We start from the raw sequence: 87,603 nt of genomic DNA on the forward strand, positions 1-87,603 counted from the left end.
GTGCTGAACTACAACGCCACCGTCCGCGAGCAGGCCTCCCGCCAATCCATCCTTGCCGCGCTGGCCCTCGAGGACGCGCTGCACCGGCCCGTCGTAGTGGGAGGCTGACCGTGCCCATCCTCGTAGCCGCCAGCGTCCCGGAGCAGCCGCCCGGCGTACCGTGGCCCACCCGCATCAACGAGATGCCCCAGGTGTGGTTCACCGACCCCGCCGGAGCGACCACAAAGTTCAACGACTGGGCCAACGGCTGGGTGCTGCAGCCCGGCGCCAAAGGCCTCGACATGCCCACCTACGCATTCAGCCAGGACGAAAGCCCCGGGATCGACGGCTACGCCATCCGCCAGGTCCGCGCCGGCGGCAAAGAGATCGCCCTTCCGATCGCGTTCTGGGCTGACGACTCCCGCGCCGCCTACCTCACCCGCAGGCGCACCCTCATCCGCTCCCTGAACCCGAAGCGTGGGCTGGGCACGCTGACGGTGACGCAGGCCGACGGCAGCGCCCGCACCATCGCCGCCTGCTACAGCGCAGGCCTCGAAGGCGACGAATCTCTGGATGCGGCCGGCGCCCGCTGGTGCATGGGCGTGCTCACGTTCGCCTGCCCATCACCGTTCTGGCTAGGCGCCGAGGTCACCACCGAGTGGCGGACCGCCGTCACCGGCAGCTTCTTCCCGGTCCTGCCCCTGGTGGTCGGTAACTCCCAAGTCCTCGGCAGCGTGACGGTCGACAACGACGGCGACGACACCGCCTTCCCCGTCTGGACCGTCACCGGCCCGGCCACCGCCATCAGCCTCACCAACGTCACCACCGGCGAGGTCCTCGTCCTCAGCCACACCATCACCATCGGGGACACCGTCGTCATCGACACCCGGGAGCGGCAGCAGACCGCACTCCTGAACGGGACAACGAACCTGTGGGGCGACCTGACCGACGCTTCCACGATGTGGGCCCTTGAGCCCGGCAGCAACGACCTCACGCTGATGGTGACCGGCTCCACGGCCGACACCCGTGTCCGCATGACCTACCAGCCCCGCTACCTGGCCGCCTGAGAGGAGGACACCCCATGGACGACAGCATCCTGCGCGTGTACGTACGCGACGCCAACCTCAACCGGCTCGGCCAGGTTGCCGAATACACCTCCCTCACCGTCATCCCCCGCTACAACGCCGTCGGCGCCTACACCCTCGAAGTGTCCGCCGACAGCGACAAAGCGCCGCTGCTGGTCGAGGGCAACGGGCTGATCATTCGTACTGCGGGCGGGGACACGGTCATGTCCGGGCCGATCCGCACGGTGGACTGGTCCCGTTCCTCCGGCGACGGCGGATCCGGCAAGCTCACCGTGGGCGGCGTCGACGACACCACGCTGCTGGCCCAGTACACGTGCTGGCCTTCTCCGGCCGCGGCGATCGGTTCTCAGACCGCCTCCGTGTACAAACTGTCCGCGGTCAAGGCCGAAACAGGGATGCGGACGTTGGTCAACGTCAACGCAGGGCCGGGCGCGCTTACCTCCCGGAAGAACCCGCTGCTCACGCTCGCGTCGGACGGGCTGCGCGGGCCGACGATCACCCGGCAGGTCAACCAGTTCGACAACCTCCTTACGGTCATCACGGACATCGCCAACGCCGCCGGGCTCGGCTTCAAAGTCGTACAGGTCGGCGCTGGCCTGCAGTTCCAGGTGTACACGCCGACCGTCCGGGCCAACGCCCGATTCGCGTTCGGCCTCGGCAACCTCACCGACGCCTCCTACACCACCACCCCGCCCACCTGCACCAGGGCCATCGTCGTGGCCGGCGGCGGCAGCAGCCCCCGGGTGTGCCAGACCTACGACCGCACTGATCCGATCTTCCCGACCCTGGTCCTCGAGCAGTTCGTCGACCTCACCAACGTCGACACCGCGTCCGTGGACCTGACTGCGCAGATGGACCAGGCCGGCTCCGAGGCCCTCACCAACGGCGCAGGGCAGGGATCCCTGTCCATCTCCCCGATCGACATCCCCCAACTGCGGTACGGCCGCGACTACAGCGTGGGCGACACCGTCTTCGCCGAGGTCCGCGGCGACTGGTACACGGACGTCGTCCGCGAGGTCTCCCTGACCTGCACCGCCTCGGACGGAACCAAGGTCACCGCCACCGTCGGCGGCGATTCCACGGGCACGTCCACGGTGGCCCGCATCTACGCCTACATCGCCCAGGTCAAAAAGGACGTGACCAGGCTCAAGACCCGAAAGGCGGCCTGATCATGGCTGAGTTCTCCGCCCCGTTCGACACCAGCAGCATCACCACCGAACTGCAGTGGTCCCGCATGGCCCGCCGCTGGAACTCCGACGGAGTCCACACCGAAAACCCCTCCTCCACGGTGCTGAAGGTGACCGGCTCCGGCGCAGGCACCGTCACGGTCGCGCCCGGCATGGCCACCGTGAACGGCTTCTTCTACCACCTGGACGCCACCAAGACCCTCAGCGTGCCCGCTAACGCCGGCGGCGCCGCCCGTGTCGACCTGGTCGTGCTGCGCGCCGACCAGTCCGCCAACTCGGTCACCGCGGTGTACGTGACCGGCGGCACCACACCGCCGACCCTCACCCAGGTCGAGGACGGCGTCTGGGAAATCCCGCTCGCCCAGTGCACCGTGGCCGCCGGCGCAAGCGTCGTAACCGCGGCGAACGTCATCGACAAGCGGTACTTCACCGGCCGCGGCGTCATCCCGAGCACCCCCACCACGCGGCCCCCGAGCGTGAAGAACACCCTCCTCATCGAGGGCACCGACCTGTACGTCGGTGACGGAGCCGACTGGCGGTGGCTTGCCAGCGTCGGACTGAAGGATTTCACCTACACCCCGGTGTGGACCAGCGGCAGCACGGTCATCAACTGGGGCAGCGGCTCGCAAAACTACGGGCGCGCCCAGGTCGTCAACAAGAAGGTCGAAGTCACCATCCAGCTGTCCCCGACCGGCAACCCGGCGGCCCTGGACGACCCGATCAACGTGTCTCTGCCGCCCGGCCTGCCCTGCACCACCATCCACCGCTGCCTCTTCAACTGGTTCTACACCAGCAACAACGGCGAGGGATCCGCGGTCGGCGTGGCCGCCACGTTCCCCAGCGAGGGCACCGGGAAGATCGCCCGCCTGCGCTACGGCACATCGAACGGCAACGCGAGCACGTCCATCCCGAACTCATTCTCCCTGTTCACGAACGTGCCATTCAACATCCGAACCGGCGACTACCTCACCATCGACGGCTCCTACTGGCTCGCCTGAGCCGAGAAAGCGAGACACCTGTGGCCAGGCATGAATTCGGCGGGAGCCCCGCAGACTACGCCATGGAGAAAGTCGGGAACAGCCTCGTTCTCCGGCCCGAAGCCGTCGGAACCGTGTGGGACGCCGTCACCGGCGGCACCCAGCTCACCGACCTCACCGACCTCACCGGAACCCCCATCACGACGGTCACCGCCGACAGTGACGGCGCCGTGGCGTTCTTCGGCCCGGACAGTGTCACCAGCCTGTACGTCGACTTCGGCTACGGCCGCCGCTATGCCCTGTCCGCAGTCGATACCGGCGCCGTCGTCGCCGCGTTCATGGCCGAGGCCGGCGCACCGAACGGGCTGGCCACACTGGACAGCAGCGGACAGGTACCCGCGGCTCAGCTACGCAAGACGCTGGACTGGCTGATCGTCACCAGCTACGGCGCGGCCGGCGATGGCACCACCGACGACACCATAGCGATCCAGTCCGCGATCAACGCCTGCCCGCCCGGCGGCATCGTCTACTTCCCCCGCGGCGTGTACAAGACGACCGCCACCCTGGACCTCCTCAACGGCGTCAGCCTGGTCGGCGCCCACGCCAACCTCATGATCGGCCCGGGTATGACCGGAGTGGAGTACCCCTGCTTCATCCAGCCGAAGACCCCGTTCACCGGCACGAGCGTCCTGCAGATCATCGGTGACGCCGACGGCACCCACCCCGACATCTCGGGAGAGCAGCGCCTGACCAACCTGATGCTGGACGGGTCGCAGCTCACCGGCTCGAGCATCGACGGCCTGTACGCCAAGGGCAACGTGCAGAACGTCGTCCTCGAGAACGTGTGCATCAGGCAGATGCCGAACAACGGGATCGTCACCGCGTCCCGGACGGACGGCAAGCTGCCCTTCTCGTGGCGCCTGCACCACGTGATGATCGACCAGTGCCACAGCAACGGCATCCTGTTCACCGGCAACACCGACATCACCCTGGACGACGTCCAGGTCATCGGCTGCTGGGCCCAGGGCTTTGTCGTCACCAACTGCACCAACGGGCAACTCGTCGCCTGCCGCGCCGAATGGAACGGCTCCCACGGCTACCACATCACCGGCGCCTGGGGTGACTGGGCCGGCTCCGGTGGCATGCAGATGACCGGCTGCAGCACGGACCGCAACGGGCAGCACGGCGTCCTCGTCGACGCCACCGGCAACACCCCGATCGTCATCACGGGACTGATGACGCGCCGCGACGGCCGTAACGGCGGCGCCGGCGGGGGAGGCTTCGCCGGGCTCGCCGTCGCCGCGGCAACCGTGCCCGTCATCGTCACCAACATGACCTGCTACCCGGGCGTCGACGACGGCGGCGGCTCCACCAACAGCCCTCAGTACGGCCTGGCGGTCACCGGCGCCGCCACCCTCGTTCAGGTCAACGACGCCTACCTGCACGCCGACACCCAAGGCCTGTACTCCACCAGCACCGGCACCCTGATGCTCGGCGCGAACGTCGCCTACGCCACCGGCACCACCAGCAGCCCCACCCGGATCCTCCCCTCCACCGCGACCGCCACGAAGGGCCTCGTCTTCAACGCCCCGACCGGCGCCGCCACCTATGTGATCTGGCGGGCCCCGAAGGCGTGCACGGTCACCGCGGTACGCGGCTACCGCTCCGGCGGAACAGGGGCCACTATCAACGCGACCAAGAACGGCGCCGACCTGATCACCACCGACCTGTCGCTGTCCACGAACACGACGTGGATGGCGGGAGCGACGCTGCAGAACACCACGGTCGCGGCGGGCGACACGCTCGCAGTAGCCGTGCGCAGCGTGGTCGGCAGCCCCACCGCCGTCACCGTGCAGATCGACGTACAGGGGCTGTGACATGGACGCCCTCACAGTCATCGACGACCGCATCCCCTACCAGCAGGCTCCCGTGAACCTGAGCACGGCCACGGTGACCGGACCGCCACAGCAGCTGCAGGTCTCCGATGCTCAGGGTCTTCTGGCCACTTTGACCGTCGGCTCCAAGACCGTCCTGATGCGCGGCCAGACAAGGACGTTCACCGAGGCGAAGCGGACCTTCACCGATGACTTCGCCCGCACCACCACCAACGGCCTCGGCCTGTCACCGGGCGGCGGCGTGTGGTCCAACGTCACCGGAACCGACTCCCTGTTCAGTTGCGACGGCTCCAAAGCCCACATCCACCTCGACGTGACCAACACCTCCCGGCACGCGTCCATCAAGGACGACGCCGTCTCCGACGTCGACGCCTCCGCCAAGGTCGCCCTCGCCGTCGCCCCGGCCGGTGCCAGCGCTTCCGTCGGCCTGTCCTTCGCCTACCAGGACAGCAGCAACGCCTACCGGGGCCGGCTCCTCGTCACCACCTCCGGCACCATCCAGCTCGCCCTCGACAAAGAGGTGACCGGTACAGCCACCACACTCGGAGCGCTCACCACCGTCGGCACCGGCTACACCGCCGGCGACTGGTGGTGGATCCGCGTGAAGAAGACCGGCACCACCCTGCAGGCCCGGGCGTGGAAGGACGGCACCACCGAACCGGGAACGTGGCTGCACACCGTCACCGACAGCACCTTCACCACCGGACGCCTCGGCTTCCGGTCGGTGGCCTCCACCGGCAACACCAACGTCCCCTTCGACGCCTACGCCGACCAGCTCATCGTCAACTCCTGCTCCTGGTCCGCACCGCCGGCCGTCACCCACAACACGTGGGTCCGCGTCCTGAGCAGCCCGTTCACCGGTACCTGGACCTCGGCACTCGCCGCGCAGATCCGCGCCTGGGCCACCGACACCACACCCGACGTTCTCGGCTACGCGATGATGTACATCACCGGCGCGCCCGCCATCACTGACCCAGCCCTGTCCGGCCTGCAGGTGTACGGGCAGTCCCTGTACGGGCCGAACGCCAGCGACGGCACCCGCATCGAGTTCTCCGACTGGAACGACTACATCGGCATGGGCTGGACCTACCCGAACGGGGAAGTACGCACCTTCCCCCACGGGTCCATCACCATCACGAACTGCATGGACTGCTCCGGCTTCGTACGCCAGGTCTACGGCCGGCACATGGGCATCCCCATGAGTTTCGACCTCAACTTTGACGGCCTGAACCTGCCCCGCCGCAGCGCCGACATCGGACCGTCTGGGCCCGGCATCATCGTCGCCCAGGGCACCAGCAGCGCCCCGCCGCTCACCAACCTGCAGGTAGGCGATGTCGTCGTCTTTGACGCGGACGTCACCGAACCCGTGGAAGGGCAGACCGACCACGTCGGGATCTACCTCGGTCTGGACAGCGGCGGCCACCCCCGCATGATCTCCTCCCGGAAAACGGTGAACGGGCCGACCATGTCCGACCTCGGCGGCTCCTCCGCCCTGGACGGCACCGGCACCTACGCCACTCGGCTTCGGATCATCCGGAGGCTCTGATGCCCATCATCTCCACCGCCGAGCAGTCTCCGGCCCTGGCCGTGGCGGGGTTCGTGGCGGCCCCGGCCGGGCTTCGCGTGCTGGCGTATGCGACCGCCGACATCGCCGCCAACGTGCCGAGCACGGGCAGCGTGGTGGCCTGGGCGCAGGTCATCGATCCGGACGCGGCAGGGGGAATGCGGCTCGACCCGGTGTTCCTCGCGGCTGGCCGTACGTGGACGCCGGACCAGTTCCGCGCTGCGTACGGGGCGCCGATCGAGCTGAAGGTCGCCGTGGCGTGAGCTAGACCGGCTGGGGGGCGTGGCGGCACTCCAGTTCGGCCAGCGCAGCCGCGAGGGCGGCTTCGTCCAGGCGATCCCACCACATGCCATGACGGACTATCTCCACATCCTGCAGGCCGCGCAGAGCGTGGGGGCCGGAGACGTAGAGGACGCTGCGGTCGCGGGGGCTGGTACCGGTCTGGCGGCACCAGGCGTGGAACTCGGCGAGGTTGCGGGCGAGTACGACGGTGCGGACGGGGCTCTGTGCCATACCGCGAGCGTACGAACGCCCAGGCGGATCGTTCCCCCCGGCTAGCCGTCCGTGAGGTCGCTCTCGGCAGCGATGGTGACGCGACGTGCGAACAGGGTCAGAGTCACGCAGGCGACCGCTTCGCCTGCCTGCTTGTCGTACACCATCTCGTGCACGACGATCGGCCGGTCTTCCGGGACGGCCAACGAGACTCCATTGATACGGACGTCGTTGGGGACGACCAGGCTGCCAGCCAGGGTGTCGTCGGTGGCACGCCCCTTCTCCACGATCTCGATGTAAGCGGCCGAGGGGCTGCTGCCGTGCTGGGCGCCGCGGTTGGTCGCTGCGCGGCGGCGGGTCGTGGTGAGAAGCGTGTACGCAGACAGCCCTAGTACCGCGGCGGTCATTACATACCCCTGAAACAGTGCGGACAACTGGAGCCTCCCGCGCGGACGGTGCGGACGTGTGCTGGCGGGCCACGGTGTCCGCACGCCGTGGCCCGCCAGGCTGTCCCTCTGAGCGGAGGAAACAACCACCACCATAACCGCTAGCCTTGAAAATGACTGAAATCTAGCCAAGATTTCTTCGATTCGAAGGCGAGGGAAGGTCGGTGGAGTCCACGTCCGCCCCCAGCACGTACCCGCTCGGCAAGCTCCCCGCACAGCCGGCGCGGCCTCAACTGAAGCTGTCCGACGTGCTCCGCGAGCGTCTCGCTGCGCCACCGGCCTCCTGCGACTGGCAGTCCGACAGCATCCGCTGGCCCATGTACGCCAATGACCGTGTTGGCTGCTGCACCTGCGCGGGCGTCGGCCACATGGTCAACCAACTGACGTTCTACGGCTCGGGCACCGAGGTGATGCCGTCCGAGAAGAACGTCCTCGGCATGTACTCGGCCATCACCGGTTACACCCCGTCCGACCCCAACAGCGACACGGGTGCCTACTGCCAGGACGTCCTCAAGTGCTGGCGCACGACGGGCCTTGAGGGTCACAAGATCGTGGCTTACGCCTCCCTGGACGTCTCCAACCTCGCCGAGGTCAAGCAGGCCATCAGCGTCTTCGGCACCGTGTACGTCGGGATGAGCTTCCCCGACTCCGCCATGGACCAGTTCGACCAGGGCCAGGTCTGGGACATCGTGCGCGGCGCGAAGCCAGCGGGGGGGCACTGCGTCATCGTCGGCGCCTACGGCAACGGCAAGTTCGGCCTCGTCACCTGGGGCGCCGAAGCCGAGATGACCGAACGCTTCTGGAAGAAGTACGTCGACGAGGCGTGGGTGGTCCTGGACGCCGACGGACTCACCAGGGCCGCCGCGTACTTCACCGGCGCCCCGTCCTTCTACGCCCTGGGCCAGCAGTTCGCCGCGCTCACGGGCGAGAAGAACCCGATCCCGGAGCCTCAGCCGACACCTTCCCCCACGCCGGTGCCGACCCCTCCTCCGTCGCCCGCTCCTGCTGCGGATCCTCGCCTGGTTCAGGCGCTGGCTCTGATGCAGGCGTGGGCGCACGACAACAACGTCACCCAAGCCGCGAAGGACATCTGACATGGCAGACCTCTGGATGCCGGGCGCCATCAAGACGGACGTCGGTGACCACGCCCCCTGCGACACCCAGTATCCGCCCAAAGCGGTCGCCCACATCACGTGGGATCGCAACGCCTCACTGACCAGCCCGCAGGACCTGGTGCCGTTCGCGAACCTCAAGGCGTACTTCAGCGGCAGCGGCGCCGGCATGGCCCCCCATATCCTGTGGTCGCCGTTCACCGGGGAGTTCGCCCAGTTCTTCCCGGCCGACTCCCGGTCGAAGTCGGTCGTGGACCTGTCCGGCGGAACGAGGACCAACAGAGCCGGTCGGGTTGTGATCCAAATCGAGGCCTTGTTCTTCCCCTACTGCAGGGTTGACGGCAAGGTGTACGCCAAGCTGTCCGACACCCCGTGCAAGGGCTGGCAGCAGCTGCAGGACTGGGTGCACTCCTGGGGCGTCCCGAACACCTGGCCCATGGGCCGGCCCATCGACTTCACCCCGCACCGCTCCGAGTCGGTGTGGGAGACGCAGGGCGGCTGGTATGGACACAGCCAGGTCCCGGAGAACACCCACCAGGATCCGGGCTCATGGCCGGCGTTCGTGAACGTCACTCCATCCAAGCCGCCCACGCCTTCCACCAAGCCGAGTGTCTCCTTGAGGCACGTCGTGTACGCCGCCCAGCACGACCCGGCGGCCGCGCAGGGCCACACCTCCTACAGGGCTGAGGTTCTGCTGGTGGAGCGGGCACTGAAGGCCGAGGGCTTGCTCGCCTCCCAGTACGTCGACGGTTCCTTCGGGACGAAGACGGTGTCCGCCTACCGGGGATGGCAGAAGCGGCTGGGCTACATCGGGACCGCTGCGGACGGCATCCCCGGCGAGGCCTCCCTGAAGAAGCTGGGTGCCAAGCACGGTTTCGAGGTCACCGCGTGATCGACAATCTGACACCTCGGGTGGTCCGCATCTACAACGCGGACCGCCCCAACGGGGTCGACGACCTCGACCTCGGGCTGAGGCAAACCTTCGACCCGGCTCCGCAGGCCGCCGCCCTCGAACCGCTGCCGCTGGTCAGCACCATGCAGGACGACGTCCCACTCGAGCTGACCGAGTACGGGCACGCCGCCAACCTGCCAGCAGCCCGCGACGGCGTCTTCCTCATCGTCCCGCTCGAGGTCGCTCTCGCTCTGCAGCGGCGCGCCGACCTCCTCGTCACCCACGACGAGGTCACCACTACCGACGGCACCGTCATCGGCTACCGCTCCCTCGCCCAACCCATCTGAAAGGAACCCCATGCTCTTCGGTCGTGAACCCGCCCTGCTCCTGGGCTTCGTCGCCGCCCTCGTCAAGCTCGCCGGCTACGAACTGAACGTCTCCGCCGGCGTCCAGACCGCCATCAACGCCATCGCCGCCGGCGTGGTCGCGCTCATCATCGCGATCGTCGCGAAGAACGGCGCCTGGGGTGCCGCCCTGCTGCAGCTCGCCCAGGCCGTCATGAGCCTGTTCGTCGGTCTCGGCCTGGACTGGTCCGCCGACCGGCAGGCCCTGTGGATGGCGACTATCGCGGCCCTCCTCGCCGTGGTGGAGCGCTTCATGGTGACCCCGCCCCTGTCGTCCACCCGGCTGGAGCAGTCCAGCCCCATCAAGGCTGCGGCCTGACCCGTGAAGAGTCCGGCACGCCGGCCGCCGTCTTGCCGCGGCGGCAGCGTGTCCCCCCACCACCATGAGGAGCGGCACCGGTGACCGAGATGACGGGCATGAACGTCCTCGTTCAGGGCGGCGCTGCTGCCCTCGTCACCCTCATCGTGCTGCTCATCCTCCGGGGAGGTCTCGTCTCTCGCGCGGTCCTTGAGGACGTCCGCAAGGACCGCGATGCCCGCCTCGCTGAACTCGCTGCCGAGCGGGACGCGTGGCGCAACGCCCACCGGGAGAGCGAGGCAGCACGAATCGAAGCGCAGGCACAGGTCGGGGAACTGTTGGAGCTGTCCCGTGTCGCCGACCACGTCCTGCGCGCACTACGAGGGGAGGTGCCAGGGGATGCGATGGATGAGGTTGCTGCGCCGCCGTCCTAAGCCCGCCCCGCAACGCTCGGAGACCCACGGCAAGACACCGGGCCTGCGGGAAGCCGAGTCGGCACTGAACCGGTCGCGTCACGCCCGCCAGGAGATCAGCGCCAACTGGCCGGCCGTGACCAAGCGCACCTCGCGACTTGCCTGGGAGCGCGAACGAAACCATTTCGCGGAACTGTTCCGCGCTGCTTTGGAGGGAGGCCGTAACTGATGAACTGCTCCCAGCTCGCCAACCTCACAGCATCGGGTCTGGTCACCCTGTGCTGTGCCGTCTTCGCTGTTGTCTACCACCGGCACGCCCCGTGGCGGTCCACCCGCGTGGGCCGCCACCTGATGACCTTCACGATCACCATTGGTGCCCTGTGCCTGTACACGGTCCTCGTCACCGTCTGGCCGACCGGCACTATCGCCACGGTCCTGCGATCGGCCCGCACCCTGTTGCTGCTGTTCATTGCCGTACTGGTCATCCAGCGCACCCGTATGGTCCTCAGCGCCCAGCAACGTGGCGCCCTGCTCAAACCGGGTCGGGACCAGAGCGGCCCGCCCGCCTGAACTGCTCCTAGGAGCCTCCTATATGCCTGCTGGTATCGCCACGGTCACGGCGATCCCCGACCGGGCACGTTCCTACCGTGAGATCTGGAGTGACACAGCATGGCCAACATCACCTTCAACATCGCCCTCGGGAAGCTCGCCTACTACGCCAGCCTGCCCGCCGCTAATGACGCGCTGATCATGGTGCCGCTGGAGAGCAGCGGGCTCGAGACAGATGCCGTCCTGCGTGACAAAACTGATCTCGCCTCACTAGTCGCGGGAACCACGAACGAACAGACCACCGTCGGCAGGAAGACGCTCACCAGCGTCACCGTCACCGTCGACAACACCAACGACCGGGTGGCCATCGACTGCGCCGACGTCACCTGGACAGCGCCGACCGGGAACGCGATCGGAGCAATGGTGATCTGCTACGACCCGGACACCACTACGGGCACGGACGCCGACCTGATCCCGCTCACCAAGCACGACGTGACCTGGTCGCCCGACGGGAACAATTTCATCCTGAGCGTCGCGGACTTCTTCCGGGCCAGCTCCGCCGCGTAGCGGCGAGCAACCCGGGCGGGAGCATGCCGTGGCGAGCTTCAGTGACGACTTCAACCGCGCCAACTCCACCGACTTGGGCGCAGGATGGGTGGAGGTCTCCGGAGACTGGTCGATCGTCTCCAGTCAACTCTCGCCGGGCGCAGCTGGCGGCACGATCATCCTGCGCGCCGCCAGCACGATGGCGACCAACGACCACTACGCCCAGGTCACGATCGCCGCAACCACGGTAGCCAGCCAAGGGGTCTGGTGCCGCGGCAACTCCAACATCAGCCAGGGCTATCTCTTTCGCAACAACGGATCCAGCTGGGATCTTTTCTCGGTCGTCGGCGGATCCTTCACCGTGATCGGCACCTACGCTGTAGCCGCCGCGGCAGGCGACGTCGCGAAGATCCAGGCCGTCGGTACGACGATCAAAGCCTTCCTCAACGGCGTTGAGAGGATCTCGGTCGTCAACTCGGCCGTGACAACTGGCACGAACGTCGGAATCCGCTCCGATTCGGCGGGCGCAATCCGCTACGACGACTTCTCCGCCGCGGACGTCACCGCAGGCGCCACCCTGGGTATCGCGTCTGCCTCCGAGAGCGCACAGCCGCTGACCGGCAGCAAGGCGGCCACGCTCGGGATCGCCGCCTCCTCTGAGGCAGCGCAGCCTGTCACCGGCGCAAAGACCGTCACCTTGGGGACGACTGGCACCTCCGAGACGGCGCAGCAACTGGGCGGCGCCAAGACGGGCCTGCTCGGGGCCGCAGCAGCCACCGAATCAGCACAGCCAATCACAGGCTCGAAGTCCGCGGCCCTGAGCCCGGTCGGCGTATCCGAGGCAGCGCAGCCTCTCGCCGGCAGCAAGACAGCCGTACTCGGTCCCGCGGTGGAATCCGTCACCGCGCAAGCCCTCACCGGGGTCAAGGCGGCGCCACTGCCGGACGCGGGTGAGTCCGATACTGCTCAGCCCTTGGCGGCCGGGTCGGCCCAGACGCTTGGTGTAGCTGGCGCGGTCGAGACGCCGCTGCAGCTCACGGGTACCAAGACCGCCACCCTGGGGACTGCGGTCCAGATTGATACGGCGCGCCCGCTCATCGTTCCGTCCACCATCGTGCCGAGCCCTGAGCGCACCTACAGGATCCCCGCCGAGCGCCGACGGCTTGCCGTGGCTGCCGAGCACCGCACCCTGACAGTCGAGAGGTAGTCCGCGTGTCGAACAGTTACGTCAAGGACCCCGCAGCGCGGTTGGATTACAGCTGGGACTGGTCCGCATGGCTCGCCGATGTCGCCGACACCATCAGCTCTGCAACGGTCACCGTTCCTGACGGACTGACGGCCGTCGGGGCGCCCGTCGTTGACAACGCCACCGTCACCCAGCGGGTATCGGGCGGGGACCTCAACGCCGCCTACAGGATGGTCTGCCAGATCACCACTGTCGGGGGACTGGTCGACGAACGGTCGATCTATCTGACGATCAGCGACCGTTGACGGGTGTGAGTAGTTGCGGTACAGAATGTGCCGTTGAGGTTGATCATGGTCCGGCTGGCGTCGCGGTGAGCGGGTCGTCCGGCCGCCGGATGCGGACTCGGCGGGGGGCGCAATGACCGAGAGCGTGAGCCACCCGGTCTCTCACGGGGCGATCCTGCCGTTGGCGTTGAAGGTGGCGTAAGTGAGTGGCATGAGCTTCGCCCACTCGGCTTCCATCTTCTCGCCGACCATCTCGATCTCACGCTGGGGGTGGCTCTTGACCTTGGCGTTGGGGTGGGTGGTACGCAGGGATAGGAAGTGCATGAGGGCCCGGGCGTTTGTAGTCGCGTACATCGACGAGTACAAGCCCACCGGAAGCACCGACCGAGCCACCTCCCGCGCGGCGCCTCCGGCGAGCATCTTCTGGTAGGCGTCGTACGCCTGCCGGTAGGAGTCCACCATCGTCCGGTACACCAGCTCGAACTGCTCTGGGGTGCCCGCGACGAACTCGTACTTCCCGGGCCGGCCTTCCTGGACGAGCTTGCGGTCCGCGCCGGGCAGGTAGAAGACGGGCTGGAGTTCCCGGTAGCGGCCGGACTCCTCGTTGTACGACCAGCCGGCCCGGTGGCGGTGGAACTCCCGGAACACGAAGATCGGGGCACTGATCAGGAACGTCATCGACGTGTGCTCGAACGGGCTTCCGTGCCTGTCCCGCATCAGGTAGTTGATCAGGCCCTTGGAACGCTCTGGGTCCTTCTTCAGCTCGTCGAGGGACTGCTCGCCGGCGGTCGAGACCCGCGCGGCGAAGAGGACGTCGGCGTCCGAAGCGCTGGACTTCACCAGCTCGACGGTGACGTCGCCACGAAACATGGGCACGGCAGGGGCGGACACGGGCGGCTCCGATCCGGAAGAGAGGCGCGGTAAGCCCTCAGTGTTCCGCGTCGCGCCAGCGGCGTTCCCTCCGCACGAAGCAATCGAACGTACGATGGAACCGTGAGTAGCTCTGCCCCCTCCGTCAGACCCAAGCCGCCTCTGCCGACGTGCCCGCCGTCTCAGGTCGGCCCGTGCGCACACTGTCAGCAACTCACCCAGCGCTACGGTCACGGCGGCAACCCGCTGTGCGTCGTCTGCCACGCGGAGCTGGAGGCGTGGCGGGCTAGCGTCGGGAAGTAGCTGGCAGGCCTGAGGAAACGGTACGGCCTCCCCTCCGAGCGAGGGAAGCGTGGGTGCGACCTGCGCTTATGCTCTGCGGGTGCTCCTCTCCGACAGAGACCTCCACGAGGCGATAACCGCCCGCCGGCTCGGTGTCACGCCGTATGACGTGGCGATGCTGCAGCCAGCGTCCATCGACGTGCGGCTCGACCGCAACTTCCTGGTCTTCGAAAATCACCGGCACACCTGCATTGACCCGGCGGTGGAACAGTCGGACCTGACGCGGCTCGTACAGGTCCAGGGCGGCGAGCCGTTCGTGCTGCACCCGGGGGAGTTCGTCCTTGCCTCCACCTTCGAGCGGGTGTCCCTGCCCGACGACCTGGCCGCGCGGCTGGAGGGGAAGTCGTCGCTGGGGCGGCTGGGCCTGGTCACGCACTCCACGGCCGGCTTTATCGACCCCGGCTTCGAGGGCCACATCACGCTTGAGCTGTCCAACCTCGCCACCCTGCCGATCTTGCTGTGGCCGGGCATGAAGGTGGGCCAGCTCGCCGTCTTCCAGATGACCGGCCCAGCCGAGTTCCCCTACGGCTCCAAGGAGCGAGGATCGCGTTATCAAGGGCAGCGAGGGCCGACCGCGTCCCGGTCATGGCGGAACTTTCACCGCACAGTCCTGCCCTCTTGATCTCCTCTTTGTCAGTTGCGCCGGATAGCGTGGCCTCACCGGAGATCTTCAAGAGGTGGGGTGGTGAACTGTGAGCGAGGAGACCCACAAGCACAGTCATGTGGTGATTCCTGACCCAGTCCGGGACGTGTACCTGATGGTCATCGCGTCAATGCTGGAGGACGACGAAACCAACAGGTCCGCCCTGAGCGTGACCCTGCAGGTGGGCGGGGCGCTGGTCGCCGGAGAGCTGATCAGCCACAGCAGGTGGCGGGACGAGTTCAAGGCCTGGCTGGCGACGATCGGCGGTAGCTCGGACGTTATTTCGGGTGCCGTTGACTCAGTCGAAGAGGTCCTGGCAGAGCAGGATTCGGACCGGCCGATGCAGTTCCTGCACCTGATGGACGCGAAGTTCATCACGAATTACGTGGGCAGCATGGAGGGGGTCACGCCACAGGGCCCGTCGCGCCCGCTGTGGCGTGCGCGTATCGCCGACGTACAGGGCTGGTCTCTGGGGCGCCCCCAGTAGCGCTGCAGCTCGCATGATGGCGCCCCGCTCGCTCCCCTCAGGCGGGGCACTGATGCGTTTGCGGCTGGGACCTCGAGCGGAGAATCGCTCCTGACGAAGAATCTGACGCTTCGTCATTCGCGATAAGCTCCCCTTGCGGCTCGGCAGCAGGGGAACGACCGACGGCAGCGAAGTCAGACTGTCGGTAATGGACTCTAAGTTGCAGGCTGCTGAGCTGATCCTCATCGCTCACCAACGTCATCGTGGTGGCTGCCTGTGCGGTTGGTCCGAGTTGGGGAAGTCTCTGCCCGGGCACCAAGCCGCCATGCTCCGTGAGGCCGGGCTGTTGCCCGACGAGCTGGAGGCGGCACGAAAGTAGGGGCAACGTGCACGCTGGCTCTTAGTAATGTTCCTACTCTCGGTCTGGCAGGCATCAGGGGGAACACCTCCGCCTCGGGACGCGAGCATGGGCACATGACCTCACTGGACCCCTTCGTGCCCAAAGGGCAGCCCCGCACTCCGGGTGACCAGACCTGCGGATACAAGCCGACCACCGCGAGCGAGTACTGCGGAGTTCCCGCCGCCTGGCATGTCATGTGGGACGGCGACCTCGATAACAGCTTCACCTGCGACGTCCACATGGAGTTGATCCAGCGTCGGTGGATGTACGACGACCGGCATCCCGTGGTCGCGGACTGCGGCATGCCGGGGGCGCTCTGGAAGTACAACGACAAGCGTTGCGAGTTCCGGGCGACAGGATCACCCATTGCCGTCAGCACGGCCGTGGAGACCCCGGATCGACGGGTGGCCCGTTCCGGAAGATCATGACGCGTGGCGTCGGATAACCTTCCGTTATCCGATGTTGAACAGGGAAGGCGGACCACATGAGCAACGCACCCCTCGAACCGGTCGAGGTCCCGGTGTGCCCGTTCTGCGAGATCGTCGCCGGACGAGCACCCGCACAGGTCTTCCACGAGTGGGACGACGCCATCGCCATCGTGCCACTGAACCCTGTCACCGAGGGACACCTGCTCGTCATCCCGAAGGTTCACGTGGCCGACGTCGGGCACGACCCCGAGGTGAGCGCGGCCACCATGCGGCGCGCGGCCGAACTGGCCGCCACCCAGTGGTGCAACGTCATCACCTCGCGCGGAAAAGTAGCAACGCAGAGCGTCTTCCACCTCCACGTCCACGTCGTCCCGCGACGAGAGGACGACGGCCTCGCACTGCCGTGGACCGGACAGGCGGCATGACCGAACTCGCTCCACGCGCACAGTCCGAGCACGCCGCCCTCATCGCCAAGTGGGCGGAGCGGCACGGCATCGACACCGCCGAACGCCTCGCCCAAGCCGAACACCTCGCCGACGCCGTCGCCGAAGCCATCACCCCCCAGAACACCACCGACACCTACGCCAAGTCCTGGCGCGTGTGGGAACGGTTCTGCGAGACCCAAGGCTTCCCCCTGCTCGAAGGCTCCCGCGGCGCCCTCGTCGCCTACGCCGCCTGGATGCTCCGCGAAGGCCAGCAAGACGGCACCGGCTACGCCCCCGCCACCGCCAAAACCCACCTCGCGGCCACCACCGTCGGCCTCCGCCAGCGCGGCCAGACCGTCAGCAAGGACGCCACCGCAGAAGCCCGCACGGCCATCGAGGGCCTCGCCGTCAAGCTCCTCAAGACAGGTGAACGCCGAGGCCGCGGCAAGGCAGTTGCCGCCGACGTCGACGGCCTCCACCTGATCGCCCGCGCCTGCCCGCCCGACCTGACCGGACTCCGGGACAAGGCCCTGGTCCTCACCGGGTTCAACTTCGCCTCCCGCGCCTCCGAGCCTGCTGGCCTGCTCGCCGGCGACGTCACGCTGCACCCGCGGGGAATGGTCGTCTCCGTCCTCACCGGCAAGACCCGGTACTCCGTCCGCGAAGCGAAGATCCCCTACGCGCAGGATCCCGAGGTCTGCCCCGTCCGGGCCTGGATCGCCTACCGGGAGCAGCTGGTCGCCGAACACGGGCAACGGTGGACCGACCCGTCCACCCCGGCGTTCGTCGGCATCAACCGCTGGGGGCAAGTCACCGGCGGCATGGGACCGGACAGCGTTACCCGCGCCATCAAGCGCATCTCGGTCCGCGCTCAGGTGCCAATCGTGTGGACGGGTCACTCGCTGCGCTCTGGCCTGGCGACCGAGGGACGTAAGAAGGGGAAGGACGCCGTATCAATCTCCCGGCAGGGCGGGTGGGCACCAAACAGCCGGGAGATGCTCGGCTACATGCGGGCCGCCGACGAATGGGACGACAACGCTGCCGCTGGTCTGACCTAGCCAGTCTGCAGTGCGTCGCGTAGGTGGACGGGGAGGGCTTCGCGGACGGCGGGGCCCAGCGCTGCGCCATCGTCGGCGAGTTGGTCCGCGGTGACGAAGATGGGGCTGCTCGTCTCGGTGTAGGCCATCGCGCGGAACGTTTCCCCGGGCCGGGCTGGTTGGGCGGTGAGGTAGCCGGCCAGGACGGCTCGGGCGATGTCCAGGGGAGTTGCGGTGGTGGTGGCGCGCCCCCAGCCCTTGTTGATCCAGACGCCGGAGAAGGGTTCGTGCATCTGGATTTCCCAGGTGAGGCGGGAAGGTTCGTCTTCGCAGGTCATGGTTCAGATCCTGCCCTGAACTGGCGTGCGGTGATGCCGGTACCGGCGGGTTACTTCGTGGTCAGGCGGTCTCCCACCACTCCGCGATGCCCAGGTCGTCCGGCTCGGGGGCGTTGAGGGTGACCTTCAAGAAGCGCTCCCTGCGTCCGTAGACGAGGAACTGGATGAGGGCGGCCGTCTGCTGCGCGCTGATGTCGTGGTCGATGACGAAGACGCGGTTGTTCCTGCCCTCTTGGAGACGCCGGGCGCCGGTGGCGCGGAGCATGGCGATGGCGGTGGGGAAGTCTTCGATGCCGCCGAGTTCCATGCGGATGGCCGGCTGGGTGGTGGGCTCGCTCATGGCGGGGAGCGTAGCGGCCTGTACGGTGTGCTCCGGTTCAGTTGGACGGATGGCCCCAGAATCCGGTATGAGCGACGGTGCCGGCGATGACGGCGGCTCAGGGCTGGTCGGGCGGGGACTCCGCGAGGTACCAGCCATGGGCGGCCATGCACTCCTTGGTCCACTCCTTCACCAGGTGCGCGGCTTCGGGTATGCGGTCGTTGTCGTGTCCGCCGCCGTCGGTGAAGAACTGGATGAGCAGGCCGGCTGCGGGCCGGTCGGCGTTGCCGGTGTCGCACGACGGGCACAGTTCAAGGTGGATCGGCTGCCCGTGCTTGTCTTTCTGCGGGGCGACCGCGCTCATCATGAGCTTTCCGCGGCATCGTGAACAGGATGGCAATTCTTCGGAGAACTTCAGCATGGTCACAGCGGCCCTCCTCGTCCTGGACGTGATCCTTTACCCAAGACGTGCTGGGGTGTTGTGGTCAACCCCTGTGACATGGGGAGGTGTCCGGGCCGTCGCTGCTGGCTACGTTTGCGGGGTGTCCCAGTAGCCGGTGTGGGCGATGGTGTCGGCGGTGACGGCCGGCGTGCGGTCGGCGAGGAGAGGGTGGGTGGCGCACATCTGGCCGACGACCTTGTTGACCCATCTGGACTGCAGGGGGCGGCGCATGTCGTTCAGGAGCAGTCGGTACTCGCCGGGGTCGACGGGTTCGGGGCGGACCTTCAGGTAGTCCTTGAGGGCGGCGCCGGTGAGGGGCTCGAGGACGAACTGTTTGCCGACGTTCTCGTGGTCGTCGGGGGCTCGCAACTCCCAGGTGCCGTCGGGTTGGGGGTAGAGGTGGCGTTTGTCGACGCGGACGACCTGGGCGGGGCGGAGGCCTTCGAGGAGGAGCCAGACGGCGAGGCGGTCGCGGACGTAGTGCTTGGAGTGGTGGGGTCCCCAGGAGCCGATGACGGTGAAGAGGACGGCGCGTTCCATGCGGTCGAGTTTGTTCTTGGCGCCGGGGGGCCGAGGGACGCCGGAGCGCAGCGCGGTGAGGTTCGGGGGGAGGGTTATCACCTTGCGGTCGTAGGCGGCTTCGTAAAACTGGGTGAGCGCTGAGATGCGCCGGTCGTGGGAGCGTGCGGCTTCGGGGTGGGTGTCGGCGAGGTGGGCGAGGGCGTCGGGGCCGTTGAAGGGCCGGCCGTCGAGGTAGGGCTGCAGGTGGCAGTCGTGGGCCCAGGCGGCGATGTCCTTGGGGCGGGCGGTGAGGGCGTCGATCTGCTCGCGGCGGCACCAGGTGAGGAAGTTGCCGATTTCGCGGGCGTATTCGGCGCGGGTGGAGTGGCGCAGGGCTGAGCCGGCCAGCCAGGTGTGCAGGAGTTCCTCGGCGTCCATGCCCGTAGTGTGCCCCGCATCAGTGATCCGTTACAAAACTTCCGGGCTACCTCGTCCCCGATGGCGGGGTGGTTGCGGGGAGTGCGAGGGTGCGGGGCGGGGTCGCGCGCACTGCTGTTAGTGGGTGGGGCTTCGGAAGTTTTGTAATCTTCCCGATCATGGGGCGAGGGGGCTGGACGGGGCCCTTCGCCGGTGCTGGGAAGACGCTACGACCGATCCGGCGCGGTGTTCCCTTCGCTCCCCTGCGGCGTGTCAGGGGAGCGAAGGGAGAGAATCAGGCGCCGGCCTGGCCCGGGCATTCGGCCGCCCAGTGCCACAGCTGCGCGGGCGTCCTGCGGTGCTCGGGGCAGTCCGGGCGTTCCTCATCGCCGGCCACGCCGCCGCACGCCTGCTTGGGGCAGGAGCATGCGGCGAAGCTGCCACCCAGGAAGGTGGTGCCGTGCTTCTCGTAGTTGGAGGCGCGGGCGATAGCCTCCACGTTCCGTCCCTCGGCCATGGTCAGTCCACGTCCCCGTAGTACTTCTCGTAAGGATCGAAGCCGTCGTCGGCCGCGGCGCGCATCTCGTCGTACTCCCACTCCCGGGCCCGCTCGTCCTCCTCGGCCCGCTCCTCAGGCGTCAGGGCCGCCCGGCGTGCCTCCTCCGCCACCCAGGCCTCCGCCTCGCGCTGCTTCCACGCCGCGACGTCGAAGTCGCGGTCCTTGGAGCACGGCTCCTGCTGGGGGTGCGGAGCGCGGGCGCAGGTCCCTGGGTACACCAGGAACGGGTCCAGCCGCTCCCCACACACGGCCTGTTCGGCGAGGAGGGTGGTGTGCTTACCGCCCCTCTCGCGTTGCAGCGCGCGAGCCTTCTTCGCCGCGGTGCTCTGCTTCTTCGGCACGGTCGTCTCCGATTCTGCCGGCGGTACTCGCCCACGCCTGCCGCCGGCCTCGGTGTCCGTGACGGAAGGAAGGTGTTGCCTGCGCGGGCCCCGGGAGACCTTCGCCTCTCCCCAGTAGTGCCGCGGCGTGGGCGCGGCGGTTGGGGGGGGGTCACGGGCTTGCGGCGTACGCGACTTGCCGCTGGAACAGAAGTCTAGGGGAGGCCGCTGACAACCTGGGTCAGAACCCGGGTAGCGGCTCAGGCAGTGCGCGACCGGGCGGCGCCCTTGACCCCGTCCTCGTAGAACCGGTTGAACACGCCCCCGGTCAGACCGTCGTAGATCTCACCGCCGAGCCTGGCGCCGCCGGTCATCACGGCATCTTCCTCAATGCCGTTCTGCTTGCCCAGGAACAGCGCCAGGAAGACTGCCTCCTCATGCGTGAGTTCCACGGTGATGGTCTCGGGGACCTCGTCGTCGTTGAGGTCGATACGACGGATCTTCACGTGCTGCCTCCTACAGGCCTGGTATCGGTTCTTGGTCGACGTCCCGCCGCTCCAGACGGGTCCGGTAGTCCGGATCACATTCCGGCCCGTATCGGCGGCGTCTCGATTCCTCGTCGTGAAGTTCTCTTCCGCAGCCCAGGCCACGGCACCACACCCGTCGGCGCAGCCCGGACGGCTGCCCGGTCAGGGCTTCCTGCTCGTTCGTCATGGGTTCAGTGTCAGGGGAGTTCATCGGCGGTGATGCGCTCGTACAGCACCCAGTGGCCGTCCTCCCAGTGCTGAACCTCGCCGGTGTCGGCGGGGCTGTCGTCGCCCTTGAGGGCGGCGCGCATGAGCTGGTAGGCGGCGGTTTCGCTGCCGTGGTCGGACTGGGCGCGCACGTCCGGGCCGATGAGGATGAGCCGCCACGGCTTACGGGGCTTCCTGGCCATGATTCGAGTTCTCCCAGTTCATCGAGGGGGGTAGCGGGCTGATGACTTCCGAAGTTAGACTGCGCTCACGCAGCAAGTGTCCCCAGAGGCCACCACCCGTTGCGGGTGGTGGCCTTCGTCGTGTCCGGACTCAGAAGTTCGGGTCGTTGCGCGGGCACTTGGGGTGGTGGGTCGGGATCCGGGTGCCGATCTCGGGTGCCGAGCAGTCCGGGCATCCCTCGGTCCGCTCGGCAGGTCGGTACTGGTCGATTACCTCGCGCAGCCAGGCAGGCCAGTTGGCCGGCGCCATGTCCTCGTCGGCGACGAACAGGTCACTGTCCTCAGCCGTCTGGAACCGGATGACACCGACCTCGCGGTCGTGTCCTCGGTAGGTGAGTCGTAGGCCGGTGACGGTGACCTTTTCGCCGAACGCGTCGGTGATCGGAGGAACGCCGTTCACCTCCAGTTGAACGTGGTGGATCTCGTTGGCGAGGCGTGCGTTGATCACTTGGTACTCCTTCTCAGGCGGCGAGGCTGGTCTGGTCGCGGGTGATGCGGCGTGCGGGGAGGTAGTCGCGGCCGAGTTCGCGGGCGATGAGCTGCTTCTCGCTGCGGACCACGATGCCCTTGCCGGCCGGGGTCGTTGCCTCCGGGCGCTCCAGGACGAAGGCCATCCGGTGGGTCGTATAGGCGACGATCTGGTCCACGTAGAAGGAGCGGGCGTCGCCGCGGAGGCGGCAGCCGGCGCGGAGCTGGATGCGGCCGTTCTTGGTGGTGCGGATGTCCCACGGCTCGACGGTGCGAACGGTCTCGGTGCCGTCGGCGTCGCGGTAGGTCAGGGTCACCACGGTCTGGCGGTCGATGGAGCGGTACAGGTCCGCCAGGGTCTTGGTGCTGGTCTGCTTGGCCGTGATCCGCATGGTGTCCCCCTGCTGTGTGGTGTGGTTACACCGTAGCCGATTCGACATTGCAGTGCAATGCGTATGCCGCTACTGTTGTGGGTGTTGGGGCACCCCGCCCCACCCCGGGCGTCGGGCATGGCGCTGCAATGCTGAATGGAGGACACTGAGGTGGCCAACGCCCCCACGCGCCCGCCCACCTATCGAGCCGGGCGGCGCCCGCCGAAAGGACACCGTCGCGTGCCTCGCCCCCTGCGTGACCGCCTGCTGACCGCCGCCCAGCACCTGGAGGACGCCGGCCATCCGGAGTCCGCCGCCGACGTCCGTGCGGTTGCCGCGCCGGGTGGGTGGACGCTGCTGCGTGCCAAGGACACGTCGGAGGCGTCGTCGGGTACGAACCTGGCGTTGACGATCGACCGGACTCTGCGGGACGCGTTGAAGGTGAAGGCCGACGAGTTCGGTGTGACCCTCAGCAGTGTCGTGGAGGACGGGTTCCGGAAGGTTCTGGCGGGTGAGTGGGTGCCGCCGAAGCTGGCCCGCTCCACGACCGCGCAGAAGGTCGTCCTGAACGTTCGGGTGTCCGACTCGCTGCGGAAGCAGGTCGACGCTCGTAAGGAGCAGTTGACGAAGGCGGCCGGCTATCGGGTGACTCAGTCGTCCATCGCGATTGCGTGGATGGCGGAGGACCTGGGCGTGGATGTCGCGACGGTGGACACCGAGCCGACCGAGTAGCACGTTCCGGGGCGGGCCGGCCTGGACGCCGACAACCAGGCCCGGCCGCTCCACCATCACTGCATAACCCCATAGGAGAGACCTCAATGGCTCACGCCACGGAGGCCCCCGCCAGCATGACGGCGGAGGGCCCGACCTCGCACACCCTCATTCAGGCCGCACGGCCGGCCAACACCTTCGGCTACAGCCGGGAGCAGCAGATCGAGGCGCTGCACAAGCTGCGGGAGCCGTTCCCGGAGTCGGAGATCCGATACCTGCCGCGTGTCTGGTGCAAGGCGTGCCGGGACGCGAAAGGCGCCTGCAACCGGCCGGACCACGAGCGACGTCAGTGCCGCCGATGCGGGCAGAGCATGACCACTGCGCACATCGATCTGCGGTTCGTCGGCCACGCTGAAGCCACGAACCGGCTGCTGAATGTGGATCCATTCTGGGATTGGGAGCCGCTGACGACTGATCAGGCTGGGCTGCCGCAGTACGACCAGAACCGCGGGCTGTGGATCCGGTTGACGGTATGCGGGATGACCCGGCTGGGTTACGGCAACGCGGAGGGCAAGGCCGGCGGCGACGCGGTGAAGGAGATCATCGGCGACGCGATCCGTAACGCCGGTATGCGGTTCGGGATGGCGTTGGACCTGTGGACATCGTCGGACCTGCAGATCCTCGAGTCCGGTGGCGATCCGCAGGAGCAGGACGCCAAGGGCGGCGGGCAGCCGGCCGGTAAGCAGGAGGAGCGCGCCACGCCTCCCGCCGCGGACGGGGGGAACCACCTGGCCCGGCTGCAGGCTCAGGCGAACGCCTGCTGGTCCGACCCCGGGAACGTGCTGGCGCTGGGGCAGATCATCCTGGACGCGGAGAAGCACGGTGTCGCGGACTCTGAGGTGACGCTGCGGGACGGCCGGGTGGTGACGTTCCGGGAGTTGCTGAACGGCCGGATCGCGGAGCTGCAGCGTCTGGCTGAGCAGGGCGGCGGAGAGCAGAGGGCCGCCTGATGGCCGGCGAGCGCGAGCACGGGTACGCCCGGTACAAGCTGGACGGCTGCCGCTGCTACACCTGCGGTTGGGCGGTGGCCCAGTACAACGGGGCCCGTGAGCATGCGATCCGCCGCGGTACCTGGAACCCGTGGACGGATGCCGAGCCGGTCCGTACGCACATCCGTAACTTGCAGGCGTGCGGTATGGGGCTGCGGTCCATCGCTGCCGCTGCGGGCGTCGACCGTAAGCGGCTGCAGGCCATCCTGTCCGGTCGGCCCGAGCGGGGCACCGGACCGCAGGAGCAGGTTCGTCCCGGGCACGCTGCGGCCATCCTCGCTGTGGAACCCGTCCTCGAGAACCTCGCCGCGTCTACGCTGATCAACCCGGTCGGTACCCGGCGCCGCCTTCAGGCGCTGATCGCCATGGGCTGGCCGCAGCAGCAGCTTGCCGCCCGGCTGGGCATGACCCCCAGCAACTTCGGCACCATGATCCGCCGCGAACATGTTCTCGTCCGCCGCGCCCTCCAGGTGCGGTCCCTGTATGACGAGCTGTGGCGAGCCGACCCGTGCCAGCACGGGGCGACGGCGGTCGGTGTCACCCGTGCTCGCAAGGCCGCCGCTGCCAACGGCTGGCCTCCGCCCGGGGCGTGGGATGACGACACGATCGACGACCCGCAGGCCACTCCGTGCGTCGGGGGGCCGAAGAAGATGGACCGGGAAGAGTTGGCGGCCGTCCGCCGTGAAGAGATCGAGCACCTGATGAGCTTCGGTCTCGCGGAGGAGGAGATCGCCCAGCGTCTCGGCATGGGCCTGTCGACTGTCCGGGGCATCGTGCACGAACTGAGGACCGGGCAGCGGCGCGAGCGGCAGCAGCGAACCGAACCGAAGTGCGGCGAGCCCCGCATGTACCGGCAGCACCTGAAGAACGGCGAGACGTGCGAAGTCTGCCGTGGCGCCAACACCGCTGCGGACCGCCGTTACCGCCTCACTGGTAGCCGGAAGGAGGTCGCCGCATGAGCGCGGCTGGCCGCCCGCACGGGAACGCGAAGTATCACCTGGAGCTGTGCCGCTGCCCGGTGTGCTGCCAGGCTGCTCGGGACTACGACAACAACCGGCGCCGTGCTATCGCCTACGGGCGGTGGCAGCCGTTCGTGGACGCGGAGCCGGTGCGGCAGCATGTGCGGGCCCTGGGTGAGTTCGGGATCGGCTGGATGCGTGCCGCGCGTCTGGCCGGTGTGTCGACGGGTGGTGTGTCGAAGCTGCTGTACGGGGATCGGCCGCGGGGGCTTGCGCCGTCGCGGCGGGTCCGTCCGGAGACCGCGCTGCGGCTGCTGTCGGTGGAGCCGTGCCTGGAGAACCTTGGGGAGCGGACTCCGATCGACGGGACGGGGACGCGGCGCCGCCTTCAGGCCCTGGTGTGTGCGGGCTGGACGCAGTCGGAGCTTGCACGCCGGCTGGGCATGAACCGTGCGAACTTCGCTCGGACGATCGTGAGCCGCCTGGTTGAAGCAGCGACGGTGAAGGCCGCTCGGGCGCTGTATGACGAGCTGTGGCGGGTCGATCCGGTGGCGGCTGGGGTGCCGGAGTTCCGGGCCGTTGCTGCTCGTCGGATCGCGGTATCGAACGGCTGGGCGCCGGTGGGTGCGTGGGACGACGACACCATCGATGACCCCGCGGCGTTCCCTGACTGGACCGGGTACTGCGGTACGCCTCAGGGTCAGCGGGTGCATTACCGGATCAAGGTTCCGGTGTGTGCTCCGTGCCGTGCGGCCGTCCGGGCTGACCGCGCCGCCTGATCCACCCGGGCCCGCGCTTCTGCGGGCCCTTGGGAGGCCGCGCCTCCCCTGAAGTCCCCGTGTCCGGGGCGTCCGCTTCATCTCTCGCACCTATCGGCGTCATGCCGTCTGGGGGTTCCGTCATGCCTGAAATCGTCGACTGGCTGCTCGCCAATCCGGCTCGTTGGGTGCCGTTCGGGTTCTTGCTGGTGTCGGTGCTGTGTGGTGTGCCGGCGCTGTGGCGGGGGTGGAGGCGCGGGTGCGCCGTGGATCGGGAGCGTCAGCGGGAGGTGTTGCGGCCGTGGCTGGAGACGCCGGCCAGCGTGCAGGCCGCCTACGACGGCGCGGTGTTGGCGGCGTCGGATGCGGCGTCGCAGCGGGCCGCGATCTTGGCGGCCGAGCAGGCCGTGCGCGCGGAGGCGGCCCGGGTGGGCCACCTGTATGGGGAGTCCGAGGGCTCTCGCTGATCTGTCCGTCCCTTCCCCCGCCCATGGAGGTGAGACCGCGATGGCGGTTCGCACTACTGCTTTGGCCGCCGCGGTTTTCACCGCGGCGGTTGCCGTTTATGCCCTGGCCGAGTCCCGCCGGGTGTGTGGGTTGCGCCGGGAGTTGGTGCGGGAGCGGGCGTCGCATCGGCTGATGACGGGCTGCCTGGTCCGGGATCTGGAGGTTTTCCGGTGCCGCCTTGGCCAGGTGGTGGCGCAGCAGGCGGTGGTTGCTGCTGCTGGCCAGGTGGTGGCTGAGTCCCTTGCCCACTACGACGAGACGACCCCGCCGATGGAGGGAGGCACGCGATGACGTCCGAGAAGAGTACGGAGCAGTTGCGTCGGGAGTGGGTGATTCACCCGCACTTCAAGTACCGCGGGTGTGCCCCGGACCCGGACAACCCCCTGCGGATGGCGGGGGATCCGTCGCTGCATGTGGGTGCGCATCATGGGCCGGATGCTTTTCTGCCGGAGGGGCAGCGGGAGCGTCGGGTGCGGGAGGACAAGGCCATCTCGGTCTGTGTCGAGTGTCCGGTGATGGTGGCCTGCGACCTGTATGCGTCGAGCGTGAAGGCGGACGGGAAGCTCGCGGAGCCGGAGGGTGTGTGGGGTGGCCGGCGGTCGTTGGAGCGGCACAAGGCGCTCATCAAGGCCCGACATGCAGTGGCTGCGGCGCCGGACGACCGTGTCTTCCAGACTGCCCAGAAGCGGGCCGCGTTGCGAGCGCTGGCGGTGTGCTGGGATCCGTTCGACGTTGCCGCGGAGGCGTCCCGGCTGCTGGCCGCGTGGGGTGAGGGTCCTGAGGGCGGGATGGACGTGCGGACGGCGAACTGGCAGCGCAGCTCCCTGGTGCGGCTGCTGGGTCTGCCGAAGACCGTCTCGCGGATGCGAGCTCTGGCGGTTGCGCGGGAGCGGGGTCTTCTCGACGACGTGGACCTGGTGCCGGATGACGGGTCGGTGCCTGCGTTGTCGCCGCCGACCCGGGTGGCCGGTCCGGCCGAGCCGATCCAGTTGGTGCTGTGGGACGGCCTGGTCGACCGCGAGGAGCCTGCTGTCCGTCCGGTGCGCGCGCGGCGCCGGCCGTCTGCACGCCGGGGGGTGTCCGCGTTGCCGCTGGACGACGCCCTCGCCCCCGTCATTCCCCTGTTCTCTACCGACGCTTCTCTGGGAGTTGCCGTATGAGCCAGTACCCCGCCACCACGGAGCCCGCTCCTTCCGACGACGCCGGTGAGGTGGCCGCGTTCGAGGCGATGCGCAGGGATGCCGTCCTGGGCGGCCGGGCAATGTCGTCGGCCCAGTTCCTCGCCGGACTGCTGGCGGGCGGCGAGTTGGAGACGGCGGGCCGCCCGGACCGGCTTCCCGCGGACCTGTTCCCGGACGCGGACCCGGCGGTGGTACAGGCGGTGTGGGACCGGGCCGTGGCGGTCGGGTTCCATGCGGGGCGCATGTCGGCGGCGCCGCGCCTGTTCCGCGACCAGATGGATCGTGTGGCCGGCGTGTATGAGGAGATCGGCCATCACGCGATGGCCGGGCTGGTACGCCGCTCCCGGGCCTTGGTCGCTCCGGAGCGGGCCGCGCATCCGGCGGATTCGGAGATAGCGCGGGACCACTGACGTGCCGTCATGGCCGGTGTGACTAGTACGAACTAAGACACGCGATGGGGAAGGGGCCGGGACAGATGGGGTGTTCAGCGGCTAGTCTGGTAGGTGCGTCAGACATGGAGTCAGTTGCGAGGCTTCGTGGAAGATGCGCCAAAAAGTTGGAAGCCCCCGCTGCCACCTTGGTGGCGGTCCCGGTTTGCGAAGCCGGAACGCGAGGGCTGACAGCACTCACACCGTTGCTGAGGAATGAAGGTGCCGTCGTGGCCAAGAGTACCCGGGGTGTTCCCCGATCAGACAGTGCGACCGTCATCTCCGCCGTGAAGATCACACCGGCGTCGAGTGTTTCGGCCACTGTCCCCACTACCCCCTCCTCGCGATGAGCAGCGCGGCCGAGCAGTTCTCGGTCCCCGCCGTCGACCCCACCGCCCACCGTCCCGGCGACTGCTGCGAGTACTGCGACGACGCAACGTTCGCAGCCGATCCCACCACGTGCCCCGGCTATCTCCAGCACCGGACCACGCAGGTCTACCGAGTTGAAGGCTGGGAGCAGTTCGGCGCCTGGACCATGGTGTCCGGCCCGAGGGACACGATGCGTGAGGCCGAGGAGCGCATGCAGCAGCTCAAGGCCCGTTTCCCTGAGACTCCGATGCGCGTTGTCGCTGAGACGACCAGCTACATGGTCGTGCGCACCGCACCGGGACAGACCCCACCAACTGATGGAGATCGAGTGACGTAGCGAGTTTCTAGCGGGAGGTTCCTGAGCCCCTTGGCGGGGGCTTCACCCTCAACCGCTGGCCGCTGGTGTTGGCGCACCGTGCGCGGCCGTATCCGACGGCTCGAAGTTGGCGCTTCGAGCTAAGGCCCATCTCTACCGGATTGGCAGCCGGTCGAGACGAGCGACTTTCAGGTTCTCCCCAGAACCACCCCGGTCACCGAGCGGGCTTTTGCATGCCCTCTCGCTTATCCGAAGACGAGGTACATAGTGCCTGAGTGCACCCCTGTTTGTCAGCTTGGCGCTTCCGCTGCGCCGGTTTCGCGAGGAATCTCCCCCCGCACGGACGACACCGAGTGCCCGCAGAACACCCGCGACACGAACGCCCCCATCCCCGCTTTCGAACTGTCGATCGATTACAGTGACGGTCCCGGTCGTGGTGTGCGCCTACTGGTGACCGCAGCTAGCCAGTGGCTGCACGCCACGACCGGCCGCATCGCCACCTGCGCCCACTCCTGGATGACCGCCGTCCACTGGGTCACCGACTGCGCCAATTGCGGCCTGTACACCCCCTCCCGCACCCACGGCCCCAAGTGGGGGCCGACCACGGTCGCCATTGCGCAGGAGATCGCCGCGTTGAAGGAGTGCCGGCCCGGCGTCGACTACCTCGCCCGCAAGCTGAAGGTCGCTGAGCGCACCGTCCAGTACCACCTGGACATGCTCCGTGAGACGGGCCTGCTGGTGTACCGCTCCAAAGGCACCCGTATCTCTGGTGTCGGCGGCCGCGCTTCCGAGTTCGAGCGTGTCATCCCCGTCGCCTTCGACGAAGCCCTCGGTATCCGCACCGTCGGTGAGGGTGCAACACGCCGCCCGGTCGGTGCCGCTGAGGAGTCCCGGAGCCTGCTGGGGAAGCTGGCGAAGAAGGCAGCCCGGAAGGCTCGCCGCCCCCGCCGTCAAAACCGGGTTTTGAACGGACCGCGTTGCACCCCAATGCAGGTGGGTACTTCCGGCACTTCTTCTCCGGCTAGTACTTACTCCCCCCCTGAGAGCAAGCTCGCAAGCGGGAAGAAGAGTTCCCCCACCCCGAAGCAGTCCAAGCGCGGTCAGCGAACCCTGAACCGAGTCGGCCGCCGCTACCAGCTCGCCCGCGAACTCATCCAGCTGGTGCCGTGGCTGAAGGGCGCATCCATCCCCCGGATCGCGTGGATCATCCGGCACGTCGCCGACGCCGGCTGGACGGCCCTCGAGGTGCAGGCTGCTGCCGAGCGTCTGGTGTCCGACCGGGAACCGCGCCGCCCGTCCGCCGTCCTCGCCTACCGGCTGGCGTCCTGCCACCTGCTGTACACCACCCCGGCGCGCCGCAAGGTGCTGGTGGAGGACTGGCAGGACTCTCGCCGCGCTGAGCAGGCCCGCCACCAGGACGCCGACCACAGTGACCTGGGTCAGGGCCCTAAGAGCGTGGCCGCCCGTCGTGCGATGGACGAGGCGTGGGCTGCCATCCAGGCCCGTCTGACCGCTGACGCCGAGCCCGTCGACTGCAGCCCGATCACCCTCGAGGACCTCACCGCGGACGAGATCGTGCAGTTCCGCCTGGACGCCATGAAGGACCCCGGGCTGATCTTCTCCTCGATCGAGCTGGCCGGCGAGGCATACACCCGCCGCCTGTACACCAACCGGCTCGTCGACCAGACCCTCGCCCTCGAGGCCATCAACGCCCGCCGCAACACCCTCACCCCCGCCTTCTGAACGGAGATCCCGCCATGCCCCGCAGTGAACTCGACCAGGTCCGCGCCGAACTGCGCCTCGCCCAGCAGCACGCACATCGTGCCGACGCCGAACGGGCCGAGATGGAAGCCCAGCTGCACACGGCGAAGGCCGACATCGCCCGCGCCCGGGCCAGTGCCGCCCGCACGCATGCCGAAGCCGTCACCACCCAGGCCGCCCTTGCCCAGGTCCGCCGCCTGTGCAAGCTCACCATTGCGGCCTCCCACCGGGTGCAGGCCGTGGAACAGGCCCAAGACACCCTCGCCGTCATCGACTCCATCACCGAGGGCAAGCCGCTCCCCGGGGACGCCGCCTGGCATTCGGTCTGGCTGCACGGCAACTGGCGGTGGCTGACGAAGAACATGACCACTCCCGAGCGCGAGCACGCCGCGGACGCGGTCGCGCGGTACGGCACCTACCTCGACACGATCGACGGCGCTGACCGCTCCGCGGAGCCCGAGGGCCTGCGCTGGTGGAGGGACTGACCATGACCACCAGCCAGCAGCCGTCCGGGATCGACCTCGCCCGCGCCGCCCTTGCCGCCCAGCGAGCCAGCGCCAAGACCCGGCCCGTCCAGCCGCCGAAGAAGACCCGCACCACCCGGCAGACCAGTCGCCGGCGGCTCGGCGACCCCATGGGACTGGGAGCAGCGATCGACCGGATGATGGCCGAACGCGGCTTGGAACCCCCGGAGCAGGCCGGGAGCATCATCGACCAGTGGCCCAGCATCGCCCCCGAACTGGCCGACAAGGTGGCCGCGGTCCGCTTCGAGCACGACACCGAAATCCTGCACCTGCGGCCCGTGTCCCCGGCCTACGCCACCCAGCTCCGCCTCTACCAAGCCCAGATCCTCGCCCGCGTGCAGCAGGCCCCGTCCGGCCGGTCTGTCCGCGCGCTGAAGGTCCTGCCCGCCGGCGGGACACCGGTCGCGGCGGCCGCGGAACTGCAGGAGACCGCCGCGCCAGCCACCGAAGCCAGCCCGGTGCGGACCCGGGAGACGGCCAGCGCCGGATACCGGCAGACACTCGCCGCAGCCCTCGAGCACCGGCCCGAGACGCGTCACACCGACCCGTACATCGAGCAGGCCATGCGCCGGCAGGAAGCCGCCCTCCGCGCCAACCGCCAACCCGAACCCGTAGCCGAGCTGGACCAGGTCGCCCCGCGGCAGGTAGACCGCAGCGACGCTGTACGCCGGGCCGCCCTCGCCCGCAAACGGCAGGAGCAGGCCGGTCTCACCCAGTCCCGTCCCAACCTCGACGTCGCCTGAGGCCCGCCATGTCCCTCGCCCTCATTGGTTTGACAGGCAGCAGGAAGTGGTGGGATGTACCGCTCCTCGAGACCACGCTGTTCCTGGTGTGGCACGACGCCCTCGAAGACGGCTACGACGGCATCGAACTGATCCACGGCGACGCACGCGACGGAGCCGACGCCATGGGCGACGCCTGGGCCGTGGCGAACGGCGTGCCGCGGCGCCGCCTACCAGCGGACTGGGAAGGGCCGTGTGGCTCGGAATGCCAGCCTGGACACCGGAAGCCCAAGCGCAACGGACGCACGTACTGCCCGCTCGCCGGGCACCGCCGCAACCAGGAGATCGTGGACGAACGCCCTTTGCTCCTGGTCGCCGCGCAAGTACACAACAGCACGGGGACAGCAGACTGTATGCGCCGGGCCAAGGCCGTTGGGATCCCGGTGTACCGGATCCCCGTGTGAGCGGAGGGAACGCTTCGACGGATGTGGTGCACGGTGGTCGCGATCACCGCACGAAGGAGGCCGCGCATGCCCCACACCGCCACCCGCCAGTACCCCGACGCCTGGCACGCCGCAGAGGACGCCCAGGAACGAGCGTGGCTGGACGACTGGATGCGCGGCCGCATTTGCGCCGTCACCCTCGAGACCTGCCCAGCCCATCAGCCGGCCGAGGCCTCCGTGCACGCCCTCACTATCGCCGGGAGCTGCTGATGCCCGCCACCGCCGTCAAGCCTCGCCCCGAGTACCCGCGGCCGCCGGTCACCGTCCTCCACGCTGAGCTGTTCCGCGAGGCCGTGTACGAGGACGGCGAACCCTACGGCCAGGACGATGACGAGGACGCCTCCGAGGGCTGATCCGTTTTACGGCCGTAAAACACTCACCCCCGAGACCGCCCGGCCGCTTACCCTCGCGGGTACAGCCCGCGAGTTTTACGGCCGTAAAACACCATGGGCCCCACGCCTCTCCGACCACCCTGTGATCATCTGGCAGGATGCTCCCCGTCCGAAGTACCGGAACCATCGGGAAGTAATCGGAGCAGTACATGCCCTACATCACTGTGCTCTTGAACAGGAAGGGCGGTGTCGGGAAGTCCCTGATCACCGTCAACCTGGCTGCGGTCTATGCGGAGATCCTCGGCTGCGCGGAAGACGACGCCTCCGTTGCCGTCGTCTCGATAGACCCCCAAGCCACCAGCGTTGAGCACGCAGACGCCGTCCGGAAGGCAGGCCGGCCAGTCCCCTTCCGCGTCGTCAACGCCAAGAACAACGTCGAGCAACTGCGCAAGCTCCGCCGCGCCAAGGCCGACATCATCATCGTCGACACCCCCGGCTTCATGCCCCTAGACGACGAGGACGAGGAAGACGAGTCCATCGACCCGCTAGGCGATGGCACCGTCGGTGACTCTCTGCGCGCCGTCTTGGACGCAGCCGACGACGTCATCGTCCCCCTCCCTGCCGAAGGCGCCGCGTTCCGGCCCACCCGGACCACGATCGAACGCGTTCTCATCCCGCGTCAGATCCCGTACGGAGTGGTCGTCAGCTGGGACCCGAGGGACAGCGAAGCCGACCGGGACAAGACGCTCAGCTTGGTCGACCGGCGCGGCTGGGACGTCTACAACACCACCATCCGCCGCTACAAGCCGCACACCCGCGGCATCACCAGCGGCCGGTTCTGTACCCAGTACGAACCCAACCCCATCGCTCTGAAGGCCAAGGCCGACTTCCAGGCCCTCGCGCTGGAGCACCAACTCCGCCGATCGAAGCGCGCGGGAGGTCAGTAGATGGCCACCCGCAACGACTTCGACGACTTCTTCGGCGATGACGACGACGCCCCGGTCCCGGACACTCGGGCCGATGGCCGGCTGTACCGGGTGCCTGTCTCCAGGCTCGCCCCGAACCTGGTCAACCCCCGGCAGGACTTCGGCACCGAAGACGACCTCATCGACTTCGGTAAGAGCCTGGCACGTCGGCAGAACCAGCCGTGCCCGGTCGTCAGCCGGGGTGCCTACCTGAAGCTGTGGCCCGAGCACGCCGACCGCGTCAAGGACGTCGACTACGTCCTTGTTAGCGGAGAGCGTCGCTACCGGGCCGCAACCACGGTCGGCCTGCCTGCCCTGGATTGTGTCGCCAACGACGACTTTGCCAAGGACCGCAAGACGTTCATGGAGGCCGTGGTCTCCGAGAACGTCGACCGGCAGAACTTCGACCCCATCGAAGAGGCCTACGCCGTGCAGGCCCTGGTCGCCGAGTTCGGATCCAACCGGGCCGTGGCGCAGCACTTCGAACGGGTCGACGGCTGGGTCACCCAACGGGTTCTCCTCACTCACCTGGCCCGCGAGGTCCAGGACCTCGTGCGGCAGAAGACCATCCCCTTGGAAGCCGCTCGGTCTCTGGGTAAACATGCCCGAGACAATGCCTGGGGGGCGTCGGAGCAGCTGGCATGGTGGGAAGAGGAGCAGGACCGGCGGGCCGCCGCCGCAGCCGCCCGGAAGGCCGCCAAGCAGACGGTTTCCACCCTGCCGCCAGCACCTGCAGTCGTCCCGCCGGCGCCACCGAGTTTTACGGCCGTAAAACAGGAGCCGGACGCGGCCCCTGTCCCGAAGGGGGCAGAGTCCGTCAGCGATAGCCCGCGGACCACGGCGAGGCAGCCGGTACCGGTTCAACCTCCGGTTCCGGACGGCCCCCGGCCGCCGGCGCCGCAGCGGCCGGAGAGCATCCCGGAACCGCGGGAGGCCTTCGCCGAGGATCGGCCGGCGCCGAAGATGTTCCCGTACCACGACGGTGACGAGGCGGGGACTCTGCTGCTGTTCAAGATGCCGCCGGAGCAACGCGACAAGGTCCTCGACTTGCTGCTCCGTGACCGGGAGAAGCGGGCGGCGAACGCCAACTGATGGCGGTGACTCAAATCTGAGTCGACGAGGCTGCGGCCCTGGCTCTCCTTGCCCATACGGGAGGAGGCCGGGCCGCTTGCTTTGCCCGCCTTGCCGGGGTTTCCGGTCGCCCGTTCGAGTGATCCGACTGCAGACGTCTTCACAGTGCATATATCTGCAGGGTTGGCTGAGATTCCGGTTCCCCCACACCGGGATGCCGGCCGCCCGGCCGAGGACTGCCAGGAGGCGCCTGCGTAGCCCTCCAGGCGCCCCTCCTCGGCCACGGCGGCCGCCCCGTGCCCGCTCCCACCAGGGCTGAACAGGAACTTACTGGAAAGGTCTATGCGCTGCGGAGTACCGGCTTTAGACTCTGGTCTTACCAGACGGGTGCGCCCAGAGCGCGTCTTGAGGTCTCACAGCCCCTGCACCAGGCACCGGATGTTGTCGGCAACTCCATCCCACCTCGGCTGCAGGGGCTGACCTGTATCCGTACGGCCACCACCGAAACCCATAGACAACACAGAGCAACACGTCGGTTGCAGATTGCGCCACCACCGTTGGAAATCAGGTCACAAGGGCGTGAAAACTTCTTTCAGCCCTACGCATTGATTGAAAGAAGTGCCAGAGTGAGCAAGCCCTGGACGTGGACTGGCAGCCGTGTTTGGGGTAGGGGCCCGCGACCTGACCAGCGCGGGTGATTCGAGGACCTTTCGATCTGCCGGAGGAGCGGAGACTCCATGTCCGCAGCAGAGCCGGCCGTCCCCCACACGCCTGAGACCGTGGTGAACGCGGGTGAGGGCGCGGCCGTAATCCCCATCACCGCGCGGCGTGCAGGACGTGGCGCATCCCAGCCTTCCAGGGGGTGGAAGACGATGGAGCCCACCCGCCTCCCGACCCCGGGGCCTGCCCTGTCGGACAGTGAGCGTGCGCAGCGGGAGGCCGCACTACGGCTCGTCGCCGACGACGTGGAGAAGATCTTCAACCAGACTGGCCGGACTCTCACCGACGACGAGACGGCGGCTGTGTATGTGACCGCGATGCAGATTGCTCAGCACACCCTGAAGGGTGCAGTCGTCAGCGGGATCATCGGCGAGGACCAGCACGGCGAGTTGGACGTGCTGCTCGGTGGGCTGAAGGAAGCCCCGCGGCTGGTGTGACCACGGCGACCGTGTCGCATATGCCCGGGGTTTTTGTCATCTGCGGTGGGGCCGTTCATCCTCCGCCAGCAACACTGTGTTGATCAATTCTTGCTAAGAGTTCAACTAACCCCGCGCGCGTGCCATGATGAGGCGTCCGGATTCACCCGGAGTGCCAACATCCGCCCCGGCGCGCGCCCCTGCACATCTGCGTAGGACGTCCCGCGCCCCCGGGGCGACCTTGAGGGACGGGGGACGCATGGCCCACGGGGACGACAGCGCCGCAGCAAGACTGAACGAACTCTCCACGTACTTTCGCCAGCACCCCATCAGGGGAGCTGCAGGTCACTCCTACATCAGCTCCGAGCCCCGCGCCACTGCTGTAACGCCGACGCTTCCGTTCAACGCCGACGTGGTTGAGCACATCATCACCTCCGTCCAAGAGGTCGCCGACCACACCCGCGCGGCCAACCCGGCCGCCGACCCGCTCCCCGAGCGCGTCCAGGACGCCTACGAGTGGATGCACGCCAGCCTCGAGCACTCCCCTGAGGTGGACCAGCTTCGGGCCGCAGTCATCGAGTACCGGCAGTACCTCGAGCACTGCCTGAAGGCCGGCGACCATGAGACCGTCCGCAAGCAGGTCATCCGGGAGCCCTGCCCGAAGTGCGGCTGCTGGGGCCTGATGTGGGTCCGGGAGATGCACTCCGTGTTGTGTACCAATGCCGAGTGCGTCGACAAGGACGGCAGCTCCACGACCCTGTCGCTGGGGCAGATCGCGCACGCTCGTGCGGTGGCTCGGCAAAATGTTCGTCAGACCCGTGCAACCTGATGCGCCCGAGACGTGTCGTACATAGCATCACCATCAACTGAACACGGTTTCACCACAACTGGACCTGTCCCAAGGTCCACCCGTATTCGGCGCCACCGGAGCTGCGAACGATGGCGGCCGCCGACCCCGGGAGGCCGCCATGGCCGTCAGCTACATGAGCCCCTACATCGCCGCCAGTGACGTCGAGATCAAACTCAAGGTCGCGGCTGACATGTTCGCCGAGCGAGGGCGTCCCGTCTCGGTCAGTACCCTCGTTCGCCTGTGCCGCGACCACAACGTGCCGATGACCAAGCTCGGTCGAGCCAATGCGGCGCCCTGGAGCCAGTTGCTGAAGCTCCACCGCGACTGGGTGCACTCCCAGAACTGACTACCAGACACAGGCCCCGGCACCCCGTGAGGGGTGTGCGGGGCCTTTCCTGTGCCCGGTTACAGCATAACCCGGCTCATGCATTGCAATGCCATGCGTTGCGCGGTACGGTGGAACCACAGATAAGGCAACAGCCCCCTCACCAGGGCTGATTGACCCCATCCCAGCCTCCCTGGAGCACCCGTGGCCGTGATGACGCATGCCTCCGCACGCACCGAAGCCGACTACACGGCCCTCACGCCCACCATGCAGGCCGTCATCGACAAGGCCATGGAAGACGCCGACCACGCCGCCACCGGCGAGGACTACGACCGCGCCATGAAGTACGTGGCCATAGCCGCCGGCATCCCGCTCCCCGCCTCCAAGGACCTCGCGGTCTGCGACTGCCTCAACGACGGCTGCGGCTGCGGCGCCATCTTCGACAGCCGCGCCGAAGGCGTCATCGTCACCGCCGGACCGGACCCGGACTGCAACCTCAGCCGCCTCCAGTGCCCGACCTGCGGCCACGACCACGGCCGGCCCCTCGCCGACTGACCCACCACAAGCCCGCCCGGGCCCCGCATGACCACCGCACTGCGCGGCCCGGGCGCTCAACCATCAGGGGAGACCCACATGAACGCCACCCGCTTCATCCTCCAGAAGATGGCCACCGTCATCAGCACCCAGGGACTCCACACCGGTGCGCAGTTCGCCGAGCACGGCCCCATGGACAAGCTCGACATCTGCGCCGTCGCCTACATGGTCGCCGAACGCTGCCCGGCCCCGAAGGAGTTCTTCACGGACGAGCTGGCCTCCCTCCGGCTCATCGAGTCCAGCGCGAAGGCCATGGCCGCCATCAAGGCAATCAGTGACGTTCTCGACTCCAGTGTCTGCGAGACCGAGATCGAGCCCGGCACGTACGTCCCGGACTACATCGAGCACGTCTCCAACTGGGCCGCCACCAACCCGATCGGCGAGTCCTTCCCGCCCTCCACCGACGAGGTCATCGACCGCATCCTTCGCGCCGCCAACGTCCTCGCCGTCCAGACCCCCGCCGCCTGAAAGGCCCCGCCATGAGCCTCATGACCTTCGACCTCGTCAGCGGTGGATTCGCCGGAGACCCCGCCCACGCCGCCGGCCGCGCCGACGCCTACGACGACGCCAAGACGCTCACCACCGACGAACTCGTCATCCGCGCTGGCATGTACGCCGACCACCACCCCAGCCTGCCGTACGCCGTCGGCTACATGGACCACGTCATCGAGATCCGCCTCGAACTGGACGTCACCGCCGGCGCCGAGACGGAGCTGGCCTGGGCCGACCGCACCGCGGCCGCGACCAAGTGACCTGGCCTGACGGCATCGCTATCGCCGTCGGCATCACCACCCTCGCACTCCTCCACCACCCCCACACCAGACGGAGCACCACCAAGCCCCTCCCCAGGACGGAGGCCGACCATGGCCACCACCCGCACCGCGAAGAAGACCGCACAGGCCCGCAAGACCACCCCGGCGAAGAAGACCCCCGGCCGCAAGCCGGCCGCTAAGAAGACCACGCTGCCCCCGCTCCCCAAGCGGCCCCAGGAGTGGATGACCGACGGCCAGGGATATGCAGTCGTCGCCGCACTCCTCGCCGGCATCACCACCGACCGCATCCAGGACTGGACCGACCACCACGACGGCACCGTCACCCGCGCCCTCACCGACGGCACCCTCCACTACACCACCCGCACCCGCACGCTGCGCTGGCAGGCGACCTGCCGCATGGGCGCCGTCCACTCCTACCGCATCGACGACCCCGGCATGGCAGTTTCCGCCCGCGTCCGCTCCGCCACCTGCAGCCTGCTGCACGCCGACTTCGACCACCTCACACCGCTCAATCGAGACGAGCTGGAAGACCTCGGCATCCACACCGGCCCCACCTGGGCGCGCCGCCTCCCCGACGAGCCGAACACCGTCAGCAAGACCGTCCTGGCACTCCCGACCACCCCGCAGGTCCTCGGCGACCAGCCGACCCATACGCCTCGCACGACCGCCGCCGACACCCAGCCGCTGGCTCGCGACGAAATAGCCGACGGCCTCGCCGCCCGCGCCGACAACGACCACGCCAAGGAGCACCCGCAGCCGTGACGAACATCGAATGGACAGGGGAGACCCTCAACCCCACCACGGGGTGCGACCGAATCAGCCCTGGGTGCGACCGGTGTTATGCCCTCACCATGGCCAAGCGCCTCAAGGCCATGGGACAGGCCAAGTACCAGAACGACGGCAACCCCAAGACCTCCGGGCCCGGCTTCGCTCTCACCATGCACGAGGACACCCTCAGCGTGCCCTTCACGTGGAAGAAGCCCCGCCTCGTCTTCGTAAATTCAATGAGCGACCTGTTCCACAAGGACGTCACCACCGACTTCCTGGCCCGCTTCTTCGCCGTCATGGCGCTCACCCCGCAGCACACCTACCAGATCCTCACCAAGCGGCACGCCCGCATGCGGTCCGTCCTCAGCGACCGCTGCACCTGCGGCAACGGGCATCTCCCGGGCGTCCACTTCCGCTCCGCCATGGCGTGGGCCGTCTCCAAGGCCAACCCCAACCGGATCCCCGGAGCACCGGACGACGCCGAGAAGCGGGTCTGGGATGCCGCCTGGCCCCTGCCGAACGTGCACCTCGGCGTCTCCGTGGAGAACCAGAAGTGGGCGGACATCCGTATCAAGGCCCTCATGCAGACCCCGGTCGCCATCCGGTTCCTGTCCTGCGAGCCCCTCATTGGTCCGGTCCGCTTCAACCGCGGCCACGCCTACTGCCCCACCCACGACTTCCCGGGCGGCTTCTGTAGCGGACCGTGCCCAGACCTCATCCTCCCGAACTGGGTGATCATCGGCGGTGAGAGCGGGCCAGGCGCCCGGCCGTTCGATCCGCAGTGGGCCGCGGACCTCATCGAGGACGCCCGCCTGGTCGGCGCCGCCCCGTTCGTGAAGCAGCTCGGCTCCGTCTGGGCCCGCGACACCACCTGGGCGGGGAAGACCGTGGCCACGCACGGGGACACCAAGGGCGGCGACCCCGGCTACTGGCCCGCCCACCTCCGCGTCCGCGAGTACCCGAAGCGGGTGGCTGCCGATGTTTGACACCGACCAGGCATACGTCGACACGCTCGTCGGCCAGATCTGCTGCCGACACGCCAGCCTCCTTGCCACCGCCGAGAACGACCTCGCCGTCCTCCGCAGCCGCATCGCCCTCGCGGTCGCCTACATCCACGACCCGGCCGTCGACCGTGACGCCCGCATCAGCCTCGCCCAACGCCTCGGACTGCCCGAACCTCGCCCGGAGGTGACCCAGTGACCGCGACCGCACCCGAGACCCAGCACGGCGGCATCACCCGGCCCGCCTCCTGGCGTCTCGCTCTCCCACCCAAGACCAAGCTCATCAACGCCAACCAGACCCTGCACTTCAGGCGCAAGGCCGAGATGGTGAAGATCATCCGCAATGCCGCATGGACCATGGCCCGGCACAGCAGCATCCCGGCCCTCCAGCGCGCTCACGTGTACTTCGTCGTCCACCCCGACACGGCTGTCAAGCGGCGTGACCCCGGTAACTGGGCGCCGTCCGCCAAGGCTGCTGTCGATGGCCTGGTGGATGCCGGTGTGCTCCCGGACGACGACTCCACCCGTCTGATCGGCCCGGACCCGCGGATAGGTCAGCCGGTCAAGGGCTCCCAGCTCGTTCTGTGGATCACCGACCTCGACCAGATAGACCCCGCTCACCTGGCCCTCCTGAACCCGCCCACGGACCTTCCCGGAGCCACCCGATGACCACCACTGCCCGCCTCGCCGCGACTGCTGCCACGCCCCGGAACTGGAAAGCTCAGGCTGCCTGCCGAAACGCTGACCCCGAACTGTTCTGGCCCGAGAAGGACACGCCACCGGCTCGAATCCAGCAGGCCAAGCAGATCTGTGCCGGTTGCCCGGCCAAGGAGTTCTGCCTGAACGAGGCCTACCGCATCAACGAGTGGGACGCGATCTGCGGCGGTCTGACCGGTGAGGAGCGGCAACAGCTGCTCGCCCCTGTCACCAATCGGTGGGCGGCCCGCAGGGCCGACAACGCCGATGCCCGCAAGCTTGCCGTCCAGTGCGGTGCTGAACTGCTGATCCGCCTGGTCAAGCATCGGGCGAGCGTGGAGACGGTTGCTGAGCACTTCAGCTCCACACCGCGCGCGCTGTACGGAGCCTTCCGGATCCTCGTGCCGGCCCCGGTCGAGGACGGCATCCGCACTCACGCGCCGTCAGCCATCGAGAAGCTCCTGGCCAACTCGAAGGAGTCGCTGCGGACGCTAGAGAGGATGGGCCGCTCACACACGGAGATAGCGGTCGTGCTGGGGACGTCGCAGAGCATCGTGAGCGCCTCCCTGACCGTGCTGCAGCAGCGCGAGAAGGCCTTCCCGGCCCTTTCGGCGAAGGGCCCCCAGGTGGCGGTGGAGCGTTGCTGGGCGGAGGAGACCCGAATTCGGCAGCAGTCCGGCTCAGGGCTGACGGTCGAGGACGTCATCGAGATGGCCGGCACGCAGATCCTCGCGTTGTACGGGTCCGGATTGACGCTGCGGCAGGTGGCGAAGCGGATCGGCATCAACCGGGAGTCGGTGCGTCTGGCGTACCTGCGGTTGACGGACAAGAGCGGCATGAAGTCGCTGACCCAGAACGAGATGGAGGAAGCAGCCTGATGGCTGGAGAGAGCGTCCTGACTTTGATCGGGAACCTGGTCGATGAAGTGGAACTCAGATTCACCCCGAACGGCGCCGCAGTAGCGAAGTTCCGTGTGGCTTCAACGCCGAGGAAGTTCAACCGGGACGCGAACGCTTGGGAAGACGACAGGGACAAGGCCCTATTCCTGCCGTGCACGGTGTGGCGGCAGCAGGCAGAGCAAGTCGCGGAGTCCTTGCAGAAGGGGATGCGGGTCATCGTGGTGGGCCGGCTGACGCAGAGGTCCTATGAGGACAAGGAAGGCGTGCGCCGGACCGTTTTCGAGTTGGAGGTCGACGATGTCGCTCCCAGCCTCAAGTACGCGACAGCGAAGGTGACGAAGGCTAGCGGCGGTTCGGGTCAGGGCCGTCAGGATGCGCGTCAGGCCGTGCAGCAGGGGGCGTCGGCGCCGGCGGATGACCCGTGGGCGTCCGGGGCGCAGGGTGGCGGCCAGCAGGGCGGCTGGGGTTCCGGTGGGGGCCAGAGCGGGTGGGACGACGCTCCGCCTTTCTGAGCGGCGGGAGTTCGGCAAGGGGTCTGGCCTTCGGGTTGGGCCCCTGTGTCGTACCCAGCCCGTCTCATGCATTGCAATGCCATGCATACAGCGGTACGGTGGAGCCATCAAGCCCCACCACCTCGCTTCAGGGGGACTCCCATGTTCGAACTCCGCCTCCTCGACCCCAACGGCTACACCGTCCCCGGCGGCATCCGCACCGTCGACTACGGCCACCAGATCCCCGGCATCAAGGCCCAACTGCTCACCGAGGACGCCCCCCGACACGCCGCCAGCACCGGCGTCGGATACAACCCGGCCGCCTACGAGGTGAAGGAGGGCCTCGCGCCGCAGCGCGCCGCCACCGTCCACGACATCGTCAAGCGACTCACGGACACCAGCTACGACTGGACCGCCGTCACCGCGCTCGGCTGGGGCATGGGCCTCGCACAGCTGAACATCGACTCCGCCGTCCAGGAAGCCGAAGCGGAGGGGCGGATCGTGTCCGAGATCCACCGCGGCAAGAAGATGGTCCGCCTGGCCCCGACGTACACCCTCACCTACGAGCGCGCGGACGGGCGGAAGAACCGAGTCGGCTTGCGAGCCCGGCAGGTGGAGACGATCGGCCGTGTCGTTGCCAGCCTCGCCGACCGGGGCGAGGCGTGGAGCATCGCCGTCCTCGACGCGGACGGCAGGGACGTCACGGACGAGTTCGCCTGCTTCCAGGACTGACTTCCTGACTGCGGTCCCCTGCCCCCCTTGGGGGACCGTCCGGCCGCGCACCCCCTGGCGCGGCCCCTGCCGCCTCACCCCGTGCCCCCAGCGGGGTGGGGCGGCCCCATACCCGTCCGAAAGGACCAGCGGTGACCGCGTTCCTGTTGTGGCCGCTTGCCGTTCGCCGAGCTGGCCCCGCGCTTCCTCCACCACACCCTGACCGCTCTCACCCACCGGAAGGTCCGATGAGCAACGCCGCCCTGCATCCCGACGCCCTCGCCGCGAAGTACGCGACGCTCAAGCACTGGCGTGCCAGCAAGTCCAGTCGCCGCGACTCACTGGGGAACTGGAGGGTCACCCGCGGTGGTGACGGCCGGCTGACCGTGTCGGCTCAGCTGCGAGGCCCGGACCCGGTTTCTGCGCTCAGGGCGTTCATGAACCGGCAGGCGTACTTCCTGTCCGAGCGGATCGCCCCGTCCACGGACCGTCAGTTGCCGCAGCTGGACCTGACCCAGCCGGGCCGTGTGGCCGCGTTCTGGCGGCTGTCGGGGGTGTGGGTGGAGATCTGGCACCACGACACCGGCAGTGCCCCAGTCGAGCCCGCTCAGGCCGTTCCCGTGCCATCCCGGCGTGGGCTGGGCGGCCGACTCCCGAACACCCGACGCAAGAAGGAGAGCACCACCGTATGAAGACAACCCGCTTCGTCTACCTGGACTGCGAGTTCCTCCCCGCCGACCCCAGCACCCGAGGCCTCGTGTCCATCGGTCTCACCGACGACCAGGGCGTCGACTACTACGCCGTCAACGCCGACATGGACGTGGCCGCGCTGCTTGCAGTGCCGTGGATGGTCGAGAACGTGTGGCCGTATCTGCCGAGGATCGTGTTCGGCTACGACGAGCCGGGCAGCATCCTGAACTGCGATGATCCGGCCGTGCAGTCGATCGCGGACATCCGTGCCGGTGTGGCCCGGTACTTCGCGGACACGGACGCCGACGAGACCCGGCTGTTCGCCTGGTACGGCGGGCAGGACATCTGCCGGCTGCACTCCCTGTGGGACAACGACTGGTCGGTGATGCCCGACCAGATCCCCCGCTGGTTCACGGAGCTGGAGGCGCTCATCGTGGAAGCCAGTCACCCTGAGCGGCCGGAGCTTCCGGTGCAGGACGGCGGTGAGCATCACGCCCTGGCGGACGCCCGGTACAACAGCCGACTGCACGAGGCGGTCATCAACCACTCGCTGGAGATGCAGCGGAGGTACCGGTGACTGCCCCAGTGCAGGTGGGCCCGTCGTCTGCGCACGGCGGGCCCGACCCGTCTTGCGACCGGATCCTCAGCAACCAGCTCCGGGAGGTGCTCCAGCTCGCCGCGAACGGCTTCTCCAACAAGCGCATCGGCGTTGAGCTGCACAAGACGGAGAACACGGTCAAGTCGCAGATGGCGAAGATCATGCAGATTCTTCACGCCAGCGACCGGACGCAGGCCGTCGCGGTCGGAGCACGCCTGGGGCTGATCGCCATCGGCGACGGCCACCACATATACGGGCCGCCGTCAGTCGAGCAGCTGCTGATTCTGGTGGCGCGTGCCGAGCGGAAGGGCGGCCTCAACGACATCGAGGGCAATCGGCTGCGCGAGGGCATCCGCTATCTGGCGACCAAGCGCACGCAGGAGGCTCGTGAGGCTGAGGCGTTGGAGAACGCGCTGGTGACTGAGCTGCGCAGGAAGTACAACAACGCCCGTAAAGAGGCGTGGTCGTGGAAGCAGCGGGCCGCGGAGTCTGGGGGCGGGGAGGCGCAGGACGCGGTGCGTCGTGTGTCTGAGCTGGCCAGGCGTTGGATGAACATTCCGGCGAAGCGTCAGGCGGCTGTGTCCGTGCTTGCTGCGATCAGAAACCAGTACGGGGACTGACCCACCGCGCGTGAAACGGACATCTTAGGCACCGCCACTGGCGGGTGACACCGATCTACGCCCGGGAGGGCTCATGCCACGCATACCCCCGCTCCTCGCCCAGATCCTCCTCGTCGGCGTCATAGCCGTTGGTACTGCCTGGGGATGGCTGGCCCTGATCGGCGCCCGTGTTCTTTCGCCGGGCGCGGTCATCGTCTGCACGGTCATCGCCGTCGCTCTCGCCACGGGCGTGGATGCCGGTTGGCGGCGTGCCCGCCGTCACCGGCAGCGCACCGCCCGCCGTACCCACGCCCGACCCCGACCCACGACAAGGAAGGCAGCATGACCGACGACTACGAGCAGACCACCGGCCATGAGATCACCTGCACCGCAGTGTTCTCTGGTCAGTGCGACTGCACACCTACCGCAGCGACCGACGCGACCAGGCTGGACAAGTCCCGCCGCTACCTGGTGCCGGTGGCCCGGCTGGACCTGCCGAGTGAGCCGGACCTGGTGCACCTGTCCGTCTACAAGTGGCTACCGCAGTTCGAGGCTTGGGCGACCGGGCTCGGTCTGTGCGGGCGGTCTACCCGGCAGGGCGCTCTGTCAGGCGGTACGACGGTGACGTGCTCGGACTGCCTGGCGTACCAGCCGGAGTACGAGCGGATGCTCGCTCCTGGCTACCGGCCGGAGGATGACGACCCGGGCATGCTGCGCCAGCGCGCGGAGTCCGCTGAGCGGCAGGTAGCGCAGGCACGGGCGCTCGTGGCGAAGTGGCGTGAGGTGGCCGCGGAGCGGGGCGACGCGGTGATCCTGGTGGGCGTTGCCGCGGACATTCTGACTGCCACCATGGACGGCTTCAACGACCTGCTCCGGGAGGCGGCCCGGTGAGTGCGGCGGGGAGGTCGGCGGCTGCGGAAGCCCGTGCCATGCGTGCGCGGGCCCGGCGGGGCGTGTGGCGGCGTGTCACCGCGTGGGTGGGCATGAACCCGGAGGCGGTCCGGGCGGATGCTGTGGCGGGCCGCTGGACGCGGGCGGCGGAGGCTGAGCGGGCCACCGCACGCCTGCTGTGGCGGCTCAGGTGGCGGGGCTGGCGGATCCTGCACGACCGGCGATTACCGGGCCACGGCCGCGCCAACGTCGACCACGTGCTCGTCAGCCCCTGTGGGACCGCGGTCGTGGTGCTGGACACGAAGGCCTGGCGCCGGTCCTGGACCACTCACCTGGTGGCCGGGCGCGTGTACTGCGATGCGGAGGACCGGCACGGGGAAGCGGAGAAGGCGGCCAGGTACGCGGTCACGGTGGGCCGGCTGCTCGGGTTGCCTGCGGGTGTGGTGTGGCCGGTGCTCGTCGTGCACGGCTCCCCGGTCGCCGGGGGTGTGCTGGAGGCGCGGGTGCAGGGCTGGGCGGGGCCGGTGTGGGTGCTGGACCCGTCACGGCTGGTGCCTGCGCTGGCCGCGGCGCCGTCGGGGTGGAGCTGGCGGCGTGCGGCTGCGCTTCGGCGGCGGGTTGCCGAGGCCCTTCCGCCGTACCGGGGGTGAGGCGTAGCGTTACCGCACCACCCGGGGAGGACATTGCCCGTCACCTGCGGCTTCGGCCCAGGTGGCGGGCTCTTTTTTCATGCCCGTAGGATCGAACACATGCCCGATCTGCCGCCCGCCGAGCGTCTCGCCAAGCTCCGTGCCCTCGAGGAGTGGCTGGACTGGCAGCTCAACAGCACCCGGGCGAAGATCCGCATCGTCGTGGCGGAAGTCGAGCGGGAGAAGCGGACCGCAGCCCGGGCGTGGGCGGAGCAGCGGTGGAAGCTCGAGCCGGCCCGGAACAAGCGGACAGTCCTGCACCGCGGCGGATGCGGCATCTGGAAGGGCGAGCAGGGATACCTGGAGCGGCACGAGGTGATGCTGGCGCTCGAGGACGACACGTTCACGGTCGAGATGTGCCAGGTGTGCAACCCGGAGTCGGGCTTGCGGGAGTAGACGCACGACCGCCCCGTCTCGACGGGGGACTGCGAGACGGGGCGGCGCTGTGAGGCCCGGTGCCGATCGGCGAGTGGCCGGGGCCACCCACACCGGACGGAAGGCGCCTACACCGCCAACCGTGGACGGTTCAGCTCCTGTATCGAGTGTGCCACGGGGGACTGACAATGCTCCCTCACGACGTCCACGTGCCGTGGAGGGCGCTGACGCTGAAGCCTGGCCCGTAGGCGACCATCAGGGCGTGGGTGCCGTCCGCGGGTGGATCGCTGTGGGTGCGCTCGAGCACGCGGAGAACCGAGACACCGCCGAGGTTGCCCTCTTCGCTGAGGGTGTCGAGGGAGTGGCGGGCGTCGTCCTCGGTGAGGCCGAGGGCTTTGGCGGTGTCGAGGATGATGGGCCGGGATCCGGGGTGGATGACGGGCACCGTGACGGGGCGGTCGTTCAGCCAGCCGAGGATGGCGGGCATGACGTGCCGGGCGCCGCCGGTCGCGTCTTTCGTGCTGTCGAAGTGCAGGCCGCTGCTGTCGATACGGCCGGCGTAGAAGTGCAGGCTGTCCGGGAGGGCGTACTCGCAGAGCCCGCCAGCAGTGACGGCCAGGCCGGGTCCGATCGGTTCGCTGGAGACGATGGTCGCGGCGCCGCTGTCCCCGAACAGGGTCTTGTAAATCATGTGCTCAATGGCGGTGTCCGCGTGGTTGTAGGACGTGCTCAGCACTTCGGCGGCGACGACGAGGATCCGGGATCCTGGGTAGAGGAGGGCCTGCTCGACGGCGCGGATGAGGGCGGTGGCGCCGCCGGCGCAGGCTGTGGTGGTCAGGGCGGTTCTGCGGATGGTCGGTTTGAGGCCGAGCCGTGCGGTCAGGTGGATGTCCAGATTCGGCACGCTCCAGCCGGTGGCGTGGGTGGTGACGAGGCCGGTGATGTCGGCCGGGGTGAGGCCGTGGCGCTGGAGGGTGGTGCGGGCCGCGGTCTCGGCCATGGTGAGGCCGTCGGTGAAGGCGCGGGTGGCGCGTTGGCCGATGTCGGCGGTTCCGTTGATGGTGGGTGAGTTCAGGGGCTGGGTGAAGTAGCGGGACTGCACGCCGCTGTTGCCGATGACGCGGAGGATCGCGGCGAGGCGGGGGTGATTTGGGTGATGGGTGCGGATGTCGTCGGCTATCTCCGCGGTCGTCACCTTGTGCGGGGCGAGGACGGTGGTGGGTCGGGCGATGTATGCGGGCATGGGTCCCCCCTTGGACACGCGTGACCTGATTGGGGTCAAGCTACGGCAAAGTTGGCTGGTTTGATTCCCCTGCCGCCGCGGTCATGGTCCCGCACCGCCCGTCAAAGGCGGGCAAAATCAGGCGTAGAGACTCGTCACTTCGCCTGGAGCATGGGTGGACGCTGGGTCGCCCTGCGGGGCCCTGGCCGAAAAATGAGGATCATGAACCGGGACCCCGGCGCCGTAAGGGGCTGCGCCACACACATCGTCACCCAGCCCGGCCCCAGTACAGCGTGCCGGATCGGGCGTTCGTCCCCGTCGGGGTGGATGGACGTCCCGCGGACCTCGTACAGGGGCCGGGATACAGGGTCGGCGAGGACTTCGGCCTCGATCTGCCGCACGACTTTGTCGCCGGGGCGTGAGGCCACCGCGTTCTGCAGCTGAGGCATGACGAACGGCGCCCAGGCGGTCGCCCAGTCGGTGAGCTGGTCACGACCGTCCAGCAGCATCCACCTCATTGTGTTCGCCGGGGCTTGGCCGCTGTCGAACAGTTCGTGGAACGCTTTGTTGCAGGCCAGCAGGTTCCAGGAGGCGTCGGTGACGTAGGCGGGGTGCATGCATCCCGTCACGGCGTCGGCCCAGGCGGAGGGTACGGCGTCACCACTGGTGTCATACAGCGGGTAGGGCGGGTTCTCACCGCGGGCGAGCTGGCAGAAGGTGGACCATTCCTGCTCGTTCATGCCGTAGAGGCGTGCGACGTCACGGAGCAGCTCGACCGGCGGGGAGGGGTAGTTGCCGGACTCGAGACGTTGGTAGGTGCGCTCGGAGTAGCCGAGGACTTCGTCGACTTGGGCTTGGGACAAGCCGGGAGCACGGCGGCCTGGCCCGGTGGGGCGGGGAAGGCCGTGGGTTTCGGGGGCTATCAGTGCGCGCCTGTCTCGGAGCAGCTTCGTCAGTGCTTGCTTGTTCACTGGTGCGCTATCCCCCGGATCCTCTTGTTGACGGAAAGTCAGTGTAATTAGTGTCATGCAGTTTTGCTGTAAAGGATTCACCGTAGATACGTGGTGGGTGCGTGTTGCATGCTCTGTGACGCGGGGTCGCTGGCCTGCAAGTGTCATCGCTAGTGATCACGTGGATACAGCCCCTTGCGGGTACTGGTCGGCATCGTTCTGATTACCGGCCGGTATCAGCCTTGGGGCCAGGGAACGGAAGGCTGAGCGTGCTTCCGGTTTCTGGTGCCGGCCCTTTCGGGGATCGCAGCGCGGCACCAGGGGCCGGACGCAGGCTCAGTGCACCGTTCCGCTCCGCTGCCAGGCTGCGGCCGGTGCCCTCCCGCCCCACACCAGGGGCCTCGGCACCGGCCACCAGCACACCTCACGGCCCCTCGTCACCGACGAGTTGGTGCTCGTCCCGGTGCGCCCCGCAGGTCTGCCCAAACAAGTCCGCACGGCACACTCCGGGACCCTCGTAGGCGTGGTGCCTGATGTGGCCGACGTTGATAGTCTGCTGCCCAGCAAGTGGCGCCGGCGTCGCCCGCGCGAGCTGTGCTTCCACGGCCTCCAGGCGCCGGACTATCTCCCGCCGCGACACCCAGCGCCTCACTCCGACGTCTCCTCGTCGGCGCGGGCGAGGACGAGCAGGGCGCGGCGGAGAACCGAGCCGGGGCGTTGGCCTTGGCGGGCGTAGGCGCGGAGGATGGCGGCGCTGCCGTCGTCGGGCTGCCAGCGGATCGGCGGGCGGGTCACGGCTGCTCCCGGTTCGTGCCGAGGGTGGCGGTCCACCGGCGGTAGTCGCAGGGCCGGATGGGGTGGATGGCCTGGTAGCCGAGGGGTGTCGGGTCGTTGGCCCGGGTGATCGGGTAGAGGGTGGCGAGTACTTCGCGGAGGGCGGTCTCAGCGCGTTGCTGGGCTGCCTCGTGGCTGGCGCAGATGTCGGCGAGGTCGATCTCGTCGAAGTTCTCCAGGAACCAGCGGGCGCGGTCGCCGAGCTGGTCGATACGGTCTGTCACTTCTTCCTCCGTGCTGCTCGGGCGATGGCGCGGCGGGTGGCCCGGTTCGGCGGTGCGGGGTCGGGTGCGTCGTGGTCGATGACGGTCTCGGTGCGGACGATGGTGGTCTGCCAGGTGACGCCCGGCCGGGGCGCGTGCTCGCCGCGGGGCGTGGACGATGGCCCGGTCATGGCTGTTCCTTGGCGGCTTGGCGCGCGGTGTCGCGGTATGTCATCGCTGCTCGTCGCCGTCGGCTCGGGTGCGCCAGGCGGCGGGGTCGTGCTTGTGGTCGCGGTCGGGCATGACGATGTGGTCGCCGCGCAGGCCGTAGCCGATGACCTGGCCGGGCCGCAGGTGCGGGTTCCCGGCTGAGGTGCCGGTGCAGGCGTCGGCGGGGCCGCAGGCATCGCCTTGGTGGCGGCCGTGCTGGCAGCGGTCGAGGTCGGTGAGGATCGCAGCCCACACGCCGTCGCTGGCCTGGCTGTTGAGGGTGGGCAGCTGCCGGTCGGTGCGGGCGAGGGCGTGCTCGATCCCGGCGATGGCTGCGGTGACCTTGGCGTGGAGCGGGGAGTAGAACACCTCGGTGGCGCAGTGGAGGGCGGCGTTGGCCTGGGCGTGGGCGGCGAGGTGTGACTGCGCGTCGATCAGGGCGAGTCGGGCCTTCTCCAGCTCGCGGCGGAGGTCGGTGACGGTCGGGTCGGTCATGTTCTGCTCCGGTGTGGTTGGGGTCCTGTCCGGTGACGGCCGGGCAGGGGGCGGCTACGGCTGGGCGGTCAGGCGTGGCGGCGGATGTCTCGGATCGCGGCGGCGACGTGCGGCGGATCGGGCGTGATGTCGATCTGCGTCCGACGCTTGCCGCTGTACCAGGGCAGTGCGAGTCCGTCGTTCTCGGCGCGGGGCACGAGGTGCAGGTGCAGGTGGAACACGCTTTGAGTCGCTTCCCGGCCGCGCGAGGTGATCAGGTTCATGGGTCGGTCCGTCCACTGCATGAGCTGGGCCGCGCGCCGCATCGTGTCCGCAGAGACGGCCGGGTCGCTCGCGAAGTCGGGGACGTGCCGCTTAGGGATCACGAGGGTGTGCCCGTCGACCACGGGGTTCAGTGGGACGATCGCGATGGTGTCGGACCACTCGTGCACGAACGTGGCGGGCGCGCGGCCGAGGTTGATCTCGCAGAAGGGGCAGGACTGTTCGCTCACGTGTTGCTCCTGGTGGTGTGTCGGGCGGGGCGGGGCGGGGACGGCGGGCTACGGCTGGGCCGCCGCGCCCATGCGGCGGCCCGGGGTGGATCAGCAGACGTCGAGGAGCGTGACGGGTACGGCGCCGGGTGCGCCCTCGCTGCTGCGGTCGAAGTACCAGGTGCAGTCCGGGTCGTCGCCGAGCTCCGGGTCCGGGCGACGGAAGATCACCCAGTGCTCGGTGATGGCGTCCTCCCACTCGCCGACCGTGCTCGCCTGGTCGTCGGCCAGGTTGGCGAGGTGGCAGAAGACGCGGGCGTGTCGGTTGAAGGCGGCGAGTGCGCGGCGGGTGCCGGGGTGGCCGAGGGCGAGCATGTCGCCGTCGTCGCCGATGTGGCAGACGGGGATGCCGTAGTGGGTGGCTTCGGTCTCAGGGTTGGTGAGGGGCTCGGTGGTGGTCTGGGTGGTCATCGGTTCTCCATTCGGGATTGAGGCAGCGGAGGCGCTGTACGCCTCTGTGAGGCTCTGGGGGTGGGTTCGGTGTCGCGAGACCCGCGCGCGGGGGCTTTCGGGCCGCAGACGGGCGCTGAGGCGGCTTCCTGGCCCCCGCAGGGTCGCGGCGTAGACCGCGACCCACACGACAGGCAGACCGTCAGGCAGACGGCGGGGTGTCCGTCTTGCGCTCGGACACGCCAGCGGGCGCGTCTCGGTGCTCGGGGAGTCCGGACCACCAGCCCAGGTCCTTGCCGAGTTCGTCCAGGTCTTCGCCGGGGTGCTCTTCGACGAACCAGCCCCAGCAGGAGCGGCACTTGCACCACTTGCGCCGCCCCTCGGTGTCCGGTGTGGGCTGCGCCTCGGCGGCCAGGAGGGCCGAGACGATCAGTCCTCGGTACTCAAGGGCGCTTCGGCCCACGACGGCCTCCGTCTCCAGCACCGCGCGGACTCGCTCCACGGCGGCCCTGTCGGCCTGCTCGGGCAGCACGGCCAGCACCGCGTCGGCGATCCGCTCGGGCTCGCCAGCTTCGATGGCGTACACGCCACCCGTCTCGTGCAGCCGCGCCACGGCCTCGGCGATGCGGTCTCGGAGGGCGGCCCGGTCTACGGGCGGCAGCGCCGCGGGCTCGGCGGCAGGCATCACGGGCGGCTCCTCGCCCCGGTCCTCCGCCTCCTCCACGTCCGCCTGCCACCGCATGAACTCCCGCAGCCCCATGGTCGGGTTCACCCGCACCGCGTCGAGCTGCGCCTGCACCTGCTCGTGATGCCCGGCGGCGTAGCCCTCGTGAAAACGGCAGGTGCCCTCCACCTCCGTGCAGGCCGGGCAGTCGTCCAGCGGTGCGATCTCGTCGTAGGGGGCGATCTCCGGGGTCCGGTCGGGGAACTGCTCCCCGATAGCGCCGGGCGACAGGGTGAGCGCGGCGTCCGGGCGTCCGACGCCGAAGACGCGGAGCGGCCAGTCGTCGGGCAGGGCGCGGATGTGCTGGGCGAGCGCGGCGGCGGTGGCGGGCTGCCACTGCACGAGGTGCTGCCACAGCTCGGGGGCGGGCTGGTTCATCGGTTCACTCCGTGGTGGGTAGGGTTCGGGGCTGACGGCCGCCCGGATACGCCCCGGGCGGCCGTCGTCGTGCGGGTCATGCGGAGGCGTCGGCTTCGGGCCGGCGTTCGACGATCCAGCCCGGCCCGCCGTCCGCGTCCCGCTCCTCGCCGAACGGCGGCCGGTAGCGCAGCCGGTACGCGTGGTGCCGCTCGGCGGGGTCCAGGACGGTGATGCTGTTCACGCCGAGTTTGTCCGCGAGGGCGAGCAGCGGGTCCGCACCCCACTCGGTGAGCCGGTTGAGGGCGTCGGCGAGGTCCTGCCAGAGGGCGTGATCGATGGCGTCGTACATGCGGGCGACGGTCTCGTCGTCGTGAGCGGCGGTCATGCCGGGTCCCTTCCTGGGTCTGTCGTGTGGGGTGCCGGCTCAACCGGCGGCGGGAGCGGAACGAGCGCCTGCGGGCAGCCGGTCGAGGGCTTCAGCGATGGCCTCGCGGGCGATCTCGTCGTCGTGCATGGGTCGGTTCCAGTGGCAGTTGGCGCACCAGAACTCGGCAGGCTCCGGCTGCTCCTGGAAGTCGCGGCAGAGCGGGTTCGGGTTCTGTGGCACGTTCCGGGCTGCTGCTTCAGCGGCCTTGGCGCGGCGTTCGTCGAGCTGGCTGGTGTTCTGCATGGCGACTCCTGGGGGGCTGGGTGGGGTGGGACGGGGGTCAGGCGGTGGTGGTGTCGAGACTGAGGAGGTCGAGCTGGCTGCCGAGCCGACGGTTCGACCACAGGACTTCGGTGCGCCCCTTGTCGCCCTTGGCGTTGCCGGTCATCGCGGCCTGCGTGTACCGGTGCCAGCCCTGGTACAGCTCGTCGTACAGCGGGCTGTCGTAGCCGGACAGGACGACCGCGGCCTTGCAGCCGGCGAGAGCGGCCGCCAGCTCCCGGTGTTCGTCCGGGTGCTTCATCTCGTGGCGGTAGCGACTGCCGTTGGACCGCGCCTCGCCGAGATATGGCGGGTCGACGTACAGCAGGGCCTTCGGCTGTGCCCCGTACTTGGCGATCAGGTCCAGGGCGGGCATCGACTCCAGCGACACGCGGTGCAGGCGCTCGGCGACGATGGCCATGCGGTCGACGTAGGCGGTGAGGTTGCCCGGCATGCTGATGTTGGTGCCGTCGGGGTTGATGTAGAACCGCCATCCGGCCTTGCGGAGGGCGCCGCCCTGGGACTGGGTGAGGCGTACCCAGACGCGGCGGGCGGTTTCCAGGTCGGTGTCGGCGTCTTCGCGGGCGGCGAGAAGTTCGGCTCGGCTGTGCGGGGTGAGTGCGCAGGCGCGGATCAGGTCGGCCGGCTGGTCACGAAGGACGCGCCAGAACGTCATGAGCTGACCGTCGAGGTCGTTAACGGTTTCGATCTTGCTTGCCGGTTTGGCCAGCAGGACGGACAGTCCGCCGCAGAACGGTTCGACGTAGTGCTCGTGGGCGGGCAGCAGGCTGACGATCCACGGCGCGATCGTCTGCTTGCCACCGAAGTATGGGACGGGAGGCTTCACGTGCTGCTCCTCTCGGGGCGGTCTGTCGTGTGGGGTGGCTCAACCGGCGGCGGGAGCGGAACGGGCGGCGTGGACGTGCGGCGGGTCGCAGTCCTGAGCGCCCGCGAGACGGCCGGTCGGGCACGGGTACGGGACGAGACCGTCACCCCCGGCCGCGATCGCGTCAGCGTCGATGCAGACGGGGCAGGGGCCCATCGGGGAGTCCTTGTGCAGGTGCCGGATCTGCTCCAGCACGTCGCGAAGGGCAATCAGTTCCGACTCGCGACGTGCGGCCAGCTCGCCGAGATCCCGCTTCTCGCCGCGCAGCCGCTCGATCGTGCCGCGCATCTTGGTGAGCGCGGTCTCGTCCTCGCCGTGCCAGCGGATCAGCTTCGCCTTCTCAACCTCGGCATCCGCCAGCTCGGCGCGGAGGCGGTGGACTTCAGCGAGCAGCGCGGGCACGTCCTCCTTCAGCACGCCCTCGGCTCCTTCCAGGGATTCCTGCTCAGGCAGTGGCGAGTAGCAGTTGAGCCAACCCGACAGGGCGGCACGGTGTTCGTCGGCGCGGGCGGCGATCTCGTCGAGATCGAGGGGCTGGCTGGTGTTCTGCATGGCGACTCCTGGGGTGCTGGGTGGGGTGGGGCAGGGCTCAGACGGAGGGCTGCGCGGCGGCGGGCCAGGTGAGCTGACGGCGGTGACGGGTCCCGGAGATCTCGGCGGTGGCCTGGTGGTCGCCGCCGTGGCCGTGCTCGCGCTCGCAGAGCTGGCCGACGAAGGTGTCGTCGCCGGGGAACTCGCTGGTGCAGAGCTGGTCCTCGTCGGGCTGGCAGGGGACGAGGTTGCTGTGGGCGGGCTTGCCGCAGCCGCAGCGGTAGCCGGTGGGTCCGTAGGCGATGGGGTCGGGCTTGCTGGTCATGGTGTGGCTCCTTGGTGGCGGTGGCGGGGCTCAGGCGCGGCTGTCGAGGTCGTGGACCCAGGCGGCGCACACCGCGGCGATCTGGATCAGCTCGGTGCGCAGGGCGGCCGGGTCGGCTTCGGCGAGCGCCTCGTAGACTTCCTCCAGGAGGATCAGGTCCCACTGAGCGCCCATGTCCGGGCTGTCTGCGGCGATCTGGCAGTTGCGGCGGGCGGCGACAGCGCGCTCCTGGTAGAACCGGCCGCCGGTGCCGTCGGGGTGGTGCTGCTCGCCCCACTTGGCGAGCTGCCGCTGGCGTTCGGTGTCGATCTCCTCGGCGAAGGCCTTCACGCCGGGGGTGGTGAAGAGGGTGGGGTAGCTCATCGGATGCTCCTTCGGGTCAGGCGGGGCGGGTGCCATGGCGTGCGGTGCAGTGGTCAGGCGGCGTTCTGCCGGCGGCGTCGGCGTTGTTCGCGGCGGCGCTTCGAGAGGGACGTGTCGTCTTGCCAGTGCCAGCCGTCGAGGGCGGCGGCGAGGTCGGCGAGGTACTGCTGCTGTTCGTCGGCGGTCCAGGGTTCGTGGGCCGGCTTGGGTGCGGGGGTGGGGCGGGTCGGGATGGCCTCCTGGAGGAGCCGGTCGAGGGGGCTCACCGCTGGGTCTCCTCGGGTGCGCCGTGCTGCTCCAACTCCCCGTCGGTCATCAGGTCGTGCGGGACGTGGCCGGTGCGGAGGACGTCGCGGATGTCTGAGGCGGCCTTGCGGTAGGTGCGGCCCCGCTCCCCGACCTCGGCGTCCAACGTGGCGGCGGCCGGGCCGTCGAAGCTGCCGATGGTGGTGTCGCCGTGGTCGGCCATCTGCTGCCAGCGTTCGGCGAGGGTGGTGAAGGCGGCGACCTTCTGGCGGAGCTTGTCCACCTCGGCCATCGGGGTGATCAGGTCGAGGGCGTTCTCCCACGGGCAGTTCATCGACGAGTGCTCGCCGATGACTTCCTCGGGGGCGACGGCGTAGGCGAGCTTGTCGGCCATGTCGTGGAAGTGGTCACGGTCGTCGATGGTCTCGCCGTGCCGTCGCTCCTCGGCGGCGAGTTCGGCGCGGAGGTGTCGGATCTCGCGGGTCAGGGCCGGGACGGTCACGGCGGCCAGGTGATGGGCTTCGGACGGCATCGCCCTGTAGTTGGTTAGGTAGGCGGCGCAGTAGTCGATGTCGTCGAGGTCGAGGGGCTGGCGGGTGTTCTGCATGGCGTCTCCTGGGGTGTGCTGGCTTGGGGCGGGGCTCAGGCTGCGGGCTGCAGCTCAGGCCGCGGGCAGGAGCCCGGCGACTTCCCGGATCTGCTGGGGTGTGTAGCGCGTCCCGCCGCCCATGGCGCCGATGAAGTCGTCACCGAGTTCCTTCACGAGCAGGTTCCGCAGGTCGTCGTGTAGCGCTTTCACGGCTGCCCGAGTGCCATCTATGCGGGTCTGTCGGAAGGCGGTCGCCCACTGGTTCCAGTCGAAGGCGGTGGCCGGGTCGAGGGGGAGCATGGCGTAGGCGAGGACCTGGTCGGTGATCGGGGCGCCGTCGTTGTAGATGCCGAGCTGCTTGGTGCGGGTTTCGATGATGTCCGCGACGCGGAGGACGGCTGCTCGGAGTTCGGTCACCGTGGCCATGGGTGGCTCCCAGGGGGTTTGCGTGGTGGTGGTCCAGCCTGCCGCGTGCGGGCGCGACTGTTCCCTCGGTGTGGAGTGTGGGGAGTTGAAGGGTTCCACTGTACCGCGCTAAGCATGGCATTGCAATGCGCGAATGGGGTTAGGGGCGGGGGGATTAGGCCCCCGGCCCGACGTGCTGAAGTCCGATCACAATCCGCATCCCAGTCAGAGCCAGGAGCCGCTCAGCCCATGCCAGAGGAAGCGGCGCCCGCCCCGTGACCATCTGGTTGACGTGCTTGTGCGACAGACCGAGACGACGGGCGGCTTCGGCCTGGCTGATCCCGGCGTGGATGAGGGCGGACCTGACTTGGGTACGGAGTTGCTCCTCCGCATCACTGTGCTGGGGCATGCCGTCAGGGTCCCGCTGTTCCGGCTGGTTGTTCCCTGGACGCGAAAAGGCCCCGGGCCGTGAACCCGGGGCCACCCAGCACTTCCCCTCGCCGCCGGCGGGCGGGTCCTGGGGGCGCTTCACGGAGATGCCCGCTGAGGGGCACGACCACGGCATCACCCGGATCTACGGCAGCGTTCCCTCGGCCTGGTCTGCGGGCGCGCGCAGCTGGTAGTCGGGGCAGCGGGCCGGGTCTCCCCAGGATTCCTTGTGCGGCTCGCTGGTCCCGCACCACGGGCACGGCAGGACCGGCGTCCTGGCCGCGCCGTCGATGCCGCAGTGCCCGACGTCCCCGAACTGCTCAGTGCTGTACACGGTGACGGCCTGCCGGCCGCAGGTACACAGCTCACCGGGCTGGGCAGGGCGCTCGCTCATGCGGTCAACGTTTCAGCAGAGGACGCCCTTCGGGCTTCCCTCGCGCCAGCTTGCACGCCGTCCAGGAAGGCGTACACGCTGGCACGGTCCATCGGGGCCAGTCCGCTGCCTCCGACATGCACGGCGTACCGGTCGTCCTCCAGGTCGATAACGTGGATGCGCAGCCCGGTCTCGCAGGCGGTAACGCCGGCCGCCCACTGGACCTCAAGGTGCGGCGGCCAGTTCTCATCGTAGGGCGGGTTGTGGCTTCCGTCAGGGTTCCTGGTGACGTTCACGGCGATGCTCCTTAGTCGGCGTAGGTCATGTACTGGTCGTGGGAGCGGCACTCGCAGGCGCAGTTGTGGGACCGCTCGCAGGGGCAGGGTTCGCAGCAGTAGTGGCTGCCGCAGTCCCGGCAGAGGTGGCGGTTGCAGTCTTCGCATGGTTCGTCGTACACGGGTCCTCCTGGCGGTTGTCGGCAACCCGGCCAGTCTTCCAGCCGGGTCCGACATCGCGGGGCAGGATGGCATGCTCCGAACCAAATGAGTTGATGGGCGCCGGGGCGTCGGTGGCTGCCTCTACGCTGCCAGGATCGCGCTACACCAACCTGGGGGGACCAGATATGCGCACCCGCACCACCCTGCCCGCGACCGCCGCCGGCCTGCTGCTCGCCGCTCTCACCGCCTGCTCCGGACCCGGCCATGCCGACGGCTCGGGTTCCGAGGGAAAGCCCGCGGCCGTGAAGAGCCACAGCCCCAAGACGAAGCCGTCCGTTGACTGTTCCGACCAGAGCCTGGACCAGGCCACGTGGGTGAAGAACTGCTCGGGTAAGGCTGGCACGGGCGGCGACGGCACCACCGGCACGAAGACGCTGGCTTGGGGGAAGGGCGCGATGACGGTTGGAGCGCAGTCCCCCGCGGACGGTGGCCCGGGAGGCGGGGCTCTCGAGGTCACCCCGACCACCGTCGTGTACGCCAAGACCGCCATGGGCAGTACCGCGGCTAACGGAACGTTCGCCGTCATCACCGTCAAGGACGAGGCCATCGGGGCCACTGCGGCGGCGGAGTCCGCGCCGATCGAATCAGGTGGCTGGCAGTGGATCGCCCCGGACGGGCAAGCCCTGGACGAAGGCGAGAACGAAGCCTCGAGCGTCCAGCCGAACGGCTTCGTCGGGGGCGGGATGGTGAAGGCCGGCACGTGGCATTGGCGGACCATTGCGTTCGACCTGTCCGAGACGCAGCGCGGCGGGACGATCGCCTACACCGACGGCGCCGGCAGCGTGTACCGGTGGAAGGTTCCCGCCACCGACAGCGGGCCTGAGGTGGCCGCGGTGAAGAAAGGCATGGAAGGGAACTACTAGCACGAAGAGGCCCGGCCGTTGAAGGGGTACGGCCGGGCCTCGGTCGTGCCTGGGGCTACTCGGCGGTCGGCTCCCCGCGGAGCGCCTTGCGGACCTGCTCGTGGCTGAGCCCGATCCGCTGGGTGATGGTGTCCCGGTCGACACCGCGGAGATGGGCGGCGCGCATGGCGGCGTTGCGGCGGGCGACGTGCACCTTCCGTCGGTGCTTCCCGGCGACGGTGTGCTGCAGGAGGCTGGCCCACCAGAGCAGGGCGCGGCCGGTCCACAGGGTGAAGGGTTTGGGTGCGGGTGCGGGTGCGGGTGCGGGTGGTGCCGCCAACGGGTCCCCCTTGTCGTGTGGTTGATGCTGGTACGACGTTGGGGTGTGGGCTGGTGGTGGGACAAGGACACGAACCGGCCGTGGCAGGCGGGACCGGAGGGGCTTGGGCGGGCGTGGGACGGCCCATGAAGCCTACGAGGTCTCGAGGGCCGCTGCAGACGCGGCCGGGACACGACGGCGCCCCAGACCGGCAGGGTCCAGGGGCGCCGGTGGGGAGCTAGTCAATGCCCCACTCTGGTCGGCAACCAGCATGCCGCCGATACCGGCGGGCCATCACCTTCAGCACTCGGATCGCCGTGTCCGAAACGCCGTATTGCTCAGGGCTCGGAAGGCAGGCGGCAACGATTTCCCGATCCCGGTCGATGTCCGCCGAACCTGCGACCGTCTCGGAATCCAGCTGCTGGACCAGCCATGCAGCCAGTGCTTGAACGTCACCCGGCTGCCAGAAGACGAGTACTTCTGGAGGGTCTGGCTCAGGATGCCGGGTGATCCGATAGGTGAAAGCTCGAGAGCCACGTGCCGAGGGTAGACGTTCGACGCGATTGCCTCGTTCCCAACGTCGGAGGTGGTGGTGCACTGTTACTTCGCTAGCGCCCGTCGTCTTGGACAACTCGGAACGAGTGAAGGACGTATCTCCGAAGGCATTACTGGCCAGGAAGTAGAGCAGCCCGATCTTCCTGGCGTCCCTGCTGGGCTTGCATCCCGAGCGAGAGACAGCGAACTGGTCTCCCGCGTGCACCAGGCGCCTATCCCTTTTTATGATCTTGGCAAGACCCCTGGTGATGCCGATGATCGGGATGCTGTACCGCTCCGAGAGGGCGCCGTAGCCTGGCAGAATCGACCAGAGCGGATAGGTGCCGTTGTCGATGTCGTCGGATATCGCGTTGATGGCCCGCTCGGTTTCAGCTTCAAGCCGCTGGTCCACCTCACCGCCGATTGTGCGTTGGCCAGCCCGGTCATATCGAGGAGCCTCTGCCGCCGTGGAGATGTCTTCGATCACCTCCGCTTCGGCGCGGGTGGGGTACCAAGCAACCTCGCGGCGTTTCACATCAAGCCACCAAGGCTGGTTCCGCTCATGACTTGTCCAGCGCTTCTCGATGTTGTGGGTGATCCCGATGTACAGCAGCCGGTCCTCGTTGTCGTAGAACCGGTACACGGCTGTAGGCACGTGAGCCAGCGCAGCCCGTTCCCCCTTTGTCACGCGGTCGCATCCTCTCGGCAGTCACGGCAGAGGCCGTCGGGTGTGGGCAGCATCTTCCGGTGGCCACAGGTGGGACCAGGGCAAATCACGTACCGTCCGTGCAGGGACGACTGGGTCGGCTCCTCGTCGCCCACACGCGGCGCTGGCAGCCGGGGCGGGGCAGGAAGGTTCGCCGGGGCCAGACGGTGCCTGTAGACGGCCGCGAGAGACTTCGCCGAGTCCGTCTCCTCGGTCAGCTGCACGCGGAGCTTGTTTTCGCTCCAGCCGGCCGCCAGAGCCTGGCCAACCCGCTGGATCAGATGAGCCCGTTGCTTCGGTCCAGGGATTCGACCGCGATAGGGCAGCGAGTCCACGAACGCGGCCGCCGCTGGGTTCTGTTCTTCCTGCTGCGGAGCATCCCCGCCCCCTCCTCCCTCCTGGTCCTCAAGCCCGTTCGCTGCCTGTTCGTCCTCACGCGCGGGGGAGGGGGAGGTACTTCCCCCCAGTTCTTTAACCCCGTAGGGGTTAACTCCCGTCTCACCGGCATCCGGTCGACCGGCTCCCGGTGGACCGGATGCCGGTCCACCGAAGTCCGGTGAGGCGGGATTCGGTCCCACCTGCGAAAACTGCGAAGAGCCCTCGCTGGCGGGGACAGCCTCCAAGTGCCCGCGGTCGGCCTTCTTCGCCTTGCTCCACGGCTTCGGCAGACTGGCGGGCAGCGAAGCCGGGTTCTGCGGCTCCTCATACATCGTGGTCGTCGTAACGAACCGACCCCGCTCGCCCTGTGCCCGCGTCCGAACTAGGTACCGCTCGGCCTCCAGCTCGTTCATGTAGCCGGCGATCGCGCCCCGGCCCTCTGGGTTGTCGGCTGCCAGCGACCGGATGTCCACCCGTGCCCCGGGCGGCAGGCTCAGCAGGTACTCGGCCAGGCCTCGGGCCCCGAAGGACAGCCGGTTGTTTTGCGCCAGCGCGTTGTCGATGATGACGAATCCGCGGTCCTTCCGCGGTCCCCTCTCGATGTTCACGCGGTCACCTCCGCCGCGCGGAGGAGCAGACGGGGGGTACTTGTCGACATCCTGGGTGGAACCGCTACGCTCATAGCGAGTGCTGCTTTCACGAGACGGGACTCGAAGAAACAGCGGGGTGCGACCCGCTGCGACTTGTTAGGACGGCCGGTGAGGAGCTGCTGCGGCTCTGACGACCCGGCCGTTCGCGCTTTCGGAGCCCGGGGCTGCGATCCCAGGCCAAAAGCCTTCACGACCGTGTTCGGGGCTTCTTGTCTCGGCCCCGCCGGTGAGGGTTTGGCGGCTCGTCTTCCAGATGCTTGAGGAGCACCTGCGTATCCATCGTCCGAGCGTTGGATGCCTTGCCGTACGGCGTCTGACCAGGGCGGTTGCCGAAGGGCCAGCTCGTGTCCCTGCGGGTGCGGGCTAGGTAGCGGACAGAGTCGCCCGTGGCGTTCGGATCGATGCCAAGTTCGACCAGGAGGCGCGCCGCATCCTCAAAGGTGACGAATACGGGCAGGTCGGTGCGGTCGCTGGTCACCATGAGGGGTGTACCCCCCACACACTTTTACGGAGTCTCGTGAAAGCGCGTAGGCTCATGCTGAATCTCCTTCGCGGGGATTCCCTACAGCCGACGTCTTCGCAGGGCAACGGCATGTAGGGCGGCCGGCCGTGCCACTGGTGCGGTCGGCCGTATTACTAGATCAACCAGCCTCGTGAAGCTCCGGCTGGCGGTCCGGGATCAGGGAAGCAGCGGCTGCACGCGCGTTCACGTACGGACCACTGCTCGCCCCCAGGCTGCCGTCGGCTAGGTACGGCTGGGCGTACCAATCCTTCAGAGCGGACGGGGAAGTCGTGTGGACCTCCCCGAGGGGCTTGTGGTGATAGGTGACCAGCATCGGACCGAGCTGGTCATCCGTGAGCGAGGCGTACGCCAGACGCTCGTGCTCGCACAGCTTGACCGCCAGTTGCTGGTGGTCCAACTCGCTCAGCGCGGCCGCGGCATCTGCATCCGCCTTGGACAACTGCTCTTCGCTGTATTGGCCCATCACGTACTCCCATCTGCCAATGGCAGATTGTTGTAGACGAACTCGATCCTGTCCGCCGGAGCCGTGACTCGGAGCAGCTCCAGAGGCTTGCCATCAGCACCGCGGGTGATGCGTTCAACCGTCAGCAACGGCACGCCCGTTCCGGTGCGCATGAGGTCTGCCTCCTCACGGGTAGGCATCCGGCCGCGAATCGTCTCGTCCACAGCGGTTGGACGCAGGCCTGCGGCAGTGAGCGCGCCGTAGACCCCTCCTCGAACCTTGGTGGGCGAGCTGAGACCCGCCTGGAGAGCAACGCCCGCCGGATACCAGGCCTGCTGAACCTGCAGGACCTCGTCTCCGATGCACGCGTGCCTCAGGCGATACGTGACGTCCGACCCGGGTTCGACGCCGAGTAGCTCGGCATCGCCCTGCCCGATCGGCCGGCTTTCGACGGCGACTGTCTTCATTTGGCCGTCCAGGCCCTGCTCAGCGCAGGCGGATTCCCAGGGGCCATTCGAGCCGCCGGCAGCCATGACGCTGTTGTAGCGGCTGAACGGGATGCGTATACGTCGACTGTCTCGCACGGTTGTCCTCCGGCGACCTCGACCCGGATTGAGAAGCCCATCGTCGACCAGCACCTTCAGCGCGGCCCGCACCGTAGTTCGGGACACGGTGTACTCCGACATCAGGTCTTCGATGCTCGGCAGCTCGTGTCCGGGCGGGTACGTCCCGTCGGCGATCAGGTGACGGATCGACTCGGCCACCTCCTGGTACTTCTCCAAGACTCAACCTCCTTTCTCTCTGGCGTCCCCACCAAGGTACTTGCTGTAGCGACTATTGACAATTGTCGCGACCTTTGGAATTGTTGGACTTGTCAGGGACTTCAACGGCCCAGCAAGCCGAACGGCCCAGGTGGTTGCACACCCGGGCCGCTCGAGGGCCCCGAGGGACCCAGACAGCTCGCTACCCGCCTTCACAGGAGCAGCTGCCATGGAAAACCGTATCGGACCCGCGACGATTCGTCGCGACGACCCCCAGTCGTCCGTACCTTTGGCTTCCACCACCGCCGCCCAGATCGGTCCGCGCCGGCCGGGCACGGTGTACGACAACGCGGCCGGCATGTACCGCGTCCTCGCCGTCGTCACCGACCAGTCCGAGGCCCGCCGCATCCTCCGCCGTAACGCCGCCCGGTTCGCGGTCCTGATCCGCGACCTGCACACCGGCACCGAGCACTACACCGGCGCCACCTGGACCGGATCCGACCGAGTCCTGAAGGCGGTGGCGTAGATGGAGCGCCGTGAAAACACCCCCGAAGAGCAGGCCCTCCTCGACTTCTACACGGAGCTGATGAAGCTCTCCGACGACGACACCGTCGGCGGCCGGTTCATCTTCCTCAGCCCCGAAGGCGTCATCGTCGCCAACGGCAGCCTCGCCCCGACCGACATCGCCGCCGCCACAATCGCCCTGCAGTCCCTGAACCGCCACCGCAAGGCCATGCAGGACATCGAAGAGTCCGGCATGACGGTCTCTCTGCCCGCAGTGGACGAGGACGTCGTGGCGGATGTCATCACCGGCTTCGAGAAGTTTCTCGGCGGCGAGTGATGAACGGGCACCACGTCCACACCGGCGACAACGCCGTACCCAACGTGGACGACACCGAACTCGGCGACCTCCTCGCCGACCTCGAAGGCGTCCACGCAGGGATCGACCTGATCCGCGACGGGATCCGTCTCCTCGCTCACGACCGGCACGACCTCAACACCACCCAGGTCCTCCTCGCGGTCCTGGCCGGCTCCCCGGACTCCACCGACCTCCTTGCCGCGATCGGCCACCTGGTCGCCCGCCTCGCCAACCCCGACACCAACCCCGTACTCCGCACCCTTCCCCTCGACCAGCAGAAGGAAGCCGCCCACCAGGGCTGGCTCACCTGCCACAACCTCGCCGACCCCGACCTCCGCAACAGCGCCTCCAACGCCAACGCCGCCCTCGACCAGTGAAAGGACCCACCGCCGTGCCCACCGACCGAGAACCCGTCCAGCTCGCCGCCGACGTGATCCGTGAGGCCGTCACCTGCGACCGCGCCCAGTGCACGCCCGACGACCACTACCGGTTCATCACCGAGAACCTGCGGATCGCCGCCGACAAGACCAACGCCCAGCAGACCAACCGCTGACCACCACCCCGGGGGCCGGCCGTTCCGACGCCGACAACAGATCGGCCGGCCCCCACCCTCACCACCCTCGACCAGTAAAGGACCCACCCCCATGGACCTCGCCACTACCACCGCCCAGCTGGCCGACCTCGTCAACTCCCTGTGGGAGTCCGTGGCCCACGCCGAACGCGACGGTAACCACGCCCTCGCCGAACAGCTCCGCGACCAGGCCTGCGAAGCCGAAGGCCAGGCCCTCGCCGCCCGCCGCTAACCCATCCACTCAAGGCCGGCCACGCCGACCCGCTGGCCCCCACCCCACATCCCACCGGAAGGACCCCAATGCCCCGCAACCTCATCCGCCGCCTCGCCCGCACCCTGAACTGGCGCTGCATCGAGTGCGACACCTGGAACGCCGACACCGACACCGTCTGCATGTGCTGTGCCAGCTAACCCCGCACCCCGGGCCACTGGCCCGGCCTGAGGCCGCCCCGCCCAAACCATCCCCCGCCAGGCGGGACGGCCCCACGCCAGACCAGCACCCACCCGCACCGCAGCGAAACGGAGGAGGCCATGGACCAACCGCCCACCACCCGCGCCGAAGCCCTCGACGACTGGGACCACGCCCGCGCCCACTACGGGCCCGACGCCCCCGAAACCATCCAAGCCGCCCAAAACCTCGAAGCCCTCCTCACCACCCCGGAAGGAAACCCCTGATGGACCAGCACACCAGCGAACACCGCTTCACCCGCTGCTCCCAGCTGTGGAGCGCGGCTACCAGCTTCCGCCGGTTCCGCACCCACCAGCAGGACCAGACCGCCCGCCGCAACCAGATCAAGGCCAACACCCTCAACGCAGCCGCCGAAACCCTCCTCGTCGCCGCCACCCTCGCCGTCGGCCTGACCATGTTCCACCTCCTGGCCAACACCCCCCAGGCCATCGCCGTCGTCGCAGCCATCGCCTCCGCGTTCGGCGCCGACAGCTTCCTCCGCCCCACGTTCACCGCCGTCTTCGGCCCCACCATCAACCGCCTCCGCGGCCTCGAGCCCAAGGGAGCCGACCAGCGATGACCACCACGACCCCCGCCCCCGGACCCCAACAGCCCATCAGCGACGACGAAGCCCGCCTCGCCGCCGCCCAGATCCTCGGCATCGACGTCGACCACGCATGGACCGGCGACTGGCACCAGGCCCTCAAGGACGCCTCCGCCCGCTGGACCCCCACCCGCCGGCAGCGCATCGCCCGCCGCATCCGCCGAGCCTTCCACCTCGCCGCGTAACCAACGAGAGAGGATCGCCATGCTCCGCGTCATCCGCAAGACCGTCCTGGACACCCTCCACAACGACCAGGCCGAACTCGCACACGTCCGAGAAGAACTCGTTTCGACGAAGGCTGAACTCGCCATCGTCACAAACTCCGCAACGCGCACCGAAGTCGTCGCCCAGGACCTGCTGAAGCAGACCGCCCAGGCGCACGCCGACCGCTTCCAGGCCGAACGCGACCGCGACGCCGCCCGCCGCGAACGGGACCAGGTGGAGGCCGCCGCGCGGCGGGAGCTGGACGAGATCCGCCGGGACGTCGCCCAGCTCCGCGACGCGGCCGCCGACACCGAGACCGGCCAGAGCATGCGAGCTGCCATCGCGTACGACGTCCTGCGCAACCTCGTGGACGACGCCCGGGCGCGCGGCCTGGAACTCGGCCGCCCCTTCGACCTGGTGGCGATCGTCCTCGGCTTCGACACCGACCCGCAGGCGACCACGACCACCCCCGCCTGACCCGCCCCTGGAACTTCCGACACCCGAAAGGACCCCGCCCATGCTCGCCGAAGCGCTCAACGCGGTCGAACGGGTGCCCGTGTACGCATGGGCCGCCCTCCTCGCCCTCACCACCCTCACATTCGGCTACCGCATCGCAGCCAAAAACCCCAGCCGCACCGCCACCCAGAAGCCCGCCGACAAGCAGAAGCGCCGCACCCTCACCGGCTTCCTCGGCATGGGCCTCGTCGTCACCGCCGGCCTCGCCCTCTCCACCAACACCAGCGCCCGCTTCGCCGAGAAGCGACTCCACATGGAGACGCCCCTCACCATGACCGTCGGCCTCGCACTTGAGGCCATCGTCATCGGGCTCTCCCTCTACAGCTGGGCGTTCAACGACAAGGGCGCCGCCCGCGCCGCCTACCTCCTCGTCCTCGCCCAGGCCATCGGCGCCATCGAAGTCACCCGCTTCGAAGGCGAAGACATCGGCACCGCCGCCGTCCGCATCGTCGGCCCCGTCATGCTCGCCTACGGCCTCCACAAGCTCCTCGGCCTCGAAGCCAAGCTCGGGAAGATCGAGATCAAGTCCGACGGGATGCTCGCCCGATTCTGGCGCGACCGCCTCAAGCGACTGGAAAGCCGCCTCGGCATCGGCTCCCGCGGCGCCGACGCACAGGCCATCAGCCGCCGCAACGCCCAGGACAAGCTCATCGCCCTCGCCACGCTCGGTAAGCCCTGGTTCATGGGGCGGCGTGCCTACGAGAAGGCCCTCATGCGGGCAGGAGACACCTCCTTCCACGGCCTCGACGACACCCTCGACGAACTCGGCACGGAGATGCGGATCACCACCCGCATCGACCGCATGGGCGCCTTCAAGGGCCTCCCGGACCGAGCCGAGTCCTACACCCTGCGGTCCCTGCGCCCCACCCACGGCCCCCAGGGCGCACCGGAGAACGTGCCCGATGACATAAGCGCTCTGACCAGCGAGGGCGCAGCAGGGCGCACCACAGGGCCCGACACGGGCGCGCCCGAGGCGAACCCGGGCGAGGCGCAGGCGAGCAAGAGGCACGACGGAGGCGACATCGACCGCCGCAGGCTCGCTTTCGACCTGTACTTCGACCTCCGCGGCAACGGCCCGGCCCCCTCACAGAACGCCTTCGAGAAGGCATGGCGCGACGCCGGATACGGACTGAAGACCGACGACATCCGCGCCCTCTACAAGGACATCCACACCAAGGTCACCGGTAACAACAAGTGACCGCCACCCTCAGGACGCAGCCGGAAGGAGACGACGTGCCCCAGACCCGACCTACGGCCAGGCCGCGGACGGCACCCCCGCCTACGGCCCCGGCCCGCGCCCCCCGCCGGATCCCGACCGCCCCCGCGCCGGCCCCGGTCCAGCCGGTCCAGACCCCCGACCTGACCGTGCCCTGGTCCCACCGAATCCTCCCCCCGGCCGTACGCGAGCTCCTCGCCGACCTCGGCTGGTGGCAGAACCCGGCCCCCGCCACGCCCTCCCTGCACCTCGCCCAGGTCCTCGAGGTCCTCCGCCGCGACGGCTGGACCAAGTCCCTGGACGTCGCCCCCACCGGACGGTGCTGCATCCGCGGCGCCCAGACCCTCCTGCAGCGGGCCGGGCACGTCACTGAAGACGACCGGGCCCGCGCCGTCCACTACCTGCAGCAATCCCTCCGCGAGATCGGCGTCACCATGCCGTTCTTCGCATGGAACGACCTTCCCGCCACCCGCTTCCCCGACGTCGAGCGCCGCCTGACCAGGGCCGCCCACCTCGCCCGATCCAACGGAGACTGACCATGAACGAGTACAACGACCCCGACTTCGACAACGCCATCAAGGGCTACGACCAGCCCCTTTACCAGCCGCCCGCCAGCCCCACGCACGAGCAGGGCCCGTACGGAATCCCCGCGAATTCCATTCCGCAAAAGCCCGGCCTGACCAAGCGCGGTCGCATCGCAATCGCCGTCGGAACAGTGGTCATCACCGGTGGTGGACTCATTTTCTGGCAGCACTCCAGCGCGGTCGAGGCCGCCAGCCAGGCCAAGCAGCAGGAAATCCAGCTCCAAAGCAAGAAGCTGGACCTGGAAATGCTGCGGGAAATGAACCAGGCAAACGCCGCTACGAGCAAGGCCCAGGGCAGTCAGGAGTCCGAGCGGCAGAAGCAGATCAGCGCCTGCGTGAACGCCTCCAAGCCCCTCATCGGCAAGCAGCTCGGTGTCACCTACCCCAGCGTGCTGAAGGACTGCCGCGACCAGTACCCGGACACCACGGACGGCAGCGACATGCAGAACACCGCCTCCAGTGACGACTCCAGCGGCCACAGCGGCGGGGTCAACGACGGCCTCCTCATCGGTGGTGCTGTCCTCGCCGGCGGAGTCCTCCTCGTGACCCGGAAGCGCACCAGCGTCGGCAACGCCCAGTAACCGACGTCTTCTTACTCCTCTGTTCTTCCACCCGACCAAGAACGTCAATCTCCCCATGTAAGCCCCTGGGAGATCGACACTCACCCGGAGTAGAAGAAGGAAATAAGAACACTACCCACAGTGAGGAATCTGATGGCGAGCGATACGGTCCCCGCAGCCGCGGACGGCCCCGACACCCCGCCCAGCACGGCCAGCGGCACCCAGCCCGCCACCCCGAGCGGTGGGCTGGGCGGTCTCCTCGCCCCCGTCCCGCCGGCCCGCCCCGACCAGGCCACCTTCAACCTCAACCCCGACCAGACCGACGCGACCATCATCGGCAACAGGGACGAGCCGATCAGCGTGTCCAGCGCCGACTACCACCCCCAAAACGACCAGGAAACCACCCAGAACGGAAACAGCACAGGCTCGGGCGGAAAGCAGCAGCAAAGCGTTCTGCGAGCCTGGATGCTCGCGGGCGCCGAACGCTGGAAGAAGGGTGCCGACGCCCGAAATAAAGCCCTCGACATCAAAAAGGCCCGCGCACAGGCCCTACAGGTCAAGGAAACCCGGACAGTAAACCGCTCCGAAAAGCACGTCGGTGGCTCCACCAACACCGGAAATAGCAACAACAGCAATTCCGGGAAGTCCCTCAACAGCAAGACCAGTAACAACGGTAAAGGCGCCGGCAGCAAGAACAGCCACAACACCGGCTCCACGGGCCGCGGCAGGGAGAACGGCAGCGCGGGCGCCGGCGGCAGCCGCGGCCCCAACAGTGGGGGAGCAGGCCGTAACTCCGGCAGTGGCAGCCAGGGATCCTCCGGAGCCAGGGACAACACCCGCCGCGGCACCGACAAGAGCAGCACCAGTTCCGGCGGAAGCAAGTCGGCTGGAGGCGGCAAGGACACCGGCAAGCAGCCCAAGACCAACGGCGCAGGCAAGTCCCCGGCCGCACAGGGCAGCAGCAAGGGTGCCAGCGGCACGACCGGCGCGAAGGGCCCCGCCGGCCAAAACGGCACCGCCGGGAAGGACGGCAAGCCCGGCAAGGACACGCCCGCCCGCCCCGACAACACGAAGCAGCCGCCCAAGACCAGCAAGGACGCGAAGGACACCAGCGGCCACGCCAAGCCACACAAGGTCGACCTGGAGAAGAAGCCGCCCGGCAAGACCAGCCCAGACAACGGCAAGAGCGTCCCAACAGCCAGGAAGACGTCCGACACCCCCGCCGGCGGCAAGGGCAAAACCGTGGCCAGCGACAAGAAAGCACCACTGGCCACCGGTACCGGCAAGCCCCTGAACGTTCAGGAATCCCGCGAGGCCGGCTACCGCGACGGCGTCCGCGCCGCCACTGTCACCGCGCACGTCGGCGCCTGGCGCGACGGTGTCCGCGACGGCTGGAACGACCGCAAGGAAGACGCCGCCCGCGAGAAGGGCCGCCTCGACCAGGCCCACGCCGACCGCAAGAACAAGCCCTCCACTGCTGATCCGCGACCGCAGAAGGTGCCCTCCATGCCAACCGAGCCGCCCACCAACCACCTCGGACCACAGCCCATCCAGGTCACCGCCGTCACCGAAAACGGAGTCACCCTCGGTACCGGAGCCGACCGCACCAGCCTCGGCCACGGCGAAGTCCGCTCCCTCAAGCAGTTCGAACGCAAGCTCGGCGCCAAAGCCGACACCATGGCCCGCATCGCCGAAGGCACCCGCTCCCTCAAGGACCACGCCGAGCAGCAGCTCAAGCACGTCACCTGGCTCACCGAGCAGGCCCGCATCGTCGAAGGCGGCGACCAACTCCTTACCGCCCTCCTCGAACTCGAAGAAGCCGCCAAAGCCCAGTCCATGCACGCCGACGACATCGTCACCCGCGCCCTGCGCGGCCACGAGGGCTGCACCGTCCTCCTCGCCAACGTCGACACCCGCTACGGCGGCATCTACAAGGCCGTCATCGACTCCGGCCTCATCGCCCCCGCCGACATGCACTACTACGAGGACACCGTCCATGCCTGACATCACCTACCGGGCCCTCGCCAAGGCCGTATCCGACCTCGCCAAGACCAGCGCCCGCAACGCCGAAACGATCCACGCCAACGCCGCATGGATCAGCGACGAAGCCCGCGACACCGCCCGCATCGCCGACCAGATCGGCGCCCGCCACGTCGACAACAACACCGTCGCAGAGACCCACGAAGTCTCAAAGATGATGCAGGGCCTGTCCGACGCCGTCCTCGCCTACGCGTCCGCCGGCGACAACACCTCCAGGGCAGCCGCAGCAGCACACGCCGCCAACCGAGACAGCCACGACGGAATCAACGAAGCCGTCTCCCGCTCCACCGTCGGCCGCGACATCCACAACATCGACCGCGGCTGGTTCGAACGCGAGTAACCCCACCACCACCCCGTAGAAGGAGACCCTCCGATGACCGCCAACACCACCACCGTCCGCGGATCGCACACCACCGAACGCCGCATCGCCGCCGCCACCAGCCTCGCTCCCATCGCCGCCGGCGTCATCGCCCCCCTCCTCAACACCGACGCCGCCACCGCCATCGACCTCGCAGCCCTCGTCTCCGGAGCCCTCGCCACCGCCAACGTCCTCGAGATCCTCCCCACGCAGGTCTACGACGTGCTGCCAGCAGGTGACGTCCTCAACGCGCACCGCCTGCCGAACTTCATCGCCCACCTCACCACCGGCATAGCACTCGGCATGGGCACCCTCGCCGGCCCCAACGGCACCGACGCCCTCCTCGCAGGCGTCACCCAGATCGCCACCGCACCTGTCCCCGGGATCGTCTCCCTCGGCTGGTGGGCCGCGACCCTCCTCGTCCCCTACCAACTCCGCCGCGTACTCGGCCGTCGCCGCGCCAGCCCCAAAACAGCACACGGCATCCCCGCCCCACCCAACATGCCGCCCACCCTCGCCACCGAACCCGAGAAGATCCTCCACCGGTGGGCCCAATACATCTCCAACCCCACCACCGGCAGTCACCCCCAGCAAATCCTCACCATCACCCGCTTCATCCCCGGACGGCAGTGGACCGGCGTCATTGACGCCCCCACCGGCAAGACCGTCACCGTTACCGCCGACAACGTCTCCAGCGTCGAACGCGTCGACGCCTCCTGGATCACCATCAGCGACGGCGCCCACGCCGGACAGCGCACCATCACCGTCAACCTTGTAGCCCCACCCAAACTCGACACGTCCACCCTCGAAGGCGCCTGGCGCAAGTGGGTCGCCCGCACCAGCGGCGTCATGGCCGGCACCGAACTCAAGGACGTACAGACCGACCCCAACACCGGCGGCGAAGTCGCCTACGTCATCGCCGGCGAAACCCTCAACAAACTCCCCACCCCCGACCGCGCCGAACTCGCCGGAGCATTGCGCACCAACACCCTGCTCTGCTCCTACAACCCCGTCCCCGGCGACCCCCGCAAGGGCGAGATCCGCCTCATGAAGCACAACCCCCTCCAAGACGGCGTCCCCTTCCCCGGCCCCCATGTCCTCAAAATCAGCGACGGCGGGTACGTCCAGATCGGACGCCACGTATCCGGCTTCCCCGCCCGCATCCAGTTCACCGACCCCATCCTCGGCGCCAAGCACCTCTTCATCGCCGGCGTCACCGGCTCCGGCAAGGGCGGCCTCATCCAAATCGTCGCCCTCGCCGACCACGTCAACGGCCACGCCATCATCTACAGCGACCCCAAAGGCTCCTCCAACCCCGACGTCGTCACCATGGCCTGCTACTCCGGCCTCGGCGAAGACGGCTGCATGGGCCCCCTCCGCGTCGCCTACGCCCTCCTCCAGTGGCGCATCGAAGAATCCGCCCGCCTCGGCATGAAGAACTTCCAGCCCACCGAACAGCGGCCGTGGGTCCGCGTCATCCTCGACGAAGCCCACGTCCCCCTCTCCGAACTCGTCCACCACAAGAAAGAAGCCGCCATCATCCTGGAAGCCCTCGCCGCCAAGGCGCGCTCCCAGGGCATCATCCTCACCGTCGTCAACCAGGCCGTGAACGCCGACAAGCTCGGCGGCTCCACCGCCCTGCGCATGAACGTCATCCAGGGCGGCTCGCTGGTCATGCTCCGCTCCGACTCCGGCCAGCAGCACCTCGTCACCACCGGCTTCGAAGGCGTCGACCCCGGCGACATCCCCGCCGCCTGGGACGTCGAACGCCCCCTCATCTACGACGACAAGGTCACGCTCAAGGACCCCAAATCCACCTTCGGCCTCGGCTACACTCTCGGCCCGGGCGGCGCCGCAGAGATGATGCGCACCTTCATCCTCGAGTCCGCAGCCCCCTACATCGACCCCAACACCATCGCCTACCCCGCCGACTGGCCCGACTGGAACAACCGCGAAGCGATCGCCGCCACCTCCATCCTCGGAGACGGTGAAGCAGACGAGGACGGCAGCGGATCCGGGCTGCTCTTCGGCGGCATTGAACTCACCAAGAAACCCGACACCGCCGACGGCAAGGTGATCAAGGCCCTCCGGGACGCCGCAGACCCGGCCGGCCTCGAGGCCACCTACCTTCACAAGGACGACATCAGCCAGCTCACCGGCCTCAAGGGATCAACCCTCAACAACGCCCTCACCGACCTCACCAAGGAAGGCCGCATCCACCGCGGCCCCGACCGCGGCACCTACGGCCTCGGCCCCACACCCGCAGGGGAGTAGCCCAGGGGGATAGCGGCTCTGACAACCCCACGCGCATACGCCACCATCGGAACGTCCGCCCAGGGAACCGGCCCGTCCCACCCGACCCCGGGCACCACGGCCCCACCACCAACTCCCCCCGGTGGTGGGGCCGACCCCTACCCCCGGAGGAGCCCCGTGTACGAATACGCCGCCCGCCTCGTCAGAACCGTGGACGCCGACACGTGGATTCTGGACGTGGACCTCGGCATGCACGTCTGGCAGCACGGCGTCCGCATCCGCGCCGCCGGCATCAACGCCCCCGAACTCTCCACCCAAGCCGGACAGGACGCCCACGCCTGGGCCGACCAATGGTTCGCACAGCACTGCCCCGACGGCACCCTCACCGTGAAGACCCAGAAGGACCGGAACGACAACTACGGCCGCTTGCTGGGCATCATCACCGCACCCGACGGCGCCGTATTGAACACCGACCTCCTGGACGCCGGACACGCCCAACCCTGGCCCCGCAAGAAGGCGACCGCCACCACGCTCACCACCGAAGCAGAAGCACTCCGCCAACACATCGCCGCAGCAATCCACCACGCCGTCTTCCCCCACAGCAACTGGGACCACCAACCCCACGCAATCCGCGCCCTCTACCTCACCTGCGCCGACGCTGCCACCAAAGTCGCACAGTCCACACCAGACGAGACGCTGATCTGAGCCGGGGACCGGTCCGGTTCCACTTCGCGCGCGTGAGGCGCACAGCCCGGCAAGTTACCGGCTGGTTCGGATGCGACCTGCGGAAACGCGGCACCCAGCGCGCTGAACACTCCCGATCAGACGGGCAGACTGTTAGAGAGGATCAACCGAGGGAGGTGGTTACATGCCTGGGAAGCGACACAAGGGATTCGTTTCCAAGGCGCAGAGAAGTGGCGCTACTTCTTTGCGAACCCGCGACTGAGGGCGCGCTACGCCCACCAGAAGGCCCACGCCACGAAGGGCGGGCCCGTGACCCGTTACCGTCGTCTACCGATGCGTAAGGGCGTCCGCCGCCGCTGACAGCCCTACGAGCCCCCGCCCACCCAAGCCTCGTCGTGCCACTCCAGCCCCGGCAGGATCCTGATCCCGTCGAACTCCCCAGCCGGCTTGAAGAAGCCGCAGCCGAGTAGCCGGCACCGCCATCCCAGCCGCATCGGATCCTTGGCCAGCACGTGCTCATGCTCAAGCGGCTCCTGCCCGACCAGTGGGCCGAAGGCGTAGCGCATGCTGTCCAGGCTGTGGTTCAAGCCCGCCCCACCAGCGCACGGTCCCCAGGATCGTCGGTGACCTCTACATCGGCCATGTGACCGCAGCCGAGCCATGCCACATGCCCCAGGACGTCCCTTGAGCCGTGCGCCCCCATACAGGACGCAGGGCAGGGCTGCACGACCACCTCACGCGGCTCCTGCCCGCACACCAGGCAGCTCGCAACGCCGAGGCCGCGCTCCTGCAACGCCTCCGTGTCCCGGCAATACCAGGCCCACTGGGACAGCGGGATGACGCTCTGAGTGTCGGTCATACTGCCATTCTCCTCGCTCAGGCTGCCTTGGGCTGCCCCTGCTTCGGATCGGCCTGGTCGCCCGGCTCCTGGCCGTCCGCAGCGTCCTCGGGCGCGCCGTCCTCCGGGTCCGTGGCCGTCGGGTCCTCCGCAGACTGGCCGCCGCCGGTACCAAACGGGTCGCCGGCCGGGATCGGATTCGCCGCAGCAGCATCGTCCCGAATCCGGGCGACCTCTTCCGCGACGTCCTCGTCGTCCCACTCCGGATGCAGCGTCTTCACCTTCATCCACGTACTGATCGCCTTGGCCGTCTCCAGGTACGACAGCGTGCGCGCCGTGGACTCCGGGTCGGGCTGCACGGCCTGCGGCCACGACGCGGTCAGCTCCACCGTCGGGTCCACGCCCTTCGCCCCGCAGTGCGTGACATCCACGTACAGCATGGTGGTGAGGACCTCGAGGAGCGCCGGCCGCTGGTACAGGATCTTCAGCCCGCGCGTGGTCAGCGACTGGCGTTCCCGTGCCGCGACCTCCGTGGCCGTGACCGCGACGGTGCCCTCATCCCCGAGGGACTGCGCGGAGTAGCCGGCCGCAGACAGGATCTGATGCCTGAGTGCCGCCACCGTCCGCTCATGCTCATCGACCCGGATGTTGAACTGGTTCATGGCAAGCGAGCTGGCGCCCGCCCCGTCGTCCAGCATGTTCAACTGCACGAACACTTCACGGTCCAGATCGAACAGGCCGCCACCACCCGGTCCTTCGACCTCGAGCATCGACTGGGGCAGCATGATCCGCGCCTTACCCAACCGCAGGTCACGCATCCACGACGTCCAGGCCTCGTCGAGTGACCCCATCAGGGACTCGATGCCAGCGAAGTCGGACCGCCCGAACGCCTTCGCCTCCGGAATGTGATCCCACTGCCGGTTCGGGCCCACGTTCGGCATGTACGACACGAGCAGCCGGTCGATCCCGGTCTCCACGACGCCGTCACCGTTGACCTGCCCGATCAGCTCCTGGGTCTCCGGGTGGTCGTCCAGCGCCATCATCATGCCGAGGGTGTCCGCGTCCCCCCGGTATAGGCCGTACCCGATCGATCCGGGCTCGTGCCGCTCAAGGAGTCGCCACACCTCGGTGTTGCCGTTCAGCGGCTCCAGCTCCCGCCACACCGTCGCCGCGGCGAGCATCCCCCACTTCCACTCCGGGACCACTGCATCCGGGCCGAGGATGTCCATCCACGGCCGCGGCCTCAGCGACAGATCCCACACCACCCGTACGTACACCCCGGACAAGGCGGCCGCTATCTCCGCTCCCTCCCGCATCGACGCGTGCCCACGGTCGTCCAGGTACCGCTTGATCTGATCCGTCGTCGCCACCAGTGCCGGCGCGCCATCCGCGGAATCCGTATCCACCGTCACCGTCGGGATGTCCGACCACAGCAGATTCGCGCTGAGCTCGGCGATGTCCGCGGCGATCGGCACGTGCAGCTTGGCGTGCGGCTGCCCCGGCGTGATCGGCTCACCCCAGAACATGCGGGCCAACCCGCCCACGATCCCACCCCGGTACTGGGATGGCCGGTTCAGGTCGAAGAACGAGCGGGCCTTCGCATTGCTCATGAACGCGTTCGGGCCGCCGTACACGGACGCCAGATGTTGGGTGTCGCCCCCGTACCAGGCACGCCACGTGTCCATGTCGGCGTACGGCTCGTGAAACTGCAGCGGGGGCCAGGCGGTCTTCCCGGACGGCGGCAGCGGCATGACAGTCTCCTTGTTTCTGATACGAGGCGGGGAAGCCGGTGGCGGTGGGCTACGCGCCGCGCCCGAGCCGTGAGAAAGTGCTCTGACGAGGAGGCGCCGGGCGGTCGTCAGCCGGGCCGTTGAGCTTCTGACGCACCCACGCGGCGTCCGACTCGGCAACGTGCGCCCCAGCGGAGCGTGCGACGTGGACGGTCATCGGCTGGCCGTCGCCGTCGCGTTCCGGGCCGACCCAGGCGCTCCAGGGCTGGGAGCCACCGTCGGGCGGGGTGTGTCCGTCAGGGCAGTGCGGACAGGTCATGTCCTGCTCGGGCGTCTCGGGGTCGTCCCAGACGATGCGGGTGTGACCGCCGTGCCCGTGGACGTGTAGGGCGTTTTCGAGCGAGTGCCAGAAGACAGTGGAAGGCATGGGCCCCGTCCAACGGATGGACACGGTCCCGTCTGGCCAGACGATGCCATCGGCGACGCGGCCAGTCCCGGAGACACCGGTCACGTCGTGCTCGCGCTGAAGGTGGAAGCGGCGGGACTCGGTCATGATTGATCTCCTGTCAGTTCGGTTCAGGCGGCGAGATGGACATGGCGCTGCCAGAGCGCGCGGGTCGTAAAGATCCCGTAGCGCAGCGCGTCACAGTTATGGACCAGCACGCTGCCTGCGAAGTACTCCGGGCAGTCAGCGACGGTCAGATTCCACACGGGCACGGCGCCGCTCAATGGCGTCACGCCGAGAACATGACTTCCCGCAAAAGCGGGTCCTGCTGTACTTGTTGACGACGAACGGAGACGCGCACCGTTCACAGTTGCGCTGCTCGTCATCGACGCCGCTGGCGCGGCGCCAAGCGGCCTTGCAGGCGTTCCCGCAGAAGCGTTCATGCCCTTGCCGAGATCGCGTGTGGAACGTGTCGCCACACTGTTCGCAAGTTCGAGGCTGGGGTTCCACGCCCTCCCAGGACCTGCGCCCGTTCTCGGAGTGCCAAGCGCGCCCTTCGGGAGACCCGTGCCAGGCGGAAGCCAGAGGCCTGATGCGTTCCAGGTTCGCCCGGGCCGCTGGTGAGCAGACACCGCGCTGCTCGTCGGCGTGATGCTTGGCGTGCTCTGCTGCGGTGAGGCAGACCAGATTGCTGGGGTCGTTGTTGAGGGGGTTGTGGTCCTGATGGTGGACGTGGTGCCCCTCGGGTATCTGGCGGCCATGGTGGGCCATCCAGATCTCTTCGTGGAGCCTGCGTACGCCTCGGGCTCGGTCAGTTCCTCCGGGCGTGTAATAGACGCTGTCGGCCCAATTCTTTGAATCCGGGTATCGGCGGAATGTGACGCCTCGGAAAACGATGAGTTCGACTCGTTTCGGCACGTCAAAATTATATCCGCATAACGCAGTTCATCGAGGCGGGTCCATCCCTTTCCTTCAACCCAAACGGGATGGTTTCCGGTTCCGGTAATGGAATACCCGTCTTCAATATCGACGCGGAAAACCTCGGCGGCTGGAGACGTCATTCCAGCCGCTACGACCGGCCGGTACCCGCGCCGCGTGAGCACCAGGTCACCCGGGCCAACGTCCTCGATGGGAACCTGCCCAGTGCTCGTAGTCACCGGCGTCCCTGCGACAAGGCATCCGTGGTCGGCGACCTTCAGGGGTTGTTCGATCCCGCGCAGGGCAGCCTGGTCGTCCCACGAATAGCCGCCAATCTCCTGGATCAGTGCCGCGCATGAGGCGTGGACGAGGAGCTTGTTCGAGGCGAGGACGCTCGAGACGGTACGGATCCCGTCCATCACGTCGTTCTTCGCCGGCGTCGGCGTGAGCTTGTCCCGCTTCAACTGCGCCGTGAAGCTGGCTGCGGATGGGTCGACGGTGACGAACTGCGGGCGCACCGCCCCAATGCCCGGGACCTCCTGAAGCCAGCCTCGCAGCCGTTCGGAGTACTCCGTGTCCGTGAGCTGCTTCCGGGTCTGCCGCGCCTCGTACCGCCACTCCGCGGCCGCGTACAGGCGCCGGTCCCGTCCCAGGCCGAGCAGCACGGCATGGAAAGGATTCGACGTGCCGTAGTCGACCCCCAGGCTGATCCACTTGTAGATGCCCTCGGCCGGCAGTGCGGTGACGATGTGACGGTCCCGGTCCCACGAGTCGTAGATCGCACCCTCCGCCGCCACCCACTCTCCCAAAATGAAGCGACGGAAGAACAAGCCCTCATGGGAGGCCTTCATATCGGCGACGTACTCGGGATCCAGGAACGGGTTGTCGTCGATCGTGAAGCTGAACCGTGCGACAGGCTTCCGGCCGGCCTGCGACAGCCAGTCCCGCATGAACCAGTGCGCCGGATTGTCCGGGTTGGTCGTGCAGTAGATCTGGCTCCCGCGCACGCTCATGCGGCCATACAGCTGCTCGAAGAAGACCTGCGGGACGAGCGTGACCTCATCGACGTACGCCCCGCACACCGTCATACCGCGGATCTTCGGCTCCGACTTGGCGTCGTTCGCACCGATCACATGAACGGTGCGGCCCAGGATCGTCGCGGTCGGCGCGCCCGGCGTGTAGTGCACGTGCCGGGCGATCTCCCCGAACAGAGCAGCATCCTGCATCGGCAGGAACAGGTTGCGGTGGATCGTTTGCGCCGTCTTCCCGACCATCACCAGCTCACCCGTGGTCGGCGCACCCGCAATGAAGATCAGCCACTTCAGCAGAGAAGCGATCGTCTTCCCCGACCGGATCGCGCCTTCCCAGCAGCAGATCTTCGCCGTCGACTCCGCGACAGACCGGATCTGCTTCCGGGACAGAGGCATCGACTCCAGCGTGGTCGTCACCGGGCTACGACCCGCCGTCCAGGCCCCGCTCGGCTTCGGCCGCCTGCTCGTCCTCCTGGCGCGTGAACGCCACCAGAGCCTCACCCAGCGACCCCAGCATCGACTTGGCCGAGTCCAGGTTCGACGACTCCTCCGCCGGAACCAGCTTCAACGACCGGTCGATCGCCATACCGGCCGTCGACATCAACGCCCGCTTCTCCGACGCCGGCGCCTCATCGAATTCGTGCTCTTCGTAGGTGTTGTCCTTGCCGCCGAAGGAGTAGACGGTCGTCGGCTGCCACATCTGCGCGCGCAGCTTCTCCGCATCGCCCAGAAGGTCCTCGGCGAGCAGGGAACGCCGCTCCGCCAGGTCCGCCAGCCGGGCCTCGGTCGCGGCCTGAATCTTCGACCGGTCGAAGGTGAGACCCAGGTGTTCGGCGGTACGGGACACCATGACCGGCGGGACACCCATCTCACGGGCGATCCGGTTGCGGCCGTAGTTCCGTGCGTGCAGGTCCCGGAGTTCGTCGAAGCGGTCCGGGTCGATGGTTCCTCCGGGCATCAGACGGTCCTCCGGGCGGGAGCGGGTATGCGGGCGCCGGCGCGGGCGCGTTGCTGCAACAGCGCCGGGAGCGGCGTACCGGTCGTGTTGGCCGTCCAGCGCGGATGCCACGGAATGAGTCCGCAGCGGCAATGAACGTGCCGAGGTGGACCCGGTATCGACGTCAGGAACACGGCGCGCTTCGGGTCCAAGGACAGTCCGCCGGGGAAGTGCCCGCCCGGGCGGATTGACCGGCCGGCGTATGCGGCGCACGCCGGGCAGGCGCCGGGCTCGGCCACCCACAGCATCCGCACCCCAGGGCCGAGGTAACGAGCAACGGTGAGGGCAGCGTTCGCGGCCGCCGAGGTGATGGCCGTGGCCACACCGGCGGTGATCCGGATGACCGCGCGGCGGGCCCTCGAGAACACGGACTTCACGGCGAGCAGCCCTCCAGCGGTCAGGCCCGCAGTGGTGAGCAGCGCCAGGGCGTGGGAGTGCTCCTCCTGCACCGCAGCCGTGATTCCGTCGGCGGCGCGGTCGGCGACCGGCCCGGTCTCGACGGGGATGTTGGTGGGCGGGGCAACGCCGCGCAGGAGTGCCGTGATCCTGGACGCGTGCTGGATACCAAGGCTCGCGGCGGTGTAGGCGGCGCGCTGGGCCTCGCGCATGGCGTAGGCGCCTTGCCCGTAGAACGCCGCTTCCAAGGCCTTGCGGATGTGCTCGATGAGCACCTGCAGGTCTGCGGGCGAGGGGATGGCCTGAGTGGGTGTGGTCGCCATCAGCCAGCGGCCGGTGGCATCCGTCTCGGCGTCGGCGAGCGCGCGGGCGAGGGGGCGAGCAGCAACGGCTGCGTGGCGGTGCTCGAGGGCCCGGAGTTGGGCGGGCTGACGCTGTGCAAGGGCGGCTATCTGGTTGCTGCTCTCGACCACACCAACCCCCTCTCTTCCTTAGATTCAAAGGCTAGCTTGCTTTCTTGCCTTTGATTGTGCAGCATTGAACCGTGGTTTGGGTTAACATCCATGCCAGTACGTGTGCGGTCAAGGCACCGCAACACCCACGTGCAGGCAGCCCAAGGAGGCTCTGATGTCGACCCCCGCCCAGCCCGAAAGCACGCCCACGGACCCGAGCAACCAGCCGGCCGTCCCGCAGCAGCCCGAAGGCACCGCACCGACTCCGCCAGAGCCGGCCGCACCCGCAACGCCCCCCGCACAGCCCGCGTCTCCCGCCGAACCGGCCACCGAACCGACCAGCGAACCCAAGGGGAAGGCCCCAAAGTTCGAGGGCGAGTTCGACCCAGCGAAGTTCGAGCGCCTCGTCGAGAACCTCCGCGGTGACGTCGCAGCCGAGAAGGCCAAGCGCGAAGCCGCAGAACAGAAGGCGCAGCAGGACCAGGCCGACTTCATGAAGAAGGTCGCGGCCGCGTTCGGCATCGACACCGGCGAGGAGAAGCCGCCCACCCCCGAGGAGCTGGCCAAGCAACTGGACGAGGCCCGCGGTGAGACCAAGGCGTCCCGCGACCAGGCCCGCCAGACCCAGGTCGAGCTCGCCGTCTACAAGTCGGCCGGGAAACACGGCGGCGACCCCGACGCCCTCCTGGACTCCCGCGGTTTCGCCAACGCCATCGCCAAGCTCGACCCCACCTCCGGCTCGTTCAACGCGGACGTAGAGAAGGCCGTCAAGCAGGCGGTGGAGGCGAACCCGAAACTCGCGGCGAAGCCCGAGCCGGCCAAACCGGCGGTTCCCGCCGGGGGAGCGCCGATGACCGGGGCGCCGGGCGGCAAGAAGCAGCTGGGTGCGGAGGACGTGAAGCGGATGACCCCCGAACAGATCACCAAGGCCGTCGAAGAGGGACGACTCACCTCGTACCTGGGAGGCGGCCGGTAGGCCACTAGGAGCCTCCGTGTCCATCCAGAACTTCAAGCCCGAGATCTGGTCTGCCCAGCTCCTCGTGGCCCTCCGCAACAGCCTCGTCTACGCCCAGCCGGACATCGTCAACCGGAACTACGAGGGCGAGATCAGCTCTCACGGCCAGTCGGTGCACATCACCACCATCGGTGACCCGACCGTGTTCGACTACGACTCCGGCGACACGATCAACTACGAGGACGTCGAGACCGCGGGCACCGACCTGGTCATCGACCAGGCCAAGGCCTTCGCGTTCAAGATCGACGACGTCGACAAGGCGCAGGCCCTGCTCAACCCCATGGCGCAGATGGCGCAGAACGCCGCCTACGGACTGCGCGACAAGGCCGACGCCTACGTCGCCAGCCTGTACACCGGCGCCGCCTCCGCCAACGTGGTCGGCTCCACCGGCTCCCCGATCGCGCTCGGCTCCACCCCGACCGACGCCTACGACAAGGTCCTCGTGCCCCTGCGCACCAAGCTGAACCGGGCCAACGTCCCCACCGAGGGCCGCTACGTCGTCGTCAGCCCCGAGTTCTCCGGTGACCTGCTCAAGGACTCCCGGTTCATCAAGGTCAACGAGTCCGGCACCGACCAGGGCCTGCGCAACGGCATGGTCGGCCGCGCCGCCGGCTTCGACATCCTGGAGAGCAACAACACCCCGAACCCCACCGGTTCGGTCCAGGTCATCCAGGCCGGCTACCCGGGCGCCATCACCTACGCCGAGCAAATTTTGGAGACCGAGGCGCTGCGCCTGCAGTCCACCATCGCCGACGCGATCCGTGGCCTGCACGTCTACGGCGGCAAGCTGCTGCGCCCGACCGGTATCGCCGTCGCGTTCGTCACCCCCTGAGCCCTCCCAGGGCACTGAACACCCTCGTGCGCTGACCCCCTAGGAGGCTTCTCATGGCGCGCACCGCCGTCAGCTACACCAACTTCGTCCCCAACGGCCACCTGTCCGACGTGGCCGGCACGACCATCGACTCCACCCTCGTCACCAACGGTGTCGTCATCAACGGCGTCGACCCCGAGCACACCCTCATCAGGGTCACCAACACCGCGACCGGCGCGAAGAACGTCATCGTCCGTACCGGCTCCGGGATCCAGGCGTGGATGGCCGGCCAGGGCGACCTCACCGTCTCCGTCGGCGCGAACACCGGCAAGGAGTTCCTCGGCCCGTTCACGTCCGCCAGGTTCCAGCAGGACGGCAGCAGCCTGTACGTCGACTTCGAGAGCGGCTTCCTGGGCACGATCACCGTCTTCAAGATGCCGAAGGCGTGGAACTGACCCATGGCCTCCCGTGAGTACGAGGGTCCGGGTGGGCTGCGGCTCACCCTGGATGACCCGCTGCATCCTGAGATGGCCAAGCAGGTCGCCCGCGGGCACCTGCGGCCCGTCGACGGCAAGCCGGTCGATGTGGAGGCCGGCGACAAGTCCCTCGTCGTCGTCCACGGCGCCGAAGCGGACACCGTGAACCGGGTCGGCGACCACCGCCGCGCCCCGGGCGAGCGGCCGGGCGATGACGCGCACGCCGGCGAGTGGGCCACCTACGCCGTCGCGCTCGGTCTGAATGCCGACCAGGCGTCCACCCTGTCCGTCACCCAGCTCCAAGAGTGGGTGGACGCACACGAGGAGGCGCTCGGTGAAGGCCAGGAGGCTCCGGTCCCCAACGAGGACGCGGAGAACCCGGTCGCGCCGCTGCCGGACCGGCCCGCGAAGAACGCGTCCGTCGCCGACTGGCGTGCGTACGCCATCGCGCTCGGCATGGACCCGGACCAGGCCAAGGACGCCACCAAGGCCGACTGCCAGGACTACGCCCAGGTCGTCGAAGACGCCCGCGAGATGGGGGAGTAGGCCCGATGGCATACGCGACGATCAGCGACCTCGAGGCGTGGCTCGCCCCCGAGCCCGCGCCCGCGAATGCGTCCCGGCTCCTCGAGCAGGCGTCGGACGCGATCGACGCGGCGCTGATCGGCGCGATGTACGAGCCCACCGACCCCAACGTCCAAGACGTGCTGCGCCGGGCGTGTGTCCGGCAGGCCCACTGGATGCTCGAGCGTGGGGACGAGACCGGCGCCCAGGACGACGTGCAGTCCATGACGACCGGGCAAAGGTCCATCACCCGACGCAACGGCACAGGTTCCGGTGGCTCCGCAGCCCCCAGGATCGCTCCCGCGGCAGCCACCGTCCTGCGGAACTCCGGGCTGCTCACGATGTGGCCGCTGGTGATCGGATGATCGGGAACATCGGCCGTCAGACGGTCACCCTGCTCGAGGCGCCACTCGTGCCGGGTGACTACAACACCACGGTCCGGGACTGGGACCACCCGACCCCCACTGTGATCACCGGGTGCACGGTCGACTACATGTTCGCCACGCGTACCAAGCAGGCCGGCGACCAGACCATCACCCGCGCGCAACTGTTCCTGCCCCGCAGTGCGCCGAAGGTGCTGCCCCAGCACCGGATCCAGTGGGACGGCCGGACCTGGGACATCGACGGTGTCCCCGCCACCGTCGAGCAGGCAGGGCCGCTGGACGGTCAGTCCGTCACCTTGCTGGAGGTGAAGGGCGCGTGAGCACCGAAGTGACCGTTCAGGTGGAGGTGAATGAGGACGCCATCCACCAGCTGCCCCACACGCAGATCGTGCAGGACGACCTCGCGCGGCGCATGGACCGCGTGGTGGAGGTCGCCCAGTCCATCGCCCCCGTCGATACCGGCCGCTACAAGGCGTCCATCCACCGCGTGCCCGAGCCCGGCCCGGACGGCGAGGTCTACGTCGAGGCGAACGTCCCCTACGCGATCTACGTGGAGCACGGCACCCGCCAGACCGACCGCAACGGGCGGGCCATCCACCCGCCCCACTACACGCTTTCGACCGCGCTTGATGCAGCCGCGGGCGACCACTGAGAAGGAGACCGCCATGGCTGACGGCGCCGAACTGGTCAAGATGCGCCTGATCTTCTGGCACAAGGACAAGCAGCCCGGAGACACCGTCGAGGTACGCCGCGACGAGCTGCACCAGTGGCGGGGCTTCGCCGTCCCCGCCAAGGACAGCGAGCCTGAGCCCACCAAGACCGACGACACCGCCGCGGCGAAGACGCCGGCCAAGACGAGCACCACCAAGCAGGCGTAAGCCGTGGCCACGCCGGTCCGCCTCCCCGACGGCAAACAGATCGCCATCGACCTGCTGCAAACCGCGCTCGGCACCACCGCGCTCGTGGTGGGCGAACTCCCCGAGGGTGAGGAGTTCAACGCCACCCTCGCCGAGCACGGCGGCATCGTCCGGGTCCTGCGTATCGGCGGAACCGCTGATCTGCGGGGCTGGTCCGATCCATCTGCCAGGGACCAGCCCCGCTTCTCCGTCGACTGCTACGCCCCCGCAAAGCCTGCCCTCGGTGCGGCCACCCGGCTCGCCCTCAGGGTGCGCGGGGAGTGGGAGCTGCTGCCCGGCCAGTCCACCGCCGACGGCATCGTCACCGGAACCTCCGAGGAGACCGGCCCGCAAGACCGCCCAGAGGAGCCCAACACGGGTGTCCGACGGGTCGGGATGACCCTGGGGATGAGCGTGCGCCCACCCCGAACCGTGAGCTAGGAGGCCCGTCGTGGGCAACGCAGACAACATCAAGATCGGCGTAAAGGGCAAGTGCTACGTCGCCCCCGTCGGTACGACCTTCCCCACCAGCCCGACCGTCGCCTGGGGCACCGGCTGGGTTGACCTGGGCTACATGCACCCGGACGGTCTTGAGGAGGCCCTGGGTGAGGACCGTACCGAGGTGATGGCCTGGGGTGAGGAAGCCCCGGTGAAGACCCGTGTGAAGTCCCGCGACGGCTCCTTCAAGATCACGTTCCTGGAGACCACCGCGGACCTCCTCCAGCTGTACTACGCGGTCGAAGCGACCGACATGACCAGCACCGCCGCCGTCACCGGCCCGCCCGCCGTCCCCCAGTTCCTCAGCTTCGGCACCGGCCAGGCCTCCCCGGGCATCGAGCGGGCCCTCGGCATCGACATCATCGAAGGCGACGAGATCGAACGCATCATGATCGCCCGCGTGGACGTGTCCGACCGCGGCAACCGCAAGCGCAGCGCGGACGACGCCTCCTCCTTCGAGCTGACGTTCAAGCCGCTCGCCGCCCCCGGCGGCGGCCAGGCCGTCCAGCGGTTCCTCACCAACGTCACCCTGCCGTCCTGACCCCCTGACTGGTGGCCTGCTCGCGCTCACATCCCTTGGGCGGGGGCAGCACGAGCAGGCCACCTCTGAAGACCCCCGCCCCGCCCCTGCCCACGAAGGAACCTCCCGTGTCCAAGCCCAACCGCAAGGTCATCCGCCTCCAGCAGATGCGCGCCCAGGTCGCCCAGGCCGCCGGCGTCAAGTACGTCGACGTCGTCTTCGACCTCCCCCTCACCGGTGACCAGCCCGAGGGCGCCGTGCCCGACGAGCGGGTCTGCTCCTTCCTCACCCAGGACTACTGGCCCGTCGACGTGGTCCGCAGTGTCGAAGCCGACGGCGACAGCACCAACCTGGACGTCCTGCGGAAGGTCGCCTCACCGCCCGAGGCGTTCGACGACCTCATCCGGGTGGCCCAGCTCACCGTCGGGGAGCTGAAGGCGCTGGTCGAGGAGCTGAGCCAGGAGGCGGGCACGGAGCCGGGGGAAGGCTCTGGCTCCTCCAACTCCTCGAGGAGCACGCCGGAAGCATCCGCGCCGACCTACAGCGCTACTACCCCGGCCGTCGCCTAGAGGAGTTCTGGGCCATGTCCTGGGGAGAGGGATCGATGACCTGGTCCGAACTGAGGGACTTGGTCATCGCCCTCCCAGAGGACTCCGCCACCAAAGCCGCCGCAGCCGGCGACCAGGCAGGCCACCGCTGGAACCAGACCACCTACATGCAGGCCACCGAGGTGAACCTGCTGCAGCTGATGGCGCAGATCCTCTGGAAAGCCCACCTCAAGGGCGAACCCCCAGCCATGAGCCCGGTGGAACCACCCAAGTTGGCCACGGACGAGGCACGCGACGCGCTCAGCGAAGCGCGGTCCGCCCGGAACCGGGCCGTCCTCGACAGTCTCGCCCCCCGGCAGGCCCCGGAGGGCGCCGCGCAGAAGCAGGCGGAGATCGACCTCTGGCTCAGCCGGATCCGCGACCTCGAAGCACACAAGCAGAAGCAGCAGTAGAGGAGGGAGGGCAGCATGGCAGATGCCACCTTGGTCGGCTCCACCCGGGTATCGCTGATCCCGGACATGTCGCAGTTCGGCGACAGGCTCCGTGTCGAGCTGCCCTCCGCCATCCGGCAGCCCGCCAAGGACGCGGGCAGCCTGGCCGGGGACACGATCCGCCTCCAGATCACGAAAAGGCTGCTCAAGCCGATCGGGGTGAAGGTCAAAGCCACCTTGGATGACAAGGCGGCCACCACCAGCCTGAAGACGCTGACCAGGACCCGCACCGTCAAGATCACCGCCACCCTGGACAACAAGGCAGCCACGGCCAGCCTGACGAAGTTGACCAAAGACCGGACTGTCAAGGTCACCGCTCAGGTCGACGACAAGGCAGCGACCAGCAGCCTGAAGAAGCTGACCAAGGACCGCACCGTCAAGGTCACGGCCCAGGCGGACGTCAAATCCGCCACATCGGC

General features: G+C 68.5%; 136 protein-coding genes and 2 pseudogenes. 88 read left to right on the forward strand and 50 right to left on the reverse strand.

The window, feature by feature from the left end:
• Positions 1–110: 110 nt before the first annotated feature.
• The 6 genes from ACZ7GZ_RS31400 to ACZ7GZ_RS31425 all read left to right on the forward strand — a co-directional run bounded on the left by ACZ7GZ_RS31400 (position 111) and on the right by ACZ7GZ_RS31425 (position 6,950).
• On the forward strand, positions 111–1,046 hold the full coding sequence (locus tag ACZ7GZ_RS31400) for a phage distal tail protein (RefSeq protein ID WP_471029315.1): 936 nt from the start codon (positions 111–113) through the stop codon (positions 1,044–1,046).
• Positions 1,047–1,060: 14 nt separating this feature from the next.
• Positions 1,061–2,233, forward strand: coding sequence for a siphovirus ReqiPepy6 Gp37-like family protein (locus ACZ7GZ_RS31405; protein ID WP_471029316.1), 1,173 nt, complete (start codon positions 1,061–1,063; stop codon positions 2,231–2,233).
• Positions 2,234–2,235: 2 nt separating this feature from the next.
• Positions 2,236–3,249 carry a hypothetical protein gene (locus ACZ7GZ_RS31410; RefSeq protein ID WP_471029318.1) on the forward strand — a complete coding sequence of 338 codons (1,014 nt, stop codon included), beginning with the start codon at positions 2,236–2,238 and terminating at the stop codon, positions 3,247–3,249.
• Between the two features lie 62 nt (positions 3,250–3,311).
• Positions 3,312–5,105, forward strand: a complete 1,794-nt coding sequence (locus tag ACZ7GZ_RS31415; protein WP_471029319.1) for a glycosyl hydrolase family 28-related protein — start codon at positions 3,312–3,314, stop codon at positions 5,103–5,105.
• Between the two features lies 1 nt (position 5,106).
• Positions 5,107–6,669, forward strand: coding sequence for an NlpC/P60 family protein (locus tag ACZ7GZ_RS31420; RefSeq protein ID WP_471029321.1), 1,563 nt, complete (start codon positions 5,107–5,109; stop codon positions 6,667–6,669).
• Positions 6,669–6,950 (forward strand): hypothetical protein, encoded by a 282-nt coding sequence (locus ACZ7GZ_RS31425; RefSeq protein WP_471029323.1) that lies wholly within the window; start codon positions 6,669–6,671, stop codon positions 6,948–6,950. Before ACZ7GZ_RS31420 ends, ACZ7GZ_RS31425 begins: the two co-directional genes overlap by 1 nt.
• 1 nt (position 6,951) lies before the next feature.
• On the opposite strand, the gene ACZ7GZ_RS31430 is transcribed toward ACZ7GZ_RS31425, so the two are convergent.
• Both ACZ7GZ_RS31430 and ACZ7GZ_RS31435 read right to left on the reverse strand, forming a co-directional pair.
• On the reverse strand, positions 6,952–7,200 hold the full coding sequence (locus ACZ7GZ_RS31430) for a hypothetical protein (protein WP_471029324.1): 249 nt from the start codon (positions 7,198–7,200) through the stop codon (positions 6,952–6,954).
• Positions 7,201–7,241: 41 nt separating this feature from the next.
• Complete coding sequence (locus ACZ7GZ_RS31435; RefSeq protein WP_471029325.1) at positions 7,242–7,613, reverse strand: hypothetical protein; 372 nt, start codon at positions 7,611–7,613, stop codon at positions 7,242–7,244.
• A 176-nt stretch (positions 7,614–7,789) separates the two neighbouring features.
• Between ACZ7GZ_RS31435 and ACZ7GZ_RS31440 the strand changes: the two genes are divergently transcribed.
• The 10 genes from ACZ7GZ_RS31440 (at position 7,790) to ACZ7GZ_RS31485 (ending at position 13,330) form a co-directional block, all read left to right on the forward strand.
• Entirely contained in the window at positions 7,790–8,719 is a 930-nt protein-coding gene (locus ACZ7GZ_RS31440) for a hypothetical protein (protein ID WP_471029326.1), read from the forward strand.
• A 1-nt stretch (position 8,720) separates the two neighbouring features.
• On the forward strand, positions 8,721–9,629 hold the full coding sequence (locus ACZ7GZ_RS31445) for a peptidoglycan-binding domain-containing protein (protein WP_471029328.1): 909 nt from the start codon (positions 8,721–8,723) through the stop codon (positions 9,627–9,629).
• Positions 9,626–9,976: a hypothetical protein gene (locus ACZ7GZ_RS31450; protein ID WP_471029330.1), complete on the forward strand. Its 351-nt coding sequence runs from the start codon at positions 9,626–9,628 to the stop codon at positions 9,974–9,976. Before ACZ7GZ_RS31445 ends, ACZ7GZ_RS31450 begins: the two co-directional genes overlap by 4 nt.
• 10 nt (positions 9,977–9,986) lie before the next feature.
• Complete coding sequence (locus ACZ7GZ_RS31455) at positions 9,987–10,352, forward strand: hypothetical protein (RefSeq protein ID WP_471029331.1); 366 nt, start codon at positions 9,987–9,989, stop codon at positions 10,350–10,352.
• Between the two features lie 80 nt (positions 10,353–10,432).
• Complete coding sequence (locus tag ACZ7GZ_RS31460; protein WP_471029333.1) at positions 10,433–10,765, forward strand: hypothetical protein; 333 nt, start codon at positions 10,433–10,435, stop codon at positions 10,763–10,765.
• Positions 10,740–10,973 carry a DUF7620 family protein gene (locus ACZ7GZ_RS31465; RefSeq protein ID WP_471029335.1) on the forward strand — a complete coding sequence of 78 codons (234 nt, stop codon included), beginning with the start codon at positions 10,740–10,742 and terminating at the stop codon, positions 10,971–10,973. The genes ACZ7GZ_RS31460 and ACZ7GZ_RS31465 overlap by 26 nt, the downstream gene beginning before the upstream one ends.
• A complete protein-coding gene (locus tag ACZ7GZ_RS31470; RefSeq protein WP_471029337.1) occupies positions 10,973–11,314 on the forward strand; it encodes a putative phage holin in 342 nt (113 codons plus the stop codon). Before ACZ7GZ_RS31465 ends, ACZ7GZ_RS31470 begins: the two co-directional genes overlap by 1 nt.
• A gap of 99 nt (positions 11,315–11,413) precedes the next feature.
• Positions 11,414–11,860 carry a hypothetical protein gene (locus ACZ7GZ_RS31475; protein ID WP_471029338.1) on the forward strand — a complete coding sequence of 149 codons (447 nt, stop codon included), beginning with the start codon at positions 11,414–11,416 and terminating at the stop codon, positions 11,858–11,860.
• 28 nt (positions 11,861–11,888) lie between these two features.
• Positions 11,889–13,046 carry a hypothetical protein gene (locus ACZ7GZ_RS31480; protein WP_471029341.1) on the forward strand — a complete coding sequence of 386 codons (1,158 nt, stop codon included), beginning with the start codon at positions 11,889–11,891 and terminating at the stop codon, positions 13,044–13,046.
• Positions 13,047–13,051: 5 nt separating this feature from the next.
• A complete protein-coding gene (locus ACZ7GZ_RS31485) occupies positions 13,052–13,330 on the forward strand; it encodes a phage fiber-tail adaptor protein (protein ID WP_471029343.1) in 279 nt (92 codons plus the stop codon).
• 141 nt (positions 13,331–13,471) lie between these two features.
• Here ACZ7GZ_RS31485 and thyX read toward each other — a convergent pair whose 3' ends face one another.
• A complete protein-coding gene (thyX, locus tag ACZ7GZ_RS31490) occupies positions 13,472–14,179 on the reverse strand; it encodes an FAD-dependent thymidylate synthase (protein WP_471029540.1) in 708 nt (235 codons plus the stop codon).
• A 382-nt stretch (positions 14,180–14,561) separates the two neighbouring features.
• Between thyX and dcd the strand changes: the two genes are divergently transcribed.
• From dcd to ACZ7GZ_RS31515, 5 genes are all read left to right on the forward strand, one after another.
• Positions 14,562–15,143, forward strand: coding sequence for a dCTP deaminase (dcd, locus tag ACZ7GZ_RS31495; RefSeq protein ID WP_471029346.1), 582 nt, complete (start codon positions 14,562–14,564; stop codon positions 15,141–15,143).
• A 70-nt stretch (positions 15,144–15,213) separates the two neighbouring features.
• The gene (locus ACZ7GZ_RS31500; protein WP_471029347.1) at positions 15,214–15,651 is read left to right on the forward strand and encodes a hypothetical protein; all 438 of its coding nucleotides are present in this window, start codon (positions 15,214–15,216) and stop codon (positions 15,649–15,651) included.
• Between the two features lie 453 nt (positions 15,652–16,104).
• Positions 16,105–16,458 carry a hypothetical protein gene (locus tag ACZ7GZ_RS31505; protein WP_471029350.1) on the forward strand — a complete coding sequence of 118 codons (354 nt, stop codon included), beginning with the start codon at positions 16,105–16,107 and terminating at the stop codon, positions 16,456–16,458.
• A gap of 56 nt (positions 16,459–16,514) precedes the next feature.
• The gene (locus ACZ7GZ_RS31510; protein WP_471029352.1) at positions 16,515–16,883 is read left to right on the forward strand and encodes an HIT family protein; all 369 of its coding nucleotides are present in this window, start codon (positions 16,515–16,517) and stop codon (positions 16,881–16,883) included.
• Entirely contained in the window at positions 16,880–17,941 is a 1,062-nt protein-coding gene (locus ACZ7GZ_RS31515; RefSeq protein WP_471029354.1) for a site-specific integrase, read from the forward strand. The genes ACZ7GZ_RS31510 and ACZ7GZ_RS31515 overlap by 4 nt, the downstream gene beginning before the upstream one ends.
• Here ACZ7GZ_RS31515 and ACZ7GZ_RS31520 read toward each other — a convergent pair.
• From ACZ7GZ_RS31520 to ACZ7GZ_RS31570, 11 genes are all read right to left on the reverse strand, one after another.
• Entirely contained in the window at positions 17,938–18,258 is a 321-nt protein-coding gene (locus ACZ7GZ_RS31520; protein ID WP_471029356.1) for a hypothetical protein, read from the reverse strand. The genes ACZ7GZ_RS31515 and ACZ7GZ_RS31520 overlap by 4 nt on opposite strands.
• Positions 18,259–18,319: 61 nt before the next feature.
• A complete protein-coding gene (locus ACZ7GZ_RS31525; RefSeq protein ID WP_471029358.1) occupies positions 18,320–18,598 on the reverse strand; it encodes a hypothetical protein in 279 nt (92 codons plus the stop codon).
• A gap of 97 nt (positions 18,599–18,695) precedes the next feature.
• Complete coding sequence (locus ACZ7GZ_RS31530; RefSeq protein WP_471029541.1) at positions 18,696–18,998, reverse strand: DUF6300 family protein; 303 nt, start codon at positions 18,996–18,998, stop codon at positions 18,696–18,698.
• 108 nt (positions 18,999–19,106) lie between these two features.
• Complete coding sequence (locus ACZ7GZ_RS31535; RefSeq protein ID WP_471029359.1) at positions 19,107–19,958, reverse strand: hypothetical protein; 852 nt, start codon at positions 19,956–19,958, stop codon at positions 19,107–19,109.
• A gap of 274 nt (positions 19,959–20,232) precedes the next feature.
• The gene (locus tag ACZ7GZ_RS31540; protein ID WP_471029360.1) at positions 20,233–20,454 is read right to left on the reverse strand and encodes a hypothetical protein; all 222 of its coding nucleotides are present in this window, start codon (positions 20,452–20,454) and stop codon (positions 20,233–20,235) included.
• 2 nt (positions 20,455–20,456) lie between these two features.
• On the reverse strand, positions 20,457–20,837 hold the full coding sequence (locus ACZ7GZ_RS31545; RefSeq protein WP_471029362.1) for a hypothetical protein: 381 nt from the start codon (positions 20,835–20,837) through the stop codon (positions 20,457–20,459).
• A gap of 239 nt (positions 20,838–21,076) precedes the next feature.
• Entirely contained in the window at positions 21,077–21,322 is a 246-nt protein-coding gene (locus tag ACZ7GZ_RS31550; RefSeq protein WP_471029364.1) for a hypothetical protein, read from the reverse strand.
• 10 nt (positions 21,323–21,332) lie between these two features.
• The gene (locus ACZ7GZ_RS31555; RefSeq protein ID WP_471029365.1) at positions 21,333–21,554 is read right to left on the reverse strand and encodes a DUF6011 domain-containing protein; all 222 of its coding nucleotides are present in this window, start codon (positions 21,552–21,554) and stop codon (positions 21,333–21,335) included.
• Positions 21,541–21,753, reverse strand: a complete 213-nt coding sequence (locus tag ACZ7GZ_RS31560) for a hypothetical protein (RefSeq protein ID WP_471029366.1) — start codon at positions 21,751–21,753, stop codon at positions 21,541–21,543. Before ACZ7GZ_RS31560 ends, ACZ7GZ_RS31555 begins: the two co-directional genes overlap by 14 nt.
• A gap of 130 nt (positions 21,754–21,883) precedes the next feature.
• Positions 21,884–22,240, reverse strand: coding sequence for a hypothetical protein (locus ACZ7GZ_RS31565; protein ID WP_471029368.1), 357 nt, complete (start codon positions 22,238–22,240; stop codon positions 21,884–21,886).
• Between the two features lie 13 nt (positions 22,241–22,253).
• A complete protein-coding gene (locus ACZ7GZ_RS31570) occupies positions 22,254–22,652 on the reverse strand; it encodes a WYL domain-containing protein (RefSeq protein ID WP_471029370.1) in 399 nt (132 codons plus the stop codon).
• Positions 22,653–22,871: 219 nt separating this feature from the next.
• Between ACZ7GZ_RS31570 and ACZ7GZ_RS31575 the strand changes: the two genes are divergently transcribed.
• The 37 genes from ACZ7GZ_RS31575 to ACZ7GZ_RS31755 all read left to right on the forward strand — a co-directional run bounded on the left by ACZ7GZ_RS31575 (position 22,872) and on the right by ACZ7GZ_RS31755 (position 46,894).
• Complete coding sequence (locus tag ACZ7GZ_RS31575) at positions 22,872–23,363, forward strand: hypothetical protein (protein ID WP_471029372.1); 492 nt, start codon at positions 22,872–22,874, stop codon at positions 23,361–23,363.
• An 86-nt stretch (positions 23,364–23,449) separates the two neighbouring features.
• Complete coding sequence (locus tag ACZ7GZ_RS31580) at positions 23,450–24,352, forward strand: hypothetical protein (protein ID WP_471029374.1); 903 nt, start codon at positions 23,450–23,452, stop codon at positions 24,350–24,352.
• Positions 24,352–25,350, forward strand: a complete 999-nt coding sequence (locus ACZ7GZ_RS31585; protein WP_471029377.1) for a hypothetical protein — start codon at positions 24,352–24,354, stop codon at positions 25,348–25,350. The genes ACZ7GZ_RS31580 and ACZ7GZ_RS31585 overlap by 1 nt, the downstream gene beginning before the upstream one ends.
• Positions 25,347–26,129 (forward strand): hypothetical protein, encoded by a 783-nt coding sequence (locus ACZ7GZ_RS31590; RefSeq protein ID WP_471029379.1) that lies wholly within the window; start codon positions 25,347–25,349, stop codon positions 26,127–26,129. Before ACZ7GZ_RS31585 ends, ACZ7GZ_RS31590 begins: the two co-directional genes overlap by 4 nt.
• Before the next feature lie 122 nt (positions 26,130–26,251).
• Complete coding sequence (locus tag ACZ7GZ_RS31595; RefSeq protein WP_471029380.1) at positions 26,252–26,575, forward strand: hypothetical protein; 324 nt, start codon at positions 26,252–26,254, stop codon at positions 26,573–26,575.
• Between the two features lie 40 nt (positions 26,576–26,615).
• Positions 26,616–26,906 carry a hypothetical protein gene (locus ACZ7GZ_RS31600; RefSeq protein WP_471029383.1) on the forward strand — a complete coding sequence of 97 codons (291 nt, stop codon included), beginning with the start codon at positions 26,616–26,618 and terminating at the stop codon, positions 26,904–26,906.
• A complete protein-coding gene (locus ACZ7GZ_RS31605) occupies positions 26,903–27,775 on the forward strand; it encodes a WhiB family transcriptional regulator (RefSeq protein ID WP_471029384.1) in 873 nt (290 codons plus the stop codon). The genes ACZ7GZ_RS31600 and ACZ7GZ_RS31605 overlap by 4 nt, the downstream gene beginning before the upstream one ends.
• Positions 27,772–28,206, forward strand: coding sequence for a hypothetical protein (locus tag ACZ7GZ_RS31610; RefSeq protein ID WP_471029386.1), 435 nt, complete (start codon positions 27,772–27,774; stop codon positions 28,204–28,206). The genes ACZ7GZ_RS31605 and ACZ7GZ_RS31610 overlap by 4 nt, the downstream gene beginning before the upstream one ends.
• Before the next feature lie 364 nt (positions 28,207–28,570).
• A complete protein-coding gene (locus ACZ7GZ_RS31615; RefSeq protein WP_471029388.1) occupies positions 28,571–28,930 on the forward strand; it encodes a hypothetical protein in 360 nt (119 codons plus the stop codon).
• A gap of 429 nt (positions 28,931–29,359) precedes the next feature.
• Positions 29,360–30,652: a transcriptional regulator gene (locus ACZ7GZ_RS31620; RefSeq protein ID WP_471029390.1), complete on the forward strand. Its 1,293-nt coding sequence runs from the start codon at positions 29,360–29,362 to the stop codon at positions 30,650–30,652.
• Between the two features lie 14 nt (positions 30,653–30,666).
• Positions 30,667–31,155, forward strand: a complete 489-nt coding sequence (locus ACZ7GZ_RS31625) for a hypothetical protein (RefSeq protein ID WP_471029392.1) — start codon at positions 30,667–30,669, stop codon at positions 31,153–31,155.
• A 2-nt stretch (positions 31,156–31,157) separates the two neighbouring features.
• Positions 31,158–31,937: a DciA family protein gene (locus ACZ7GZ_RS31630; protein WP_471029394.1), complete on the forward strand. Its 780-nt coding sequence runs from the start codon at positions 31,158–31,160 to the stop codon at positions 31,935–31,937.
• Positions 31,938–31,966: 29 nt separating this feature from the next.
• Positions 31,967–32,380, forward strand: a complete 414-nt coding sequence (locus ACZ7GZ_RS31635; protein WP_471029395.1) for an SLOG family protein — start codon at positions 31,967–31,969, stop codon at positions 32,378–32,380.
• 66 nt (positions 32,381–32,446) lie between these two features.
• The gene (locus tag ACZ7GZ_RS31640) at positions 32,447–32,629 is read left to right on the forward strand and encodes a hypothetical protein (protein WP_471029397.1); all 183 of its coding nucleotides are present in this window, start codon (positions 32,447–32,449) and stop codon (positions 32,627–32,629) included.
• Complete coding sequence (locus tag ACZ7GZ_RS31645) at positions 32,629–32,772, forward strand: hypothetical protein (protein WP_471029398.1); 144 nt, start codon at positions 32,629–32,631, stop codon at positions 32,770–32,772. Before ACZ7GZ_RS31640 ends, ACZ7GZ_RS31645 begins: the two co-directional genes overlap by 1 nt.
• 188 nt (positions 32,773–32,960) lie before the next feature.
• Positions 32,961–33,698 (forward strand): ParA family protein, encoded by a 738-nt coding sequence (locus ACZ7GZ_RS31650; RefSeq protein ID WP_471029399.1) that lies wholly within the window; start codon positions 32,961–32,963, stop codon positions 33,696–33,698.
• Positions 33,699–34,808: a ParB/RepB/Spo0J family partition protein gene (locus tag ACZ7GZ_RS31655; RefSeq protein WP_471029400.1), complete on the forward strand. Its 1,110-nt coding sequence runs from the start codon at positions 33,699–33,701 to the stop codon at positions 34,806–34,808.
• Positions 34,809–35,659: 851 nt separating this feature from the next.
• Positions 35,660–35,944: a hypothetical protein gene (locus tag ACZ7GZ_RS31660; protein WP_471029403.1), complete on the forward strand. Its 285-nt coding sequence runs from the start codon at positions 35,660–35,662 to the stop codon at positions 35,942–35,944.
• 391 nt (positions 35,945–36,335) lie between these two features.
• Positions 36,336–36,752: a hypothetical protein gene (locus tag ACZ7GZ_RS31665; protein WP_471029405.1), complete on the forward strand. Its 417-nt coding sequence runs from the start codon at positions 36,336–36,338 to the stop codon at positions 36,750–36,752.
• Between the two features lie 139 nt (positions 36,753–36,891).
• Complete coding sequence (locus tag ACZ7GZ_RS31670) at positions 36,892–37,119, forward strand: hypothetical protein (protein WP_471029407.1); 228 nt, start codon at positions 36,892–36,894, stop codon at positions 37,117–37,119.
• Between the two features lie 183 nt (positions 37,120–37,302).
• Entirely contained in the window at positions 37,303–37,653 is a 351-nt protein-coding gene (locus ACZ7GZ_RS31675) for a hypothetical protein (RefSeq protein WP_471029408.1), read from the forward strand.
• 78 nt (positions 37,654–37,731) lie between these two features.
• Entirely contained in the window at positions 37,732–38,160 is a 429-nt protein-coding gene (locus tag ACZ7GZ_RS31680) for a hypothetical protein (protein ID WP_471029411.1), read from the forward strand.
• 11 nt (positions 38,161–38,171) lie between these two features.
• Positions 38,172–38,444 (forward strand): hypothetical protein, encoded by a 273-nt coding sequence (locus tag ACZ7GZ_RS31685; RefSeq protein ID WP_471029414.1) that lies wholly within the window; start codon positions 38,172–38,174, stop codon positions 38,442–38,444.
• Positions 38,445–38,555: 111 nt separating this feature from the next.
• Entirely contained in the window at positions 38,556–39,227 is a 672-nt protein-coding gene (locus ACZ7GZ_RS31690) for a hypothetical protein (RefSeq protein WP_471029415.1), read from the forward strand.
• Positions 39,224–40,219, forward strand: a complete 996-nt coding sequence (locus tag ACZ7GZ_RS31695; protein WP_471029416.1) for a phage Gp37/Gp68 family protein — start codon at positions 39,224–39,226, stop codon at positions 40,217–40,219. The genes ACZ7GZ_RS31690 and ACZ7GZ_RS31695 overlap by 4 nt, the downstream gene beginning before the upstream one ends.
• On the forward strand, positions 40,212–40,433 hold the full coding sequence (locus ACZ7GZ_RS31700; protein WP_471029418.1) for a hypothetical protein: 222 nt from the start codon (positions 40,212–40,214) through the stop codon (positions 40,431–40,433). Before ACZ7GZ_RS31695 ends, ACZ7GZ_RS31700 begins: the two co-directional genes overlap by 8 nt.
• Entirely contained in the window at positions 40,430–40,903 is a 474-nt protein-coding gene (locus ACZ7GZ_RS31705) for a hypothetical protein (protein ID WP_471029419.1), read from the forward strand. The genes ACZ7GZ_RS31700 and ACZ7GZ_RS31705 overlap by 4 nt, the downstream gene beginning before the upstream one ends.
• The gene (locus ACZ7GZ_RS31710) at positions 40,900–41,808 is read left to right on the forward strand and encodes a WhiB family transcriptional regulator (protein WP_471029421.1); all 909 of its coding nucleotides are present in this window, start codon (positions 40,900–40,902) and stop codon (positions 41,806–41,808) included. Before ACZ7GZ_RS31705 ends, ACZ7GZ_RS31710 begins: the two co-directional genes overlap by 4 nt.
• The gene (locus ACZ7GZ_RS31715) at positions 41,808–42,341 is read left to right on the forward strand and encodes a single-stranded DNA-binding protein (protein WP_471029422.1); all 534 of its coding nucleotides are present in this window, start codon (positions 41,808–41,810) and stop codon (positions 42,339–42,341) included. The genes ACZ7GZ_RS31710 and ACZ7GZ_RS31715 overlap by 1 nt, the downstream gene beginning before the upstream one ends.
• A 141-nt stretch (positions 42,342–42,482) precedes the next feature.
• The gene (locus tag ACZ7GZ_RS31720; RefSeq protein WP_471029425.1) at positions 42,483–43,052 is read left to right on the forward strand and encodes a hypothetical protein; all 570 of its coding nucleotides are present in this window, start codon (positions 42,483–42,485) and stop codon (positions 43,050–43,052) included.
• A 227-nt stretch (positions 43,053–43,279) separates the two neighbouring features.
• Positions 43,280–43,723 carry a hypothetical protein gene (locus tag ACZ7GZ_RS31725; RefSeq protein ID WP_471029426.1) on the forward strand — a complete coding sequence of 148 codons (444 nt, stop codon included), beginning with the start codon at positions 43,280–43,282 and terminating at the stop codon, positions 43,721–43,723.
• Positions 43,720–44,298, forward strand: a complete 579-nt coding sequence (locus ACZ7GZ_RS31730) for a 3'-5' exonuclease family protein (RefSeq protein ID WP_471029427.1) — start codon at positions 43,720–43,722, stop codon at positions 44,296–44,298. Before ACZ7GZ_RS31725 ends, ACZ7GZ_RS31730 begins: the two co-directional genes overlap by 4 nt.
• A 14-nt stretch (positions 44,299–44,312) precedes the next feature.
• Positions 44,313–44,939: a response regulator transcription factor gene (locus ACZ7GZ_RS31735; RefSeq protein ID WP_471029543.1), complete on the forward strand. Its 627-nt coding sequence runs from the start codon at positions 44,313–44,315 to the stop codon at positions 44,937–44,939.
• A 73-nt stretch (positions 44,940–45,012) separates the two neighbouring features.
• Positions 45,013–45,264, forward strand: coding sequence for a hypothetical protein (locus ACZ7GZ_RS31740; protein ID WP_471029429.1), 252 nt, complete (start codon positions 45,013–45,015; stop codon positions 45,262–45,264).
• A complete protein-coding gene (locus ACZ7GZ_RS31745) occupies positions 45,261–45,809 on the forward strand; it encodes a hypothetical protein (RefSeq protein ID WP_471029430.1) in 549 nt (182 codons plus the stop codon). The genes ACZ7GZ_RS31740 and ACZ7GZ_RS31745 overlap by 4 nt, the downstream gene beginning before the upstream one ends.
• A 38-nt stretch (positions 45,810–45,847) precedes the next feature.
• Entirely contained in the window at positions 45,848–46,459 is a 612-nt protein-coding gene (locus tag ACZ7GZ_RS31750; protein WP_471029432.1) for a nuclease-related domain-containing protein, read from the forward strand.
• Positions 46,460–46,558: 99 nt separating this feature from the next.
• Positions 46,559–46,894 (forward strand): DUF6233 domain-containing protein, encoded by a 336-nt coding sequence (locus ACZ7GZ_RS31755; RefSeq protein ID WP_471029433.1) that lies wholly within the window; start codon positions 46,559–46,561, stop codon positions 46,892–46,894.
• 175 nt (positions 46,895–47,069) lie between these two features.
• Here ACZ7GZ_RS31755 and ACZ7GZ_RS31760 read toward each other — a convergent pair whose 3' ends face one another.
• The 22 genes and pseudogenes from ACZ7GZ_RS31760 to ACZ7GZ_RS31865 form a co-directional block, all read right to left on the reverse strand.
• Positions 47,070–48,116, reverse strand: coding sequence for a beta-ketoacyl-[acyl-carrier-protein] synthase family protein (locus tag ACZ7GZ_RS31760; RefSeq protein ID WP_471029435.1), 1,047 nt, complete (start codon positions 48,114–48,116; stop codon positions 47,070–47,072).
• Between the two features lie 134 nt (positions 48,117–48,250).
• On the reverse strand, positions 48,251–49,123 hold the full coding sequence (locus ACZ7GZ_RS31765) for an MmyB family transcriptional regulator (protein WP_471029438.1): 873 nt from the start codon (positions 49,121–49,123) through the stop codon (positions 48,251–48,253).
• Between the two features lie 570 nt (positions 49,124–49,693).
• A complete protein-coding gene (locus ACZ7GZ_RS31770) occupies positions 49,694–49,840 on the reverse strand; it encodes a hypothetical protein (RefSeq protein WP_471029439.1) in 147 nt (48 codons plus the stop codon).
• A complete protein-coding gene (locus ACZ7GZ_RS31775; protein WP_471029441.1) occupies positions 49,837–50,103 on the reverse strand; it encodes a hypothetical protein in 267 nt (88 codons plus the stop codon). Before ACZ7GZ_RS31775 ends, ACZ7GZ_RS31770 begins: the two co-directional genes overlap by 4 nt.
• The gene (locus ACZ7GZ_RS31780) at positions 50,100–50,273 is read right to left on the reverse strand and encodes a hypothetical protein (RefSeq protein WP_471029442.1); all 174 of its coding nucleotides are present in this window, start codon (positions 50,271–50,273) and stop codon (positions 50,100–50,102) included. Before ACZ7GZ_RS31780 ends, ACZ7GZ_RS31775 begins: the two co-directional genes overlap by 4 nt.
• 40 nt (positions 50,274–50,313) lie before the next feature.
• On the reverse strand, positions 50,314–50,787 hold the full coding sequence (locus ACZ7GZ_RS31785) for a hypothetical protein (protein ID WP_471029443.1): 474 nt from the start codon (positions 50,785–50,787) through the stop codon (positions 50,314–50,316).
• Positions 50,788–50,855: 68 nt separating this feature from the next.
• Positions 50,856–51,281: pseudogene (locus ACZ7GZ_RS31790) on the reverse strand (HIT family protein); the annotation flags it as partial.
• 87 nt (positions 51,282–51,368) lie between these two features.
• A complete protein-coding gene (locus tag ACZ7GZ_RS31795; protein WP_471029444.1) occupies positions 51,369–51,728 on the reverse strand; it encodes a hypothetical protein in 360 nt (119 codons plus the stop codon).
• Between the two features lie 181 nt (positions 51,729–51,909).
• Positions 51,910–52,809 (reverse strand): hypothetical protein, encoded by a 900-nt coding sequence (locus ACZ7GZ_RS31800; protein ID WP_471029446.1) that lies wholly within the window; start codon positions 52,807–52,809, stop codon positions 51,910–51,912.
• A 76-nt stretch (positions 52,810–52,885) separates the two neighbouring features.
• Positions 52,886–53,176: a hypothetical protein gene (locus ACZ7GZ_RS31805; protein WP_471021438.1), complete on the reverse strand. Its 291-nt coding sequence runs from the start codon at positions 53,174–53,176 to the stop codon at positions 52,886–52,888.
• 39 nt (positions 53,177–53,215) lie between these two features.
• On the reverse strand, positions 53,216–53,461 hold the full coding sequence (locus ACZ7GZ_RS31810) for a hypothetical protein (RefSeq protein WP_471029448.1): 246 nt from the start codon (positions 53,459–53,461) through the stop codon (positions 53,216–53,218).
• Between the two features lie 37 nt (positions 53,462–53,498).
• Positions 53,499–54,326, reverse strand: coding sequence for a DNA adenine methylase (locus ACZ7GZ_RS31815; protein ID WP_471029450.1), 828 nt, complete (start codon positions 54,324–54,326; stop codon positions 53,499–53,501).
• Between the two features lie 39 nt (positions 54,327–54,365).
• Positions 54,366–54,917: a hypothetical protein gene (locus ACZ7GZ_RS31820; RefSeq protein WP_471029452.1), complete on the reverse strand. Its 552-nt coding sequence runs from the start codon at positions 54,915–54,917 to the stop codon at positions 54,366–54,368.
• Between the two features lie 37 nt (positions 54,918–54,954).
• The gene (locus tag ACZ7GZ_RS31825; RefSeq protein WP_471029453.1) at positions 54,955–55,221 is read right to left on the reverse strand and encodes a hypothetical protein; all 267 of its coding nucleotides are present in this window, start codon (positions 55,219–55,221) and stop codon (positions 54,955–54,957) included.
• Between the two features lie 30 nt (positions 55,222–55,251).
• On the reverse strand, positions 55,252–55,584 hold the full coding sequence (locus ACZ7GZ_RS31830; protein WP_471029456.1) for a hypothetical protein: 333 nt from the start codon (positions 55,582–55,584) through the stop codon (positions 55,252–55,254).
• A gap of 53 nt (positions 55,585–55,637) precedes the next feature.
• Positions 55,638–55,850, reverse strand: a complete 213-nt coding sequence (locus ACZ7GZ_RS31835; protein WP_471029458.1) for a hypothetical protein — start codon at positions 55,848–55,850, stop codon at positions 55,638–55,640.
• Positions 55,847–56,437 (reverse strand): hypothetical protein, encoded by a 591-nt coding sequence (locus tag ACZ7GZ_RS31840; protein WP_471029459.1) that lies wholly within the window; start codon positions 56,435–56,437, stop codon positions 55,847–55,849. Before ACZ7GZ_RS31840 ends, ACZ7GZ_RS31835 begins: the two co-directional genes overlap by 4 nt.
• 54 nt (positions 56,438–56,491) lie before the next feature.
• Entirely contained in the window at positions 56,492–56,845 is a 354-nt protein-coding gene (locus ACZ7GZ_RS31845) for a hypothetical protein (RefSeq protein ID WP_471029461.1), read from the reverse strand.
• Positions 56,846–56,999: 154 nt separating this feature from the next.
• Complete coding sequence (locus ACZ7GZ_RS31850; RefSeq protein WP_471029462.1) at positions 57,000–57,389, reverse strand: helix-turn-helix domain-containing protein; 390 nt, start codon at positions 57,387–57,389, stop codon at positions 57,000–57,002.
• A gap of 9 nt (positions 57,390–57,398) precedes the next feature.
• On the reverse strand, positions 57,399–57,647 hold the full coding sequence (locus ACZ7GZ_RS31855; protein WP_471029464.1) for a hypothetical protein: 249 nt from the start codon (positions 57,645–57,647) through the stop codon (positions 57,399–57,401).
• Positions 57,644–57,922 (reverse strand): hypothetical protein, encoded by a 279-nt coding sequence (locus ACZ7GZ_RS31860; protein ID WP_471029465.1) that lies wholly within the window; start codon positions 57,920–57,922, stop codon positions 57,644–57,646. Before ACZ7GZ_RS31860 ends, ACZ7GZ_RS31855 begins: the two co-directional genes overlap by 4 nt.
• An 11-nt stretch (positions 57,923–57,933) precedes the next feature.
• Positions 57,934–58,083 (reverse strand): hypothetical protein, encoded by a 150-nt coding sequence (locus ACZ7GZ_RS31865; protein ID WP_471029466.1) that lies wholly within the window; start codon positions 58,081–58,083, stop codon positions 57,934–57,936.
• A 165-nt stretch (positions 58,084–58,248) separates the two neighbouring features.
• Here ACZ7GZ_RS31865 and ACZ7GZ_RS31870 point away from each other — a divergent pair, with 165 nt between their 5' ends.
• Complete coding sequence (locus ACZ7GZ_RS31870; protein WP_471029469.1) at positions 58,249–58,986, forward strand: hypothetical protein; 738 nt, start codon at positions 58,249–58,251, stop codon at positions 58,984–58,986.
• 55 nt (positions 58,987–59,041) lie between these two features.
• Here ACZ7GZ_RS31870 and ACZ7GZ_RS31875 read toward each other — a convergent pair whose 3' ends face one another.
• From ACZ7GZ_RS31875 to ACZ7GZ_RS31900, 6 genes are all read right to left on the reverse strand, one after another.
• A complete protein-coding gene (locus ACZ7GZ_RS31875) occupies positions 59,042–59,305 on the reverse strand; it encodes a hypothetical protein (protein WP_471029471.1) in 264 nt (87 codons plus the stop codon).
• 217 nt (positions 59,306–59,522) lie between these two features.
• Positions 59,523–60,473, reverse strand: a complete 951-nt coding sequence (locus ACZ7GZ_RS31880) for a GIY-YIG nuclease family protein (protein ID WP_471029474.1) — start codon at positions 60,471–60,473, stop codon at positions 59,523–59,525.
• A 29-nt stretch (positions 60,474–60,502) separates the two neighbouring features.
• A complete protein-coding gene (locus ACZ7GZ_RS31885) occupies positions 60,503–61,510 on the reverse strand; it encodes a hypothetical protein (protein WP_471029476.1) in 1,008 nt (335 codons plus the stop codon).
• 229 nt (positions 61,511–61,739) lie between these two features.
• On the reverse strand, positions 61,740–62,033 hold the full coding sequence (locus ACZ7GZ_RS31890; RefSeq protein WP_471029479.1) for a hypothetical protein: 294 nt from the start codon (positions 62,031–62,033) through the stop codon (positions 61,740–61,742).
• Between the two features lie 160 nt (positions 62,034–62,193).
• Entirely contained in the window at positions 62,194–62,538 is a 345-nt protein-coding gene (locus ACZ7GZ_RS31895; RefSeq protein WP_471029482.1) for a hypothetical protein, read from the reverse strand.
• A complete protein-coding gene (locus ACZ7GZ_RS31900) occupies positions 62,538–63,299 on the reverse strand; it encodes a GntR family transcriptional regulator (protein WP_471029484.1) in 762 nt (253 codons plus the stop codon). Before ACZ7GZ_RS31900 ends, ACZ7GZ_RS31895 begins: the two co-directional genes overlap by 1 nt.
• A 208-nt stretch (positions 63,300–63,507) precedes the next feature.
• Here ACZ7GZ_RS31900 and ACZ7GZ_RS31905 point away from each other — a divergent pair, with 208 nt between their 5' ends.
• The 16 genes from ACZ7GZ_RS31905 (at position 63,508) to ACZ7GZ_RS31980 (ending at position 74,196) form a co-directional block, all read left to right on the forward strand.
• Entirely contained in the window at positions 63,508–63,804 is a 297-nt protein-coding gene (locus ACZ7GZ_RS31905; RefSeq protein ID WP_471029486.1) for a hypothetical protein, read from the forward strand.
• Complete coding sequence (locus ACZ7GZ_RS31910; RefSeq protein WP_471029488.1) at positions 63,805–64,119, forward strand: hypothetical protein; 315 nt, start codon at positions 63,805–63,807, stop codon at positions 64,117–64,119.
• Complete coding sequence (locus tag ACZ7GZ_RS31915; RefSeq protein WP_471029489.1) at positions 64,119–64,514, forward strand: hypothetical protein; 396 nt, start codon at positions 64,119–64,121, stop codon at positions 64,512–64,514. The genes ACZ7GZ_RS31910 and ACZ7GZ_RS31915 overlap by 1 nt, the downstream gene beginning before the upstream one ends.
• Before the next feature lie 14 nt (positions 64,515–64,528).
• Complete coding sequence (locus ACZ7GZ_RS31920; RefSeq protein WP_471029492.1) at positions 64,529–64,690, forward strand: hypothetical protein; 162 nt, start codon at positions 64,529–64,531, stop codon at positions 64,688–64,690.
• 91 nt (positions 64,691–64,781) lie between these two features.
• Positions 64,782–64,940 carry a hypothetical protein gene (locus tag ACZ7GZ_RS31925; protein WP_471029493.1) on the forward strand — a complete coding sequence of 53 codons (159 nt, stop codon included), beginning with the start codon at positions 64,782–64,784 and terminating at the stop codon, positions 64,938–64,940.
• 299 nt (positions 64,941–65,239) lie between these two features.
• The gene (locus tag ACZ7GZ_RS31930; protein ID WP_471029495.1) at positions 65,240–65,383 is read left to right on the forward strand and encodes a hypothetical protein; all 144 of its coding nucleotides are present in this window, start codon (positions 65,240–65,242) and stop codon (positions 65,381–65,383) included.
• On the forward strand, positions 65,383–65,736 hold the full coding sequence (locus ACZ7GZ_RS31935) for a hypothetical protein (protein ID WP_471029497.1): 354 nt from the start codon (positions 65,383–65,385) through the stop codon (positions 65,734–65,736). Before ACZ7GZ_RS31930 ends, ACZ7GZ_RS31935 begins: the two co-directional genes overlap by 1 nt.
• Positions 65,733–65,945 (forward strand): hypothetical protein, encoded by a 213-nt coding sequence (locus ACZ7GZ_RS31940; protein ID WP_471029499.1) that lies wholly within the window; start codon positions 65,733–65,735, stop codon positions 65,943–65,945. Before ACZ7GZ_RS31935 ends, ACZ7GZ_RS31940 begins: the two co-directional genes overlap by 4 nt.
• 19 nt (positions 65,946–65,964) lie before the next feature.
• Positions 65,965–66,441, forward strand: coding sequence for a hypothetical protein (locus tag ACZ7GZ_RS31945; RefSeq protein ID WP_471029501.1), 477 nt, complete (start codon positions 65,965–65,967; stop codon positions 66,439–66,441).
• Between the two features lie 40 nt (positions 66,442–66,481).
• Positions 66,482–67,678 carry a hypothetical protein gene (locus ACZ7GZ_RS31950; protein ID WP_471029502.1) on the forward strand — a complete coding sequence of 399 codons (1,197 nt, stop codon included), beginning with the start codon at positions 66,482–66,484 and terminating at the stop codon, positions 67,676–67,678.
• Between the two features lie 35 nt (positions 67,679–67,713).
• Positions 67,714–68,232: a DUF6197 family protein gene (locus ACZ7GZ_RS31955; protein WP_471029503.1), complete on the forward strand. Its 519-nt coding sequence runs from the start codon at positions 67,714–67,716 to the stop codon at positions 68,230–68,232.
• A gap of 2 nt (positions 68,233–68,234) precedes the next feature.
• Complete coding sequence (locus ACZ7GZ_RS31960) at positions 68,235–68,861, forward strand: hypothetical protein (RefSeq protein ID WP_471029504.1); 627 nt, start codon at positions 68,235–68,237, stop codon at positions 68,859–68,861.
• Positions 68,862–68,993: 132 nt separating this feature from the next.
• Positions 68,994–70,844 (forward strand): hypothetical protein, encoded by a 1,851-nt coding sequence (locus tag ACZ7GZ_RS31965; protein WP_471029506.1) that lies wholly within the window; start codon positions 68,994–68,996, stop codon positions 70,842–70,844.
• A complete protein-coding gene (locus ACZ7GZ_RS31970) occupies positions 70,837–71,220 on the forward strand; it encodes a hypothetical protein (protein WP_471029508.1) in 384 nt (127 codons plus the stop codon). The genes ACZ7GZ_RS31965 and ACZ7GZ_RS31970 overlap by 8 nt, the downstream gene beginning before the upstream one ends.
• A gap of 33 nt (positions 71,221–71,253) precedes the next feature.
• Positions 71,254–73,512 (forward strand): type IV secretory system conjugative DNA transfer family protein, encoded by a 2,259-nt coding sequence (locus ACZ7GZ_RS31975; RefSeq protein WP_471029509.1) that lies wholly within the window; start codon positions 71,254–71,256, stop codon positions 73,510–73,512.
• Positions 73,513–73,668: 156 nt separating this feature from the next.
• Entirely contained in the window at positions 73,669–74,196 is a 528-nt protein-coding gene (locus tag ACZ7GZ_RS31980) for a thermonuclease family protein (protein WP_471029510.1), read from the forward strand.
• Positions 74,197–74,540: 344 nt separating this feature from the next.
• Here the strand turns inward: ACZ7GZ_RS31980 and ACZ7GZ_RS31985 are convergent, their stop codons facing one another.
• The 8 genes and pseudogenes from ACZ7GZ_RS31985 to ACZ7GZ_RS32020 all read right to left on the reverse strand — a co-directional run bounded on the left by ACZ7GZ_RS31985 (position 74,541) and on the right by ACZ7GZ_RS32020 (position 81,003).
• Positions 74,541–74,741 (reverse strand): hypothetical protein, encoded by a 201-nt coding sequence (locus ACZ7GZ_RS31985; protein WP_471029511.1) that lies wholly within the window; start codon positions 74,739–74,741, stop codon positions 74,541–74,543.
• A gap of 17 nt (positions 74,742–74,758) precedes the next feature.
• A complete protein-coding gene (locus ACZ7GZ_RS31990; protein WP_471029513.1) occupies positions 74,759–75,034 on the reverse strand; it encodes a hypothetical protein in 276 nt (91 codons plus the stop codon).
• 17 nt (positions 75,035–75,051) lie between these two features.
• A complete protein-coding gene (locus tag ACZ7GZ_RS31995) occupies positions 75,052–76,764 on the reverse strand; it encodes a hypothetical protein (RefSeq protein ID WP_471029514.1) in 1,713 nt (570 codons plus the stop codon).
• A gap of 49 nt (positions 76,765–76,813) precedes the next feature.
• Complete coding sequence (locus ACZ7GZ_RS32000; protein ID WP_471029516.1) at positions 76,814–77,296, reverse strand: hypothetical protein; 483 nt, start codon at positions 77,294–77,296, stop codon at positions 76,814–76,816.
• A gap of 135 nt (positions 77,297–77,431) precedes the next feature.
• A complete protein-coding gene (locus ACZ7GZ_RS32005; protein ID WP_471029545.1) occupies positions 77,432–77,959 on the reverse strand; it encodes an HNH endonuclease signature motif containing protein in 528 nt (175 codons plus the stop codon).
• A 467-nt stretch (positions 77,960–78,426) separates the two neighbouring features.
• Positions 78,427–79,533, reverse strand: a pseudogene (locus ACZ7GZ_RS32010) (PBSX family phage terminase large subunit); the annotation flags it as partial.
• Between the two features lie 25 nt (positions 79,534–79,558).
• A complete protein-coding gene (locus tag ACZ7GZ_RS32015) occupies positions 79,559–80,095 on the reverse strand; it encodes a hypothetical protein (protein WP_471029517.1) in 537 nt (178 codons plus the stop codon).
• A complete protein-coding gene (locus ACZ7GZ_RS32020) occupies positions 80,095–81,003 on the reverse strand; it encodes a hypothetical protein (RefSeq protein WP_471029519.1) in 909 nt (302 codons plus the stop codon). Before ACZ7GZ_RS32020 ends, ACZ7GZ_RS32015 begins: the two co-directional genes overlap by 1 nt.
• A gap of 154 nt (positions 81,004–81,157) precedes the next feature.
• On the opposite strand from ACZ7GZ_RS32020, the gene ACZ7GZ_RS32025 reads away from it, so the two are divergent.
• The 13 genes from ACZ7GZ_RS32025 to ACZ7GZ_RS32085 all read left to right on the forward strand — a co-directional run.
• Positions 81,158–81,958, forward strand: a complete 801-nt coding sequence (locus ACZ7GZ_RS32025; protein ID WP_471029522.1) for a hypothetical protein — start codon at positions 81,158–81,160, stop codon at positions 81,956–81,958.
• A 16-nt stretch (positions 81,959–81,974) separates the two neighbouring features.
• A complete protein-coding gene (locus ACZ7GZ_RS32030) occupies positions 81,975–82,829 on the forward strand; it encodes a phage major capsid protein (RefSeq protein WP_471029523.1) in 855 nt (284 codons plus the stop codon).
• A 53-nt stretch (positions 82,830–82,882) separates the two neighbouring features.
• Positions 82,883–83,263 (forward strand): hypothetical protein, encoded by a 381-nt coding sequence (locus tag ACZ7GZ_RS32035; RefSeq protein ID WP_471029524.1) that lies wholly within the window; start codon positions 82,883–82,885, stop codon positions 83,261–83,263.
• A 3-nt stretch (positions 83,264–83,266) separates the two neighbouring features.
• A complete protein-coding gene (locus ACZ7GZ_RS32040; protein ID WP_471029525.1) occupies positions 83,267–83,830 on the forward strand; it encodes a hypothetical protein in 564 nt (187 codons plus the stop codon).
• A 5-nt stretch (positions 83,831–83,835) separates the two neighbouring features.
• Positions 83,836–84,213 carry a head-tail connector protein gene (locus ACZ7GZ_RS32045; RefSeq protein WP_471029526.1) on the forward strand — a complete coding sequence of 126 codons (378 nt, stop codon included), beginning with the start codon at positions 83,836–83,838 and terminating at the stop codon, positions 84,211–84,213.
• Positions 84,210–84,551: a hypothetical protein gene (locus ACZ7GZ_RS32050; protein WP_471029529.1), complete on the forward strand. Its 342-nt coding sequence runs from the start codon at positions 84,210–84,212 to the stop codon at positions 84,549–84,551. The genes ACZ7GZ_RS32045 and ACZ7GZ_RS32050 overlap by 4 nt, the downstream gene beginning before the upstream one ends.
• A complete protein-coding gene (locus ACZ7GZ_RS32055; RefSeq protein WP_471029530.1) occupies positions 84,548–84,883 on the forward strand; it encodes an HK97 gp10 family phage protein in 336 nt (111 codons plus the stop codon). Before ACZ7GZ_RS32050 ends, ACZ7GZ_RS32055 begins: the two co-directional genes overlap by 4 nt.
• Before the next feature lie 13 nt (positions 84,884–84,896).
• On the forward strand, positions 84,897–85,109 hold the full coding sequence (locus ACZ7GZ_RS32060) for a hypothetical protein (RefSeq protein WP_471029531.1): 213 nt from the start codon (positions 84,897–84,899) through the stop codon (positions 85,107–85,109).
• Between the two features lie 3 nt (positions 85,110–85,112).
• Positions 85,113–85,568, forward strand: coding sequence for a hypothetical protein (locus ACZ7GZ_RS32065; RefSeq protein WP_471029532.1), 456 nt, complete (start codon positions 85,113–85,115; stop codon positions 85,566–85,568).
• A gap of 10 nt (positions 85,569–85,578) precedes the next feature.
• The gene (locus tag ACZ7GZ_RS32070; protein WP_471029534.1) at positions 85,579–86,166 is read left to right on the forward strand and encodes a phage tail tube protein; all 588 of its coding nucleotides are present in this window, start codon (positions 85,579–85,581) and stop codon (positions 86,164–86,166) included.
• Between the two features lie 107 nt (positions 86,167–86,273).
• Positions 86,274–86,714, forward strand: coding sequence for a hypothetical protein (locus tag ACZ7GZ_RS32075; protein ID WP_471029536.1), 441 nt, complete (start codon positions 86,274–86,276; stop codon positions 86,712–86,714).
• Between the two features lie 14 nt (positions 86,715–86,728).
• Positions 86,729–87,145, forward strand: a complete 417-nt coding sequence (locus ACZ7GZ_RS32080; protein WP_471029537.1) for a hypothetical protein — start codon at positions 86,729–86,731, stop codon at positions 87,143–87,145.
• Positions 87,146–87,160: 15 nt separating this feature from the next.
• Positions 87,161–87,603 (forward strand): hypothetical protein (locus ACZ7GZ_RS32085; protein ID WP_471029539.1); only part of this gene is annotated, 443 nt, incomplete at its 3' end.

It is taken from the genome of Streptomyces sp. NPDC037288, assembly GCF_055603265.1.

Coding starts and splice junctions, on each gene's coding strand:
- ACZ7GZ_RS31405 (WP_471029316.1), top strand. CDS start 1,061: ATGGACGACAGCATCCTGCGCGTGTACGTACGCGACGCCAACCTCAAC.
- ACZ7GZ_RS31410 (WP_471029318.1), top strand. CDS start 2,236: ATGGCTGAGTTCTCCGCCCCGTTCGACACCAGCAGCATCACCACCGAA.
- ACZ7GZ_RS31415 (WP_471029319.1), top strand. CDS start 3,312: ATGGAGAAAGTCGGGAACAGCCTCGTTCTCCGGCCCGAAGCCGTCGGA.
- ACZ7GZ_RS31420 (WP_471029321.1), top strand. CDS start 5,107: ATGGACGCCCTCACAGTCATCGACGACCGCATCCCCTACCAGCAGGCT.
- ACZ7GZ_RS31425 (WP_471029323.1), top strand. CDS start 6,669: ATGCCCATCATCTCCACCGCCGAGCAGTCTCCGGCCCTGGCCGTGGCG.
- ACZ7GZ_RS31430 (WP_471029324.1), bottom strand. CDS start 7,200: ATGGCACAGAGCCCCGTCCGCACCGTCGTACTCGCCCGCAACCTCGCC.
- ACZ7GZ_RS31445 (WP_471029328.1), top strand. CDS start 8,721: ATGGCAGACCTCTGGATGCCGGGCGCCATCAAGACGGACGTCGGTGAC.
- ACZ7GZ_RS31455 (WP_471029331.1), top strand. CDS start 9,987: ATGCTCTTCGGTCGTGAACCCGCCCTGCTCCTGGGCTTCGTCGCCGCC.
- ACZ7GZ_RS31465 (WP_471029335.1), top strand. CDS start 10,740: ATGAGGTTGCTGCGCCGCCGTCCTAAGCCCGCCCCGCAACGCTCGGAG.
- ACZ7GZ_RS31470 (WP_471029337.1), top strand. CDS start 10,973: ATGAACTGCTCCCAGCTCGCCAACCTCACAGCATCGGGTCTGGTCACC.
- ACZ7GZ_RS31475 (WP_471029338.1), top strand. CDS start 11,414: ATGGCCAACATCACCTTCAACATCGCCCTCGGGAAGCTCGCCTACTAC.
- thyX (WP_471029540.1), bottom strand. CDS start 14,179: ATGTTTCGTGGCGACGTCACCGTCGAGCTGGTGAAGTCCAGCGCTTCG.
- ACZ7GZ_RS31505 (WP_471029350.1), top strand. CDS start 16,105: ATGACCTCACTGGACCCCTTCGTGCCCAAAGGGCAGCCCCGCACTCCG.
- ACZ7GZ_RS31510 (WP_471029352.1), top strand. CDS start 16,515: ATGAGCAACGCACCCCTCGAACCGGTCGAGGTCCCGGTGTGCCCGTTC.
- ACZ7GZ_RS31515 (WP_471029354.1), top strand. CDS start 16,880: ATGACCGAACTCGCTCCACGCGCACAGTCCGAGCACGCCGCCCTCATC.
- ACZ7GZ_RS31520 (WP_471029356.1), bottom strand. CDS start 18,258: ATGACCTGCGAAGACGAACCTTCCCGCCTCACCTGGGAAATCCAGATG.
- ACZ7GZ_RS31525 (WP_471029358.1), bottom strand. CDS start 18,598: ATGAGCGAGCCCACCACCCAGCCGGCCATCCGCATGGAACTCGGCGGC.
- ACZ7GZ_RS31530 (WP_471029541.1), bottom strand. CDS start 18,998: ATGCTGAAGTTCTCCGAAGAATTGCCATCCTGTTCACGATGCCGCGGA.
- ACZ7GZ_RS31535 (WP_471029359.1), bottom strand. CDS start 19,958: ATGGACGCCGAGGAACTCCTGCACACCTGGCTGGCCGGCTCAGCCCTG.
- ACZ7GZ_RS31540 (WP_471029360.1), bottom strand. CDS start 20,454: ATGGCCGAGGGACGGAACGTGGAGGCTATCGCCCGCGCCTCCAACTAC.
- ACZ7GZ_RS31555 (WP_471029365.1), bottom strand. CDS start 21,554: ATGAACTCCCCTGACACTGAACCCATGACGAACGAGCAGGAAGCCCTG.
- ACZ7GZ_RS31560 (WP_471029366.1), bottom strand. CDS start 21,753: ATGGCCAGGAAGCCCCGTAAGCCGTGGCGGCTCATCCTCATCGGCCCG.
- ACZ7GZ_RS31570 (WP_471029370.1), bottom strand. CDS start 22,652: ATGCGGATCACGGCCAAGCAGACCAGCACCAAGACCCTGGCGGACCTG.
- ACZ7GZ_RS31580 (WP_471029374.1), top strand. CDS start 23,450: ATGGCTCACGCCACGGAGGCCCCCGCCAGCATGACGGCGGAGGGCCCG.
- ACZ7GZ_RS31585 (WP_471029377.1), top strand. CDS start 24,352: ATGGCCGGCGAGCGCGAGCACGGGTACGCCCGGTACAAGCTGGACGGC.
- ACZ7GZ_RS31590 (WP_471029379.1), top strand. CDS start 25,347: ATGAGCGCGGCTGGCCGCCCGCACGGGAACGCGAAGTATCACCTGGAG.
- ACZ7GZ_RS31595 (WP_471029380.1), top strand. CDS start 26,252: ATGCCTGAAATCGTCGACTGGCTGCTCGCCAATCCGGCTCGTTGGGTG.
- ACZ7GZ_RS31600 (WP_471029383.1), top strand. CDS start 26,616: ATGGCGGTTCGCACTACTGCTTTGGCCGCCGCGGTTTTCACCGCGGCG.
- ACZ7GZ_RS31605 (WP_471029384.1), top strand. CDS start 26,903: ATGACGTCCGAGAAGAGTACGGAGCAGTTGCGTCGGGAGTGGGTGATT.
- ACZ7GZ_RS31610 (WP_471029386.1), top strand. CDS start 27,772: ATGAGCCAGTACCCCGCCACCACGGAGCCCGCTCCTTCCGACGACGCC.
- ACZ7GZ_RS31615 (WP_471029388.1), top strand. CDS start 28,571: ATGAGCAGCGCGGCCGAGCAGTTCTCGGTCCCCGCCGTCGACCCCACC.
- ACZ7GZ_RS31625 (WP_471029392.1), top strand. CDS start 30,667: ATGCCCCGCAGTGAACTCGACCAGGTCCGCGCCGAACTGCGCCTCGCC.
- ACZ7GZ_RS31630 (WP_471029394.1), top strand. CDS start 31,158: ATGACCACCAGCCAGCAGCCGTCCGGGATCGACCTCGCCCGCGCCGCC.
- ACZ7GZ_RS31640 (WP_471029397.1), top strand. CDS start 32,447: ATGCCCCACACCGCCACCCGCCAGTACCCCGACGCCTGGCACGCCGCA.
- ACZ7GZ_RS31645 (WP_471029398.1), top strand. CDS start 32,629: ATGCCCGCCACCGCCGTCAAGCCTCGCCCCGAGTACCCGCGGCCGCCG.
- ACZ7GZ_RS31650 (WP_471029399.1), top strand. CDS start 32,961: ATGCCCTACATCACTGTGCTCTTGAACAGGAAGGGCGGTGTCGGGAAG.
- ACZ7GZ_RS31655 (WP_471029400.1), top strand. CDS start 33,699: ATGGCCACCCGCAACGACTTCGACGACTTCTTCGGCGATGACGACGAC.
- ACZ7GZ_RS31660 (WP_471029403.1), top strand. CDS start 35,660: ATGGAGCCCACCCGCCTCCCGACCCCGGGGCCTGCCCTGTCGGACAGT.
- ACZ7GZ_RS31670 (WP_471029407.1), top strand. CDS start 36,892: ATGGCCGTCAGCTACATGAGCCCCTACATCGCCGCCAGTGACGTCGAG.
- ACZ7GZ_RS31680 (WP_471029411.1), top strand. CDS start 37,732: ATGAACGCCACCCGCTTCATCCTCCAGAAGATGGCCACCGTCATCAGC.
- ACZ7GZ_RS31685 (WP_471029414.1), top strand. CDS start 38,172: ATGAGCCTCATGACCTTCGACCTCGTCAGCGGTGGATTCGCCGGAGAC.
- ACZ7GZ_RS31690 (WP_471029415.1), top strand. CDS start 38,556: ATGGCCACCACCCGCACCGCGAAGAAGACCGCACAGGCCCGCAAGACC.
- ACZ7GZ_RS31700 (WP_471029418.1), top strand. CDS start 40,212: ATGTTTGACACCGACCAGGCATACGTCGACACGCTCGTCGGCCAGATC.
- ACZ7GZ_RS31710 (WP_471029421.1), top strand. CDS start 40,900: ATGACCACCACTGCCCGCCTCGCCGCGACTGCTGCCACGCCCCGGAAC.
- ACZ7GZ_RS31715 (WP_471029422.1), top strand. CDS start 41,808: ATGGCTGGAGAGAGCGTCCTGACTTTGATCGGGAACCTGGTCGATGAA.
- ACZ7GZ_RS31720 (WP_471029425.1), top strand. CDS start 42,483: ATGTTCGAACTCCGCCTCCTCGACCCCAACGGCTACACCGTCCCCGGC.
- ACZ7GZ_RS31725 (WP_471029426.1), top strand. CDS start 43,280: ATGAGCAACGCCGCCCTGCATCCCGACGCCCTCGCCGCGAAGTACGCG.
- ACZ7GZ_RS31730 (WP_471029427.1), top strand. CDS start 43,720: ATGAAGACAACCCGCTTCGTCTACCTGGACTGCGAGTTCCTCCCCGCC.
- ACZ7GZ_RS31740 (WP_471029429.1), top strand. CDS start 45,013: ATGCCACGCATACCCCCGCTCCTCGCCCAGATCCTCCTCGTCGGCGTC.
- ACZ7GZ_RS31745 (WP_471029430.1), top strand. CDS start 45,261: ATGACCGACGACTACGAGCAGACCACCGGCCATGAGATCACCTGCACC.
- ACZ7GZ_RS31750 (WP_471029432.1), top strand. CDS start 45,848: ATGCGTGCGCGGGCCCGGCGGGGCGTGTGGCGGCGTGTCACCGCGTGG.
- ACZ7GZ_RS31755 (WP_471029433.1), top strand. CDS start 46,559: ATGCCCGATCTGCCGCCCGCCGAGCGTCTCGCCAAGCTCCGTGCCCTC.
- ACZ7GZ_RS31760 (WP_471029435.1), bottom strand. CDS start 48,116: ATGCCCGCATACATCGCCCGACCCACCACCGTCCTCGCCCCGCACAAG.
- ACZ7GZ_RS31765 (WP_471029438.1), bottom strand. CDS start 49,123: ATGACACTAATTACACTGACTTTCCGTCAACAAGAGGATCCGGGGGAT.
- ACZ7GZ_RS31780 (WP_471029442.1), bottom strand. CDS start 50,273: ATGACCGGGCCATCGTCCACGCCCCGCGGCGAGCACGCGCCCCGGCCG.
- ACZ7GZ_RS31785 (WP_471029443.1), bottom strand. CDS start 50,787: ATGACCGACCCGACCGTCACCGACCTCCGCCGCGAGCTGGAGAAGGCC.
- ACZ7GZ_RS31795 (WP_471029444.1), bottom strand. CDS start 51,728: ATGACCACCCAGACCACCACCGAGCCCCTCACCAACCCTGAGACCGAA.
- ACZ7GZ_RS31800 (WP_471029446.1), bottom strand. CDS start 52,809: ATGAACCAGCCCGCCCCCGAGCTGTGGCAGCACCTCGTGCAGTGGCAG.
- ACZ7GZ_RS31805 (WP_471021438.1), bottom strand. CDS start 53,176: ATGACCGCCGCTCACGACGACGAGACCGTCGCCCGCATGTACGACGCC.
- ACZ7GZ_RS31810 (WP_471029448.1), bottom strand. CDS start 53,461: ATGCAGAACACCAGCCAGCTCGACGAACGCCGCGCCAAGGCCGCTGAA.
- ACZ7GZ_RS31820 (WP_471029452.1), bottom strand. CDS start 54,917: ATGCAGAACACCAGCCAGCCCCTCGATCTCGACGAGATCGCCGCCCGC.
- ACZ7GZ_RS31825 (WP_471029453.1), bottom strand. CDS start 55,221: ATGACCAGCAAGCCCGACCCCATCGCCTACGGACCCACCGGCTACCGC.
- ACZ7GZ_RS31830 (WP_471029456.1), bottom strand. CDS start 55,584: ATGAGCTACCCCACCCTCTTCACCACCCCCGGCGTGAAGGCCTTCGCC.
- ACZ7GZ_RS31840 (WP_471029459.1), bottom strand. CDS start 56,437: ATGCAGAACACCCGCCAGCCCCTCGACCTCGACGACATCGACTACTGC.
- ACZ7GZ_RS31845 (WP_471029461.1), bottom strand. CDS start 56,845: ATGGCCACGGTGACCGAACTCCGAGCAGCCGTCCTCCGCGTCGCGGAC.
- ACZ7GZ_RS31850 (WP_471029462.1), bottom strand. CDS start 57,389: ATGCCGTGGTCGTGCCCCTCAGCGGGCATCTCCGTGAAGCGCCCCCAG.
- ACZ7GZ_RS31855 (WP_471029464.1), bottom strand. CDS start 57,647: ATGAGCGAGCGCCCTGCCCAGCCCGGTGAGCTGTGTACCTGCGGCCGG.
- ACZ7GZ_RS31870 (WP_471029469.1), top strand. CDS start 58,249: ATGCGCACCCGCACCACCCTGCCCGCGACCGCCGCCGGCCTGCTGCTC.
- ACZ7GZ_RS31890 (WP_471029479.1), bottom strand. CDS start 62,033: ATGGTGACCAGCGACCGCACCGACCTGCCCGTATTCGTCACCTTTGAG.
- ACZ7GZ_RS31895 (WP_471029482.1), bottom strand. CDS start 62,538: ATGGGCCAATACAGCGAAGAGCAGTTGTCCAAGGCGGATGCAGATGCC.
- ACZ7GZ_RS31905 (WP_471029486.1), top strand. CDS start 63,508: ATGGAAAACCGTATCGGACCCGCGACGATTCGTCGCGACGACCCCCAG.
- ACZ7GZ_RS31910 (WP_471029488.1), top strand. CDS start 63,805: ATGGAGCGCCGTGAAAACACCCCCGAAGAGCAGGCCCTCCTCGACTTC.
- ACZ7GZ_RS31915 (WP_471029489.1), top strand. CDS start 64,119: ATGAACGGGCACCACGTCCACACCGGCGACAACGCCGTACCCAACGTG.
- ACZ7GZ_RS31925 (WP_471029493.1), top strand. CDS start 64,782: ATGGACCTCGCCACTACCACCGCCCAGCTGGCCGACCTCGTCAACTCC.
- ACZ7GZ_RS31930 (WP_471029495.1), top strand. CDS start 65,240: ATGGACCAACCGCCCACCACCCGCGCCGAAGCCCTCGACGACTGGGAC.
- ACZ7GZ_RS31935 (WP_471029497.1), top strand. CDS start 65,383: ATGGACCAGCACACCAGCGAACACCGCTTCACCCGCTGCTCCCAGCTG.
- ACZ7GZ_RS31940 (WP_471029499.1), top strand. CDS start 65,733: ATGACCACCACGACCCCCGCCCCCGGACCCCAACAGCCCATCAGCGAC.
- ACZ7GZ_RS31945 (WP_471029501.1), top strand. CDS start 65,965: ATGCTCCGCGTCATCCGCAAGACCGTCCTGGACACCCTCCACAACGAC.
- ACZ7GZ_RS31950 (WP_471029502.1), top strand. CDS start 66,482: ATGCTCGCCGAAGCGCTCAACGCGGTCGAACGGGTGCCCGTGTACGCA.
- ACZ7GZ_RS31960 (WP_471029504.1), top strand. CDS start 68,235: ATGAACGAGTACAACGACCCCGACTTCGACAACGCCATCAAGGGCTAC.
- ACZ7GZ_RS31965 (WP_471029506.1), top strand. CDS start 68,994: ATGGCGAGCGATACGGTCCCCGCAGCCGCGGACGGCCCCGACACCCCG.
- ACZ7GZ_RS31970 (WP_471029508.1), top strand. CDS start 70,837: ATGCCTGACATCACCTACCGGGCCCTCGCCAAGGCCGTATCCGACCTC.
- ACZ7GZ_RS31975 (WP_471029509.1), top strand. CDS start 71,254: ATGACCGCCAACACCACCACCGTCCGCGGATCGCACACCACCGAACGC.
- ACZ7GZ_RS31985 (WP_471029511.1), bottom strand. CDS start 74,741: ATGCGCTACGCCTTCGGCCCACTGGTCGGGCAGGAGCCGCTTGAGCAT.
- ACZ7GZ_RS31990 (WP_471029513.1), bottom strand. CDS start 75,034: ATGACCGACACTCAGAGCGTCATCCCGCTGTCCCAGTGGGCCTGGTAT.
- ACZ7GZ_RS31995 (WP_471029514.1), bottom strand. CDS start 76,764: ATGCCGCTGCCGCCGTCCGGGAAGACCGCCTGGCCCCCGCTGCAGTTT.
- ACZ7GZ_RS32000 (WP_471029516.1), bottom strand. CDS start 77,296: ATGACCGAGTCCCGCCGCTTCCACCTTCAGCGCGAGCACGACGTGACC.
- ACZ7GZ_RS32005 (WP_471029545.1), bottom strand. CDS start 77,959: ATGGCCCACCATGGCCGCCAGATACCCGAGGGGCACCACGTCCACCAT.
- ACZ7GZ_RS32015 (WP_471029517.1), bottom strand. CDS start 80,095: ATGCCCGGAGGAACCATCGACCCGGACCGCTTCGACGAACTCCGGGAC.
- ACZ7GZ_RS32025 (WP_471029522.1), top strand. CDS start 81,158: ATGTCGACCCCCGCCCAGCCCGAAAGCACGCCCACGGACCCGAGCAAC.
- ACZ7GZ_RS32035 (WP_471029524.1), top strand. CDS start 82,883: ATGGCGCGCACCGCCGTCAGCTACACCAACTTCGTCCCCAACGGCCAC.
- ACZ7GZ_RS32040 (WP_471029525.1), top strand. CDS start 83,267: ATGGCCTCCCGTGAGTACGAGGGTCCGGGTGGGCTGCGGCTCACCCTG.
- ACZ7GZ_RS32045 (WP_471029526.1), top strand. CDS start 83,836: ATGGCATACGCGACGATCAGCGACCTCGAGGCGTGGCTCGCCCCCGAG.
- ACZ7GZ_RS32050 (WP_471029529.1), top strand. CDS start 84,210: ATGATCGGGAACATCGGCCGTCAGACGGTCACCCTGCTCGAGGCGCCA.
- ACZ7GZ_RS32060 (WP_471029531.1), top strand. CDS start 84,897: ATGGCTGACGGCGCCGAACTGGTCAAGATGCGCCTGATCTTCTGGCAC.
- ACZ7GZ_RS32080 (WP_471029537.1), top strand. CDS start 86,729: ATGTCCTGGGGAGAGGGATCGATGACCTGGTCCGAACTGAGGGACTTG.